The sequence below is a fragment of the Streptomyces sp. NPDC127117 genome, assembly GCF_042677325.1.
Taxonomy (GTDB): Bacteria; Actinomycetota; Actinomycetes; order Streptomycetales; family Streptomycetaceae; genus Streptomyces.
The window spans coordinates 1-84,544 of the sequence record NZ_JBHXTM010000032.1; the positions used below are offsets into that span (position 1 = coordinate 1).

At 71.2% G+C, this 84,544-nt stretch carries 77 protein-coding genes, 7 tRNA genes and 1 pseudogene; 25 read left to right on the forward strand and 60 right to left on the reverse strand.

The annotated features are described in order from the left end of the window. Positions 1–31: 31 nt before the first annotated feature. Positions 32–1,294 carry a histidine--tRNA ligase gene (gene hisS / locus ACFVH0_RS25735; protein WP_385823782.1) on the reverse strand — a complete coding sequence of 421 codons (1,263 nt, stop codon included), beginning with the start codon at positions 1,292–1,294 and terminating at the stop codon, positions 32–34. A gap of 13 nt (positions 1,295–1,307) precedes the next feature. Further along, positions 1,308–1,994: an MBL fold metallo-hydrolase gene (locus ACFVH0_RS25740; RefSeq protein ID WP_361641681.1), complete on the reverse strand. Its 687-nt coding sequence runs from the start codon at positions 1,992–1,994 to the stop codon at positions 1,308–1,310. A 149-nt stretch (positions 1,995–2,143) separates the two neighbouring features. On the opposite strand from ACFVH0_RS25740, the gene ACFVH0_RS25745 reads away from it, so the two are divergent. Both ACFVH0_RS25745 and ACFVH0_RS25750 read left to right on the forward strand, forming a co-directional pair. Then, positions 2,144–2,938, forward strand: a complete 795-nt coding sequence (locus tag ACFVH0_RS25745) for a peptidylprolyl isomerase (RefSeq protein WP_385823785.1) — start codon at positions 2,144–2,146, stop codon at positions 2,936–2,938. 199 nt (positions 2,939–3,137) lie between these two features. Beyond that, positions 3,138–4,367 (forward strand): DUF349 domain-containing protein, encoded by a 1,230-nt coding sequence (locus ACFVH0_RS25750; RefSeq protein WP_385823787.1) that lies wholly within the window; start codon positions 3,138–3,140, stop codon positions 4,365–4,367. Positions 4,368–4,455: 88 nt separating this feature from the next. Here the strand turns inward: ACFVH0_RS25750 and ACFVH0_RS25755 are convergent, their stop codons facing one another. From ACFVH0_RS25755 to pgsA, 15 genes are all read right to left on the reverse strand, one after another. Further along, entirely contained in the window at positions 4,456–7,035 is a 2,580-nt protein-coding gene (locus tag ACFVH0_RS25755) for a RelA/SpoT family protein (RefSeq protein WP_385823789.1), read from the reverse strand. Positions 7,036–7,203: 168 nt separating this feature from the next. Next, on the reverse strand, positions 7,204–7,755 hold the full coding sequence (locus tag ACFVH0_RS25760; protein WP_385823792.1) for an adenine phosphoribosyltransferase: 552 nt from the start codon (positions 7,753–7,755) through the stop codon (positions 7,204–7,206). Beyond that, the gene (secF, locus tag ACFVH0_RS25765) at positions 7,752–8,855 is read right to left on the reverse strand and encodes a protein translocase subunit SecF (RefSeq protein ID WP_385823794.1); all 1,104 of its coding nucleotides are present in this window, start codon (positions 8,853–8,855) and stop codon (positions 7,752–7,754) included. Before secF ends, ACFVH0_RS25760 begins: the two co-directional genes overlap by 4 nt. A gap of 1 nt (position 8,856) precedes the next feature. After that, entirely contained in the window at positions 8,857–10,596 is a 1,740-nt protein-coding gene (gene secD, locus ACFVH0_RS25770) for a protein translocase subunit SecD (RefSeq protein ID WP_385823796.1), read from the reverse strand. A 145-nt stretch (positions 10,597–10,741) separates the two neighbouring features. Then, positions 10,742–11,221, reverse strand: coding sequence for a preprotein translocase subunit YajC (gene yajC / locus ACFVH0_RS25775; protein WP_385823798.1), 480 nt, complete (start codon positions 11,219–11,221; stop codon positions 10,742–10,744). A 165-nt stretch (positions 11,222–11,386) separates the two neighbouring features. Beyond that, positions 11,387–12,460: a Holliday junction branch migration DNA helicase RuvB gene (ruvB, locus tag ACFVH0_RS25780; RefSeq protein ID WP_124718828.1), complete on the reverse strand. Its 1,074-nt coding sequence runs from the start codon at positions 12,458–12,460 to the stop codon at positions 11,387–11,389. An 82-nt stretch (positions 12,461–12,542) separates the two neighbouring features. Then, positions 12,543–13,169, reverse strand: coding sequence for a Holliday junction branch migration protein RuvA (gene ruvA / locus ACFVH0_RS25785; RefSeq protein ID WP_385823800.1), 627 nt, complete (start codon positions 13,167–13,169; stop codon positions 12,543–12,545). Next, entirely contained in the window at positions 13,166–13,738 is a 573-nt protein-coding gene (gene ruvC, locus ACFVH0_RS25790; RefSeq protein WP_124718826.1) for a crossover junction endodeoxyribonuclease RuvC, read from the reverse strand. The genes ruvA and ruvC overlap by 4 nt, the downstream gene beginning before the upstream one ends. A 123-nt stretch (positions 13,739–13,861) precedes the next feature. Further along, positions 13,862–14,614 (reverse strand): YebC/PmpR family DNA-binding transcriptional regulator, encoded by a 753-nt coding sequence (locus tag ACFVH0_RS25795; RefSeq protein WP_072484508.1) that lies wholly within the window; start codon positions 14,612–14,614, stop codon positions 13,862–13,864. Between the two features lie 61 nt (positions 14,615–14,675). Next, on the reverse strand, positions 14,676–15,269 hold the full coding sequence (gene pdxT / locus ACFVH0_RS25800) for a pyridoxal 5'-phosphate synthase glutaminase subunit PdxT (protein ID WP_383073839.1): 594 nt from the start codon (positions 15,267–15,269) through the stop codon (positions 14,676–14,678). Between the two features lie 6 nt (positions 15,270–15,275). Further along, complete coding sequence (pdxS, locus tag ACFVH0_RS25805) at positions 15,276–16,193, reverse strand: pyridoxal 5'-phosphate synthase lyase subunit PdxS (protein WP_385823803.1); 918 nt, start codon at positions 16,191–16,193, stop codon at positions 15,276–15,278. 171 nt (positions 16,194–16,364) lie between these two features. Continuing rightward, complete coding sequence (locus tag ACFVH0_RS25810; RefSeq protein ID WP_385823930.1) at positions 16,365–16,862, reverse strand: hypothetical protein; 498 nt, start codon at positions 16,860–16,862, stop codon at positions 16,365–16,367. A gap of 123 nt (positions 16,863–16,985) precedes the next feature. Then, complete coding sequence (locus ACFVH0_RS25815) at positions 16,986–18,146, reverse strand: glycosyltransferase family 4 protein (RefSeq protein WP_385823805.1); 1,161 nt, start codon at positions 18,144–18,146, stop codon at positions 16,986–16,988. Further along, positions 18,143–19,078, reverse strand: coding sequence for a phosphatidylinositol mannoside acyltransferase (locus ACFVH0_RS25820; protein WP_385823807.1), 936 nt, complete (start codon positions 19,076–19,078; stop codon positions 18,143–18,145). Before ACFVH0_RS25820 ends, ACFVH0_RS25815 begins: the two co-directional genes overlap by 4 nt. Beyond that, a complete protein-coding gene (gene pgsA / locus ACFVH0_RS25825; protein WP_385823809.1) occupies positions 19,075–19,749 on the reverse strand; it encodes a phosphatidylinositol phosphate synthase in 675 nt (224 codons plus the stop codon). The genes ACFVH0_RS25820 and pgsA overlap by 4 nt, the downstream gene beginning before the upstream one ends. A 266-nt stretch (positions 19,750–20,015) precedes the next feature. Between pgsA and ACFVH0_RS25830 the strand changes: the two genes are divergently transcribed. Beyond that, entirely contained in the window at positions 20,016–22,241 is a 2,226-nt protein-coding gene (locus tag ACFVH0_RS25830) for an elongation factor G-like protein EF-G2 (RefSeq protein WP_385823811.1), read from the forward strand. 147 nt (positions 22,242–22,388) lie between these two features. Beyond that, complete coding sequence (locus ACFVH0_RS25835) at positions 22,389–24,059, forward strand: hypothetical protein (RefSeq protein ID WP_385823813.1); 1,671 nt, start codon at positions 22,389–22,391, stop codon at positions 24,057–24,059. Positions 24,060–24,137: 78 nt separating this feature from the next. Here ACFVH0_RS25835 and ACFVH0_RS25840 read toward each other — a convergent pair whose 3' ends face one another. Further along, positions 24,138–24,698: an HIT family protein gene (locus ACFVH0_RS25840; RefSeq protein ID WP_384755543.1), complete on the reverse strand. Its 561-nt coding sequence runs from the start codon at positions 24,696–24,698 to the stop codon at positions 24,138–24,140. A gap of 66 nt (positions 24,699–24,764) precedes the next feature. On the opposite strand from ACFVH0_RS25840, the gene ACFVH0_RS25845 reads away from it, so the two are divergent. Continuing rightward, positions 24,765–25,442, forward strand: coding sequence for a potassium channel family protein (locus ACFVH0_RS25845; RefSeq protein WP_385823815.1), 678 nt, complete (start codon positions 24,765–24,767; stop codon positions 25,440–25,442). A gap of 31 nt (positions 25,443–25,473) precedes the next feature. Here ACFVH0_RS25845 and thrS read toward each other — a convergent pair whose 3' ends face one another. From thrS to ACFVH0_RS25860, 3 genes are all read right to left on the reverse strand, one after another. Next, positions 25,474–27,450, reverse strand: a complete 1,977-nt coding sequence (gene thrS, locus ACFVH0_RS25850; RefSeq protein WP_266917196.1) for a threonine--tRNA ligase — start codon at positions 27,448–27,450, stop codon at positions 25,474–25,476. A 139-nt stretch (positions 27,451–27,589) separates the two neighbouring features. Beyond that, positions 27,590–28,864, reverse strand: coding sequence for a hypothetical protein (locus ACFVH0_RS25855; RefSeq protein ID WP_385823817.1), 1,275 nt, complete (start codon positions 28,862–28,864; stop codon positions 27,590–27,592). Continuing rightward, positions 28,864–29,430, reverse strand: a complete 567-nt coding sequence (locus tag ACFVH0_RS25860) for a DUF4365 domain-containing protein (protein ID WP_385823819.1) — start codon at positions 29,428–29,430, stop codon at positions 28,864–28,866. The genes ACFVH0_RS25855 and ACFVH0_RS25860 overlap by 1 nt, the downstream gene beginning before the upstream one ends. A 190-nt stretch (positions 29,431–29,620) precedes the next feature. Between ACFVH0_RS25860 and ACFVH0_RS25865 the strand changes: the two genes are divergently transcribed. Beyond that, entirely contained in the window at positions 29,621–30,346 is a 726-nt protein-coding gene (locus ACFVH0_RS25865) for a 3'-5' exonuclease (RefSeq protein ID WP_385823821.1), read from the forward strand. A 76-nt stretch (positions 30,347–30,422) separates the two neighbouring features. Here ACFVH0_RS25865 and ACFVH0_RS25870 read toward each other — a convergent pair. Together ACFVH0_RS25870 and ACFVH0_RS25875 are read right to left on the reverse strand one after the other, a co-directional pair. Then, a tRNA-Val gene (locus tag ACFVH0_RS25870) sits at positions 30,423–30,494 on the reverse strand. 39 nt (positions 30,495–30,533) lie between these two features. Beyond that, positions 30,534–30,980: an SRPBCC family protein gene (locus tag ACFVH0_RS25875; protein WP_385823824.1), complete on the reverse strand. Its 447-nt coding sequence runs from the start codon at positions 30,978–30,980 to the stop codon at positions 30,534–30,536. A gap of 83 nt (positions 30,981–31,063) precedes the next feature. Between ACFVH0_RS25875 and ACFVH0_RS25880 the strand changes: the two genes are divergently transcribed. Then, positions 31,064–33,607 carry an SCO7613 C-terminal domain-containing membrane protein gene (locus ACFVH0_RS25880; RefSeq protein ID WP_385823826.1) on the forward strand — a complete coding sequence of 848 codons (2,544 nt, stop codon included), beginning with the start codon at positions 31,064–31,066 and terminating at the stop codon, positions 33,605–33,607. A gap of 395 nt (positions 33,608–34,002) precedes the next feature. Here ACFVH0_RS25880 and ACFVH0_RS25885 read toward each other — a convergent pair. Next, positions 34,003–34,074, reverse strand: a tRNA-Val gene (locus ACFVH0_RS25885). A gap of 54 nt (positions 34,075–34,128) precedes the next feature. After that, on the reverse strand, positions 34,129–34,617 hold the full coding sequence (locus ACFVH0_RS25890) for a TIGR02611 family protein (RefSeq protein WP_385823828.1): 489 nt from the start codon (positions 34,615–34,617) through the stop codon (positions 34,129–34,131). 190 nt (positions 34,618–34,807) lie between these two features. Between ACFVH0_RS25890 and ACFVH0_RS25895 the strand changes: the two genes are divergently transcribed. Both ACFVH0_RS25895 and ACFVH0_RS25900 read left to right on the forward strand, forming a co-directional pair. Beyond that, positions 34,808–35,221 carry an SsgA family sporulation/cell division regulator gene (locus ACFVH0_RS25895; protein WP_003959770.1) on the forward strand — a complete coding sequence of 138 codons (414 nt, stop codon included), beginning with the start codon at positions 34,808–34,810 and terminating at the stop codon, positions 35,219–35,221. Between the two features lie 310 nt (positions 35,222–35,531). Then, positions 35,532–36,119 carry a CGNR zinc finger domain-containing protein gene (locus ACFVH0_RS25900; protein ID WP_385823830.1) on the forward strand — a complete coding sequence of 196 codons (588 nt, stop codon included), beginning with the start codon at positions 35,532–35,534 and terminating at the stop codon, positions 36,117–36,119. Between the two features lie 4 nt (positions 36,120–36,123). Here ACFVH0_RS25900 and ACFVH0_RS25905 read toward each other — a convergent pair whose 3' ends face one another. From ACFVH0_RS25905 to ACFVH0_RS25915, 3 genes are all read right to left on the reverse strand, one after another. Next, entirely contained in the window at positions 36,124–36,279 is a 156-nt protein-coding gene (locus tag ACFVH0_RS25905; RefSeq protein ID WP_385823832.1) for a hypothetical protein, read from the reverse strand. A gap of 260 nt (positions 36,280–36,539) precedes the next feature. Beyond that, a complete protein-coding gene (locus ACFVH0_RS25910) occupies positions 36,540–37,559 on the reverse strand; it encodes a LacI family DNA-binding transcriptional regulator (protein ID WP_385823834.1) in 1,020 nt (339 codons plus the stop codon). A 255-nt stretch (positions 37,560–37,814) separates the two neighbouring features. Further along, positions 37,815–38,270, reverse strand: coding sequence for a hypothetical protein (locus ACFVH0_RS25915; RefSeq protein ID WP_385823836.1), 456 nt, complete (start codon positions 38,268–38,270; stop codon positions 37,815–37,817). Positions 38,271–38,473: 203 nt separating this feature from the next. On the opposite strand from ACFVH0_RS25915, the gene ACFVH0_RS25920 reads away from it, so the two are divergent. Beyond that, the gene (locus ACFVH0_RS25920) at positions 38,474–38,989 is read left to right on the forward strand and encodes a DsbA family protein (protein ID WP_385823838.1); all 516 of its coding nucleotides are present in this window, start codon (positions 38,474–38,476) and stop codon (positions 38,987–38,989) included. A 12-nt stretch (positions 38,990–39,001) separates the two neighbouring features. Here the strand turns inward: ACFVH0_RS25920 and ACFVH0_RS25925 are convergent, their stop codons facing one another. The 3 genes from ACFVH0_RS25925 to ACFVH0_RS25935 all read right to left on the reverse strand — a co-directional run bounded on the left by ACFVH0_RS25925 (position 39,002) and on the right by ACFVH0_RS25935 (position 41,776). Then, positions 39,002–39,838, reverse strand: a complete 837-nt coding sequence (locus ACFVH0_RS25925; protein ID WP_385823840.1) for a GNAT family N-acetyltransferase — start codon at positions 39,836–39,838, stop codon at positions 39,002–39,004. Between the two features lie 64 nt (positions 39,839–39,902). Next, complete coding sequence (locus tag ACFVH0_RS25930) at positions 39,903–40,724, reverse strand: aminotransferase class IV (protein WP_385823842.1); 822 nt, start codon at positions 40,722–40,724, stop codon at positions 39,903–39,905. After that, positions 40,724–41,776 (reverse strand): chorismate-binding protein, encoded by a 1,053-nt coding sequence (locus ACFVH0_RS25935; RefSeq protein ID WP_385823844.1) that lies wholly within the window; start codon positions 41,774–41,776, stop codon positions 40,724–40,726. Before ACFVH0_RS25935 ends, ACFVH0_RS25930 begins: the two co-directional genes overlap by 1 nt. A gap of 145 nt (positions 41,777–41,921) precedes the next feature. Here ACFVH0_RS25935 and ACFVH0_RS25940 point away from each other — a divergent pair. The 5 genes from ACFVH0_RS25940 to ACFVH0_RS25960 all read left to right on the forward strand — a co-directional run bounded on the left by ACFVH0_RS25940 (position 41,922) and on the right by ACFVH0_RS25960 (position 42,367). Then, positions 41,922–41,994: transfer RNA gene (locus ACFVH0_RS25940), tRNA-Gly, on the forward strand. A gap of 37 nt (positions 41,995–42,031) precedes the next feature. Further along, positions 42,032–42,105 (forward strand) — tRNA-Cys (locus tag ACFVH0_RS25945). Position 42,106: 1 nt separating this feature from the next. Further along, positions 42,107–42,178, forward strand: a tRNA-Val gene (locus ACFVH0_RS25950). 19 nt (positions 42,179–42,197) lie between these two features. Beyond that, a tRNA-Val gene (locus tag ACFVH0_RS25955) sits at positions 42,198–42,269 on the forward strand. A 23-nt stretch (positions 42,270–42,292) separates the two neighbouring features. After that, positions 42,293–42,367, forward strand: a tRNA-Val gene (locus tag ACFVH0_RS25960). 146 nt (positions 42,368–42,513) lie between these two features. On the opposite strand, the gene ACFVH0_RS25965 is transcribed toward ACFVH0_RS25960, so the two are convergent. From ACFVH0_RS25965 to ACFVH0_RS25975, 3 genes are all read right to left on the reverse strand, one after another. Then, a complete protein-coding gene (locus ACFVH0_RS25965) occupies positions 42,514–42,795 on the reverse strand; it encodes a zf-TFIIB domain-containing protein (RefSeq protein ID WP_124718803.1) in 282 nt (93 codons plus the stop codon). A 68-nt stretch (positions 42,796–42,863) separates the two neighbouring features. Then, positions 42,864–43,835, reverse strand: a complete 972-nt coding sequence (locus ACFVH0_RS25970) for a phosphotransferase family protein (protein ID WP_385823846.1) — start codon at positions 43,833–43,835, stop codon at positions 42,864–42,866. A 362-nt stretch (positions 43,836–44,197) separates the two neighbouring features. Next, the gene (locus ACFVH0_RS25975; protein ID WP_329593620.1) at positions 44,198–44,404 is read right to left on the reverse strand and encodes a hypothetical protein; all 207 of its coding nucleotides are present in this window, start codon (positions 44,402–44,404) and stop codon (positions 44,198–44,200) included. 605 nt (positions 44,405–45,009) lie between these two features. Between ACFVH0_RS25975 and ACFVH0_RS25980 the strand changes: the two genes are divergently transcribed. After that, on the forward strand, positions 45,010–46,356 hold the full coding sequence (locus ACFVH0_RS25980) for a serine/threonine-protein kinase (RefSeq protein WP_385823849.1): 1,347 nt from the start codon (positions 45,010–45,012) through the stop codon (positions 46,354–46,356). A 40-nt stretch (positions 46,357–46,396) separates the two neighbouring features. On the opposite strand, the gene ACFVH0_RS25985 is transcribed toward ACFVH0_RS25980, so the two are convergent. From ACFVH0_RS25985 to ACFVH0_RS26020, 8 genes are all read right to left on the reverse strand, one after another. Beyond that, a complete protein-coding gene (locus ACFVH0_RS25985; RefSeq protein WP_385823851.1) occupies positions 46,397–47,215 on the reverse strand; it encodes a TrmH family RNA methyltransferase in 819 nt (272 codons plus the stop codon). Positions 47,216–47,315: 100 nt separating this feature from the next. After that, complete coding sequence (gene cobA, locus ACFVH0_RS25990; RefSeq protein ID WP_385823853.1) at positions 47,316–48,572, reverse strand: uroporphyrinogen-III C-methyltransferase; 1,257 nt, start codon at positions 48,570–48,572, stop codon at positions 47,316–47,318. Positions 48,573–48,780: 208 nt separating this feature from the next. Beyond that, the gene (gene cobT, locus ACFVH0_RS25995; RefSeq protein WP_385823855.1) at positions 48,781–52,203 is read right to left on the reverse strand and encodes a nicotinate-nucleotide--dimethylbenzimidazole phosphoribosyltransferase; all 3,423 of its coding nucleotides are present in this window, start codon (positions 52,201–52,203) and stop codon (positions 48,781–48,783) included. Positions 52,204–52,536: 333 nt separating this feature from the next. Further along, complete coding sequence (cbiE, locus tag ACFVH0_RS26000) at positions 52,537–53,775, reverse strand: precorrin-6y C5,15-methyltransferase (decarboxylating) subunit CbiE (RefSeq protein WP_385823857.1); 1,239 nt, start codon at positions 53,773–53,775, stop codon at positions 52,537–52,539. A gap of 107 nt (positions 53,776–53,882) precedes the next feature. Then, a complete protein-coding gene (locus ACFVH0_RS26005; protein ID WP_266691901.1) occupies positions 53,883–54,530 on the reverse strand; it encodes a GNAT family N-acetyltransferase in 648 nt (215 codons plus the stop codon). Positions 54,531–54,671: 141 nt separating this feature from the next. Beyond that, complete coding sequence (locus tag ACFVH0_RS26010; protein ID WP_385823860.1) at positions 54,672–55,538, reverse strand: MetQ/NlpA family ABC transporter substrate-binding protein; 867 nt, start codon at positions 55,536–55,538, stop codon at positions 54,672–54,674. Between the two features lie 75 nt (positions 55,539–55,613). Next, positions 55,614–56,285 carry a methionine ABC transporter permease gene (locus ACFVH0_RS26015; protein WP_259930970.1) on the reverse strand — a complete coding sequence of 224 codons (672 nt, stop codon included), beginning with the start codon at positions 56,283–56,285 and terminating at the stop codon, positions 55,614–55,616. Next, a complete protein-coding gene (locus ACFVH0_RS26020; RefSeq protein WP_385823862.1) occupies positions 56,282–57,343 on the reverse strand; it encodes a methionine ABC transporter ATP-binding protein in 1,062 nt (353 codons plus the stop codon). Before ACFVH0_RS26020 ends, ACFVH0_RS26015 begins: the two co-directional genes overlap by 4 nt. Before the next feature lie 622 nt (positions 57,344–57,965). Here ACFVH0_RS26020 and ACFVH0_RS26025 point away from each other — a divergent pair. Together ACFVH0_RS26025 and ACFVH0_RS26030 are read left to right on the forward strand one after the other, a co-directional pair. After that, positions 57,966–58,325, forward strand: a complete 360-nt coding sequence (locus ACFVH0_RS26025; RefSeq protein ID WP_124718793.1) for a hypothetical protein — start codon at positions 57,966–57,968, stop codon at positions 58,323–58,325. Positions 58,326–58,327: 2 nt separating this feature from the next. Further along, complete coding sequence (locus tag ACFVH0_RS26030; RefSeq protein ID WP_385823864.1) at positions 58,328–58,765, forward strand: hypothetical protein; 438 nt, start codon at positions 58,328–58,330, stop codon at positions 58,763–58,765. A 25-nt stretch (positions 58,766–58,790) separates the two neighbouring features. Here the strand turns inward: ACFVH0_RS26030 and ACFVH0_RS26035 are convergent, their stop codons facing one another. From ACFVH0_RS26035 to ACFVH0_RS26045, 3 genes are all read right to left on the reverse strand, one after another. Then, entirely contained in the window at positions 58,791–59,294 is a 504-nt protein-coding gene (locus ACFVH0_RS26035) for a GNAT family N-acetyltransferase (protein WP_385823866.1), read from the reverse strand. 36 nt (positions 59,295–59,330) lie between these two features. Continuing rightward, on the reverse strand, positions 59,331–59,897 hold the full coding sequence (locus ACFVH0_RS26040; protein ID WP_385823867.1) for a sigma-70 family RNA polymerase sigma factor: 567 nt from the start codon (positions 59,895–59,897) through the stop codon (positions 59,331–59,333). Between the two features lie 94 nt (positions 59,898–59,991). Further along, complete coding sequence (locus tag ACFVH0_RS26045; RefSeq protein WP_385823869.1) at positions 59,992–61,170, reverse strand: glycerophosphodiester phosphodiesterase; 1,179 nt, start codon at positions 61,168–61,170, stop codon at positions 59,992–59,994. A gap of 234 nt (positions 61,171–61,404) precedes the next feature. On the opposite strand from ACFVH0_RS26045, the gene ACFVH0_RS26050 reads away from it, so the two are divergent. Further along, a complete protein-coding gene (locus ACFVH0_RS26050; protein ID WP_266917157.1) occupies positions 61,405–62,076 on the forward strand; it encodes a 1-acyl-sn-glycerol-3-phosphate acyltransferase in 672 nt (223 codons plus the stop codon). Positions 62,077–62,194: 118 nt separating this feature from the next. Here ACFVH0_RS26050 and ACFVH0_RS26055 read toward each other — a convergent pair whose 3' ends face one another. From ACFVH0_RS26055 to argH, 5 genes are all read right to left on the reverse strand, one after another. Further along, positions 62,195–63,739 (reverse strand): MFS transporter, encoded by a 1,545-nt coding sequence (locus ACFVH0_RS26055; protein WP_385823872.1) that lies wholly within the window; start codon positions 63,737–63,739, stop codon positions 62,195–62,197. Next, entirely contained in the window at positions 63,736–64,287 is a 552-nt protein-coding gene (locus ACFVH0_RS26060; RefSeq protein ID WP_259930964.1) for a TetR/AcrR family transcriptional regulator, read from the reverse strand. The genes ACFVH0_RS26055 and ACFVH0_RS26060 overlap by 4 nt, the downstream gene beginning before the upstream one ends. Before the next feature lie 53 nt (positions 64,288–64,340). After that, on the reverse strand, positions 64,341–65,240 hold the full coding sequence (locus ACFVH0_RS26065) for a sigma-70 family RNA polymerase sigma factor (protein ID WP_385823875.1): 900 nt from the start codon (positions 65,238–65,240) through the stop codon (positions 64,341–64,343). An 84-nt stretch (positions 65,241–65,324) separates the two neighbouring features. Continuing rightward, on the reverse strand, positions 65,325–66,296 hold the full coding sequence (locus tag ACFVH0_RS26070; RefSeq protein WP_385823877.1) for an aldo/keto reductase: 972 nt from the start codon (positions 66,294–66,296) through the stop codon (positions 65,325–65,327). A 115-nt stretch (positions 66,297–66,411) separates the two neighbouring features. Next, positions 66,412–67,845: an argininosuccinate lyase gene (gene argH / locus ACFVH0_RS26075; RefSeq protein WP_385823879.1), complete on the reverse strand. Its 1,434-nt coding sequence runs from the start codon at positions 67,843–67,845 to the stop codon at positions 66,412–66,414. 255 nt (positions 67,846–68,100) lie between these two features. Between argH and ACFVH0_RS26080 the strand changes: the two are divergent. Together ACFVH0_RS26080 and ACFVH0_RS26085 are read left to right on the forward strand one after the other, a co-directional pair. Then, positions 68,101–68,673, forward strand: a pseudogene (locus ACFVH0_RS26080) (pyridoxamine 5'-phosphate oxidase family protein); the annotation flags it as partial. Positions 68,674–68,842: 169 nt separating this feature from the next. Further along, positions 68,843–69,544, forward strand: a complete 702-nt coding sequence (locus ACFVH0_RS26085; protein WP_385823881.1) for a L,D-transpeptidase — start codon at positions 68,843–68,845, stop codon at positions 69,542–69,544. 25 nt (positions 69,545–69,569) lie between these two features. Here the strand turns inward: ACFVH0_RS26085 and ACFVH0_RS26090 are convergent, their stop codons facing one another. The 6 genes from ACFVH0_RS26090 to ACFVH0_RS26115 form a co-directional block, all read right to left on the reverse strand. Further along, a complete protein-coding gene (locus ACFVH0_RS26090) occupies positions 69,570–70,106 on the reverse strand; it encodes an arginine repressor (protein ID WP_093541137.1) in 537 nt (178 codons plus the stop codon). 10 nt (positions 70,107–70,116) lie between these two features. Continuing rightward, positions 70,117–71,313 (reverse strand): acetylornithine transaminase, encoded by a 1,197-nt coding sequence (locus tag ACFVH0_RS26095; RefSeq protein ID WP_385823884.1) that lies wholly within the window; start codon positions 71,311–71,313, stop codon positions 70,117–70,119. Beyond that, positions 71,310–72,224, reverse strand: a complete 915-nt coding sequence (gene argB / locus ACFVH0_RS26100; RefSeq protein ID WP_385823886.1) for an acetylglutamate kinase — start codon at positions 72,222–72,224, stop codon at positions 71,310–71,312. Before argB ends, ACFVH0_RS26095 begins: the two co-directional genes overlap by 4 nt. After that, positions 72,221–73,375 (reverse strand): bifunctional glutamate N-acetyltransferase/amino-acid acetyltransferase ArgJ, encoded by a 1,155-nt coding sequence (gene argJ / locus ACFVH0_RS26105; RefSeq protein ID WP_385823888.1) that lies wholly within the window; start codon positions 73,373–73,375, stop codon positions 72,221–72,223. The genes argB and argJ overlap by 4 nt, the downstream gene beginning before the upstream one ends. After that, positions 73,372–74,400: an N-acetyl-gamma-glutamyl-phosphate reductase gene (argC, locus tag ACFVH0_RS26110; RefSeq protein ID WP_385823890.1), complete on the reverse strand. Its 1,029-nt coding sequence runs from the start codon at positions 74,398–74,400 to the stop codon at positions 73,372–73,374. Before argC ends, argJ begins: the two co-directional genes overlap by 4 nt. Positions 74,401–74,564: 164 nt before the next feature. After that, positions 74,565–75,488 carry a zinc-binding alcohol dehydrogenase family protein gene (locus ACFVH0_RS26115; RefSeq protein ID WP_385823892.1) on the reverse strand — a complete coding sequence of 308 codons (924 nt, stop codon included), beginning with the start codon at positions 75,486–75,488 and terminating at the stop codon, positions 74,565–74,567. 97 nt (positions 75,489–75,585) lie between these two features. Here ACFVH0_RS26115 and ACFVH0_RS26120 point away from each other — a divergent pair, with 97 nt between their 5' ends. Next, entirely contained in the window at positions 75,586–76,026 is a 441-nt protein-coding gene (locus tag ACFVH0_RS26120) for a MarR family winged helix-turn-helix transcriptional regulator (RefSeq protein WP_385823894.1), read from the forward strand. Positions 76,027–76,181: 155 nt separating this feature from the next. Here ACFVH0_RS26120 and ACFVH0_RS26125 read toward each other — a convergent pair whose 3' ends face one another. From ACFVH0_RS26125 to ACFVH0_RS26135, 3 genes are read right to left on the reverse strand one after another with little or no spacing between them, the layout of a single operon-like run. Next, entirely contained in the window at positions 76,182–77,342 is a 1,161-nt protein-coding gene (locus tag ACFVH0_RS26125; RefSeq protein ID WP_385823896.1) for a CaiB/BaiF CoA transferase family protein, read from the reverse strand. Between the two features lie 59 nt (positions 77,343–77,401). Next, positions 77,402–78,601 carry an acyl-CoA dehydrogenase family protein gene (locus ACFVH0_RS26130; RefSeq protein ID WP_385823898.1) on the reverse strand — a complete coding sequence of 400 codons (1,200 nt, stop codon included), beginning with the start codon at positions 78,599–78,601 and terminating at the stop codon, positions 77,402–77,404. 52 nt (positions 78,602–78,653) lie between these two features. Then, a complete protein-coding gene (locus ACFVH0_RS26135; protein WP_385823900.1) occupies positions 78,654–80,234 on the reverse strand; it encodes a class I adenylate-forming enzyme family protein in 1,581 nt (526 codons plus the stop codon). A 148-nt stretch (positions 80,235–80,382) separates the two neighbouring features. On the opposite strand from ACFVH0_RS26135, the gene ACFVH0_RS26140 reads away from it, so the two are divergent. Continuing rightward, positions 80,383–80,985: a TetR/AcrR family transcriptional regulator gene (locus tag ACFVH0_RS26140; RefSeq protein WP_385823902.1), complete on the forward strand. Its 603-nt coding sequence runs from the start codon at positions 80,383–80,385 to the stop codon at positions 80,983–80,985. A 46-nt stretch (positions 80,986–81,031) separates the two neighbouring features. On the opposite strand, the gene ACFVH0_RS26145 is transcribed toward ACFVH0_RS26140, so the two are convergent. Beyond that, positions 81,032–82,351 (reverse strand): MFS transporter, encoded by a 1,320-nt coding sequence (locus tag ACFVH0_RS26145; RefSeq protein WP_385823904.1) that lies wholly within the window; start codon positions 82,349–82,351, stop codon positions 81,032–81,034. A 357-nt stretch (positions 82,352–82,708) separates the two neighbouring features. Between ACFVH0_RS26145 and ACFVH0_RS26150 the strand changes: the two genes are divergently transcribed. Further along, entirely contained in the window at positions 82,709–83,893 is a 1,185-nt protein-coding gene (locus ACFVH0_RS26150; RefSeq protein ID WP_385823906.1) for a serine hydrolase domain-containing protein, read from the forward strand. A 101-nt stretch (positions 83,894–83,994) separates the two neighbouring features. Then, positions 83,995–84,492 carry a peptidylprolyl isomerase gene (locus ACFVH0_RS26155; protein WP_385823908.1) on the forward strand — a complete coding sequence of 166 codons (498 nt, stop codon included), beginning with the start codon at positions 83,995–83,997 and terminating at the stop codon, positions 84,490–84,492. The last annotated feature ends 52 nt before the right edge of the window (positions 84,493–84,544 follow it).

The window sequence follows — 84,544 nt, forward strand, 5'->3', positions numbered from 1 at the left end:
GGATCACCCCGCCGGCCACCCCGGCCACGTCTCAGGCCAGGCGCTCGCGGATCGCCTCGACCACGCCGGACAGCGGCACGGCCGTCTGCTCGCCGGACTCCATGTCCTTGAGCTGGACGGCGCCCTCGGCCAGGTCCCGCTCGCCCGCGACGATCGTGAAGCGGGCCCCCGACCGGTTCGCGCTCTTCATCGCGCCCTTGAGGCCCCGGTTCCCGTACGCGAAGTCCGCCGCCACGCCCTCGCGGCGCAGCTGCGTGACGACCCCGAAGAGCACCCGGCGGGCCTCCTCGCCGAGCGGCACCGCGAAGACACTGGTGGCGGCGGGCAGTTCGAGCTCGATGCCCTCCGCCTCCAGCGCGAGCACCGTGCGGTCCACGCCGAGCGCCCAGCCGACCGACGGGAGCGCCGGTCCGCCGATCATCTCGGACAGGCCGTCGTAACGGCCGCCGCCGCCCACTGCGGACTGCGAGCCGAGTCCGTCGTGGACGAACTCGAAGGTGGTGCGGGTGTAGTAGTCGAGGCCGCGGACGAGCTTCTCGTCGTCCTCGTACACCACGCCTGCCGCCGAGAGCAGGTCCCGCACCTCCTCGTGGTACGCCTTGCAGGCGTCGCAGAGGTAGTCGCGCAGCACCGGGGCGCCGGTCAGCTGCTTCTGCACCTCGGGCCGCTTGTCGTCGAGGACCCGGAGCGGGTTGATCTCGATGCGGCGGCGGGTCTCCTCGTCCAGGTCGAGCTCGCGCAGGAAGCCCTGGAGCGCGTCCCGGTAGACGGGGCGGCACTCCTTGTCGCCCAGCGAGTTGAGCAGGATGCGGAAGTTCCGCAGGCCCAGGGTGCGGTACGCCTGGTCGGCCAGGATGATCAGCTCGGCGTCCAGCGCCGGGTCCTCGGCACCGATCGCCTCGGCACCGACCTGCGAGAAGTGGCGGTAGCGGCCCTTCTGCGGGCGCTCGTAGCGGTAGTACGAGCCGGAGTACCAGAGCTTCACCGGCAGGTTGCCGAGCTTGTGGAGGTTGGCCTCCAGTGCCGCGCGGAGCACCGAGGCGGTGCCCTCGGGGCGCAGGGCCAGCTGGGAGCCGCCCTTGGTGGTGAGGGTGTACATCTCCTTGGTCACGATGTCGGTGGACTCGCCGACACCGCGGGAGAACAGGGCGACGTCCTCGAAGCCGGGCGTCTCGATGTAGCCGTAGCCGGAGTTCTTCAGGGGGGCGGAGATCGCCTCGCGCACCGCCAGATACTTCGCGGAGTCGGGCGGGGTCAGGTCGTACGTGCCCTTGGGGGCCTTGAAAGTGCTCACGGGATTTCTCTTGTCACATTCCTCGTCGGGGCGCGTCCATACCGTGCAGATACGGATTCGAGGCGCGCTCACGGCCGATGGTCGTCTGGGGTCCGTGGCCGGACAGCACCACGGTCGAGTCGTCGAGCGGCAGGCACACACGGGCCAGCGACTGGAGCAGCTCGGCGTGGTCGCCACCGGGCAGGTCGGTGCGTCCGACGGAGCCGGCGAAGAGCAGGTCGCCCGAGAAGAGGATCTGCGGAACATCCGCGGCCTCGGGCATCCTGAACGTCACCGACCCCTTGGTATGGCCGGGCGCATGCGCGACACCGAACTCCAGACCGGCCAGCTTCAGCAGGGCGCCGTCGCTCAGCTCCTTGACGTCGTCCGGCTCCCCGATCGTCAGCTCGCCCATGAGCGGCATCCCGATGGAGCGGCCGAGGGCCTTCTCCGGGTCGCTCATCATGTACCGGTCCTCCGGGTGGATCCAGGCGGGGACGTCGTGCGCGCCGCACACCGGGACGACCGAGGCGACATGGTCGATGTGGCCGTGGGTCAGTACGACGGCGACGGGCTTCAGCCGATGCTTCTTCAGCGCTTCCTCGACTCCGGCGGCGGCCTGGTGGCCCGGGTCGATGATCACGCACTCCTCGCCTGCGGCCGGGGCGACCAGATAACAGTTGGTCCCCCAGGCCCCTGCGGGGAACCCGGCAATGAGCACGATCGTCCTTAATGGTCGTCCGACGGCGGATTGCGACTGAGAAGGTCGCGGCAGTTCAGAGCCTACCGGCGCTCCTCATTCCACAGCTAACCCATATACGGTACGGGGCAGCCAAGGCCTCATCACACGACCTACAAGGAGATCACCCGGTGGTCAGCAGCGATCAGCGGCGGCGGCAGCTCGCCAGGGAGAAGTTCGAGCGGCAGCAGCAGCGCCGGGAGGAGGCCCGCCGCAGGACGAGGCGGCTGACCGCCGTCATCGCGTCCGCGGTGGCCGTGGTGGCGGTCATCGGCGTGGGTTCCTATCTCGCCCTCGGCGACGACGGCAAGAAGGACAAGGCGGACGCTGCCGCGAGCGCGTCCCCGTCGGCCGACGCGTCGCCGTCGCCCAGCGAGAGCAAGGCGCCGGAGCCCGCGATGAAGATCGACAAGAAGGCCGAGTACACGTTTTCGCTCAAGACGAGCCAGGGCGACATCGCGTTCGCGATGAAGGCGGCGAAGACCCCGCACACCACGAACTCCTTCAAGTCGCTGGCCGACAAGGGCTTCTTCGACGGTACGAAGTGTCACCGTCTGACCACTCAGGGCATCTTCGTGCTCCAGTGCGGCGACCCCAAGGGCGACGGCACCGGCGGTCCCGGCTACACGATCCCGGACGAGAACCTGACCGCGCTGGGCAAGGCCGGCGCGGACGGGACGGTGACCTACCCGGCGGGCACGGTGGCGATGGCGAACACCGGCCAGCCGCACACCGGCGGCAGCCAGTTCTTCCTGGTGTACAAGGACAGCAAGCTGCCGCCCACCTACACCCCGTTCGGCACGATGGACGACGCCTCGCTGAAGGCCGTCAAGGACATCGGCGCGGCGGGCGTGGCAGGTGGCGCGGCCGACGGTGCGCCGAAGAAGGCCGTGGAGATCTCGAAGGCGGCCGTCGACAAGTCGTGACCGGCTGGGGGCGGCCGGACCGGGCCGGCCGGTGACGACGGGCGCGGGACGGATTTTTTTCGGCCGCGCTGAGTGCGGACAGCCGGGCGGCCGGTCGCCTAGATTGGCGTTGTGCAGGGCGGGCGCTGCCCGCCCCAGGAAACTGTGGACGATGCCAGGGGGGCGAACCCCCTCGCGGGCATCAGGTGGAGGAGGCGCTGTGAGCAGCGACCCGTGGGGCCGTGTCGATGAGACCGGCACCGTGTACGTGCGGACAGCCGACGGCGAGCAGGTCGTCGGATCGTGGCAGGCGGGTTCCCCCGAGGAGGCTCTGGCCTACTTCGAGCGCAAGTACGAGGGCATTGTGGTCGAGATCGGCCTCCTCGAACGGCGGGTGAAGACCACCGATCTGTCGGCGAAGGACGCGACGACCGCCATCGAGCATCTGCGTCTGCAGGTGGACGAGCATCACGCCGTCGGCGACCTCGACGCGCTGCGCAAGCGGCTCGACGCGCTCGTCGCGACGGTCGACTCGCGGCGCGAGGAGCGCAAGGCCCAGAAGGCGAAGCAGACCGACGAGGCGAAGCACGCCAAGGAGGCCCTGGTCGTCGAGGCCGAGGAGCTGGCGCAGAGCGAGCAGTGGCGCTCCGCCGGCGAGCGGCTCCGTGCGCTGGTCGACACGTGGAAGGGCCTGCCGCGGCTCGACCGCAAGTCCGACGACGAGCTGTGGCACCGCTTCTCGCATGCCCGCTCGGCGTTCTCCAAGCGCCGCAAGGCCCACTTCGCATCGCTGGACGCCCAGCGCGAGGAGGCCCGCAAGGCCAAGGAGAAGCTGGTCGTCGAGGCGGAGTCGCTCTCCGGCTCCACCGACTGGGGGGCCACGGCCGCCCGGTACCGCGACCTGATGACCGAGTGGAAGGCGGCGGGCCGCGCCCAGCGCGAGGCCGAGGACGATCTGTGGAACCGCTTCCGCGGTGCGCAGGACGTCTTCTTCGCCGCCCGCAGCGAGGTCTTCGCCGAGCGGGACGCGGAGCAGGGCGAGAACCTCAAGCTGAAGGAGGAGCTCGCGGTCGAGGCCGAGCGTCTGGTGCCGGTGAAGGACCTGAAGGCGGCCAGGGCCGCGTTCCGGGCCATCAACGAGCGCTGGGAGGCCATCGGCCACGTACCGCGTGACGCCCGCCCGAAGGTCGAGGGGCGGATGCACTCGGTGGAGCGGGCGCTCCAGGAGGCCGAGGAGTCGGAGTGGCGGCGGACGAACCCGGAGGCGCGTGCGCGTGCCGCGGGTCTGACCGGTCAGCTCCAGGCGGCCGTCGACAAGCTGCGTTCGCAGATCGACACGGCCCGTGCCTCGGGCAACAACGCCCGCGCCGACAAGCTCGCCAAGGAGCTGGAGGGCCGGCAGGCACTGCTGGACCAGGCTCTGAAGGGCCTTGAGGAGTTCGGCGGCTGACCCGTCGCACCATGAGCGGCCGACCGCCGCAGCGCAATGAGGAAGGGGCTCCCGTACCTGGCGTACGGGAGCCCCTTCCTCTTGTGGGTCACGGCCTGCGGGCCGAGGTCACCCGGTAGACGTCGTAGACGCCCTCCACGCCCCGTACCGCCTTCAGTACGTGGCCGAGGTGCTTCGGGTCGCCCATCTCGAAGGTGAAGCGTGAGGTGGCCACCCGGTCCCGGGAGGTCTGCACGGCCGCCGACAGGATGTTGACGTGCTGGTCGGACAGGACGCGGGTGACGTCCGAGAGCAGCCGGGACCGGTCGAGGGCCTCGACCTGGATCGCGACCAGGAAGACCGAGGACTGGGTCGGCGCCCACTCGACCTCCAGGATCCGTTCCGGCTGCTGCGACAGCGAGTCGACGTTGACGCAGTCGGCGCGGTGCACGGAGACGCCGCTGCCCCGGGTGACGAAGCCGATGATCGGGTCGCCGGGGACGGGCGTGCAGCAGCGGGCCAGTTTGACCCAGACGTCCTCGACGCCCTTGACGACCACGCCGGGATCGGCGTTGGAGCGGCGCTTGTTGCGGCTGCGCGAGGGCGGCGAACTCTCCGCGATGTCCTCGTTGGCCTCGTCCTCGCCGCCGAGCGCCTGGACCAGCTTCTGCACGACACCGGCGGCGGCGACATGTCCCTCGCCGATCGCCGCGTACAGCGACGAGATGTCGGGGTAGCGCATCTCGTGGGCGAGGGTGACCAGGGAGTCGCCGGTCAGGATGCGCTGGATCGGCAGGTTCTGCTTGCGCATGGCGCGCGCGATGGCGTCCTTGCCCTGCTCGATCGCCTCGTCGCGGCGCTCCTTGGAGAACCAGGCCCGGATCTTGTTGCGGGCACGGGGCGACTTGACGAAGCCCAGCCAGTCCCGGGAAGGACCGGCGCCGGCCGCCTTGGAGGTGAAGACCTCCACCAGATCGCCGTTGTCGAGCGTCGATTCGAGCGGTACGAGCCGCCCGTTGACGCGTGCTCCTATGGTCCGGTGGCCGACCTCCGTGTGCACCGCGTACGCGAAGTCGACCGGGGTCGCACCCGCGGGCAGCGCTATGACGTCGCCCTTGGGCGTGAAGACGAAGACCTCGTTGCGGGAGAGGTCGAAGCGCAGGGACTCCAGGAACTCGCTGGGGTCCTCGGTCTCCTTCTGCCAGTCCAGGAGCTGGCGCAGCCACGCCATGTCGTTGACGGTGTCCTGGCTCCGGCCGCCGCCCGTGTTCTTGGGGACGTCGGTACGCACCTTGGAGGCGCCCGCGACGGCCTCCTGCTTGTACTTCCAGTGCGCGGCGATGCCGTACTCGGCGCGGCGGTGCATGTCGAAGGTGCGGATCTGCAGTTCGACGGGCTTGCCGCTGGGACCGATCACCGTGGTGTGCAGTGACTGGTACATGTTGAACTTGGGCATCGCGATGTAGTCCTTGAACCGGCCGGGAACCGGATTCCATCGCGCGTGGACGGTGCCGAGCGCCGCGTAGCAGTCGCGGACGGTGTCGACGAGGACGCGGATGCCCACCAGGTCGTAGATCTCGGCGAAGTCCCTGCCCCGCACGATCATCTTCTGGTAGACGCTGTAGTAGTGCTTCGGCCGCCCGGTGACGGTGGCCTTGATCCGGGCGGCGCGCAGGTCGGCCTGGACCTCGTCGGTCACTATGGCGAGGTACTCGTCGCGCTTGGGGGCCCGCTCGGCGACGAGACGGACGATCTCGTCGTACATCTTGGGGTAGAGGATCGCGAAGGCGAGGTCCTCCAGCTCCCACTTGATGGTGTTCATGCCCAGGCGGTGCGCCAGCGGGGCGTAGATCTCAAGCGTCTCGCGGGCCTTCTTCTCCTGCTTCTCCCGCTTGAGGTAGCGCATGGTGCGCATGTTGTGCAGCCGGTCGGCGAGCTTGATGACCAGGACCCGGGGGTCCTTGGCCATGGCGACGACCATCTTGCGCACCGTCTCGGCCTGGGCGGCCTCGCCGAACTTGACCTTGTCCAGCTTGGTGACGCCGTCGACGAGCAGGGCGACCTGGTCGCCGAAGTCGCGGCGCAGGGTGTCCAGGCCGTACTCGGTGTCCTCGACGGTGTCGTGCAGCAGTCCTGCCATCAGCGTCGCCGGATCCATGCCCAGCTCGGCGAGGATCGTCGTCACCGCGAGCGGATGCGTGATGTACGGGTCGCCGCTCTTGCGCTTCTGGCCCCGGTGCCAGCGCTCGGCGACCTGGTAGGCGCGCTCGATCTGGCGCAGCGTGGCCGTCTCGATCTTGGCGTCGTTGCTGCGGACGATACGCAGCAGCGGTTCGAGCACCGGGTTGTACGGGCTGGAGCGCTGCACGCCGAGGCGGGCCAGCCTGGCCCGCACCCGGTTGGACGAGCCGCCGGAGCGGGTCGTGGGGGCGGTCGGCGGGACCGGCCTGGCCGCGGGCTTCGCGGGAGGCTTCGGGGCGGACGCCGCCGGGGAGACCGGTGCGGCCGGCTGTGCGGGGGAAACAGGAGCGGCCCCGGAGGTCCGGGCTCCCGCCCGGTCCGGGCCCGAGCCGGGCTCCGGTGCCGGGGGCTTCGGCTTGTCCGCGGACTGCTTCTTCCCGGGCGTGGCTGAGGCCGCCGCGGGCTTGTCGGGCTGCGGGGCGGCGACTGGCTGGGCCTCGTCTGGCAAGGGCGCTCCTCGTGCGGATCCGGGTACCCGGAAAGGCCATCGTATCGACCCCGCGGCCGGTCCTCCCCCGGGGACCGTGAGACTCCTGACAACGCGGGACGGGCACCCGGTTGTTCCCGGGTGCCCGTCCTGTTCGCACGATCCGTTGCCACATACGGTCGGAACTGCTCAGACCGTGATCAGAACCTCCAGCGGAGCGCCCCGCAGGCCCTGCTCCAGCCGGGCCCGTCCGGGGAGGAAACCGAGCTCCATGAGGACCGCGACGCCCGCGACCTCGGCACCGGCCCGCCGGATCAGCTCCAGCGAGGCCTCGGCGGTGCCGCCGGTGGCGAGGATGTCGTCGATGACCATGATCCGGTCGTCGGCGGACAGGTCCTCCGCGTGGATCTCGATCTCGGCGGTGCCGTACTCCAGCTCGTACGCCTGGCTGAGCGTGGCTCCGGGCAGCTTCCCCGCCTTGCGGACGGGTACGAAGCCGAGCCCGGCCCGGACAGCGACCGGGGCGGCCAGGATGAAGCCGCGCGCCTCCAGGCCGACGACCTTCGTGGCGCCGTGCCGTACGCACAGCTCCGCGAGGGTGTCGGTGAGGGCCGCGAACGCCGTCGGGTCCGCGAGCAGCGGAGTGATGTCCTTGAACAGCACGCCCGGCTTCGGGTAGTCCGGAACGTCGCGGATCCGGCTGAGCAGGAGCTCGCGGGTGCCGTCGGTGGTGCTGGTCATCGACGCTTCCCCGAGGTCCGGCCGTGGCCCCTGGGGGGCTGCTGGCGCTGGCCGACGACCGCGGCGGCGGGCGCGGCGTCCTGCGGGTGGTCGTCGTCCGACTGCTCGTCCTCGGCGGACTCGCCCTTGGCGGCGGCTGCCGCGCGCTTGGCGAGGATCCGCTTCTTCAGGGCCTTCATCTGCGGGTCGCGTTCCTTGAGGTCGGCGACGAGCGGCGTGGCGATGAAGATCGAGGAGTACGCACCGGCGGCGAGGCCGACGAAGAGCGCCAGGGAGATGTCGTTCAGCATGCCGGCGCCCAGGACGCCGCCACCGATGAACAGCAGACCGGCGACCGGCAGCAGGGCCACGACGGTGGTGTTGATGGAGCGGACCAGCGTGCCGTTGATGGAGCGGTTGGCGATCTCGCTGTACGTCCAGCGGGTCTGCTTGGTGATCCCCTTCGTGCCCTCCTTGAGGCTGTCGAAGACGACGACCGTGTCGTAGAGGGAGTAACCGAGGATGGTCAGCAGACCGATCACGGTGCCCGGGGTGACCTCGAAGCCGACCAGGGCGTAGACCCCGACCGTGATGGTGATGTCGTGGATCAGCGCGACCAGGGCCGCGATGGCCATCCGCCATTCGAAGGCGATGGCCAGGTAGATCACGACGAGGACCATGAAGATGCCGAGACCGGTCCAGGCCTTGTTGGCGATCTGCTCACCCCAGCTGGGGCCGACCAGGTCGGCGGCGATCTTCTCCGCCGGGACGTCGAGGTCCGTGGAGAGCTTGGACTTGATCTCGTCGGACTTCGCGGTGTCGACCTCGGTGATCTGGATGCGCAGACCCCCGTTGCCGAGCTTCTGGACGATCGCCTGGTGGCCGGAGGCCTCCGTGGCCAGGTCCTCCGCCTTGGCGACGGAGACGCTCGTCTTCGGGGTGGTGAAGACGGCGCCGCCCTTGAACTCGATGCCCATGTTCAGGCCGCTGACCGCCAGGCCGACGATGGCCGTGATGGTGATCAGGATCGAGATCCCGTACCAGATCTTGCGCTTGCCGATGAAGTCGTAGCCGACCTCGCCTCGGTAGAGACGGGCGCCGAGAGTGCCGAGTCGCGACATCTCACGCCTCCTTCGGGTCAGTGGGGGCGTTGACACGGCGCGAGCGGCGCAGCGGCGGCTTGGCGCCGAGCCGCTTCGGGTCCAGGCCGGACCACGGGTGACCGCTGGCGAAGAACTTCGTACGGGCCATCAGCGTCATGAGCGGCTTGGTGAAGAGGAACACCACGACCACGTCGAGCAGGGTGGTGAGACCCAGCGTGAACGCGAAGCCCTGGACCTTGCCGACGGTGACGACGAAGAGCACCGCGGCGGCGAGGAACGACACGAAGTCGGAGACCAGGATGGTGCGCCGGGCGCGCGGCCAGGCCCGCTCGACGGCGGGGCGGAGCGTACGGCCCTCGCGGATCTCGTCCCGTACCCGTTCGAAGTACACGATGAAGGAGTCCGCGGTGATACCGATGGCCACGATGGCGCCGCAGACCGCCGGGAGGTTCAGCGCGAAGCCGATGGCCGGGCCGAGCAGCGACATGAGCGTGTAGGTCAGGATGCCGGAGACCAGGAGGCTCAGGAGCGCGATGAGCGCGAGACCCCGGTAGTAGGCGACCAGGTAGATGACGACCAGGGCCAGACCGATGGCACCGGCGATCAGACCGGCCTGGAGCTGCTCGCCACCGAGCGCGGCGGTGACCGTGGTGACGCTCTGCTCCTTGAACGAGAGCGGGAGCGCACCGTAGGAGAGCACGTTGGCCAGGTCCTCGGCGGACTGCTGGGTGAAGCTGCCGGAGATCTCGGCGCTGCCGCTGAGGGTGGTGTTCACCTGGGGCGCGGAGACGACCTCGCCGTCCAGCGCGATGGCGAACTGGTTCTGCGGGGACTGCTGCGCGGAGAGCTTCTTGGTGATCGTCTGGAACTGCTTGGAGCCCTGCTTGGTGAACTCCATGTTGACGATCCACATGCCGCGCTGCTGGTCGAAGCCGGCCTTGGCACTGTCGACCTCGGTGCCGGACACCTCGGACGGGCCGAGGACGTACTTCGCGTCACCCTCGGAGCTGCATGCGACGACCGTGTCGGTGGGCTTGGCCCCCCGTGCGGCCTCGGCGCGGGACGCCTTGCTGGAGCAGTCCAGCGCCGCGAACTGCTTCTGCAGCTTGGCCGCGGCGGCCTCGTCGGCGGCGGACGCGGACGGCGTGGTGTCGGCCTTCGGCGTGGTGCTCGCCTTGGGCGTCGGCGTGGAGTCGGCCTTGAGGGCGCCGGTGACCGCGCGGCCCTGGGTGGTGGCGCTCGCGTTCGGCGTCGCCGACGTCTTGCCCTTGTCGGCGGTGGGGGCGCTGGGGCTGCCGGACGGGGTGGGCTTGCCGGACGTCGAGGCGCTGGGCGTCGGGGTGGGCGTGCCCTGGGCGACGGTCAGCACCGGCCGGAAGTAGAGCTTGGCCGTGGTGCCGACCTGCTCCCGGGCCTGGGCGGAATTCGTGCCCTTGGGGATGTTGACGATGATGTTGCTCTTGCCCTGCGTCTGGACCTCGGCCTCGGAGACGCCAAGACCATTGACACGGCGTTCCATGATCTGGACCGCCGTGTCCATGTTGGTCTTGTTGATCGCCGATTCCTGGCCCGGCTCGCTCTTCGCCTCAAGCGTGATCGAGGTGCCGCCCGCCAGGTCGATGCCCAGCCGTGGGGTCGGCTGATCGGCCAGGAACATCCCGCCGGTGAGCGCGACCATGGCGATCAGGATCAGAGCCAGGGAACGCCCCGGCCTGCCCTGACCGCCCGCCGGCCCTCGGCTCTTCTTCGGTGCTGCCACCTTCTCGTTTCTCCCTGTCCAACCGCCCCGCGCCGGGTACGCGCCCGAGCGGCCACGAAGTGTAGTGGGGACCCGCCCCCGCAGAAGACCGCACGGTACCGGGAATGCCGGATGCCGCTGGGCTCACGGCATTCCCGGGCGTGGGTTACTTCGCGTCGGCCTCGCCGTCGTCCTTGCCCTCGGACTTCTTGCCGGACTCGTCGTCCTTCGGCTCGGCGTCGTCGGCCTTCTTGCCGAGGTCGATCCGGGCCTCGTCCGAGGCGTCCTTGTCGGCGTCGTCCTCGGTCAGCGAGGAGGCGTCGTCGGGGACGACGGTGCCGTCGAGGTCGAGGCTGTTCTCGTCGTCGCCGTGGACGATGCGGTTGTACTCCGCGTCGTCGAGGACGGCGCCGATGGCGTTCTTGGCGTAGATGGCGTGGACGCCGGGCGCGATCTCAAGGAGAACCGTGTCGTCGTGCAGCTCCTTGACGGTGGCGTACATGCCCCCGATCGTCCGGACGCCGGTGCCGGGCTGCATCTCGTTGCGCATCTGGGCGGCGGCCGCCTGCTTCTTCTTGGCGGACCGCGTCATCAGGAACATGGCCCCGATGAGCACGATGAAGGGGAGGAGAGTCACGGGATTCACGGGACGAGTTTCCTTCGCACGACCGCGCTCGAAGGCGGCCTGTATCTACGGGGGTGGGTACACCGACCTGTAAGGGCGGCATCGGCGGAGTCTAAGCGAGTCCGCATCGATGGAACAACGCCCAGCGCCGCCCGGTGGTTCCTGCTCCGGTCAACCTGTGACAGATCACGCCCCGAACAGGCCCTGTTGTCCCTTTCCGCCTTGCTGCGGAGGTACGAGACCCAGGTGGGCCCAGGCCGCGGGGGTGGCGACCCGGCCCCGCGGCGTCCTGGCCAGCAGCCCTTCCCGTACCAGGAAGGGCTCAGCGACCTCCTCGACGGTCTCGCGCTCCTCCCCCACGGCGACCGCGAGGGTGGACAGCCCGACGGGACCGCCGCCGAAGAGCTTCAGCAGGGCGCCGAGCACCGCGCGGTCGAGCCGGTCGAGGCCGCGGGCGTCGACCTCGTAGACCCCGAGGGCGGTGGCGGCGACCGGGCGGTCGATCCGTCCGTCGGCCTTGACCTGGGCGTAGTCCCGTACGCGGCGCAGCAGCCGGTTGGCGATCCGGGGGGTGCCGCGGGAGCGGCCGGCGATCTCGGCAGCGCCGTCCGCGTCTATCTCCACGTCGAGGAGGCGGGCGGAGCGGTGGATGACGCGCTCCAGCTCGGTGGGGGCGTAGAACTCCATGTGGCCGGTGAAGCCGAAGCGGTCGCGCAGCGGCGGCGGCAGCAGTCCGGCCCTGGTGGTCGCGCCGACCAGGGTGAACGGCGGCAGTTCCAGCGGGATCGCCGTGGCGCCGGGGCCCTTGCCGACGATGACGTCGACCCGGAAGTCCTCCATCGCCATGTAGAGCATCTCCTCGGCCGGCCGGGACATGCGGTGGATCTCGTCGAGGAAGAGGACCTCACCCTCCTGGAGGGAGGAGAGGATCGCGGCCAGATCACCCGCGTGCTGAATGGCGGGGCCGGAGGTGATCCGGATCGGCGCGCCCATCTCGGCCGCGATGATCATGGAGAGGGTGGTCTTGCCGAGGCCGGGGGCGCCGGAGAGCAGGACGTGGTCGGCGGTGGCACCGCGGGCCAGGGCCGCCTTGAGGACCAGGTCGAGCTGTTCGCGCACCTTCTCCTGGCCGACGAATTCGTCCAGGTCCTTCGGGCGCAGCGCCGCTTCGACCGCGGTGTCCTCACCGTCCGCGTCGGCATGGACGAGGCTCTCGTCGAGCCGCTCGTCGGTGTCGGGTCCGGTCTCGTCCCAGTTCATTCAGTCTGTCCCGCCTCGGGTGTTTCGGTGCCGTGCGGTGCCCGGCCCGGCGTCGGGGTGTTCCCCGGGTGTGGCGCTCCGGTCAGCGCGCGCGGTTGAGGGTCTGGAGTGCGGCACGCAGCAGCTGCGGCACGGGGGCCTGTCCGCCCTCGGCGATCGCCGCCTCGGCCTGCGGGGCGACGGCGGTGACCGCCTCGTCGGCCTCGCGGGTGGCGTAGCCGAGGCCGATCAGGGCGGCCTGGAGCTGATCGCGCCAGGAGCTGGTGACGGCGGTGCCGATGCCCTGGCGGCCGATGTGGGCGCCGACCGGCTCGCCGAGCCTGTCCTTCAGTTCGAGGAGGAGTTTCTGCGCGCCCTTCTTGCCGATGCCGGAGACGGCGGTGAGCGCCTTCTCGTCGCCGGTGGCGACCGCGGTGCGCAGGGCGTCCGGGCTGTGGGTGGCGAGCATCGCCTGGGCGAGCCGAGGTCCGACGCCGCTGGCGGTCTGGAGCAGCTCGAAGACCTGCCGCTCGTCGTCGTCGGCGAAGCCGTAGAGGGTGAGGGAGTCCTCCCGTACGACGAGGGAGGTGGCGAGCCTGGCCTCCTTGCCGATCCGGAGGGGGGCGAGGGTGTTCGGCGCGCACTGGACGGCCATGCCGATGCCGCCGACCTCGATCACGGCCGTGGTCGGTGCGAGCGCGGCGACGGGGCCGCTGACGAAGGCGATCATCGGGGGACCTTCCGGACGGGAACTGCGGGTGTACGGGGAACGCGCGGGGTGCGGGACGCGGCGGCTGCCGCGTGGGCCTGCTGGAGGCGGTTGACGGCGGGGGCACGCCAGATGTGGCAGATGGCGAGGGCCAGGGCGTCGGCCGCGTCGGCCGGCTTCGGCGGGGCGTCGAGCCGCAGCAGCCGGGTCACCATCGCGCCGACCTGTGCCTTGTCGGCGCGGCCGCTGCCCGTGACGGCGGCCTTGACCTCGCTGGGGGTGTGCAGGGCGACGGGGATGCCGCGGCGCGACGCGCAGAGCATGGCGACGGCGCTGGCCTGGGCGGTGCCCATGACCGTACGGACGTTGTGCTGGCTGAACACCCGCTCCACGGCGACGAATTCGGGCCGGTGCTCGTCGAGCCATTCTTCGATGCCGCGTTCGATGGCGACCAGCCGGTGGCCCAGCTCCGCGTCGGCGGGGGTGCGCACGACCCCGACGCCGAGCATCGTCAGGGGGCGGCCGGCGACGCCTTCGACGACGCCGACACCGCACCGGGTCAGCCCCGGGTCCACGCCCAGCACCCGCATGGGACGCCCCTCCGTACCGATCGGTCAACTGTTCCCGCAGGCTATCGGCTCGCACTGACAATGCGACGGGCCGACGGGGTGTGTCCCCGTCGGCCCGTCGCTGAAGACTGCGCTGAGCGCGGCTCAGGCGTCGACCTTCTCCATGACCTCGTCCGAGACGTCGAAGTTGGCGAAGACATTCTGCACGTCGTCGCTGTCCTCCAGCGCGTCGATCAGCTTGAAGATCTTGCGCGCGCCTTCCTCGTCCAGCTCGACCTGCATGGTGGGCAGGAAGTTGGCCTCGGCGGAGTCGTAGTCGATGCCGGCCTCCTGGAGCGCGGTACGGACCGCGACCATGTCGGTGGCCTCGCTGACGACCTCGTACGTGTCACCGAGGTCGTTGACCTCCTCGGCGCCCGCGTCGAGCACGGCACCCAGGACGTCGTCCTCGGTCAGCTCGCCCTTGGGGACGATGACGACGCCCTTGCGGTTGAAGAGGTACGAGACCGAACCCGGGTCGGCCATCGAACCCCCGTTGCGGGTCATCGCGACCCGTACGTCGGACGCGGCACGGTTGCGGTTGTCGGTGAGGCACTCGATGAGCACCGCGACACCGTTGGGGCCGTAACCCTCGTACATGATCGTCTGGTAGTCGACGCCGCCCGCTTCGAGACCGCCTCCGCGCTTGACCGCGGAGTCGATGTTCTTGTTCGGTACGGAGCTCTTCTTCGCCTTTTGGATCGCGTCCACGAGGGTCGGGTTGCCCTCGGGATCCACACCACCGGTGCGGGCCGCGACCTCGATGTTCTTGATCAGCTTCGCGAAGAGCTTGCCGCGCTTGGCGTCAATCACGGCCTTCTTGTGCTTCGTCGTAGCCCATTTAGAGTGGCCGGACATCTGCCTTCTCCTTCGCGTCACCAAAAACGATTCGAACCCGAGAGATCCTACCGGGATCGAGTCAGCCGACTGCGCGCACCATGTCCACGAACAACGCGTGAACGCGATGGTCTCCGGTCAATTCCGGGTGGAATGACGTAGCCAGGGCGTTTCCCTGACGGACGGCGACGATATGGCCGCCGTGCTCCGCCACGACCTTGGCCTGCGCACCGACGGACTCCACCCAGGGGGCTCGGATGAACACGCCCTCCACGGGTCCGCCCTCGATGCCGGCGACCTCGACGGCCGCCTCGAAGGACTCGTTCTGCCGCCCGAAGGCGTTGCGGCGCACGATCATGTCGATCCCGCCGATCGTCTCCTGGCCCGAGCGCGGGTCGAGGATCTTGTCGGCGAGCAGGATCATTCCGGCGCAGGTGCCGTAGACGGGCATGCCGTCCCGTACCCGCTCGCGCAGCGGTTCCAGCATGCCGAACAGGGAAGCCAGCTTGGACATCGTGGTGGACTCGCCACCGGGGATGACCAGGCCGTCGACCTCGGCGAGTTCCTCGGGACGCCGGACCGGCCTGGCCAGGGCGTCAGCCGAGGCCAGGGCGATCAGGTGTTCCCGTACATCGCCCTGGAGAGCCAGGACTCCGATCACAGGGGTGTCGCTCATCGGTGATTACCAGCCACGGTTGGCGTAGCGCTCGGCCTCGGGCAGGGTGTCGCAGTTGATGCCGACCATGGCCTCGCCCAGGTTCCGGGAGGCGTCCGCGATGATCTTCGGGTCGTCGTAGAAGGTGGTGGCCTTCACGATCGCGGCGGCACGCTTGGCCGGGTCGCCGGACTTGAAGATCCCGGAGCCGACGAAGACGCCCTCGGCGCCGAGCTGGCGCATCAGCGCGGCGTCGGCGGGGGTGGCGACACCGCCCGCGGAGAACAGCACGACGGGCAGCTTGCCGAGCTCCGAGACCTCCTTGACCAGCTCGTACGGGGCGCGGAGTTCCTTGGCGGCGGCGTACAGCTCGTTGTTGTCGTAGCCGCGCAGCCGGGCGATCTCGTTCTTGATCTGGCGCAGGTGGCGGACCGCCTCGACGACGTTGCCGGTGCCGGCCTCGCCCTTCGAACGGATCATGGCCGCACCCTCCGCGATCCGGCGCAGGGCCTCGCCCAGGTTGGTGGCGCCGCAGACGAACGGGGTGGTGAAGGCGAACTTGTCGCTGTGGTTGACCTCGTCGGCCGGGGTGAGGACCTCGGACTCGTCGATGTAGTCGACACCGAGGGACTGCAGGACCTGGGCCTCGACGAAGTGGCCGATGCGCGACTTGGCCATCACCGGGATGGAGACGGCCTCGATGATCTCCTCGATCATGTTCGGGTCCGACATCCGGGCAACGCCGCCGTCCTTGCGGATGTCGGCCGGAACCCGCTCCAGGGCCATGACCGCCACGGCGCCCGCGTCCTCGGCGATCTTCGCCTGCTCGGCGTTGACGACGTCCATGATCACGCCGCCCTTGAGCTGCTCGGCCATGCCGCGCTTGACGCGCGCGGTGCCGATGGCCGGGGAGTCGGACTGCGGGGTGGTGGGAAGCGTGGACATGGATCGACCTCACTCGCGGAGAAAAAGTTGCTGAAAAGCGCTGCTTGGCGCAGTGCTGAGCAAACTCTCCGGGAACAGTCCACTGCAAGGGCCAATGGCAGGCCGGTGGATCGTTTTGAATGCGTACGGGACGAGATGTGGCCCCCGTCACGCACGAATACGGCGGTCCGGTCAGCTGACGGGGCGGTCCGCCAGGGCCACCGGGGGTTCGTCGTCCATCTCGAAGGCCAGCGGGAACGGGGCGTGCCCGGCCAGCCGGAACCACCGCACCTTGCGGTGCCGGCGCAGCGCGCGCGCCGCGCGCACCGCGTCGTTGTGGAACCGCCGGGCCATCGGGACGCGGCGCACGGCGGCGGCGAGTTCGAGCGCCGCCTCCTCGCCGCCCGGGATCTCCTTCACGGCCTCCACCTGCGCCGGCTCGCCGAAGACCGCCCTCAGCGCGGCGCTCAGTTCGCTCTCGGCGACCTCGCGGTGCTCCTCCTCCGCCTGACGGGAGGCGTGCGCGGCCTCGTACAGAACGATGGAGGCGGCCGGATCGAGGACACCGGACGTGGCCAGCTCCTGCGTGACCGACGCGCGGCGCAGCAGCTGTGCGTCGAGGGCGGCCCGGGCGGCGTCGATGCGGGTGTGCAGCCGGTCCAGCCGTCCGGCGGTCCAGCTGAGGTACATACCGATCGCGACGATCGCGACGGCGATCCAGATGAAGGTTTCGATCACGGGCGGCAAGGCTACCGTCGGGGCGCGGACGGCGTGGCGGTCCGGGTACGGGCCGGGACCGCGGCCCCCGGTCCGCTACTCCCGCGCCAGTCCGAACCGCGCGCGCAGCCCCGTGCGTTCGTCGGCAGCCACCGAGGCCGCCCCGTCGGTCACCGTCTCGTACACCGCGAGGATGTCCGCCCCGACCGTCGACCAGTCGAACCGGCGCACATGCGCGGCGCCCCGTTCACGCAGTTCCGTACGCCGCTCCGGGTCGCCGAGCAGCCGGATCGCCGCCGCGGCCAGCGCGTCCGCGTCCTCGTTGGCGAAGAGTTCGCCCGCCGCACCCAGGTCCAGCACCTGCGCGAACGCGTCCAGGTCGCTGGCGAGGACCGGGGCGCCGGCCGACATGGCCTCGACCAGGATGATCCCGAAGCTCTCGCCCCCGGTGTTGGGCGCCACGTACACATCGACGCTGCGCAGCAGCCGCGCCTTGTCCTCGTCGCTCACCATGCCGAGGAATTCGACCCGCTCGCGCATCGCCTCGGGCAGTGAGGCGACGGCCTCCTCCTCGTCGCCCCGGCCGGCCACCAGCAGCCGGGTGTCGGGGCGGGCGTCGAGGATCGCGGGCAGGGCCCGCATCAGGACCGGCAGGCCCTTGCGGGGTTCGTCGATGCGCCCGATGAAGCCGATCGTGCCGCCCTGCCACTCGCTCCTGGGCTCGGCGGCGGCGAAGAAGCCGACATCGACGCCGTTCGGGATGACGACGGCATCGCCGCCCAGGTGCTCGACCAGGGTGCGGCGGGCGTACTCGCTCACCGCGATGCGCGCGCTGATCTTCTCCAGCGCGGGCTGGAGGATCGGGTACGCCGCGATCATGGCCCGGGAGCGCGGGTTGGAGGTGTGGAAGGTGGCGACGATCGGCCCCTGCGCGGCCCAGCAGGCGAGCAGCCCCAGCGACGGCGAGGTCGGCTCGTGGATGTGGATCACGTCGAAGGTGCCGTCGTGCAGCCAGCGGCGCACCCGGGCGGCCGAGAGGAAGCCGAAGTTCAGCCGGGCGACGGAGCCGTTGTAGGGGACGGGCACGGCCCGGCCCGCCGACACCACGTACGGGGGCAGCGGTGTCTCGTCGTCGGCGGGCGCCAGCACCGAAACCTGGTGTCCCAGCCGGATCAGGTGCTCGGCCAGGTCGCGGATGTGGAACTGCACCCCGCCGGGCACGTCCCAGGAGTACGGGCAGACGATGCCGATCTTCACGTCCGGTCCTCCCGGGGCTCAAGATCGGCGAGCCAGAGCCGTTGCAGCATGTGCCAGTCCTCCGGATGGCCGGCGATCCCGACGGCGAAGGCATCGGCCAGCGCCTGTGTCATCGAGGACGTCTTCTCGGTGCGGTCACCTGACCCGGGCAGCTCGACCGGTGCGTGGATCCGGGCCTTCATCACGGGCGTGTCGTCGTAATGGAGCGTCACCGGCAGCAGCAGCGCCCCGGTCTGCTGGGCCAGCAGCGCGGGCCCGGCCGGCATCCGCGCGGTGTCGCCGAAGAACGTCACCTCGACACCGGAGGCGGACAGATCCCGGTCGGCGACCAGACAGACCAGCCCGCCCGCGCGCAACCGCCTCGCCAGGGTGCCGAAGGCCGCCCCGCCGCTGTGCGGCAGGACCTCCATGCCGAGCCCCTCGCGGTAGGCGACGAACCGGTCGTACAGCGTCTCGGGCTTGAGCCGTTCGGCGACCGTGGTGAAGGGCACCTTGAGATCGGTGGTGACCCAGGCTCCCGCCAGGTCCCAGTTCCCGAGGTGCGGCAGGGCGAGGATGACGCCGCGGCCGGCGTCGAGACCCTCGGTCAGCCGGTGCGCGTCGGTCACCTCTATGGACGCCTTGATCCGCGCCGGACTCCAGGTGGGCAGCCTGAACGACTCCATCCAGTAGCGCATGTACGAGCGCATCCCGGCCCGGGAGAGCTCGGCCAGCCGGGCCGGTGACGCCCCGGGCACGACCCGGGCCAGATTCGACTCCAGCCGCAGCACGCTCTTGCCACGCCGCTTCCAGACCTGGTCGGCGATGGTGCGGAAGAGAGCCCGGGCGACCGGCTCGGGCAGCTTCTTGACCGCACTCCAGCCGAGCCCGTACAGCCCGTCGGTCAGCCGGTCCCGCAGGCCGTTGCGCGGCTGCGCCGGGTCGTCGCTCACCGGTCGGACCCGCTGCCCGGCCCCGCGGCGGCGGCCTCGGCCGCATCGGCCTCGGCGGACTCGCGGCGCACGGTCACCACCCGCTGCACGAGCGTCACCAGACTGCCCACGGCGACGATCCACAGCGCGATCGGCAGCAGGACCTGGATCCCGGGGACACCGAACTTGTGGAGACCGGCGAGCCCGGCCGCGACCAGCGAGATCACCAGCCGCTCGGCGCGCTCCACCAGACCGTTGACCGCTACCGGCAGCCCGATCGACTCGCCGCGCGCCTTCGTGTACGAGACCACCTGGCCGCTGGCCAGGCAGAAGATCGCGACCGCGCAGAGCACGTTGTCGTCGCCGTTGCCCGCGTACCAGAGCGCGAATCCACCGAAGATCGCCCCGTCGGCGACCCGGTCCAGGGTCGAGTCCAGGAACGCGCCCCAGCGGCTGGAGATACCGGCCTGCCGGGCCATGTTGCCGTCGACGAGGTCGGAGAAGACGAAGATCGTGATGACGATCGTGCCCCAGAAGAACTCCCCCATCGGGAAGAAGACCAGCGCACCTGCCATCACCCCGGCCGTACCGATCAGAGTGACCGCGTCAGGGCTCACGCCGAGACGGAGCAGCAGCGCGGCGAACGGTGTGAGGACACGCGTAAAAAATGCACGCGCGTACTTGTTCAGCATGGCCTTCCCGAGGGTCGGTGGGCCGAGCGGCCCCTACGGCCACCGGCTGGCCCATCGTAGTCACGACCGCCGGACTCCACCGTCCGGGCACCCGGCGTCGCGCGGCGACGCGCCATGTATGGACGCGGCCCGGCCCGAGTGGAAAGCTCGAATTACCGCGGGCGTCGCCGTAGCCGCCGCGGCGGCTCCCCAGTGCCCGTGCAGCTCTCTCCCCACATCGCGTCGGTTTTCTTCCGCTCCCCGCCACTATCTGGGAGGCACGCATCATGGGTGACAAGGCACACGCACACACCGGGGCCGCCGGCAGGGCAACGACGGCCGGCCGGCCCTCATCCGTACGGAATGTGGTGCTGGTCGGCCACAGCGGCTCCGGAAAGACCACGCTCGTCGAGGCCCTTGCACAGACCGCGGGCGCGGTCAACCGGGCCGGCCGGGTCGAGGACGGCGCCACCGTCTCCGACTACGACGAGATCGAACACCGCCAGCAACGTTCCGTACAGCTCTCCCTGGTCCCTGTCGAATGGGGCGGGTACAAGATCAACCTGCTGGACACCCCCGGCTACGCGGATTTCGTCGGCGAACTCAGGGCCGGTCTGCGCGCGGCGGACGCGGCCCTGTTCATCGTGTCCGCCGCGCAGGAGGCCGACGCGGTGGCGGGTGCCACCCGCGCCGTCTGGGAGGAGTGCGCGGCCGTCGGCATGCCGCGCGCCATCGTCGTCACCCACCTGGACACGGCACGCACCTCGTTCGAGGAGATGACCCGGATCTGCGGCGAGATCTTCGGCGGCGACGACCCCGATGCCGTGCTCCCGCTCTATCTGCCCGTCCACGGCCCCGAGGGCGCCGACGGGCACGCCCCGCTCACCGGGCTCACCGGACTCCTCACCCAGCGGATCTTCGACTACTCCTCGGGCGAGCGGCAGGAGAACCCGCCCGCCGAGGACCAGCGGCCGGCGCTCCGGGAGGCCCGCGACCGCCTGGTCGAGGGGATCATCGCCGAGAGCGAGGACGAGACCCTGATGGACCGGTACCTCGACGGGGCCGAGGTCGATATGAAGACACTCGTCGACGATCTGGAACGCGCCGTGGCGCGGGGCACCTTCCACCCCGTCCTCACCGCGTCCCCCGCCGCGCCGGGTGCCCGCCAGGGCATCGGCACCGTCGAGCTGCTGGACCTGATCACCGGCGGCTTCCCGACCCCGCCGGAGCGCCCGCTCCCCGACGTCCACCCCCTGCACGGGGCGTCGCGGCCGGTCCTGAGCTGCGACCCGGACGGCCCGCTCGTCGCCGAGGTCGTCAAGACGGCCTCCGACCCGTACGTCGGCCGGGTCTCGCTGGTCCGCGTCTTCTCCGGCACCCTGCGTCCCGACGAGACCGTCCATGTCTTCGGTCACGGCCTCACCGACCACGGCCACGAGGCCCGCCCCTTCCACGAGACCGAGGTACGCCTCGGGGCGCTCTCCTCCCCCTTCGGCAAACAGCAGCGCCCGGTCACCGCCTGCATCGCGGGAGATCTGGCCAGCGTCGCCAAACTGAGCGGCGCCGAGACCGGGGACACCCTCTGCGATCCGGACCGGCCGCTGCTGCTGGATCCCTGGACCGCGCCGGACCCGCTGCTGCCGCTGGCCATCGAGGCACACAGCAAGGCGGACGAGGACAAGCTCTCCCAGGGGCTCGCCCGGCTCGTCGCCGAGGACCCGACCATGCGCCTCGAACAGAATCAGGACACCCACCAGGTGGTCCTGTGGTGCCTCGGCGAGGTCCACCAGGACGTGGCGCTGGACCGGCTGCGCAGCCGCTACGGCGTCCAGGTCGACGCCGTACCGCACAAGGTGTCGCTCCGCGAGACCTTCGCCGCCCCGTCGACCGGGCGCGGCCGGCATGTGAAACAGTCCGGCGGACACGGCCAGTACGCCATCTGCGAGATCGACGTGGAACCGCTGCCCCCGGGCTCGGGCATCGAATTCGTCGACAAGGTGGTCGGCGGGGCGGTGCCCCGTCAGTTCATCCCGTCCGTGGAGAAGGGGGTGCGGGCCCAGGCCGCCCGCGGGGTCTCGGCCGGCCATCCGCTCGTCGATGTGCGCATCACGCTGCGGGACGGCAAGTCCCACTCGGTGGACTCCTCCGACGCGGCTTTCCAGACCGCGGGCGCCCTGGCGCTGCGCGAGGCCGCCGCGGACACCCGTATCCAGCTCCTCGAACCCGTCGCCGAGGTCCGGGTCCTGGTCCCCGACGACTACGTCGGGCCGGTGATGAGCGATCTGTCCGGGCGGCGCGGCAGAGTGATCGGAACCGAGCAGTCCGGCACCGGCCGCACCCTGGTGCGGGCCGAGGTGCCTGAGCTGGAGATCGGCCGGTACGCGGTCGACCTGCGCTCCCTCTCCCATGGCGCCGGCCGGTTCGACCGGGCGTACGCCCGGCACGAAGCGATGCCCCCGCAGCTCGCCGAACGTCTGCGGGGACAGCGGGAGAACAACCCGAACGACTCATGACCGGCCATGCCGCCCGTCTTTGTCCACAGGGGCGGGCGGCGCAGCGATCCGGACGATACGCTTTGGTCCCAGCTCAGAAGGTGTGCCGGGCACGGCAGTTGGGAAACAGCCGCAGGAGCAGTTCCTCGGCGGCGAGTGGGGGCGACAGTGGCCAGCGACGGATTCGATTTCTCTCCCGGAGCACAGATCCCGCTCCAGGGTTCGGGCGGACAGGCGGTGGCGACGAACGCCCTCGCCTCCGCCGCGTACCGCGACAGCCCGGTGGAGAAAATCCTTGAAGCCAACAGCGAGTGGCACAAGTCCGAAGTCAAGGTGGGCCGTTCCAAGCTCTTCAAGTCCGACTATTTCAAGCCCAATCTCGGCGAGGCGTTCTCCCGCGCCGTCCAGGAACGCATGCTGGGCGGCGCCCGCGGCGCCCTCATCCAGTCCTTCGGGACCGACCCGCAGACCGTGGTCGAGCACTGTCTGTCCGCGAGCCGCCTCCGCAAGAGCCGCGACACCAAGCTCACCGCCGTCACAGCCCTGTTCGGCTTCGTCTTCCTGCCCGGCATGATCCTGTGGGTCCTCGCCTTCCGCCTGCGCGACTACCTCGGCGGCACCAAGGACAAGGCCCTGTCCGCCCTGGGCAGCGCGCTGCTCCCGATCATCGGCATCGTGGCGCTGGTCTTCCTGGTCGGCCTGCCGCTCAACGGGTTCCTGGCGCTCTACGTCCGGGCGATGATCATCGCGCCCGTCATCGGCTGGTTCCTCGCCAAGCGGATCGCCGAGTCCTCCGCCAAGGACATGCGCGCCCGCTGGGAAGGACTGCTCTCCGGCGGCGGCGTCGTCGCCAAGATCCCCGAGGCCGTGCCGAAGAACCCCAACGAGACCTCCCGCGAGGCGCTCCGCCAGGGCCTGGAGAAGCTCACCGCCGAGCAGCAGTCCAACTCGGTCTTCTACGCGGGCCCCAAGGGCATCCTCGGCATGGGCACCCGCTGGGGCAGCTGGCAGCTCGCCGAGGAGCTCGTCTCCAAGGAACCCGGCAAGGAGTTCCACCAGTTCCGCAGCTGGGACCTGATCCGGGCCATCCACGACCAGCTCAAGGTGCTGGAGCGCGGCCCGCTGAACACCGGGGGGTTCCCCACCCCCTCGGTCACCCACTGGATCGTGTCCCCCGTCGGGGAGAACGCCGGCTCGGTCTCCCGCCCCGACGGTGAGGACGTCGCCACCTTCCAGGTCAAGCCGCACGAGATACAGCGGATCTGCAACCACCAGCAGTTCGGCAGCGGCGACCGGCACTATCTCGGCGTCCAGTTCACCCTCTGGGAAGGCCAGTTGATCATCACCATGATGATCACGGTCACGGTGCTCCACGAGACGCTGCGCATCGAGGTCACCGGGCACGCGCTCGGGCCGGTCCACTCGCTCTTCACCAGCAAGCCCGCGGCCAAGACCAAGACGGTCAACAAGACCGTCCGGTTCTGGGAGACCCGCGACATAACCCTCCCGCTGGTCGAGCCCGGCGAGGTCGTCCGGCTCGCCCTGCGCGCCCCGTTCACCTGGTACCCGCCGCTGCTGGACTACCTGGGCGGCAAGATCGCCCTGCCCGAGCCGTTCGGCCTGCGGCACGCCTGGGCGGAGAAGCCGTGGCGCCACCGCTTCATGGCTGACGACGCGATGCGGGCCGCGACGCCGGTCCTGCGCGCCGTCCACAGCGCCGCCCTGCGCGTCCTCAAGGAGAACGGCGTCGATATCGAGCGCTTCGACAACCGCTCGATGATACTGAGCGGCGCGGTACAGGACCCGACCCCGCGCAAGGCCGACCTGTACGACGCGTAGCCGGGCGCCCCGGCACGCGAAGGCCGCCCCGGCGGGAAACAGCGGCCGGGGCGGCCTTCACGGAGGACATTGCCGGGATCAGGCGGCCGGCCAGGCGTCCGCCAGCATCTTGCGGGTGTCGGCAAGCAGCTGCGGCAGCACCTTCGTGTGGCCGACCACCGGCATGAAGTTGGTGTCGCCACCCCAGCGCGGCACCAGATGCTGGTGCAGATGGGCCGCGATCCCGGCCCCCGCCACCGAACCCTGGTTCATGCCGATGTTGAATCCGTGCGCCCCCGAGGCCGCCCGCAGCGCAACCATCGCCCGCTTGGTGAAGTCGGCCAGCTCCATGGTCTCCGGACCGTCCAGCTCCGTGTAGTCCGCGACGTGCCGGTACGGCACCACCATCAGATGGCCGCCGTTGTACGGATACAGGTTCAGCACGGCGTAGACGTACTTGCCGCGCGCGACGACGAGCCCGTCCTCGTCCGAACTCGACGGGATCCCGCAGAACGGACAGCCGTCGCCGGCCTCCGGACCGGTCGGCTTGTTCTCGCCCTGGATGTACGCCATCCGGTGGGGCGTCCACAGGCGCTGGAACGCGTCGGGCGTTCCCACTCCGATCTGCTGCTCCGGCTCACTCGTCATGGCGATCAGCATATTGCTTCACTCCCGGGGTGCGTGTCGCCGGGGCCACACCCGTCCGCGTACGGCGATGCTGAGGCGATGAGCGACCGGTCCGCCGCCTCCACTCCTCCTCGCCTCCGGCGCTGGGAGCAGCGCACGGAAGTGCCGCTCCTCGGCGTCTCCCTGCTCTTCCTGCTCGGCTACGCGGTCTGGGTGCTGGCCCCCGAGGATGCCGAACCCTGGCGGGACCTGGCCCTCACCCTGGTCGGCACCACCTGGCTGGTCCTCGCGGCGGACTACGTCGTACGGTTCCGGCTCAGCGGTCTGGGCCACCGCTTCGTCCGGGTGCACTGGCTGGACACGCTGGTGCTGCTGCTTCCCCTGCTGCGGCCGCTGCGCCTGATCCGGGTCTACACCGCGGTCCAGCAGCGCCGGGAGCAGCCGCGGCTGAGCCTGTACGCGCGTGTGATCAGCTACGCCGGCGCGTCCGCCCTGCTCCTCGGCTTCTCAGCGGCGCTCGCGGTCTACCACCAGGAGCGCAAGGTCCCGGAATCCACGATCCACACCTTCGGCGACGCGGTGTGGTGGGCGTGCGAGACGCTCACGACGGTGGGGTACGGGGACGCGGTGCCGGTCACGCCGGGCGGCCGGGTCGTCGCCGCGGGCCTGATGGTCTGCGGGCTGGCGCTCCTGGGGGCGGTGACGGGGGCGTTCTCGTCATGGCTGCTCCAGGTCTTCCGACGGGAGGACGAGAAGAGGCCCCCGGAGGGCGGGTAGCTCTCCGGGGGCCTCTCACCTGCTGTGTCCGTCAGACCTGGACGCGGTCCTCGACGGCCTTCTGGATCTTGGCGATGGCGTCCTCGACCGGGATGCCGTTCTCCTGCGATCCGTCGCGGTAGCGGAAGGAGACGGCGCCATTGGCCATGTCCTCGTCGCCCGCGATGATCATGAAGGGCACCTTGGCCTTCTGCTGGTTGCGGATCTTCTTCTGCATCCGGTCCGAGGAGGCGTCCACGTCGACCCGCAGCCCCTTCTTCCGGGCCTTGGCCGCGAACTCCTGGAGGTAGGGGATGTGCGCGTCACCGATCGGGATGCCGACCGCCTGGACCGGGGCCAGCCACACCGGGAACGCACCCGCGTAGTGCTCCAGCAGCACCGCGAAGAACCGCTCGATGGAGCCGAACAGGGCACGGTGGATCATGACCGGGCGCTGCTTGGTGCCGTCCGGGCCGGTGTACTCCAGGTCGAAGCGCTCCGGGAGGTTGAAGTCGAGCTGCACGGTCGACATCTGCCAGGTACGGCCGATGGCGTCCTTGCACTGCACCGAGATCTTCGGGCCGTAGAACGCGGCGCCGCCCGGGTCCGGGACCAGCGGCAGGCCCTGCTTCTCGGCGACCTGGCGCAGCGTCTCGGTGGCCTCTTCCCAGATCTCGTCGGAGCCGACGAACTTCTCCGGGTCCTTGGTGGAGAGCTCCAGGTAGAAGTCGGTCAGACCGTAGTCGCGGAGCAGGTTCAGGACGAAGGTGAGCGTGCGGTCGAGCTCCTCCGCCATCTGCTCCTTGGTGCAGTAGATGTGCGCGTCGTCCTGTGTGAAGCCGCGCGAGCGGGTCAGGCCGTGCACCACGCCGGACTTCTCGTACCGGTACACCGTGCCGAACTCGAAGAGGCGCAGCGGCAGTTCACGGTAGGAACGCCCGCGCGCGTCGAAGATCAGGTTGTGCATCGGGCAGTTCATCGGCTTGAGGTAGTAGTCCACCCCGTCGTCGAGCTGCATGGGCGGGTACATGCCGTCGGCGTACCAGTCCAGGTGGCCGGACTTCTCGAAGAGCTTGCCCTTGGTGGCGTGCGGGGAGTAGACGAACTCGTAGCCCTCCTCCTCGTGACGCCGGCGCGAGTAGTCCTCCATGGCGCGGCGGATGATGCCGCCCTTGGGGTGGAAGACCGCGAGACCGGGGCCGATCTCGTCCGGGAAGGAGAAGAGGTCCAGCTCGTTGCCGAGCTTGCGGTGGTCGCGCTTGGCGGCCTCCTCCAGGAACTCCAGGTGCGCCTTCAGCTCGTCCTTGGTGGGCCACGCGGTGCCGTAGATGCGCTGAAGCATCGGGTTCTTCTCGCTGCCGCGCCAGTACGCCGCGGCGTTGCGCATCAGCTTGAACGCCGGGATGAACCGGGTGGTCGGCAGGTGCGGACCCCGGCAGAGGTCCTTCCAGCACAGGTCGCCGGTCTTCGGGTCGAGGTTGTCGTAGATGGTCAGCTCGCCGCCGCCCACCTCGACGTCCGCGCCGTCGTCGGAGGAGGCGGAGCCCTTGATGCCGATGAGCTCCAGCTTGTACGGCTCGTCGGCCAGCTCCTCGCGGGCGGCCTCGTCCGTCACGACCCGGCGGGAGAACTTCTGGCCCCGCTTCTGGATCTCCTGCATCTTCTTCTCGATGGCTTTGAGATCCTCGGGGGTGAACGGCTTCTCGACATCGAAGTCGTAATAGAAACCGTCCTTGACCGGCGGGCCGATGCCCAGCTTGGCCTCGGGGAAGAGCTGCTGCACGGCCTGCGCCATCACGTGCGCGGTGGAGTGCCGCAGGATGTTCAGGCCGTCCTCGGAGGAGATCTCGACGGGCTCGACGACCTCGCCGTCGGCGACGACGTACGCGAGGTCCTTCAGCTCGCCGGCGACCCGGGCGGCGACGACGGTGCGCTCGCCGGGAAAGAGCTCGGCTGCCGTAGTGCCCGTCGTCACCACGCGCTCTTCCCGCTCGGAATCGCGTTGGATGATCACACGGACGTCTGACACCGGTCTCTCCTGACTCAGGGGGAACGCACGCGTTCGTAGTGCGCGTGCGATACGAATCGTACCGAGCCGCGGGCCCCCTCTGCGAAACGGATTGGGCAGCCGGCCCCACCGCTCCCCCGCGGGCCCCTCCCCCGCGGCCCTATTCGCCGGTGCAGGCCTCCTCGAAGTGGTCGACGTTCTCCTGGAGCGACTTCATCAGCCGGTCCCGTTCCGCCTCGTCGACCTGCACGGGCACCACGTGCGAGGTCCTCGTCAGCCGCCGGAAGCCGCCACGGCTCTCCAGCCTGCCCTGCACCCGGATCGGCAGCCCCACGAGATGGGCGTGGCCGGCGATCCGGTACGCCTCCTCGTCCAGTTCCAGCCTTACGTGCGGCACCTCGGCGCCGGCCAGCACCCGCAGCCGCACGATCCCGGCACCGCGCGGTGCCGAGCGGCGCATCCGGACGACGGCGCCGGTGATCCGTACCGTCACCGCGGGCTCGTCGTGGAGGTAGCGGGCGCCCGCCCGGCGCAGGGCGGGCAAGTCGCCCGGTGAGAACTCCACCGGCTCCGGCCGTGCCGGGCAGCCCTCGGGCGTCCCGGCGGCGGGCGCCCACTCCAGCGCTATCCCGGCTCCTTCCGAGCCCCGGACGAGTGCGATGACGGCCTCGGTCAGCTCCCGGCTGACGCCCGCCTCGACGGCGGTGTCGAAGGCCTCGTAGCCGCCGGTGGCCCGCTGGTAGTCCACGGCCTCGCGGGTGGCGTGCAGCGCCCGGTAGAGGCGTACGGCAACGGCGCGGCCCGGTTCGACCGGCACGAACGCGGCGAGTTCCCGGCCGCCGGGAGCGGGCCCGACGAGGATGCCTTCGAGCGCGGCCCGGGCCCTGCGGCGGTGGCGTGCGCCGTGGTAGCCGGTGTTTCCGCGTACGGCGAGGGCTCCGGCGAGCAGTATCTGGCGGGCGGCGGTGTGCAGCCGCTCCGCCCCGGCCCAGCCGGCCGCGCCCGCGACCGCTTCGGGGACCTCGCGCCACCAGCGGATCTCGTCGCTGGGCACGGCGAGGGAGACCAGCACCTCGCGGGCGGAGGGGGCGGCGCTGCGGGCGAGCGCGGTCAGCGCCTCGGCGAGGAGGTCCTCGCTGTCGGGGAAGGCGGTGGTGTCGGGGACCAGGAGGCTCGTCCCGCCGCCGGGCGGGGCCGGCGGGCCCGGTGGGATCCACCGGCTGTAGCGCCCGGCCGCCCCGCCCCGGCGCTGCCAGCCGTGCCGGCCGAGCAGGACGCCGAGGACCGCGGGATCGACCCGGGCGGGGTCCGGGATGTTCCCGGGGAGCCGGGGCGCGTCGGGCCAGGGCCCCGCTGTCTCGGCGGGGCGCGGGCGGGTGGCTGACGGGATCGCTCCGTCCGCGCAGTCGTCGTATTCGCCCATCGGCCGGTGCATCAGGGCCTCCCTCCCGCCCCTACGCGGGTCATGATCTCGCAGAGTGCCCGGTCGTCGAAGATGCGCGAGGTCGGGATCCGCACGGTGGTCCGGTGCCGGCCGGTCACCGCGTGGCCGGCCAGGTTGATCCAGTAGCAGCAGTGCCGGAGGTCGAGCCGGTCGTGTCCGGCGCGCAGCCAGTCGTCCTGGCTGCGCGGCACGATCATCACGACGAGGATCTTGTGCACCGACACGGGTGTCCGGGCCAGTTTCACGAGGTGGGCGTTGTCGAGGGTGAAGGCGAATGTCGGCCCCGGCGGGTTCGGCGGGATCTGGTAGGTGCACTTGAGCTGCACCTTTATGGTCACCTCGTCGTCCACGGCATGGCCTGGGGCGCCGTGGCTGACATGCCAGTCGATGCCGTTGTCGGGGAAGGGCTGCGACAGGGAACACCCCGCCGCGGCCGCGACGGCGTGCAGGTAGCCCACCTGGAGCGTCTCCATGCAGGCGGTGGTTGCGAGTGTGCCGCGCAGCGGTTCGATCCGCTGGGACAGCAGCCCGCTCGGTTCGGGCTGCGCGAGCGCCATGGCTGCGTGTGCCTTCCGGGCTGTGCCGATCGGTTCTCCGGGGCGGGGCGACGGACAACTTCCGTACCCCTCACCTGTGTTGTCACCGCACCGGACGGCCCGCAAACGGCGTATCAGGCAAAGGGTGCGGGTATCACCGGTCCGGGCAGAGGAATCACACATCTGCCGTTCGGGCACGAGGAGTTCGGGGATGACTCACTGGTACGAGGGGCCGCTGGCCGCTTTTGACACCGAGACAACAGGAGTCGACGTCGAGGGGGACCGGATCGTCTCGGCCGCCCTGGTCGTCCAGGACGCGGCGGGCGGGCGGATGCGCGTCACCCGCTGGCTGGTGAATCCGGGGATACCGGTACCCGTGGAGGCCACCGAGATCCACGGTCTGACCGACGATCACCTTCAGCGCAACGGCCGGTGGCCGGCGCCGGTGGTGGAGGAGATAGCCCGTGCGCTGGCCGAGCAGTGTGCGGCGGGGCGCCCGCTGGTCGTGATGAACGCGCCGTTCGACCTGACGCTGCTGGACCGCGAGCTGAAGCGCCACCGCGCCTCGTCGCTCGGGCTGTATCTGCAGAACTCCCCGCTGTGCGTGCTGGATCCGCGGGTGCTCGACAAGCAGCTGGACCGCTACCGCAAGGGTCGGCGGACCCTCACCGATCTCTGCGAGCTGTACGGCGTGGTGCTCGACGGCGCCCATGACGCGGCGGCCGACGCGGCGGCCTCGCTGGAGCTGGTACGGGCGGTGGGACGGCGGTTCTCGTCCCGGCTGGACCGGTTGACCCCGCCGGAGCTGCACACCTTGCAGGCCGTGTGGCATGCGGCGCAGGCGCGCGGGCTCCAGGCGTGGTTCGCGAAGAACGGCACGGCGGAGGCGGTGGATCCGGCCTGGCCGCTGCGCCCTGAGCTGCCTGCCGCGGCGTGACCGGATGCCCGGCATCCGCTTCCGCGCACGCAGAAGCCGGTCCGTCGATTCTGCTGACGGACCGGCTTCTTCCGGGTGGGCGATACTGGGTTCGAACCAGTGACCTCTTCGGTGTGAACGAAGCGCTCTCCCACTGAGCTAATCGCCCGGGAACGGGTTGAACCATACAGGTCCCTGCGGGTCCGGTTCAAACTGCTTCCAGTCTGGCCGTGAGACCCCGCCGCCCGGCCCGCATCATCAGGGCGTGATTGGCCCGGAACACCGGGCGTCCGGGCACCGCCAGCAGCCGCATCAGCCGCCGGCGCACCTCGACCTCCTGCTCGTAGACGGCCCGGCTGCCACCGTCGTGCGGGCCGACCGTCCACCGGACCCAGCCGTCCAGATCGCCGCTGAGCGTCGCCTCGATCACCCTGGCCCGGGGGTCGCGGCGGCGCTCGCGGACGGTCATGACGAGGTCGTACGGGAGGAGCGAGCGGATACGGGTGGTGCCGGTGGTGTCGTCGAGCGGGGTGACCTCACGGACTTGAGGCCACCAGCGCGGGTAGTCATCGGCTCGTTCGAGGATCCCGTACACGGCGTCGGGCGGTGCGGGAAGGTCCCAGATACTCACAAATCGGTAGTGGCTCCAGTCCATGGCCCCAGTCTGCGCGTACTCAGCCGGGTAACTGAGTATCCGAGCGCATGTCCGAACCTGTGGCTCGCACCACACTCGCGTTCATGGAACATGTGCCGCCACCCGCCGAGGAATTGGCGCTCCTCGATCGCGAACTGGCCCGGCTGGACGCCCGCCGGTCCCAGTTGCTGGTTCGCCGTGCCTGGCTGCTGAGCGTGCTGACGCCTCCCGCCGGGCCGCCGGCTCCGCAGTTCGCCGCTCCGTTCGGGCCGCCTCCGCCGGCTCGGCCCGCGGCCCCGTTCGCGGCTCCGTTCGGGCCGCCTGCCGCGCAGGCCGCACCGCGCGGCGCGCAGAATGTGCTGCTCACCCTGGGCGGTCTGCTGCTGACGATCGCGGCGATCGCGTTCACCCTGGTCAGCTGGGGTCACATGGGGATCGCCGGCCGTTCGGCGGTACTCGCCGTGGTGACGCTCGCGGCGCTCGCCGCTCCCGCCGCGCTGCTGCGCCGCGGTCTGTCAGCGACGGCCGAGTCGCTGGGCGCCCTGGCGTCCGTGCTGATGATCCTCGACGCCTACGCGCTGCACCGGGTCGCGATGCCGGACGCCGACGGGCCCGGTTTCGCCGCGGCCGCCTCGGCCGTCCTGGCGGTGCTGTGGGCCGGGTACGGGCTGCTGCTCGACCGGCTCCGGCTGCCGCTGCCCCTGGCGGTGGTGAGCGCTCAGCTGCCACTGCTGCTGTGGGCCTGGTCGGCAGGTTCGGACGCCTCGGTGTTCGGCTGGGCGCTGCTGCTGACGGCGGCGCTGGACTGCACGATCGCGATGCGGGGTCCGGGCCTCGCGGTCCGGGTGACGGCCTGTGTCGGCTGCTGGACGACGGGCCTGCTGGGACTGGCGGTGGCCCTGGCGCAGTCGGTGTCCGCCGATGCGGCGTCGGACGCGCTTGCACCGGCCGCGCTGCTGCTCGCGGGGGCGGCGATCGCACTGTTCGGGGCGTGGCGTGCGCCCAGGGGTCTCGCTGTGGCCGGCGGTCTGCTCGCCGGAGTGTCCGGGGTGGCCGCGGTCGGTGGTGTGCTGCGTGCCGGGGTGGAGTGGAACTGGTCGGTGCCGCTGTATCTGCTGTGCGGTGTGGTGCTGTTGGCGTCGGTACGGGCACCGCTGCCCCGGCCGGTCGGGCAGGGCCTGGTGTGGGCCTCGTCGGCGGTGACCGCGGTCGCGGTGCTGGCCTCGGCGCCGCCGGTCGGGATGTCGCTGATGGGCGCGGTGTCGCAGCTGGCCCGCGTGTGGTCCGGCGCTCCGGACGGTGGGGTCCGGGCCGCCCTGGGCACGGAGGGCCTGGCGTGGTCCCGGCTGACCGCGGCCCCGGTGGTGCTGCTGGTGGTGGCAGGTCTGCTCGGGGCGGCGCACCGGTCGTGGGACCGGCTGGTACGGGCGGCGGGTCCGGTGGTCTCGCCGGGTCCGGCCTGGCGGAACACGGCGGGGGCCGTCGCGACGGTGCTCTGCTGGGCGGGGCTCACCGCGTTGCCCGCGGTGCTGGGGCTGCCGTACGCGGCGGCCGTGGCGGCGCAGTCGGTACTGGTCGCCGCGGTGTTCGCGGTGGCGGTACGCGGGCTGCGCCACGGGGCGGTTGCCGTGGGAACGGCCGCGCTGGTGTGCGGGCTGGCCGGCGCGGTGAGTGCGGGGCTCCTCGCGCTCGCTGCGGAGGCCATGACGTACGCGGTGTTCGCGGTGCTGCTGCTGGTGTCCGGCGCGGTCGCGGTGCTGCTCGACGACACCGCGACGCCGACGCGGGGACTTCCGCAGGACCGTGCGACGCGTGCGGTGGGGGCGCTGCGGATCGTGCAGTCGGTGTCGGCGTGCGGGGCCGTGGTGTGCGCGATGGTGATCGCCCGTGCGGCCGGGGCGTCACTGGGGCTCGCCGGGTATCGGGCGGCGCCGCTGATGCTGGCCGTCCCGCTGGTGACGGTGCTGCTCGGGGCACGGCTGCAAAACCGCCCGTCGGCCCTCCCGGTCGAGCTGACCGGCGCGATGGCGGCCGCGGTGGCGGTGGTCATGGCCGTGCCGGACGGGCCGTTCCTGGCACTGGTGCTGGCGCTGAGCGGTGTGCTGGCGGCGGGCACGGCCGTACGGGCCGAGCGCCGGCCGGTCGCCGGGTATCTGGCACTGGCGCTGTTCGTCCTGGCGACCTGGGTGCGGCTGACGGCCTCGGGGGTGTCGGCCCCGGAGGCGTACACCCTGCCGGTGACGGTGCCCGCCCTGGCGGTCGGTGTACTGCGCCGGCGCCGCGACCCGGAGGCGTCGTCGTGGACGGCGTACGGGGCGGGTCTCACGGTGACGCTGGTGCCGAGCCTCTTCGCGGCCTGGATCGATCCGCACTGGCTGCGGCCGCTGCTCCTCGGTGTGGCCGCCCTGGTGATCACCCTGGCGGGCGCCCGGCTGCGGCTCCAGGCGCTGCTGCTGGTCGGCGGCGCGGTGCTGGCCCTGGACGCCGTGCACGAACTGGCGCCGTACGTCGTCCAGGTGGTCGGCGCGCTGCCGCGCTGGCTGCCGCCCGCCGTGGCCGGACTGCTGTTGCTGGTGGTCGGGGCGACATACGAGCAGCGTCTGCGCGATGCGCGGCGGCTGAAGGAGACCGTGGGCCGGATGCGCTGACGGTGCGTCGCCCGGGGCCGGTCTGATCACGGGCCGGCCCCGGGGAAGCGGCCGCGCGAACTCGCCCGTGAAATCGAGCAGTTCGCACCCGTCTCCGCCACGGCGGGAATTCCCGGCGGAGTTCCCGAATCGTCCGTGACATTGCTCGCGGACGCCGGGGACCGATCCCTTTCCGGGAATTCCCGCGGCTCCGGAAGTCCGTCCGGCCGCGATATCCGGATGGATCTCCCGGCTTTGCGGACCCGGACCGTCCGCTACCGCATGGATTGAATCGTTCACGAAAGCGTTTGCGAATCGTTCACGGAGACACCGACGAGGGTCCGGCGGGCCGGCCGGAAGCGGAAAACGCAGAGGGCCCGTGAGACTCTGCGGTCTCACGGGCCCTCTGTCCGGGGTGGGCGATACTGGGTTCGAACCAGTGACCTCTTCGGTGTGAACGAAGCGCTCTCCCACTGAGCTAATCGCCCGGGCGCAGGCCAAACATTACCCCATGTCAGCGGCGTCCCATGACCACCCCGGGGTCACTCGTGGATCTTCCACGGCATGGTGATGCCGAACTTCCAGACGTAGATCCCCACCAGCACCGCGATGATCACCAGGCCGACCGACGTGAGGATGATGTTGCGCCGCCGGACCTTGGGGTCGAGCGCCCGCTGGGCGGCCTCGGTCACCTTCCGCCTGGTCCAGCGGAGCACCAGCTGCGCCCAGACGAATTCGGTCGCCCAGATCGCCATGCCGCCGAAGATCACCAGCCAGCCGGGGCCCGGCAGGGGCAGCATGATGATGCCCGCCACGACCACGGCGAGGCCGACGATGAAGACGCCGACCTGCCAGCTCAGGTGCAGCGTCCTGGACGCCTTGATGAACCCGGGCGCCCGGGAGCCGAGCTCCCGTTCCTTGGTCACACCCTCGGTGACTTCACCCGTCACGCTGTCCGCCCTGTCCCCCGCGCCGGACACCGGTGTCGCCGACGCGGCGTCCCCGTTCCGCACGTCACGCTCCGCATTCATGACAGCCAACCTACCGGAACGGTCTTCATCACCGGAATGGCCGCATAACCGAAAGTTACACACCGCCGTACGAGCTACCTGAAGGAACACAAAAAGGTCAGAGGGGTTTACAACGCCACCGTAGGTGGCATGTCGATTTCGCCGACGTGCGAATCCCCGAGCGCACACTGAGCGAAAGGCCCTGGCGCTTATGAACACCACGGTCAGCTGCGAGCTGCACCTGCGCCTCGTTGTGTCGAGCGAGTCCTCACTGCCTGTACCCGCGGGCCTGCGGTATGACACGGCCGATCCGTATGCCGTGCACGCCACCTTCCATACCGGAGCGGAGGAGACGGTCGAATGGGTATTCGCCCGCGACCTCCTTGCCGAGGGGCTGCACCGGCCCACCGGCACCGGAGACGTCCGCGTCTGGCCATCCCGTAGTCACGGCCAGGGCGTCGTCTGCATCGCGCTGAGCTCCCCAGAGGGCGAAGCCCTGCTCGAAGCCCCGGCGAGGGCCCTGGAGTCGTTCCTGAAGCGGACCGACGCCGCGGTTCCACCAGGCACCGAGCATCGTCACTTCGACCTCGATACGGAGCTCTCACACATCCTGGCCGAGAGCTGAGCCAGGCCGAGAGCTGCACGGCGCCGTCCGACTCGGGGAGACGGCGCCGCGCGGAAAACCTCATAAGGCTGACACCGGCGCCGTCATCACGGAAACCACCGTGGTGACGGCGCCGGCGCTCGCCCGGGGGCTCATGACGCCCGCCTCACGCCCCTGACGGACGCCTACCGGCCACGGATACCCGCCCATGGCCGGTATCCGCTCTCCGCACCCCCCACAGGCCGTCTCGGGCCGCTGTGCGGCGCGGCCGAGCCAGTAGAGTCAGCCCGCATCGGCGGACACCCGCCCGCCGGAGGCAGGGAGCGAAAGCGTGCTGATCCCCCACGACACCCGGATCGCCCTCGACACGGTGGTCGAGCTGGTGAACACCGCACCGGAGAGCGAGCCGCCGGAGACCGGGCAGCCGGCGGGCGGGCGGAGCGACGGCCTCGCCGACATCGAAGCGCTCTACGACTTCGCGCGGCGCCATCGGATCAGCGGTGTGGGCGAGCTCCACGACAAGGATCTGCGGGCGGTGCGGGACGTACGGACGCGCTTCGCCGAGATCTTCGCGACGGACGACGCCCGGACCGCCGCCCTGCTCGTCAACACGCTCGTCGCCGCCGCCGGCACCACACCGCAGCTCAGCAATCACGACGGCTACGACTGGCATGTGCACTACTTCGCCCCGGACGCGTCGATCGCCGATCACCTCGCGGCCGACTGCGGCATGGCGCTGGCCTTCATCGTGGTGGCGGGCGAGCAGGAGCGGCTGCGGCGTTGCGAGGCGCCGGACTGCCGGCACGCCTTCGTCGACCTGTCCCGCAACCGCTCCCGCCGCTACTGCTCCAGCCGCACCTGCGGCAACCGTCTGCATGTGGCCGCGTACCGGGCACGCCGCAAGGAAGCGGCCGGCTGACCGCTCACAGCATGAAGAGATCGTGCAACGCGGCCATCAGCAACAGGCTGCCGACCACCGCGAGGAAGATCATCAAAGGGGGCTGGGAAAGCGCGAAGAGGCAGCCGCGTGGCTCTTCGGCAGGGCTTGCGGGGACATCGCCCCGGGAGGTGTCGACCATCTCAGGACGATCATGACTCAGTCCGCCCCCCGTTGGCGATCAACATGCCTTTTTCCACCGGGAGTTCACCCACCGGGAGAGGCCCGGATTCGCTCCGGCGTCCGATCACCCACCACACATTCGGCGCTGCGCCCGGAGCATCGCGTACCCAACTCCCCCGAACGGAAAGCCGGGACGCTTTCGCCGCTGGTCAACGCGATCCCGCGCAGGGCGAATTCAGGGTGCGGCGGACACACCCCGGCGGCTTTCGCTCCGCCGCCTCAGCGCGGTGTCGAACTGGAGGCCCGCACCACGAGCTCCGGCTGGAGCACCACACTGCGGTGCTCGTGCGTGCCGTCCTCGTCGTCCGACTCCTCCAGCAGGAGCTCCGCGGCCATCCGGCCCATGACGACCGCGGGCTGGCGGACCGAGGTGAGCGGTACGGCAGCGGCGGCGGCGAATTCGATGTCGTCGTAGCCGACGATGGCCATGTCCTGCGGCACCCGGACGCCCGCCGCGTACAGCGCCTGGAGCACACCCAGGGCGAGCAGGTCGTTGGCGCAGAACACCGCGGTCGGCCGGGGCACGAGGCCGAGCAGCCTGGCCCCGGCATCGCGGCCCGCCGCCACGTCCAGCCGGTCGGAAGGGATCTCGACGAGCGCCTCGGGCGGCAGCCCGGCGTCCGCGAGGGCCGCCAGGGCGCCTTCGCGCCGGTCCCGGATCTGATGGAGGTCGCCCGGGCCGCTGACGTACGCCACCGAGCGGTGGCCGGCCGAGACCAGATGGCCGACGGCTAGCGCGCCGCCCCGGACGTCGTCGACGGAGACCGCGCAGGTCCCCGTGCCCGGCGCCACCCGGTCCACCAGCACGTACGGGATCCGGTGCCGGGCGAACGCCTCCAGGTTCCGGCCGGTCGCGTCGGCCGGGGTGACCAGGACTCCGCAGACCCGCTGTTCGGCGAAGAGCCCGAGGTACTCCGCCTCCTCGGTCGGGCTCTGGTCGCTGTTGCAGACCATGACACCGAGACCGGCAGCCCGGGCGGCGCGCTCGGCGCCGCGGGCCACGTCCACGAAGAACGGGTTGCCCATGTCGAGGACGAGCAGGGCCATGATCCGGCTGCGGCCCGCCCTGAGCTGGCGCGCCGACTCGCTGCGTACGTACCCGAGTTCCTCGATGGCCGCGAGCACCCGCGCACGGGTGTCCGGCAGCACGGCCTCGGGCCGGTTGATCACGTTGGACACGGTGCCCACGGAGACTCCGGCCTGCCGGGCCACATCCTTGATCCCTGCCACACGCGCCACTTGCCCTGCCCCACTGATGCCTTCGGCCGCACCGGTCCGCGGCGTGCCCCCATCGTACGGACGGCGTTGCGGGACGGACCGGTCCCGTACCGCAGGACCCGGCCTCCCGGGCCGCCCCTCCCGCGGAGTGAATTGGTTCAGTCCGGTCGTCACAAGCTAGCCGTGCGTCTGTACACCGTCAACAATCACCATGAATCGATTCATCGACAGCGGATCGACCTGCCCCGGCCTTCCGGGCCCGGGGCAGTGCAGGGGTCAGATTCCGTGCTTCTTCAGGATGGCCTCGATGTCGCTGAAGTCCTCGCCCGGCGCGGCGGACTGCTGCCGGGGCTTCGCCTTCGGCTGCGCCTGCGTCCCCGGGAGCCCTGCCCCCAGGGAAGGTGCGGAGGCCGCGGGGGCGATCGCTTCGCCCTGTGCCGCCCGCGTGGCGGCCCGGCGCTCCTTGCGGCTGCCGCCGCTGCGGCGCTCGATCGCCCGGGTCGTCATGAACAGCAGCCAGGCCACGGCGAGCAGCCCGAAACCGAGCCAGACGCTCGGCTTGAAGGCGATCCCGGCGACCCAGTCCACGATCCCGGTCAGGACCAGCGCGATCGGGACGAGGGAGTAGGCGGCGATCCGGGTCGCGGCGAGGAAGCGCTTTCGCCAGGCGGTGACGGCGGCGATGCCCAGGCCCGCCGCGGACACCGCGGAGCAGATGGTCTCGGCAAGCATCGGTGCCTCCTGGCGCACGGGGAAACGTCCCTTCCATCCTGCACCGGTGACCGGCCCGGTGGCCACGATCCGGGACCGCATCAGGGACATTTCAGGGCCGGGATCCTCCCCAGGTGCCGATCGGTGACGGGCCGGCCGTGCGGAGCCCCCGGCGGACCGGGTGCCGATTGGGAGGCTCGCGCGCGTCCTGGGAGACTGGCCGCATGAGCGATTCCACCCCTGCGGCCCCCGTCGTCCTCGACGTCTGGTGCGAGCTCCAGTGCCCCGACTGTCACCAGGCCCTCACCGATGTGCACGCCCTGAGGGCCAAGTACGGCGACCGGCTGGAGGTGCGGCTGCGGCACTTCCCGCTGGAGAAGCACAAGCACGCCTACGCCGCCGCGCAGGCCGCCGAGGAGGCGGCCGCCCAGGGGAAGGACTGGCCGTACATCGAGGCGGTGCTCGCCCGTACGGACGGTCTCGCCCGCACCGGCGAGCCGCTGCTCATCGAGGTGGCACGGGAACTCGGCCTGGACGCCGAGGAGATGGACACCGCGCTGATCGACGGACGCCACATGCTGATCGTCGACGCCGACCAGGCCGAGGGCAAGGCGATCGGCGTCACCGGCACCCCGACGTATGTGATCGGCGACGAGCGGCTGGACGGCGGCAAGAGCCAGGACGGGCTGCGCGAGCGGATCGAGGAGATCGCCGACCGGCTGCTCGCCGAGCGGGGCTGAGCGGCCCGCTCCTCAGAGGTTCTTGGCCAGGTTGTACAGGGTCGTCCGGTATCCGAGCGACTCGTACAGCCGCAGGGCGGGTGTGTTGGACGCGAGGACATGCAGTCCCAGCCGGTCGTCGCCCGCGTCGAGCGCGATGCGTTCCGCCTGGAGCATCAGCGCCCGGCCGTACCCCCGCCCCCGGAACTCCTCGCGCACCTCGACGTCGAAGACGTAGCCCACCAGCATCCCCGGATGCATTTCGTGCCGCGCCACCCAGACGTGTCCCACGGCCTCGCCCTCGTGCGTGAGGACGTGCAGATGCGCTCCTTCGGTGGCGAGGCCGTGCGGCAGGTGCTGGGCGTGGCTGGACTCGGCCTTTCTCATGGCCTGGTCCGCGGGGATACCGCGTTCGATCCAGGTCTGCGCGTAGAGGGTGATCGCGTCGCGCTCCCAGTGCGCGAACTCCTCGTCCGTCATCGGCCGGGCGGTGACGTCGCCGGGCAGGGCGGGCGGGGCCGGCTCCAGTTGTTTGACCATGTTCCTGCTGCGCTCGGTGTAGCCCAGCGTGGTGGCCAGCGCCTGCCCCGCCGGATCGTCCGCCGCGACCAGCACGGTCATCAGGGTGCAGCCCCAGCCCCGCAGCACCTCTTCGGCCGCCAGCGCCGCGATGGTGCCGCGACCGCGCCTGCGGCGCGACTCGTCGATGCGCAGGGAACGCAGCACGCCCGCCTTCGTACCGAATCCGGGATCGGTGCCGATCTCGACGGCGCCGACGGGCCGCCCGTTGTCGCACACGTCGTACGCGCGGGTCTGCGCGCCGTCGGCGCCTTGCTGGATCGGCCCGGTCGGCCGGAGGGTGGTGGTCATCGAAGATGTTCTATCCGCTGGAGCCCGGCCCGTCACCCGATTTCCGGTTCGGACCTGTCCGGCTCTACGGGTCGAGGTCGTTTCCGGCCCGCTCGTCGAAGATCCGCATCGCCTTGGCGGTCACGGGGCCGACCCCGCCGGGCAGCTCACGGCCGTCCACCCGGTGGACTGCCTGCACATCGCGCAGGGTGGAGGTGAGGAAGATCTCCTCGGCCCGATCCAGGACGTCGAACGGCAGCTCGGTCTCCTGTGCGCCCGCCCACTCCACGGCCAGCGCGCGGGTGATCCCGGCGAGGCAGCCGGAGGCGACCGGCGGGGTGTGCAGCTGCCCGTCGAGGACGACGAAGACATTGGACCCGGTGCCTTCGCAGAGCTGCCCGGCGGTGTTGGCGAAGAGCGCCTCCGAAGCGCCGTGCTCGTGGGCGCGGGCGAGGGCGACGACGTTCTCGGCGTACGAAGTGGTCTTCAGACCGGTGAGCGCGCCGCGTTCGTTGCGCGTCCAGGGGACGGTGATCACGGCGGTGGTGTCGGGACGGCGGCCCGCCTCGCCGAGGGCGACGACGAGACCGGGTCCGGCGTCGCCGCGGTCGGAGCCGAGCGGGGAGAGCCCTCCGGTGTAGGTGATGCGGAGCCTGCCGAGTGCCATCGGGTTGGCGTCGACGACCTCGGCGCAGGCGCGGCGGACCTCGTCGAGGTCGGGGTCGGGGAGTCCGAGACCGCGGGCCGAGCGGGTCAGCCGGTCGAGGTGGCGGGTGAGGGCGAAGGGCCTGCCGTCGACGGTCTTGACCGTCTCGAAGATGCCGTCCCCCACGGTGAGTCCGTGGTCGAGCACGGACACCCTGGCGTCTTCGGCATCGCGCAGTTCGCCGTTGACCCAAATCCTCATCACGCGGTCCTTCCGGTTGTTTCGTGATCACCCGACGCTACAGCCAGCAGCCTGGACGCCTTGAGTTCGGTCTCGTCCCACTCGCGTTCCGGATCGGAGCCCCAGGTGATGCCGGCCCCGGTGCCGAAGCGGAAGACCGGGGCGGGACCGGTCCGGTCGATCCAGAAGGTGCGTATGCCGACGGCGAGCGAGGCGGTACGGCGGTCGGCGTCGACCCAGCCGATGCCCCCGCAGTAGGGCCCGCGCGGTGCGGTCTCCAGCTCCTCGATGATCCGCAGGGCGCTGGACTTGGGTGCCCCCGTGACGGAGCCGGGCGGGAACGCGGCGCCGAGGAGCCCGGGCCAGCCGGCGCCCTCGGCGAGCTCCCCGCGCACGGTGGAGACGAGGTGGACCAGGCCGGGGTGCTTCTCCACCGCACAGAGGTCGGGAACGGTGACCGACCCGGTGGCACAGACCCGGCCCAGGTCGTTGCGGACCAGGTCGACGATCATCACGTTCTCCGCGTGGTCCTTCTCCAGCAGATCGTCCTCGGTCCGCCCGGTGCCCTTGATCGGTCCCGATTCGACGGTCCGGCCGTCGCGCTTCAGGAAGAGTTCGGGGGACGCGGTGGCGATCTCCACGCCGTGCGCGGGCAGCCGGATCGTTCCTGCGTACGGAGCGGGGTTGCCGCGGGCCAGCAGTGCGGTCAGCGCGTCCACGTCGGCGGCGCCGGGATCGGGCAGCGGCGCGGTCAGCACCCGGCAGAGGTTGGCCTGGTAGACCTCGCCCGCCGCGATGTACTCGCGGATCCGCCGTACGCCAGCGATGTACGCGACACGGTCCAGGGACGAGGTCCAGTCACCGGCCGCGGGCCCGTGCCAGGCGCCCGGCACGGGGGCGGGCACCGCTTCGGTGCGTACGGAGCCGAAGCGCGCGCAGACGAGGCGGCCCTCGAAATCGGCGGATACAGCCCAGAAACCGGATGATTCGAGGGCTGCGGGATCACTGGTCACGTCACGGAGATCGGACGCGACGAGGCCGCCGAAGCGGGCTATTGGAGCGAGGTCGTGCACGTCGTCGAGTCTAGGGCGGCCGGTGATGACCTGCGCCGGGGCAAGCGCACCTCAGCACGCTGCACAAACGCGTTTTTGTACTGGCCCGGGAATCCGCTAGAGTTCAACACGTCGCCGGGACGCGCAAGCGGACCGGGAAAGACAAGCGGACGTAGCTCAGTTGGTAGAGCGCAACCTTGCCAAGGTTGAGGTCGCCAGTTCGAACCTGGTCGTCCGCTCGCAGAAAGTGGGGGATCTTCCCGAACCCTCACTCCTGGTGGAGTGGCCGAGAGGCGAGGCAACGGCCTGCAAAGCCGTCTACACGGGTTCAAATCCCGTCTCCACCTCCAAGGACGATTAGCTCAGCGGGAGAGCGCTTCCCTGACACGGAAGAGGTCACTGGTTCAATCCCAGTATCGTCCACTGGTCCGCAAGGATCCCCGCGCGATTAGCTCAGCGGGAGAGCGCTTCCCTGACACGGAAGAGGTCACTGGTTCAATCCCAGTATCGCGCACGCAGTACACGCAGGTTCACCCTGCGCGATTAGCTCAGCGGGAGAGCGCTTCCCTGACACGGAAGAGGTCACTGGTTCAATCCCAGTATCGCGCACCACCAGAAGCCCCGGTCGTCTCGACGACCGGGGCTTCGCCGTTCCCGGGCTCGTCGTTACCGGCGCACGGATTGGGGTGCGGACGCACTGCGGGCCCGGACGGAACGCGTCCGGGCCCACGGTCACGCACTCAGCGGTGGTGTCCCGTTCAGGACGAGAAGAGCATGCGGCCGAAGCTCTTGTGACGGTAGTGACCGCCGTGGCCGCCGTGGTGCTGCGGGGCACCCCAGGCGGGCGCCGGGGCGGACGGGTACGCCTGCGGGGCCGGCGGTGCGGGCGGGGCCTGCTGCGTCCACTGCGCCTCGATGCGGGTGAGGGACTCCAGCTCGCCGTAGTCGAGGAAGATTCCCCGGCAGCCGCTGCACTGCTCGATCTGTATGCCGTTGCGGTTGTACGTGTGCATCTGTGCGTGGCACTTGGGACACTGCATGGTTCGGCTCACTCCTCGCCGTCGGGTCGCCGTCGCCGGAATTCATGCCCGTCGACGGTCGGTTCAGCCTACGACGAGTGTTCGGCGCCCAACTCGGGCGGGAGAGATGCAATTCGGGCACAGGCGTCGATCATTGTCTGTTCCACCTCATCCGGAGTCCGGTCCTCCACCGCCGACTTGGCGAATGCCAGCGCGGCGGCCTGGACGGTCAGGGCGCGGGCCGGAACGTCCAGGTCCGGCCAGGGATCGCCCTCGGCGCGCACGGCCGGGCCGCCCGCTGCCCGGTAGGCGTCCAGGAAGCGGAGCCAGACCTCGGGGGGCAGGATCCCGGCCGCGTACCAGGCGGCGGGGCGGGCGAGGTCCCAGGCGGGGTCGCCGAGACCGGCGTCGTCCACGTCGATGAGCAGCCATGGTCCGTGCGGGGCCGGGTGGCGGACGAGCTGGCCGAGGTGCAGATCGCCGTGGCACAGGAAGCGCGAGCGGTGTTGGGGTGCGACGGCCTCGTCCCGGGCCCAGGCCGGCAGACGGCGCCAGGCTTCGAGCACGGGGGCGGTGGCCGGGTCGCCGGGCCGTGCGGCGCGCATCCGGGCGACGGCGAGTGCGGCCTTCGCCGGGCCGCGCATGGGCGGGAGCGCGAGGGAAGCCGGGGCCGGGGTCCGGTGCAGCCCGGCCAGCAGAACGGCGGCCTCCGCCCAGGGGGCGGCGTCGGGGTCGCCGGGGTCGACGGGCCGGCCGTGGGGCCAGAGGGTGACCGGGCGGCCGTGGAGGGTGGTGGGGGGTGCCAAGGGGCCGGGAATCAGCGGGGCGAGCAGGATGCCGGTGAGGTGCGGGTCATTCGCGAGGGTGAGGCGGGTGAGCAGGCCGGGAGTGTCCGTGTCGGGGGCGTGGGCCTTGGCGACGACGGCCCCACTGCGGACCACCGTGCCGTCCGCACGGTCCGCGAGCACCGTCGGGGGCGGGCAGGCGCACGGGGCCCCGGGGTGTTCGTGGGCGGCCCGATGGGCGAGATCGCCCAGCACCCGTACGACTGCGGTGGTCACGGTCTCCCCCGATGGCGGACTGGTACGGGCGGGTCCGGTCAGCACCGGGCCCGCCGATGAGCGTACGCGCGCCGGAGGCGGCCGTGGACAGCGGTGAGCGCCACTTCGCCGGGAAGAGCCGTGGGGCGACGTGATCGCCGCTGCGCCGGGAAGAGCCGCAGGGCGACGCGATCGCCACTGCGCCGGAGGGATTCGTGGGGCGGGACGATCTCTGCCGGGCCGCGAACGGCCCCGGAAAGCGCGATGTCCGGTCAGCTCCCCAGCTGACCGGACAAACGCTGCCGTCCGCCGCACCCCCGTCCCCACGGGGTTGTTGGCCGGATGTCCCGGTCCGGACCGCTCTTCCGGACCCGGGGCGCCGCTCAGCGCCCCAGCATCACGCCCACGGACGACGCCTGTGTGACCACTGCGTCCCAGCCGCCGAAGACGACCACGAGCAGGGCCGCCAGGGGAAGAACCATCGCCGTCGCCACCAGTGGGTGGCGTGTGCCGGAGGACGGGCGGCTGCCGAACGAGGCTTGGGCCCTGCGTCCTGCGCGGATCGTGGTCCGCGGTGCCGTGTCCGCCATGGTTCCTCTCCTGACCAGATGTGGGGCGGCGGGCGTGTGACCTCGGGGGACGAGTATTGCGCCCGCCGCTTGACCTCAACATTAGGGACGCGGGGTGCTGCGGGCGTCATGCCCGCGTACCGATTGCCGGGCCTCCCGGAGGATGAGCCACGGGTCGCCGGTGTACTCCCCTGGGTGGAGACCGGGCGCCCGACCCCGGGGACATCCCGGAGGGGGTACCCGCACCTGCGGCGGACCTCGCGGGGGGCCGGAGTCGCTGTGAGACGCGGCCCACCGGTGCGCGCGGCGACAATCACCGTGACTTCACTCACCCTTACCTCCGGCGGCCCGTCCCGGTGCGCCGGCAAGGGCCGCGGGCGCCCGTCCCGGCCGAGGCCGGTGCGGTGCGGCGGATGTCCGGCCGTGCTCCAACCACCCCTCGGCTCAACCGTCTTGGGGGCCGGCCCCGTCCGGCACCGCACCCGTCCCGGCCCCATGCCCCGTCAGGGGGCGTGCCGCGCACGGACAATCGATCGGCCGGTGAGGGCGCGGCCTCTGAGCACCCCGGGCGCCGGGTACGTAAGCTGTGCCTCGTCAGGCGGACCAGGCAGCGGGGATGGGCAGACATGGCGATGATGCGGCTCCGGCGCGAGGACCCGCGTGTCGTCGGCTCGTTCAGACTGCACCGGCGGCTCGGAGCGGGCGGCATGGGTGTCGTCTACCTGGGTTCGGACCGGCGGGGCCAGCGGGTGGCGCTGAAGGTGATCCGCCCCGATCTGGCGGAGGACCAGGAGTTCCGCTCCCGTTTCGCGCGTGAGGTGTCCGCCGCGCGGCGGATCCGGGGCGGCTGTACGGCGCGCCTGGTGGCCGCGGACCTGGAGGCGGACCGTCCGTGGTTCGCCACGCAGTACGTCCCGGGCCCCTCGCTGCACGACAAGGTCGCCGAGGAGGGGCCGCTGTCGGCGGCCGAGGTGGCCTCGATCGGAGCCGCGCTCTCGGAGGGCCTGGTGGCGGTGCACGAGGCCGGTGTCGTCCACCGCGACCTGAAGCCGTCGAACATCCTCCTCTCCCCCAAGGGCCCCCGGATCATCGACTTCGGGATCGCCTGGGCGACCGGGGCCTCCACCCTCACCCATGTCGGTACGGCGGTGGGGTCGCCGGGGTTCCTGGCGCCCGAGCAGGTGCGCGGCGCGGCCGTGACGCCCGCGACCGATGTGTTCTCGCTCGGGGCCACCCTCGCGTACGCGGCCATGGCCGACTCGCCATTCGGGCACGGCAGTTCCGAGGTGATGCTGTACCGGGTGGTGCACGAGGAGGCCCAGCTGCGCGATGTGCACGACGCGCTCGCGCCACTGGTGAGCGCCTGCCTGGCGAAGGACCCCGAGGAGCGGCCCAGTACGCTCCAACTCTCCATGCGGCTCAAGGAGATCGCGGCGCGGGAGGCCCAGGGGCTGCACGAGAGCCGGCCGCCCGTGCAGCGTTCGGCTCAGGAACTGGACCGGCCGACCGGCCGTCTCGACGGCCCGTACACCGAGCAGCAGACCCGGCGGGCGGCTCCTCCCGCGCCCCGTCAGCAGAAGCAGAAGCAACCTCAGGGCAGCAGACCGTCCTCGTCGTCGCGGGCCGGGTCGCCCCGGACCGGTGGTTCGCGCCCCCAGCAGCATCAGCCGCCGCGCAACACCACCCGCTCCGGACGGCGCCCGCAGAGTACGAACGGGGCGAACCGCCGACCGGGAACGCGGCCCGGGGCCCGTACGACCTCGTCGGGGCTGCGTCCCGCCAATCCGCGGCTGCTGCGGCAGCGGCTCGTCGTCTTCGTCGTGGTGACGCTGCTGGTGGCGCTCGGCATCGCGGCGGCCCAGGGTTGCCAGGGGCCGTCCCGGGGGCTGGGGACGGATCCGGGCCCGAGCCAGAACCGGAGCCACGCCCAGATCGAGACCCCGCCCCAGGACCGGCGGCCGGACACGCCCTAGCCGGCCAGGTGCGCGGGTGGCTGCCCGCGCAGTTACCCGGTCAGTTCTGCGGGCGGCCCGATGCCACCGCGTAGAAGGCGACCGCCGCGGCCGCTCCCACGTTGAGCGAGTCGACGCCGTGCGCCATCGGGATGCGTACCCATTCGTCGGCGGCGACCAGGGCCCGGGTGGACAGCCCGTCGCCCTCGGCGCCCAGCATCAGCGCGACCCTGTCCATCCGGTGCGGTGCCGCCTCGTCGATGCTGCCGGCCTTTTCGTCCGGCGTCAGCGCGAGGAGCCTGAAGCCCGCTTCCCGTACGGTCTCCAGGTCCTTGGGCCAGGTGCCGAGACGGGCGTAGGGGACGGAGAAGACCGCACCCATCGAGACCTTGACGGAGCGGCGGTAGAGCGGGTCGGCGCAGTCCGGGGAGAGCAGCACGGCGTCCATGCCGAGGGCGGCGGCGCTGCGGAAGATCGCCCCGATGTTGGTGTGGTCGTTGACGGCCTCCATGACGACGACCCGGCGGGCCGTCGTCAGCAGTTCGTCGGCCGTCGGCAGCGGCTTGCGCTGCATCGAGGCGAGCGCGCCCCGGTGCACGTGGTAGCCGGTGACCCGCTCGGCGAGTTCGGGGCTGACCGCGTACACCGGGGCCGGGACCTCGTCGATGACGTCCCGCATCAGGTCGACCCACTTCGCCGAGAGCAGCATCGAGCGCATCTCGTACCCGGCGTGCCTGGCGCGTCTGATGACCTTCTCGCCCTCGGCGATGAACAGGCCCTCGGCGGGCTCCCGCCTGCGCCGGAGTTCGACGTCGGTCAGTCCGGTGTAGTCGCCCAGTCGGGGGTCGTCGGGGTCGTCGACGGTGATGAGATCAGCCACGGGTTCGATACTGCCTTGTCCGGTGTGTGGTGCCAACGGCTCGGAGGAAGATCCGTTACCGCTGGTTACTCGGTGGGGGTGCGGGCGGGGTCCGGGCCGGCTACTCGGCGGGGCACGGTGCGGCGCCGGTGCCGACCGCGACGACGTCGCCGATGACGATGACCGCGGGGGGCCGTACGTCCTCGGCGGCGGCCCGTTCGGCGACGGTCGCCAGGGTCGCGTCGACGCGCCGCTGGGCCGCGGTGGTGCCCTCCTGAACCAGGGCGACCGGGGTGTCCGGGGACTTGCCGTGGGCGACGAGGGCCTCGGCGATGGCGCCGATCTTGTCGACGGCCATCAGCAGGACCAGGGTGCCGCGCAGCCGGGCGATCGCCGGCCAGTCGACCAGCGAGCGCTCGTCGCCGGGGGCGACATGGCCGCTGACGACGGTGAACTCATGGGCGACCCCGCGGTGGGTGACGGGGATTCCGGCCGCGCCGGGCACGGAGATCGAGCTGGAGATGCCGGGGACGACAGTGCACGGGATGCCCTCGGCGGCGAGCGCCTGCGCCTCCTCCATGCCCCGGCCGAAGACGAACGGATCGCCGCCCTTGAGCCGTACGACGGCCTTGCCGGCCTTGGCGTGCTCGATGAGCGCCTGATTGATCGTCTCCTGCGCCATGAAGCGGCCGTACGGGATCTTCGACGCGTCGATCACCTCGACGTGCGGCGGCAGTTCGTCGAGCAGGTCGCGCGGGCCGAGCCGGTCGGCGATGACGACGTCGGCCTCGGCGAGGAGGCGACGGCCGCGCACAGTGATCAGGTCGGGGTCGCCGGGGCCGCCGCCGACCAGGGAGACCCCGGGGGCGGGCCGGGTGCGGTGGTGCGGGGCGGCGAGCGTGCCGTCGCGCAGCCCCTCGACGATGGCGTCGCGGACGGCGGCGGAGTGGCGCGGGTCGCGGCCCTGGGCGTCGGTGGACAGGACGGCGACGGTCACGCCCTCGCTTCGGCCGGTCGCCGGGGTCCAGGCGGTCGCCACATCGGCGTTGTCGCTGCGCACGCACCAGGTGCGGGTGCGCTCGGCCTCGGCGGACGCGGCGTCGTTCGCGGCGTCGTCGTCGGAGGCGATGAGCGCGTACCAGGTGTCGCCCAGGTCCCCGTCCTCGTACCCGCGGCGCTCCCAGTGGATCTCACCGGCGTCGGCCATCGCCTCGACGGCCGGGGTCGCGGACGGCGATACGAGGGTGATGTCGGCGCCGGCCGCGATGAGCGCGGGGAGGCGGCGCTGCGCGACCTGGCCGCCGCCGACGACGACGACGCGGCGCCCGCTCAGGCGCAGTCCGACGGGGTACGCGGGGTGATCGGCGTGCTCGGCCATGGCGGTGCGGACTCCTCGTGCGGTGCGGTGTGCGGGCCGCTGCGACGTGGAGCGGCTGTGACGTGCGGTTTTGTGGGCGTGGGTCCACGATACGGGGTGCGCCGGAGCGCGGGCGGGAGCTGCCCCGCCCGAAATCGTGGCCCCTGCGGGAAACCACGTACCCGGCCCGGCGCGCATGGCGCCGGGCCGGGTCGGCCGTGGCCGCGTACTACTTCTCGGTGACGCCTGCCGAGTCGAACGTCGCCACTTCGTGCATCGCCCGCGCCGCGCTCTGCACGATCGGCAGCGCCAGCAGCGCACCGGTGCCCTCGCCGAGGCGGAGGTCGAGGTCGACCAGCGGGCGCAGGCCCAGCTTGTTGAGGGCGGCGACATGGCCGGGTTCGGCGCTGCGGTGGCCCGCGATGCAGGCGGCGAGGGCCTCGGGGGCGATCGCCCGCGCGACCAGGGCCGCGGCACCCGCGCTGACGCCGTCCAGGATGACGGGCGTACGGAGCGAGGCGCCGCCCAGCAGGAAGCCCGCCATCGCGGCGTGCTCCAGGCCGCCGACCGCGGCGAGGACGCCGATCGGGTCGGCCGGGTCGGGCTGGTGCAGTTCGAGGGCCCGGCGTACGACGTCGACCTTGCGGGCGTGCATCTCGTCGTTGATGCCGGTGCCGCGACCGGTCACCTCGGCCGGGTCAAGGCCCGTGTACACGCAGATCAGCGCGGCCGACGCCGTGGTGTTGGCGATGCCCATCTCGCCGGTGAGCAGGCCCTTGTTGCCTGCCGCGACCAGATCGCGGGCGGTCTCGATGCCGACCTCGATCGCGGCGAGCACCTCCTCGCGGGTGAGCGCGGGGCCGGTGGTGAAGTCGGCCGTTCCGGCGCGCACCTTGCGGGGCAGCAGGCCGGGTGTGGCGGGCAGCTCCATGGCCACGCCGACGTCGACCACGCACACCTCGGCGCCGACCTGGGCCGCGAACGCGTTGCAGACCGCGCCGCCGCCGAGGAAGTTGGCGACCATCTGGCCGGTGACCTCCTGCGGCCAGGCCGTGACGCCCTGGGCGTGCACCCCGTGGTCGCCCGCGAAGATCGCGACGGCCGCGGGCTCCGGGATCGGCGGCGGGCACATCCGGGAGAGCCCGGACAGCTGGGCGGAGATGATCTCCAGCATGCCGAGCGCGCCGGCGGGCTTGGTCATCCGCTTCTGGCGTTCCCACGCCTCGCCGAGCGCCTTGGCGTCCAGCGGGCGGATGTTGGAGATGGTCTCCTGCAGCAGGTCGTGCGGCTCCTCGCCGGGCAGGGCGCGGCGGCCGTAGGTCTCCTCGTGGACGACCCAGGACAGCGGGCGGCGCTTGGACCAGCCCGCCTGCATCAGCTCGGGCTCCTCGGGGAACTCGTCGACGTAGCCGACGCACAGGTACGCCACGACTTCGAGGTGCTCCGGCAGGCCGAGGGCCCGGACCATCTCGCGCTCGTCGAAGAAGCTGACCCAGCCGACACCGAGTCCCTCGGCGCGCGCGGCGAGCCACAGGTTCTCGACGGCGAGCGCGGAGGAGTACGGGGCCATCTGCGGCTGGGTGTGCCGGCCGAGGGTGTGGCGGCCGCCACGGGTGGGGTCGGCGGTGACGACGATGTTCACCGGAGTGTCGAGGATGGCCTCGATCTTCAGTTCCTTGAACTGCTTGGCCCGGCCCTTGGGCAGCGACTTGGCGTAGGCGTCGCGCTGACGCTGTGCCAGTTCGTGCATGGAGCGGCGGGTCTCCGCCGAGCGGATGACGACGAAGTCCCAGGGCTGCGAGTGGCCGACGCTGGGCGCCGTGTGCGCGGCTTCGAGGACGCGGAGCAGAACCTCGTGCGGGATGGGGTCGCTGCGGAAGCCGTTACGGATGTCACGGCGCTCACGCATGACGCGGAGCACCGCCTCGCGCTCGGCGTCGTCGTAGCCGGGGGCCGGCGGGCCGGCGGGAACCGCGGCCTCTTCGGACTCGGACGCCTCGGGGGCGTCGGAGGCGTCCAGCGCTTCCGGGGCCTCGGTTTCAGCGGCTTCAGCGGTTTCAGCGGCTTCAGCGGTTTCCGGCTCAGGGGCCGGGGCCGCCCCGGCGGGCTCCTGAGCCAGGCCTTCGGCGGGCAGGGCCTCGACGGGCAGGGCTTCGGGCTGCGCTTCGGGCTGTGCGGAATCCACCGGGCCGGTCTCCGCGACGGGTACGGCCTCCGCGGTGTCCGCGAGGGGCGTGATGTCCGGGGTCTCGATGACCTCGGGGCCCTGCTCGGGCTCCGGCTCGGACACCGTCGGAACCTCGGCCTCGGGGGCCACGGCGATCCCGGCGGGCTCGACCGGCTCGGAAGGCTCCACGACGGCCTCGGCCGCGACGGGCTCCACCGACCCCACGGGCCCCATGGCGATCGGCACGCGCTCGGGCTCCGGCTCTGCCGGCACCTCGGCCTCGGGCTCGGTTGCGGGGGCCGGGGCGGCGCTCTCCTCGGCCACGGGGGTCGGGGCCAGGTGCGGAGTCGTCGGCACCGAGCCCTCCACGGGCACGAACCGGCCCATGGCTACGGCTTCCGCGTTGTCCTGCGGCGCGATCGCTTCGGCGGGGATCTCGGCCGGGATCTCGGCGGGCGTCTCGACCGCGGCCGGTACCGGTTCGGCGACGGGGGCGGCCACGGGCTCCGGTGCCGCGACCGGGGCGGCCTGGACCGGCTGCGCCTCGGGCGTCGGAACCGGCACCGGCTCGGCGACGGGTTCTGCGACGGGCTCCGAAACGGTCGGTTCCGAAACGGCCTGCTCCGGGGCGGCCTGCTCCGGGGCGGCCTGCTCCGGAACGACCGATTCTGCTGCCACGGGTGCGGCCTCCGGCTGCGGGGCCTGGGCCCCCCACGGGCTGCCGCCCTGCGGCAGGATCTCGCCGAGCTGCGGGCCCGGCAGGGCCGACGCGTCGTCACCCGGCAGCTCGAAGTGCTCCGGGCCGGTGGTCGGCGGCCCGGAGTGGCGTGCGGGGGCCTGGGTCCGGGCCTGCGCCTGGGGCGCGCCCGCGGGTCCGCGGTCGGCGAGCGAACGCACGACCCCGCCGGTCGGCGTTCCGCCGTAGGACGGCGTGCCGTCGGGCACGGCCGGGCCGCGGTGCAGCGGCCGGCGCACCGGTGTCTGGGTCTGGGCGGCCGGAGCGGGGGCCGGGGTGGGCGACGGGATGCGTACGCCCGTCAGGTCGACCGAACCGGAGTCGCGGCCACCGGACTCATGGGTCCCCTGGCCGGTCCCGGGCATTTGCTCCGCCACCGACTGCTGAGCGACGTAAGCCTCCGCGGCCTGGGCCTGGACGGGCTCCTGCACCTGGACCTGGACGGGGCCCTGGGGCTGTGCCGGGGTCTCGCCTGCCGCCTGGGCATAGGGCTGGGCCTGGTAGGCGACCTGTCCGGGCAGCGGGGCCTGGGCGGCGACGCCCTCGGGGTACTGGCCCGGGGGCGGTACGGCCTGCGGGTCGCTCCAGGCTCCCTGCGGGCTGGGCATCAGGAGGAGGTCGTCGTCCTCGGAGACATGCTCGGAGGGAGCGAGGTAGGTGTAGGCGTCCGGGGCGGCGACGCCCGGCTGCTCCACCGTGCCTGCGTTCTCCGGCAGTCCCTCGACCGGGATCTGGCCGGTGTCACTCATGCGTACCCCTCGCCCATCGTCAGTGCTCCTTCGGCCCTTCGCCCGGGACGCCCGAACACGGCACGCCGGCGCTCGTCAACAAGAACGAGCGGGCTCGCCGCGCGGCACGAATCGGTCGCGGACATACTGCATTCTCGCGGCCGTTCGCCGCCGCGGCAGCTCATTTCGCCACGGCCCGCTGTGGACTGCGCCACGTCGCGCATCCCCCGGTTCTGCCGTACCACAACGGGGGCCAAAACGGTCCCCTTTTCCGGACATTGACGAACGAAGCGACGAACGTACGGGCGCGGTACAACGATCGGCCAGCCTACCTCCCGCTGTACGCCGACCGGGTCACGGGGCGAGGTCGGAACGCAGCGCCGACAGGAGAAACACGACCGAGCGCTCGCGCTCCGACCATGCTGCCGTGTCGAGTTCGACGGACTGGAGGAGCGAGCAGCGGACCGTATATCCGTTTCCGCTCAGGGCGGCGCCGAGCGCCTCGGCCTCGTCCCGGGTCGAGGCATGGGTCACGATGCGTTCCGGCCGCCGTTCGGTGACGGCGGTGACGACGGGCACCCCGCCGCCCCCGATCCGTACGACATCGGGTTCCGGCAGCCGTTCCAGTACATGCGGGGCCCGGCCCTCGACGACCTGGAGCTGAACGCCGAACGCCCGCGCCGCCGCCGCGGTCCGGGCGCAGGCGGCCGGGTCGCTGTCGACCGCCAGGACCGCCGCGCCGAAGCGGGCCGCCTCCACGGCCAAGGCCCCGCTGCCGGAGCCGATGTCCCACAGGAGGTCGCCGGTGCGGGGGCCCAGGCGGGCCAACTGGGCGGCGCGCAGCCCAGGGGACTCGCCCTCGCCGCTCTCCGCACCGGACCCGGTGGCCTCGGCCGCGTACGCCTCGGCGGGCAGTCCCCAGCCTCGTACGTCATGGGGGTGGGCGGGGAGGCCGCCCGCGAGCCAGGCGCCGGCGGCCTGCGGTTCGGGGCCGCCGCCGATGACGATGACCACGTTGGGGTCGCGCCAGACGTGGTCGGCGGCCTTCTCGGAGGTGACGACGGTGACCTGTTCGCGGCTGGTGCCGAGCTCCTCGCAGATGACGAAGGTGCGGTGGACGCCTTCGAGGAGCAGGGCGAGTTCGGTGGGGCCCGCGCCGGGCGAGGTGAGGACGGCGACCTTGTGGTGGGCGCGGCAGACGTTCACGGCGCGGCGCAGGGTGCGTGGGTGGGCGACGACCGTCCGGGCGTCCTCCCAGGGCATGCCCGCGCGGGCGAAGGCGGCGGCGACCGAGGACACGGCCGGGACCACCTCGACCTCCAGGCCGTGTTCGGGTGCGCGGAGGTTGCGTACGACTCCGAAGAAGCCGGGATCCCCGTCGGCGAGGACCACGGCGCTGCCCCGGTGGCCGGCGATCCGGCGGGCGGCGAGGTCGATGGAGCCCAGGCGGATGCGTTCGGCGTTCGCCGGGACTTCGGGAAGTGCGAGGTGGTGGGCGGCTCCGGCGACGAGCGTGGCGGCCGAGAGGGCGGCCGTGGCCGCTCCGGTCAGTGGCGAGCCGTCCCAGCCGATCACGGTGACCCGATCGGCCATCTGTCGTCAGTCTCCTGGAGTTGTCGCAGGTGGGGATGGTGGTGAGGGTCGGGCAGGGTGAGAGTACCCGGTCCGTGCCGACGCGGTGTCGGGGCCCCTTCGCGGGGTCAGTTCCAGTCGTTGTAGGCGCCGTAGCCGCCGGCGTCGGCGAGCTGCTCGGCGACGCCTTCGAGGTCTTCGGGGAGCAGGCCCCAGACGATCAGGTCGGTCCTGATGTCGGTCCAGCCGCCGTCCGTGCCGTTCTCGGTCCGGGTCCGCGCTATCCGGGCGTTGCGCAGCACCCCCTCGCTGATGCAGCCGAGCTTCTGGGCGACCTGTTGCGAGGCGGTGTTGTCCGCGGCGGTGCGCAGCTCGATGCGCTCGAAGCCCTGGTCGCGGAAGAGCCACTGGGCCAGTGCCAGTACGGACTCGGTGGCGTATCCCTCGCCGCGGGCCCAGGGGGCGGTGATGTAGGCGGCCTCGGTGGCGCGGGTGCGCCAGTCGGTGTTGCGGAGCCGGACCGAGCCGACCAGGCGCTGGGTGAGGAATTCGGTGACGGCGAGAACGATGCCGTCACCGCCGGTGCGCTGGGCGGGGGCGATCCTGCGGACCCAGCGTTCGGCGTCGACCTGGGTGTAGGGGTACGGGGCCTCGGTCCAGGCGACGACGAGTTCGTCGTTCATCATCTCGATGTACGCGGGGATGTCCGCCATGTCGAAGGGGCGCAGCACCAACCGATCCGTGCTGATGGAGATGTCCGGAAAGGTGGAAGTCATGCGCAGCTCCATACCGAAGACCGTTAAAGGCACAGCATGCAGCATCGGGGCGGTGGTGCGCATGGGCGGGTCCGCACGGCGGAGCCCCGCGACCCCCTGGGTGGGGTGCGCGGGGCTCGTCGGACAAATGCCGTGCGGGTGTCAGGACTTGGCGGCGGTACCGAAGGCCGGGACGACGGAGCCCTGGTAGGTGTCCTCGATGAACTTCTTGACCTCGTCGGAGTGCAGGAGCTTCACGAGCTTCTGGACGCGGGCGTCCTTCTCGTTGCCCTTCTTCACGGCGATGATGTTGGCGTAGGGGTTGCCGTCGGCCTTCTCCAGCACCAGGGAGTCCTTGGCGGGCTTGAGGTCGGCCTCGATCGCATAGTTGCCGTTGATGACGGCGGCGTCGACGTCGTCCAGGGCGCGGGGCACGGTGGCGGCCTCCAGCTCCTTGAACTCCAGGCCCTTCTTGTCGGTGATGTCGCTCAGCTTGGCGCTGGTGCCGACGCCGTCCTTGAGGGTGATGAGGCCGTTCTCGGCGAGCAGCTGGAGGGCGCGGCCCTCGTTGGTGGTGTCGTTGGGGACGGCGACGGTCTGGCCGGCCTTGATGTCCTTGAGGTCCTTGACCTTCTTGGAGTAGAGACCGAGCGGCTCCAGGTGGACGGTGCCGACGGAGACCAGGTGGGTGTTGTTCTTCTTGTTGAAGTCGTCCAGGTACGGCTGGTGCTGGAAGAAGTTGGCGTCGACCTGGCCGGTCTCGGTGGCGGTGTTCGGCAGGACGTAGTCCGTGAACTCCTTGACCTCCAGCTTGAGGCCCGCCTTCTTCGCCAGGTTCTTCTCGACGAAGCCCAGGATGTCGGCGTGCGGCGTCGGGGACGCGGCGACGACGAGCGCCTTGGAGGTGTCGGCCTTGGCGCCGGTCCCGCTCTTGGTGTCCGGGTCGGACGAGGTGCCGCAGGCGGTGAGGCCGAAGGCGAGGGCGGCGGTGGCGGCGGCAGCCGCGGTGATCTTGATGTTCTTACGCACGAAGAGTGCCTCTTTCCGGTGGTGATGGTGGTGCGCCCGGACAAGGAGTTCGGGCTTGTGAGCGGAGTGGAAGTCTCAGGTGGTGGTGCGCCCGCGGCGGGCCAGCAGGCGTACGGCGCCGTCGCCGATCAGCTGGATCACGGTCACGATGACGATCAGCAGCGCGACGGTGATGAGCATGAACCGGTTGTCGAAGCGCTGGAATCCGTAGGTGACGGCCTTGGAGCCGAGCCCTTCGCCGCCGACCGCGCCGGCCATCGCGGAGTAGCCGATGAGCACGATGACGGTGGTGGTGACACCGGAGACGAGCGAGGGCAGCGATTGCGGCAGGAGCACCTTGCGGACGATCGTCGGGATGGATCCGCCCATCGACTGGACGGCCTCGACGAGCCCGTGGTCGACCTCGCGGACGGCGGTCTCGACGAGCCGGGCGAAGAAGGGGATGGCGCCGACGGAGAGCGGCACGATCATCGCGGACGGGCCGATGAAGGTGCCGACGACCCAGGTGGTGAAGGGGATCAGGGCGATCAGCAGGATGATGAACGGCAGCGAGCGGCCGATGTTCACGATCACGCCGATGACCTTGTTCACCGGGGTGTTCTGGAGCAGTCCGCCCTTGTCGGTGAGGACCAGCAGGACGCCGAGCGGCAGCCCCACGAGCACGGTGACGACCGTTGACCAGAGCACCATGTAGAGGGTGTCGATGGTCCCCTGGGTGAGCAGCGGCTGCATTTCGGACCAGGTCACTTCGCCACCTCCTTGGTGAGCGGGGCGGGGGTCTGTACGGGGATGGCGGGGCCGTCGTTCTCCACGACCTCCGCCTGGAGGCCCTGCTCGCGCAGGAAGCCGATCGGGACGACGTTCTCCTCGAAGCGGCCGGGCAGCTCGATGCGCATCCGGCCGATCTGCTTGCCGCCGACGGTGTCCATCGCGGCGCCCAGGATCGAGATGTCGATGTTGTACGTACGGGAGAGCTGGGAGATCACCGGCCGGCCGGCCGCGTCGCCGTGGAAGGTGACGTCGACGACCGTGCTGCCGGGGCCGGTGGCCGCGCCGCCGACGGGGAACAGCTCGTGGGCCAGTTCGGAGCCGGGGGTGGCGAGCAGTTCGCCGACGGTGCCGGACTCGACGATGCGGCCCTTCTGCATCAGCGCGGCGGAGTCGCAGATCGTCTTGACGACGTCCATCTCGTGCGTGATGAGCAGAACGGTCAGGCCGAGCTGCTGGTTGAGGTCGCGCAGCAGCTGGAGGATGGAGCGGGTGGTCTCGGGGTCGAGGGCCGAGGTGGCCTCGTCGGAGAGCAGGACCTTGGGATCCCCGGCGAGGGCGCGGGCGATGCCGACGCGCTGCTTCTGGCCGCCGGAGAGCTGGCCCGGGTAGGCCCTGGCCTTGTCGGCGAGGCCGACCAGGTCGAGGAGTTCGAGGGCCTTGCGGGAGCGGTCCCGGCCCGGGACGCCGAGGATCTCCAGCGGGAGTTCGACGTTGGCCTGGACGGTGCGGGAGGCCAGCAGGTTGAAGTGCTGGAAGACCATGCCGATGCGGCTGCGCGCCTCGCGCAGTTCCCTGCCTGCCCGGCGGCCGCGTCCGGCGAGTGCGGTGAGGTCCTGGCCGGCCACGGTCACGGTGCCCGAGGTGGGGCGCTCCAGGAGGTTGATGCAGCGGATCAGGGAGGACTTGCCGGCGCCGCTCTGTCCGATGACGCCGTGCACCTCGCCCTCGCGGACGTGCAGGTCGACGCCGTCCAGGGCGGTGACCTCACGGCCGCGTGACTGGTAGACCTTCGTGAGGCCCGAAGTGGTGATCACAGGGGTTTCCGTCACTGTCGAGTGCGCGGCGCGGTGTCCGCCGGGCACGGGGCATTCGTCTGATGAGACTGTTTGGACGTTTCGGTCGGACGTTCCAAGCTGGGGTCTCGGCACGGCTCGGGGCGGCGGGTGGCCGGGCAGCGGTGCTGGGGCAGGCTCGTTCCGCTGGATGCGGACGGCTCGGGCTCGGTCTCGCTTCGGGGCGCGAGGATCGGGCGGGGGCCCTCAGAAGGTGCGCATTCGACACATACAACGAGCACCGGGCGTCGTGATCGCCTCGGTCGCAAGGATGCGGTTGCTCGTCGTGGTCATGGGCCAAGTAAAACAGACGTAACGTTCCACCCGACCCTGCTGTCCGAATAGCGGACAGTCGTGGATGGTGTCATGAGACGGCCCGGCCGGTTCTCCCGATTCCCGCCTGCTCGTCTTTGACCTGCGCCGATACGACGGAGAGGGCGCGGAGGGGTGATCGGCGGCGGCATCCGCGGCCGGCCCGCAACGGTGCTGGGCTGTGGCAAAGGCCACGGCCCCCGCCCCGGTCGCCGGCCCGGTCCGTGACCCGCCGGGAGCGGGGGCGGGGGGCGCACGCAGGGGGCCGTTTGTTCCGTAATACCCTCACTCCATGCTTGTCGCCCTGACGGTCGCGGTCGCCGTGACCGCGCTCGCCCTCGCCGCCTGGTGCGGATTCGCCGCGTACCGGGACCAGCCGACCAAGGACTGGCACTTCATCGGGATGGCCGTGGTCTCGCTGCTGGCGCTGGCGCAGCTGGTGGTGGGCATCGTGCAGCTGTCCCGGGGCGAACGGCCCGAGCAGGGCATGACGATCTTCATCGCGTATCTGATCGGGGCCTTCCTCGCGGTGCCCGCGGCGGGTTTCCTGTCGCTGACCGAGCGGACCCGGTGGGGTTCGGTGACGGTGGCGGCGGGCGCGGTCGTGCTGGCCGTCCTCGAAGTACGGCTCTACGACATCTGGGGAAACTGACCGTGACCGAGACCGATCACACCCCCTCGGCGGCCACCGGCGAGAAGCAGTCCTTCGACCTCGGCACGGGCCCCGGCCGGGTACTGGTCTGGTTCTACGGGGTGTTCACCGTCGCGGCCGCCTCCCGCTCGATCGTCCAGATGATCCTGGACTTCGGCAAGGCACCGCTCGCCTATGTGCTGTCGGCCGTCGCCGCGCTGGTGTACGGGTTCATCACGTACTCGCTGGTGCGTGGCGGCGAGAAGGCGCGCAGGACCGCGCTGGTGTGCTGCGCCGCGGAGCTGCTGGGCGTGCTGGTCGTCGGGACCTGGACGATGGCGGAGCCCTCGGCGTTCGCGGACGCCACCGTCTGGTCCGACTTCGGCATGGGATACCTGTTCATCCCGGTGATCCTGCCGGTCACCGGGATGATGTGGCTGCGCCGGGCCAGGACCGCGTAGCTCCTGAGCGCCGGCCGCACGGCTCCTACGCGCTGGCGACGTACGCCGGTTTCGTGGCGTCCTTCTCCAGCAGGATCATCAGAACGCCGTCCCGGCCGGTCTCGTTGCCCACGGGTGCGTAACCCGCCCGCCGGTAGAGCCGCAGATTGTTCTCGCTGCGATGGCCGGTGTGCAGCCGGAACAGGGTGGCCGACCGCTCGTCGGTGAGCCCCGCCTCCGCCGCCCGCAGCAGCCGGGCGCCGAGTCCGTGCCCCTGGAGCCGGGGGTGGACGCAGAGCCTGCCGATCTCCCCCACGCCGTCCTCGCCGACGGCCCCCCGGACCGATCCGACGACCTCGTCACCCAGCCGCGCCACGAACACCAGATTCGTGGCGATCTCGGCGTGCAGCGATTCGAGGGTCTGGACGAGCGGGTCGATCCGGTAGTTCCCGTACAGCTCCGCCTCGCTCTGGAAGCAGAGGTACTGGAGTTTCAAGATCTGTTCGGCGTCCTGTGCCGTCGCCGCCGAGATGATCACGCTCATGCCCATCCGCGCATGCCTCCGCCCACCTGATCCACCGGTTGTCTAACGCTCCTTTCCCCGCAGTTCAGGAGCAGCAACCTCCGCCGCGAGCATTCTGCGCAGACATCCAAGGCAACGGGAACGGATCGGGCCCAAACTCCCCTGTGACATACCCAACTTCCCTGCGATTTCCCGGTAGGTGGGATCGCCGGGGGCGAGCATCGCGGCCATCAGCCGGGCGCACCTGCCGGGCAGCCGGTCCACCGCCGCGCGCAGCGCCCGCCGTTCGTCGGCTCCGAGGGCGAGACGCTCGGGGCAGCCGGCCGGATCCGCGGCGGTCTCGTCACGGTAGGGGCGTTCGTGCCGGGTGGTGCGGCGGGCCCTGCGGGCCTCCGCCCGTACCGCGTCCCGTACCCAGCGGGCCGGGTCCACCGGTGGCCCCTCCCCCGCGAGCCGCTCCAGCAGCCGCAGCCAGACGGCCTGTTCGAGGTCGGCCGGTTCGACCGCCGCCCCCGTCATCGAGGCGGCCGCCTCGGCCCCGGCCTCGGCGCTCACCAGCGGGTACAGGGCTTGTACGACGGTCACGGGGGCGGGAGCGGGTGCTGCGGGAGCAAGATCGAGAAGGGTCATGCCCCGGCCGACGCGCCCGTGGCGGCGGCCGGTTGCCGTACCCGGCGAGCACCACCCGACCGGGGCACGCCCCGGCCGGGTGCTGACGCGGGTGTCACTTCGCGTTGTGGTCCGCCGCGGCGAGCAGGGCGGTGTCCGGGTTGTCGGAGAAGATTCCGTCGATGCCCGTCGCGAAGTACGCCTGGAACGCGCCGAACGCGTCACCGTAGGCGTTGGGGTCCGTGCCGCGCCGGAAGTCGGCGGGCAGGAAGCTGTTCTCGTTGCGCATGGTGTAGGGGTGCAGGACCAGGCCCTGTGCGTGTGCGTCCTTCACCAGGGTGGTCGGTGCGGTGAGCCGCCCCGAGGAGTCCTTGGGGATGACCAGGTCCAGGGTGGGGCCGATGCCCTGGGCGAAGGAGGCCATCCACTTCAGGCCCTCGGGCTTCACCAGGTCCGCGACGGTGCGCGGGTCGCCGGAGGTCACGAAGTCCCAGGGGCGCTCGCCCGCGCCGGAGAGCAGTACGACGCGCGGGGTGGCGACGAGCCGGGCCAGCCGCTGGATGCTGCCGGGTTCGAAGGACTGGAGGATGAGCGGCGCCTGCTCGCGGTGCCGGTTGTACCGGCGCAGCAGCTTGGCGAGCGGCTCCTCCAGACCGAGGCCGAGGCCGCGGAAGTAGGTGGGGTGCTTGGTCTCGACGTACAGCCAGACGGGCTTCTGGCGTCTGCGGCCCTCGCGGTCGGCCCAGCGGAGCACCTCCTCGAAGGTGGGGATCTCCCAGCGGCCGTCGTAGAGCGTGTTCTTCTGACGGGTACCGGGGATGCGCTCCTTGGCCCGCAGGGTCTTCAGCTCGGCGAGGGTGAAGTCCTCGGTGAACCAGCCGGTGAGGGAGACGCCGTCGACCTTCTTGGTGGTCCTGCGGCTCGCGAACTCGGGGTGGTCGGCGACATCGGTGGTGGCGGTGATGTCGTTCTCGTGGCGGCATACGAGATGGCCGTCCCGGGTCGGCACGAGGTCCTGCTCGACTATGTGCGCGCCCATGTCGAGGGCCAGCTGGTAGGAGCCGAGGGTGTGCTCGGGCCGGTAGCCGCTGGTGCCGCGGTGTCCGATGACGGTGGGCACCGGCAGGTCGAGGCGGAAGCCGTGGCCGCCGTGCCGTCCGGAGTCCTTCCCGGCGGTGTTGCCCGCGGCGTCGGCCGGGCCGCCCGCCAGTCCGATGGCGGCGGTGCCCAGTACCGCGGCTCCGGCTCCCAGCATGGTCCTGCGGCCGGGGCCGGCCTGCGCGCGCTCAGTCATGAATGCTCCTCGCGTGTGATGTCTGGCACCTGTCGGGCGAGGCCCGAGCGTAGGCAGCAGTACCGTCATGGAGGCAGCCCCTGGACGAACATGGCGGAAACTCACGTCAACGCCACGTATCCGCTCCGTGAACCCGATGTGCGATCTGCGCGCACCCGCGAGTATCGTCCTCACCTGCATGGACCGTCACGATCCCGCACCTCGGCCGGCCCGGCCACTACACCGGAGGAACCGTTGTCCCGACACGCACTCATCAAGGCAGTGCTCGGACCGATCTTGCGCCTCATGTTCCGCCCCCAGGTCGAGGGTGTGGAGAACATCCCCGGGGACGGTCCGGTGATCCTCGCGGGCAACCATCTGACGTTCATCGACTCGATGATCATGCCCATCTGCTGCGACCGGCCGGTGTACTACATCGGCAAGGACGAGTACGTGACGGGCAAGGGGCTCAAGGGCCGGGCGATGGCCTGGTTCTTCACCGGCTGCGGCATGATCCCGGTGGACCGGGACGGCGGGCGCGGCGGTGTCGCGGCGCTGATGACGGGCCGTCGGGTGCTGGAGGAGGGCAAGGCGTTCGCCATCTACCCCGAGGGCACCCGCTCCCCCGACGGCCGTCTGTACCGGGGCCGTACGGGCATCGCCCGGCTGACGCTGATGACGGGCGCGCCGGTGGTGCCGTTCGCGATGATCGGCACGGACAAGCTGCAGCCCGGCGGGGCGGGCCTGCCGCGTCCCGGCAAGGTGACGGTCCGCTTCGGTGAGCCGATGGAATTCTCCCGGTACGAGGGCATGGACCGCGACCGCTATGTGCTGCGGGCGGTGACCGACTCGGTGATGGCCGAGGTGATGCGGCTGTCCGGTCAGGAGTACGTCGACATGTACGCCACGAAGGCCAAGGCCGCCTGAGCCGGCGCCGGTGCGCGCAGCGGCGCGCACCAGGACATGTGGAAGGGCCCGTACCCCCGGGGGTGGGTACGGGCCCTTCCGCGTGCCGTCGTGGCCCGGTCCTTCCGGGCCGGGGCGGCTACTGGTGCACGATGCCGTCCTCCAGCTTCTGGCCGCGCAGCAGGAACCAGGCGGCGACGGCCGTCGCCAGCAGGACCGTTGCGCCGACGCCCGCGGCGAACCCCAGCCCCTCGACGAACGACTCCTGCGCCGCGGAGACCAGCGCCTGCCCCTGCTGGGCCGGCAGACCGTGGGCCGCCTCGACGGCGCCGCCCAGCGATTCGTGGGCCGCGGCCGCGGGGCCCGGCGGGACGCCGTGGGGTGTGTCGAACTTCTGGTAGACGCCGGTGACGATGGAGCCGAGCAGGGCGATACCGAGGGCAGCGCCGAGTTCGTACGCCGTCTCGGAGACCGCTCCGGCGGAGCCCGCCTGCTCCTTCGGGACGCTGGAGAGGATCACGTCGGAGGTGACGGTGAAGGCGAGGCCCGCGCCCACGCCGACGACCAGCAGCACCGCGCCGAGCAGCGGGTAGGCGGTCTCCTTGTGGATCAGGGTGACCGCGGCGAGCGCCAGGCCGATCGCCGCGAGGCCGCCGGTCACCACCGAGCGCACCGAGAAGCGGCGGGCCGCCCGGCCCGCGATCAGACCGGCGACGACCGCGCCGACCGCCGCGGGCAGTTCGGCGAGACCGGCCTCCAGCGGCCCGCGCCCCTGGACCAGTTGGAGGAACTGGGAGAGGAAGAAGACCAGTCCGGACAGGCCGAGGATGGTCAGCAGGTCGGCGAGGACGGCACCGGAGAAGCCCCGGTGGTGGAAGAGCCGCATGTCCAGCAGGGGTGCGGGCAGCGTGAGTTGCCTGCGTACGAACCAGCAGAGCGCGAGCACACCACCGATGCCCGCGGCGATGGTCCACAGGCTCGGGCCGTGCGCCGCCAGCTCCTTGATGGCGTACACGACGCCGATCATGCCGATGAAGGAGAGCGCGACGCTGGCCAGGTCCCAGGGGCCGTGGGCCGGGTTCCTCGACTCGGGGATCATCTTCGCGCCGATGACCACGAGGACCGCCATGACCGGCAGGTTGATCAGGAAGACCGAGCCCCACCAGAAGTGCTCCAGCAGCAGTCCGCCGACCACGGGGCCGACGGCCGCCCCGGCGGAGGCCATCGCGCCCCAGATCCCGATGGCGAGGCTACGCTCGCGCGGGTCGTGGAAGAGGTTCCGGATCAGGGCGAGGGTGGACGGCATCAGGGTGGCGCCCGCGACACCGAGCAGCGCCCGTGCCAGGATCATCATCTCGGGGGTGTGCGCGTAGGCGTTGAGCACGGAGACCGCTCCGAACGCCGTCGCACCGCACAGCAGCAGCTTCTTGCGGCCGATGCGGTCGCCGAGGCTGCCCATCGAGACCAGGAGTCCGGCGATGACGAAGGAGTAGACGTCGCCGATCCACAGGAGCTGGGTGCCGGTCGGTTCGAGGTCCTCGCTGAGGAACGGGGTCGCGAGGCCGAGGACGGTGGCGTCGATCGCCACGAGCAGCACCGCGAGGACGAGCACGGACAGAGCGATCCACCGCCCGGAACGGTGCAGCTCTTCCGGGGATTCGACGCGCTGTTCGATACGGCTCATTGCTCCACGCTCCGGCGTGCGCCGCCGAGCAGCAACTCGACGATCATGTACTGGAAGTCCTGGCTCGCGACCCGGCCGTCCTGGACGGCCCAGGCGCCGCTGGAGACGAGCCCGTAGAAGGCCTCGGTCAGCCAGGCGGGGGTGAGGTCGATGCGGAATTCACCGCGCTCCTGGCCCCGTCTGAACAGGGCGGAGACCCGGGCGTCGAGTCGGCTCCAGCCCTCGTTCACCTCTTCGCCCTCGAAGAGCTGGTTCTCGGTGACGAGGAAGGAGAGCAGTCCGGCGCTCGGCTCGACGGCCGCGACGAGCCGGCGCAGCGCCTCCGGCGCGCCGCCCTCGTCGAGGGCGGCGGCGTCCAGAGCCGCTTCGAACTCCTGGATGCCCAGGTTCTCCAACGCTCTGACCAGGGCGTCCCGCCCGGCGAAGTGCCGGTGCAGGGTGGCGCGTCCGATGCCTGCGGCTTTGGCGACCTCGTCCATGGTGGCGGTCGATTTGCGGGTCAGCAGAGCGGCGGCGCTGCGAAGCACCTGCTCACGGTCGAGACTCATGAGACAATTGTAGACCACATGAGACACAAACGTCTCAGCCCTCGTCGGCCCCGTCAGCCGTTGAGGACCGTCAGATCGAGGCCGGGAAGGTGGCACGGGTCATTGATCACGGACATCTCGACGATCCTGTCCCGGCTCACCGTGAAGATCATGACCGAGAACCGGTGGCCCTCGCGCGTCGAGATGACGGCCGGTTCCCCGTCGGCCAGGGCCCGCCGGTACGACCGCGTGAACGGCGCGAACATCATCGCCTGACGGGCCACGGCCGCCGCGCCCCGTACCAGGCCCGGCGCTCCGGCACCGCCGGCGCCGATGCCGGAGCGCACCACCACGTCCGGATCGAGCACGGCCAGAAGGGCCTCGAATTCACCGTCCCGGGCGGCGGCCAGGAAGGCGTTGACGACCTCGCGCCTGCGGGCGAGATCCGGGTCCGGAACCGGGTCCGCGCCCTGCACCCGGCGCCGCGCCCGGCTGGCGAGCTGCCGGGCCGCCGCCGGGGTGCGGTCCACGACACCGGCGATCTCGTCGAACGGCACGGCGAACATGTCGTGCAGCACGAAGGCGAGCCGCTCGGCGGGGTCGAGCGTTTCGAGCACGACAAGCATCGCCAGACCGACCGAGTCGGCCATCAGCGCCTGCTGCTCGGGGTCGGTCTCCGGCCGGCAGCCGAGGTCCGGGCCGGGGACGGGCTCCTCGGGCGCCCCGTGGCCGAGGGGCTCCTCGCGGCGGGAGCGGCGTGAGCGGAGCATGTCCAGGCACACCCGTCCGACGACTGTCGTCAGCCAGCCGCCCAGGTTCTCGATCGCCCGGTCGTCACAACGGCCGAGCCGGATCCATGCCTCCTGGACGGCGTCCTCCGCCTCGCTGGTCGAGCCGAGCATCCGGTAGGCCACGGCTTTCAGCCGGCTCCGGTTCTCCTCGAAGCGCTCCGCCAGGAACTCATGTCCGTCCACAGCCACATACCTCCGTCGTGTTCCGTCACAGCACTGACGTACGGAACCCCGCCGATGTGACGGACGGCCCACACCGCTCCCCGGTCAGCTCCAGCGCAGTCCGGCGCGGTGCCGCCAGTAGGCCTCGGGCTCCTCCACCAGCGCGTCGAGCCGAGCGCGCTGCTCCTCGTCGAGATCGACGACGGCCGCGTGCAGGTTTCCGGCGAGCTGGCCGACGGTCGCCGCGCCGGAGAGCACCACCCCGGCCCAGGGCCGGCGCAGCACCAGGGCGAGGGCGACCGCGTCGCTGCCGAGCCCGGCGTCGGCGGCGATCTCCTGGACCACGGCGGGGGCCTCCGTCCCGGCGAGCCGCCCATTGGCCATGGCCTCCTTGACGATCACGGTGAGTCCGGCCGCGTGGGCCTCGGCGAGCGCCGCCCCGGCCGAGGTCTCCAGGGCGTTGTAGGTGGCCTGGACGGTGCGGAAGAGCGGCTCGCCGTCCACGGTGACGGTGAGGGCGGCCCGGATCGCGTCGGCCTGGGCGGGCCCGCTGGTGGAGAGGCCGACGCTGACCCCTTCGGCGGCGAGCGCGGCCAGCCGTTCGTGCAGCTCCTTGTCGGTGAGGGCCGGGCTGTCGGCGGTGACCGAGTGGATCTGGTAGAGGTCGAGGCGGTCGCCGAGCAGCGCGTCGGTCTCGGCCCGCTGCCGCAGGAAGGTGGCGAGGCTGTGGTCCTTGACCTCGTGCGCCTCGGCCTCGATGCTCCAGGCGGCCGTGTAGGTGTAGCCCCATTTGCTGCCGATGACGACATCGTCCACCTCGGGGTGGGCCGTCAGCCAGTCGGCCAGGAACTCCTCCGAGCGGCCGTAGGAGCGGGCCGCGTCGAAGTAACGGACGCCCTGTGCGTAGGCGGCGTCGAGCAGTTCGTGGGTGCGGGCGCGCATCGCCTCGACGCTGCGGTCGTCGGGCAGATCGCGGTCGCGGTGGAGCTTGATGTAGCCGGGTCTGCCGACCGCCGCAAGGCCGAGCCCGATGTGGGCGGTCGGAGTCGTCGCTGTGGCCAGCCGGGCGAAAGGCATCGTGGAACTCCTCCTCGGTCGGGTGCGCTCCACGTCAACGTAACCCAGCCCACGGAAACCGGAGGGCGGGGTTCGTAGCTTACCACCCCCCCCACCCCGCCGTTCCGGTCCGCGGTCAGTTCTTCGCGGTGGCCCATGCCTGCTGGGCGGCGAGGTCGGACTTCACCTCGGCGAGCTGGACGGCCACGGCCGACGGGGCCGTACCGCCGCGGCCGCTGCGGGAGGCGAGCGCGCCCGCCACATCGAGGACCGTGCGGACCTCGGGGGTGAGGTGCTCGGAGATCTTGGCGAACTGCTCGTCGGTCAGCTCGTCGAGCTCGATGCCGTGCTGCTCGCACTCCTTGACGCACTCACCGGCGACCTCGTGGGCGACCCGGAACGGCACGCCCTGCCTGACCAGCCATTCGGCGATGTCGGTGGCGAGGGAGAAGCCGGCCGGGGCCAGCTCCTCCATGCGCTCGCGGTTGACGGTGAGGGTGGCCATCATGCCGGTGAAGGCGGGCAGCAGGACTTCCAGCTGGTCGCAGGAGTCGAAGACCGGCTCCTTGTCCTCCTGGAGGTCGCGGTTGTACGCGAGCGGGAGCGCCTTCAGGGTGGCCATCAGGCCGGTCAGGTTGCCGATCAGCCGGCCGGACTTGCCGCGGGCCAGCTCGGCGATGTCCGGGTTCTTCTTCTGCGGCATGATCGAGGAGCCGGTGGAGAAGGCGTCGTGCAGGGTGACGAAGGAGAACTCCTTCGTGTTCCAGATGATGACCTCCTCCGCGATCCGGGAGAGGTTCACGCCGATCATCGCGGTGATGAAGGCGAACTCGGCGACGAAGTCGCGGGAGGCCGTTCCGTCGATGGAGTTGGCGACGGAGCCGTGCTCGAAGCCGAGGTCGGCGGCGACCGCCTCCGGGTCGAGGCCGAGGGACGAACCGGCGAGGGCGCCGGAGCCGTACGGCGAGACGGCGGTCCGCTCGTCCCACTGGCGCAGCCGCTCGGCGTCCCGGGACAGGGACTGCACATGGGCCAGGACGTGGTGGGCGAAGAGCACCGGCTGGGCGTGCTGGAGGTGCGTACGGCCGGGCATCGCGACGTCCGGGTGGGCCTCGGCGAGGCCCACCAGCGCGCCCTGGAGGTCGGCGATCAGGCCGCCGATGACCCGGGCGTGGTCGCGCAGGTACATCCGGAAGAGCGTGGCGATCTGGTCGTTGCGGGACCGGCCGGCCCGCAGCTTGCCGCCGAGGTCGGGGCCGAGGCGTTCCAGCAGCCCGCGCTCCAGCGCGGTGTGGACGTCCTCGTCGGCGATGGTGCCGGTGAAGGAGCCGTCGGCGACATCGGCTTCGAGCTGGTCGAGGCCGGCGGTCATGCGGCTCAGCTCGTCCTCGGTGAGCAGACCCGCCTTGTTCAGAACACGCGCGTGGGCGCGGGAACCGGCGATGTCGTACGGCGCGAGCCGCCAGTCGAAGTGGACGGAGGCGGACAGCTTGGCCAGTGCCTCGGCCGGACCGTCGGCGAAGCGGGCGCCCCAGAGGCGTACGTCGCTGTTGCCGTTGCCGTTGCTCACTGCGTGCTCCTCGGAAGAACAGGGTGATGGGTGTGCGACCGCCTCCCCGCACGGAGGGCCGGAGAGGCGGTGACGTAACTACCGGGGGTCGGACGAGGTCACGCTGCGCCGTCGCGCCGCCCGAGCGATGGGTATAACTATGCAGACCTTCGTATGTTTTGTCAAAGCTATGCATCGTCCCCTGCCGGACACCCGGGTGTCCCACGGGCTGAAATCACCTCGTCGGCACCGGAATCGGCGACGACAATGACAGCCATGGGGAAAACTTATGAACGCATCGACGGGCGGATCAGAACCTTCATCGAAGAGCAGCACATCTTCTTCACGGCGACGGCGCCCCTGGACGGCGAGGGCACGGTCAACCTCTCCCCCAAGGGCGTCAGCGGTTCGTTCGCCGTCATCGACGAGCTGACCGTGGCCTATCTGGACTTCGCGGGCAGCAATGCCGAGACCGTCGCCCATCTCCGCGAGAACGGCCGGATCACGCTGATGTGGTGCGCCTTCCAGGGGCCGCCGAACATCGTGCGGGTGCACGGCCGCGGCGAGCCGGTCTTCCGTGACGACCCCCGGTTCGGCCCGCTGCTGGCCCACTTCCCGGACGTGGATCCCGCTCTCCACGGGCTGCGCGCCGTCATCGTGGTGCGGGCCGACCTGATCCGGGACACCTGCGGCTACGGGGTGCCGTTCATGTCGTACGACGAGGACCGGTCGCTGCACGCCCGGCGCTTCGCCCGCGAGGACGACGCCTCGCTCGGCGCCTACTTCGAGAAGAAGGAGTACATCGCGACGAGCATCGACGGGCTCCCGGGGCTGCCCCTCCCGCTGCCGGCCATGCCCCGGGCGGACCGGGAACCGGCCCTCCCGGGGCTGCCCCTCCCGCTGCCGGCCATGCCCCGGGCGGACCAGGAACCGGCGGACCGCTGAGAGGCGGACCGGCATTGAGCCGTACGGAGCAGATCCGCGGGTGGCGCCCCGCGGGAGGGCCTACCGTCCGGGCATGCGCAGATCCCTGGTGACCCTCTCGGTACTGCTCGCGCTGGCGGGCTCCGTCGCGGCCCGGCCCGCCGCCGCGCCGCCGCTCCCGGCCCGGCTGGCCGACACCGGCGGCGGCACCCAGCTGATCACGGCCGAGGCCCCGGCCAAGGGCTCCAGCACCGGCACCGTCACCTGGTGGACCCTGCGCCGGGGCACCTGGGTGAAGGCCGGGTCCGCCCCCGCCCGCTTCGGTGCCAGGGGCCTGGCCGAGGGGGCGTCGCGCAAGCAGAGCACCGACACCACCCCCACCGGCCTGTACGACCTGCCGTACGCCTTCGGGAACAAGCCCGCCCCGCCCGGCACCGTCCATCCCTACCGCCGGGTCAACGCCCGGTCGTGGTGGTGCCAGGACAACGCGGCGCGGGCCTACAACCGCTGGGTGGAGCCACGGCCCGCGGACTGCCGGGCGGGCGAGGCGGAGCACCTGATCGACTATCCGACGCAGTACGCCCGCGCGCTGGTCATCGGGTTCAACTACGAACGGCCGGTGCGCGGCCGCGGCGCCGGGATCTTCCTCCACGTCAACGGGCGTGGCGCGACCGCCGGTTGCGTCTCCGTACCGGCGGCCGCGATGGACCGGATCCTCGACTGGGTGGACCCGGTCCGCCGACCGCACATCGCGATCGGGACCAGGTCGGGCCCGACGGCGATCACCCGCTACTGACTCGGTCCGGCCGGCACCGGTCCGCTCAGCGCTCGTTCTGCGCGAGCCGCAGCAGATGGTCGGCGAGCGCCTGGCCGCCCGCCGGGTCGCGGCTGATCAGCATCAGGGTGTCGTCACCCGCGATGGTGCCGAGGATGTCGTGCAGTTCGGCCTGGTCGATGGCCGAGGCGAGGAACTGGGCCGCGCCTGGCGGGGTGCGCAGCACCACGAGGTTGGCCGACGCCTCCGCCGAGATGAGCAGTTCGGCGGAGAGCCGCCGCATCCGCTCCTCCTTCGCGGACCCGCCCAGCGGGGCCTGCGGGGTGCGGAATCCGCCCTCGCTCGGCACCGCGTAGATCAGCTCGCCGCCGGTGTTGCGGATCTTCACCGCGCCCAGCTCGTCCAGATCGCGGGAGAGCGTCGCCTGGGTGACGCTCAGCCCGTCGTCGGCGAGGAGCTTGGCCAGCTGGCTCTGCGAGCGCACCGGCTGCCGGTTCAGGATGTCCACGATCCGGCGGTGGCGTGCGGTGCGGGTCTGCGGCACGGACGGCCCGCCGTGCTCGGTTTCCTGCGCCTCGGTCATCGTCGTCGCCTCATTCTCCGGATCGTCCGTCCCCGTTTGCCGCGTCGAGAGCGCCGGGCAGTGCCCGGAGCAACGCGTCGACCTCCGCGTCGCCGATGATCAGCGGCGGCATGAGCCGCAGGACATCGGGGGCGGGCGCGTTCACCAGGAATCCGGCTCCCTGAACCGCCTGTTGCACCTGGGGTGCGAGCGGCTCGGTGAGCACGATACCCAGCAGCAGTCCGGAGCCCCGGACGTGGGAGACCAGCGGGTGACCCAGGCCCTCCACGCCGTCCCGGATCTTCTCGCCGAGCCGCTTCACCCGGTCCAGGACGCCTTCGGCGGCCAGGGTGTCCAGAACGGCGAGACCGGCGGCGCAGGCGATCGGGTTGCCGCCGAACGTCGTGCCGTGCTGGCCCGCCTTCAGCAGATCGGCCGCCGGGCCGAAGGCCACGGTCGCGCCGATCGGCAGTCCGCCGCCCAGGCCCTTGGCGAGGGTGACGACATCGGGCTCGATGCCCTGGTGGGCCTGGTGCTCGAACCACTGGCCGCAGCGGCCGATGCCGGTCTGCACCTCGTCGAGGACCAGCAGGGTGCCGGTGGCTCGGGTGATCTCCCGGGCGGCCTCCAGGTATCCGGCGGGCGGTACGACCACACCGTTCTCGCCCTGGATCGGCTCGATGATCACCAGTGCGGTGTCGGTGGTCACGGCGGCCCGCAGGGCGTCCGCGTCGCCGTACGGGACGTGCGTGACGTCACCGGGCAGCGGAAGGAACGGTTCGCGCTTCTTGGGCTGGCCGGTGAGCGCGAGCGCGCCCATGGTCCGGCCGTGGAAGCCCCCGTCGGTGGCGACCATATGGGTGCGCCCGGTCAGCCGGCCGATCTTGAAGGCGGCCTCGTTGGCCTCGGCGCCCGAGTTGGAGAAGTAGACGCGGCCGGTGCGGCCGAAGAGCTGGAGCAGCCGTTCGGCGAGCGCGACGGGCGGCTCGGCGATGAAGAGGTTGGAGACATGGCCGAGCGAGGCGATCTGGGTGGAGACCGCCTCGACGACGGCGGGGTGGGCGTGGCCCAGCGCGTTCACCGCGATGCCGCCGACGAAGTCGACGTACTCGGTGCCGTCGGCGTCCCACACCCGGGCGCCCTCGCCGCGGACCAGGGACAGCTGCGGGGTTCCGTAGTTGTCCATCAGCGCGTGGCCCCAGCGCTGTGCGAGTTCCTGGTTGCTCATGACTCCCCCTGCGCGTCGGGCTGTGCGTCGGGCACGACCATCGTGCCGATTCCTTCGTCGGTGAAGATCTCCAGCAGGATCGAGTGCTGGACCCGGCCGTCGATGACACGGGCGGTCTCGACACCGTTGCGCACGGCGTGCAGGCAGCCCTGCATCTTCGGCACCATGCCGCTGGACAGCTCGGGCAGCAGCTTCTCCAGCTCGGTGGCGGTGAGCCGGCTGATCACGTCGTCGCTGTTGGGCCAGTCCTCGTAGAGGCCCTCGACGTCGGTGAGGACCATCAGCGTCTCGGCGTTCAGCGCGGCGGCGAGGGCCGCGGCCGCGGTGTCCGCGTTGACGTTGTAGACGTGGTCGTCGTCGGCGGAACGTGCGATGGAGGAGATGACCGGGATCCGGCCGTCGTCCAGCAGCGCCTGGATCGCCCCGGTGTCGATGGCGGTGATCTCGCCGACCCGGCCGATGTCGACGAGCTCGCCGTCGATGGTCGGCCGGTGCTGGGTGGCGGTGATGGTGTGGGCGTCCTCGCCGGTCATGCCGACGGCGAGCGGACCGTGCTGGTTGAGCAGGCCGACGAGCTCGCGCTGGACCTGTCCGGCAAGCACCATCCGTACGACGTCCATCGCCTCGGGCGTGGTGACACGCAGGCCCGCCTTGAACTCGCTGACCAGGCCCTGCTTGTCGAGCTGGGCGCTGATCTGCGGGCCGCCGCCGTGCACCACGACGGGCTTGAGGCCGGCCTGGCGCAGGAACACGACGTCCTGGGCGAAGGCGGCCTTCAGCTCGTCGTCGATCATGGCGTTGCCGCCGAACTTGATGACGACGGTCTTGCCGTTGTGCCGGGTCAGCCAGGGCAGCGCCTCGATGAGGATCTGCGCCTTCGGGAGTGCGGTGTGTTTCCGCGCCGCGCTCATGAGCTGTACGCGCTGTTCTCGTGGACGTAGTCCGCGGTGAGGTCGTTGGCCCAGATGACGGCGGACTCGGTACCGGCCGCCAGGTCGGCGGTGATCTTGACCTCGCGGTAGCGCATGTCGACCAGGTCGCGGTCCTCGCCGACGCCGCCGTTCTTGCAGACCCAGACGTCGTTGATGGCGACGTTCAGCTGGTCGGGCTCGAAGGCGGCCTTCGTCGTGCCGATCGCGGAGAGCACCCGGCCCCAGTTGGGGTCCTCGCCGTGGATGGCGCACTTGAGGAGGTTGTTGCGGGCGATGGAGCGGCCCACCTCGACTGCGTCGTCCTCGGTCGCGGCGTTGATGACCTCGATCCGGATGTCCTTGGAGGCACCCTCGGCGTCACCGATCAGCTGCCGGGCGAGGTCTGCGCAGACGGTACGTACGGCCTCGGCGAACTCGCCCTGCTCCGGGGTGATCCCACTGGCCCCGGAGGCCAGCAGCAGCACGGTGTCGTTGGTCGACATGCAGCCGTCGGAGTCGACCCGGTCGAAGGTGGTGCGGGTGGCGGCGCGCAGCGCGGAGTCCAGTGCGGCGGCGTCCACGTCGGCGTCGGTGGTGAGGACGACCAGCATGGTGGCGAGGCCCGGGGCGAGCATCCCCGCGCCCTTGGCCATGCCTCCGACGGTCCAGCCCTCGCCGCCCGCGACGGCGGTCTTGTGGACGGTGTCGGTGGTCTTGATCGCGATGGCGGCCTTCTCGCCGCCGTGCTCGCTGAGGGCGGCGGCGGCCGTCTCGATGCCGGGCAGCAGCTTGTCCATCGGGAGCAGCGTGCCGATCAGCCCGGTCGACGCGACCGCGATCTCCCCGGCGTTGTGGCCGGTGAGGACCTCGGCGGCCTTCTCGGCGGTGGCGTGGGTGTCCTGGAAGCCCTTGGGGCCCGTGCAGGCGTTGGCACCACCGGAGTTGAGGACGACGGCGGTGACCTCGCCGCCCTTGAGCACCTGCTCCGACCAGAGGACGGGCGCGGCCTTGACGCGGTTGGAGGTGAAGACGCCCGCGGCGGCGCGACGCGGACCGTGGTTGACCACGAGGGCCAGGTCCGGGTTACCGCTCTCCTTGATTCCCGCGGCGATGCCCGCCGCGGAGAACCCCTGTGCTGCCGTGACGCTCACGGTGCGACTCCGATCGTGGAAAGACCTGTGTCCTCGGGAAGTCCGAGGGCGATGTTCATGCTCTGCAGGGCGCCGCCGGCGGTGCCCTTGGCGAGGTTGTCGATGGCGCTGATCACGATGATCCGGCCGGCCGCCTCGTCGTGGGCGACCTGGATCTGTACGGCGTTGGAACCGTGGACGGCCGCGGTGGCGGGCCACTGTCCCTCGGGGAGCAGCTCGACGAAGGGCTCGTCCGCGAACGCCTTCTCGTACGCGTCACGGACCGACTCGGCACTCACTCCGGGCTTCGCCTTCGCGCTGCAGGTGGCGAGGATGCCGCGGGGCATCGGCGCCAGGGTCGGCGTGAAGGAGACGGTGACCGGTTCGCCGGCCGCCGCGCTGAGGTTCTGGATCATCTCGGGGGTGTGCCGGTGGGCGCCGCCGACGCCGTACGGGGACATGTTGCCCATCACCTCGGAGCCGAGCAGATGCGGCTTGGCCGCCTTGCCCGCCCCGGAGGTGCCGGACGCGGCGACGATCACGGCCTCGGGCTCGGCCAGCTGGGCCGCGTACGCCGGGAAGAGCGCGAGCGAGACGGCGGTCGGGTAGCAGCCGGGCACGGCGATGCGCTTGGATCCCGCCAGTGCGGCGCGTCCGCCCGGCAGTTCGGGCAGGCCGTAGGGCCAGGTACCCGCGTGCGGAGAACCGTAGAACTTCTCCCAGTCCGCGGCGTCCTTGAGCCGGAAGTCGGCCCCCATGTCGACGACCAGCACCTCGTCACCGAGCTGCTCGGCGACGGCGGCCGACTGTCCGTGCGGGAGAGCGAGGAAGACGACATCGTGCCCGGCGAGGACCTCGGCGGTGGTCGGCTGAAGCACCCGGTCGGCGAGCGGCCGCAGGTGCGGTTGCAGCGCGCCGAGCTTCTGCCCCGCGTTGGAGTTGGCCGTGAGCGCCCCGATCTCGACCTGGGGGTGAACCAGCAGGAGACGGAGCAGCTCCCCACCGGCGTATCCGCTCGCCCCTGCCACTGCCGCACGTACCACCATCGAAATCCTCCTCGTCGATGGCATGACTATACGCATCACTGCACTTTTATGCAAAGCTTTCGGGCTCTGCTAAACGGTAACGCCGCGGCCGGGCGCACCGGATGTGCGGACTCCGAGCAGGCAGCGGCATTCGAGGAGTTCCCGGCCCGGCAGCCCGCTCGGGCTCAGGGCACCAGGACGACCTTGCCCCGGTTGGCCCGGGCCTCGATCGTCTCGTGGGCCCGTGCCGCGTCCGCGAGGGGGAACTCCGCGTGGATGGCCGGTCGCAGGGCGCCCTCGCCGAAGAGCCTCCACAGCTCCTCGATCCATGCCGCGTACCGCTGCGGCTGGGTCCTGGCCACGATCGCCACCTGGAAGCCGATGGCCGACCTGCCACCCACGAGAAGGTCGTACGCCTCGATCGTGCCGCCGCCCGAGCTGTACGCGACCAGCCTTCCGCCGGGAGCGAGCGCCTTGAGGGCGGGGGTGAGCAGTTCGCCGCCGACCGCATCGAGCACGACATCGACCGGCTCGCCCCAGGTCTCCCGGCCGTAGGTCACCAGGTCATCGGCACCGAGAGAACGTACGAAGTCCGCCTTGGCGGCGTCACCCACGGCTGCGACGACGCGCGAGGCGCCCCTCAGCCGAGCCAACTGCAGGGCGAGATGGCCGACCCCGCTCGCCGCCGCCGTGACCAGCACCGACTCACCCTTCTCCGGGCGGGCGGCCTCCAGTGCGCCCAGCGCCACCGCACCACTGCGGACCAGCGCGACGGCGTCCGCGGCGGTGGCGTACGCCGGGACGGGCGAGGCCATCGCGGTGCGCAGCAGTGCGTACTCGGCGTAGCCGTGCCCGAAGCAGAGGCCGGTGACCCGGTCGCCCGTCGCGTATTCGCTGACGCCTTCACCGACGGAGACCACTTCACCGGCCAGTTCACCGCCGAGCGGAATGGGCCGCGCGCCCTCGCGCACCTTGCGCACCACGGGGAGCGTGACGCCGATCGCCTCGGTCCTGACGAGCAGTTCGCCGGTGCCGGGCTCCGGTACGGGCACCTCTTCCTGGAACAGGGTCTCGGGTCCACCGATGCATCCGTACCGAATGCGCCGCATGCGCGACCGCCTCCCGACATCCCTGAGATTCATTGGGGTTCCCAACGATAACGGAAGGTCGTTGGGAACTCCAACGTTTTTCGATAGGCTGTCGGTGATGAAAGAGAACCCGTCGGCACCCAGCCGGATCCGCGATCTCCCGAGCTGGCTCCTCGGCCGGGCCGCGAGCCGTGGACGCGGACTGGTCTCGGCCGCGCTCGCGCAGCACGACATGAAGATGTGGCACCACGTCGTCCTCGCGGCCGTCGCGGATCTCGGTCCGGTCGCGCAGGCCGATCTGGGCAGGACCGTCTCGCTCGACCCGAAGGACCTGGTGGGCGTCCTCAATGACCTTCAGGCGGCGGGCCTTGTCGTGCGCGCCCCCGACCCGGCCGACCGCCGCAAGAACGCGGTGAGTCTCACCGCCGGGGGCGAGCAGCGCCTGGAAGAGTGCACGGCGGTGGGGAAGCAGGCCAACGACGAACTCCTGGCGCCGCTGTCGGCAGCCGAGCGGAAGCAGTTCCTGGAGATGCTGCGGAGGATCAGCGGCGTACGGTGATCCGGCGGAAGTCGCGGGGGCTGCGGTTCATCGACTCGTCGGGACGGCCCGGGAGTCAGCCGGTGCGGTCGGCGCGCGATGACGCTTCGCGGGCGCCGATGAGTTCGTCCGGGTGGGATTTCGCCCAGGCGCGCGCCGCCGGCCCGGTGCTGTCGTCACCCCGGGTTCGAGGGGGTCGACCGGCCGGGGGTGAGCGGGGCGAGCAGTTCCTCGGTGTGTTCACCCAGGGCCGGGGCCGGGGCGCGGAAGGTTTCGAGGCCGGCGCCGAAAGTCACCGGGAAGCGGGCCTGTGGGCAGGCGGTGGGGCCGGCGGGGGTACTGAACAGTTGCCGGGCGGTGGTGTGCGGGTCGGCCAGGAGTTCGCCGGGGGTGCCGAGAACCGGGGCCCAGGGGGCGTCGATGGCGTCCAGGCGCTGTTGCCACCAAGCGTGGTCGCGGGCCCGGAACACTCCGTTCAGCAGGTCGTTCACGGCCTGCCCGGCGGCGGTGCGGTCGGCGCGCAGATCGTACGCGGCCGTGTCCAGCTCCGGGAATTCGTCGGCCAGTCCGGTGCGGAAGCGATGCCAGAACTTGTCCTCGAACGTGGCCAGGGACAGGCGGCGGCCGTCAGCCGTGGTGAAGGTGTCGTTGTCGCCCTGCACCAGGCCCGCTTCGAGGGGGTCCGGGAGGTCGCGCAGTGGCAGTGCGAAGAGGGAGCACCATGCGGTGATGGATTCGCTGAGGGACACATCGATGTGCTGGCCCTCGGCCTCGTTGCCGAGGGCGGCGGTCAGGGCGAGGGCCGCGTGCATGGCTCCGGCCATGTCGCCGATCCGGACGCCCGGGCGGGTGATCTCGCCGTCGAGCCGTCCGGGGACGGTGAAGAAGCCGGACAGACCGAGGAAGTTGAGCTCGTGGCCGGGCTTCTGCGCGTAGGGCCCGCTCTGCCCGTAGCCACTGAGCGAGCACAGCACGAGGCGCGGATTGGCCTCGTGGAGGGCGGCGAAGCCCAGGCCCATCCCGTCCAGGACTCCGGGGCGGAAGCTCTCCACGACGGCGTCGGCGGTACGCACCAGGTCCAGGAAGGTGTTCCGGCCGTCCTCGTCGCGCAGGTCGAGGGTGATCGACCGCTTGTTGCGGTTGAGCGCGCCGAAGAGATCGGGGGCGATCCTCAAGGGGTCGCCGGTGTAAGGGGATTCGACCTTGATCACGTCGGCGCCGAGGTCGGCGAGCATGGACGTGGCGTAGGGGCCGGGCAGCAGCCGCGAGAGGTCGAGGATGCGCTTGCCCGTCAGCGACGACCAGGCGGGGGCTGTGGAGCGGGCGGGGGTTGTCATCGGGTGCACCTGTCCTGCGGGGTGGGGGCTGTCTCTCGATGGGCGGAGCGGGGGGCGGGTCAGGCCATGAAGGCGAGGCCGTGCGCGATGCCGTTGCGCTGGATCTCGGAGGTGCCGGTCAGGATGCGGAACATACGGATCTTGCGGAACAGGAACTCGATCTCGTTGCCCTGGGTGAGCCCTTCCTTGCCGTGGATCTGGACGGCCTGGTCGAGGATGCGGAAGGCGGACTCGGCGACGAACAGCTTGCTCATGAACGCCTCGACGCGTACGTCGTTGCCCCGGTCGAGGGCGGCGAGCGCGGCGTAGGTCATGGAGCGGGCCGCGTACAGCTCGGTGGCCATGTCGGCGACCTTGTGCTGGATCGACTGGAGGGCCAGCAGGGGCTGACCGCCGGCGACCTTGCGGGTGCGGGTGCGTTCCAGGGTGAGGTCGAGGGCGCGGCGGGTGGCGCCGATGACGGTGGGGCAGTGCAGGAGCCGGTTGGTGGTGACACGGCCGAGCGCGATCCGCATGCCCTTGCCCTCCTCGCCGAGGAGATTCCGGGCGGGTACGTGGCAGTCGTCCAGGACGATGTCGCTCTCGATGTGCTCGCCGGACATGGGGGTGGCACCGTCGAGCACCTTGCAGCCGGGGCTGTCCAGGTCGACGAGGAAGGCGGAGAAGGCCGGCTTCTCGCCCTCCTGTTCACCGGTCCCCGCCATCCGGGCCACGACGATGGCGAAGTCGGCGAACGGGCCCGCGGAGCTGAAGACCTTGTGGCCGCTCAGGCGGTAGCCGTCGCCGTCGCGGACGGCGGTGGTGCGCATGGACCGGACGTCGGAGCCGGCATCGGTCTCGGTCAGCGAGAAGCAGCAGGCGCGCTCGCCGCGCACCAGGGGCAGCAAGTACGTCTCCCGTTGGTACTCGGTGGCGTGCCGCAGGATGTCACCGGCGCGCAGCGGGCCGCCCATGTCGCCGAGCACACTGTGCCCGAGCACGCGTCCGCAGGCCCCGACCTCTTCCTTCAGGGCGGCCAGCGCGGTGTGGGAGAGGTTCTGTCCGCCGTACTGCTCGGGCAGATGGATGCCGTAGAAGCCCAGTTCGCGGCTGCGCCGCCAGACGGGTTCGAGGTCGGCCCGGGTGAGACGGCTCTCGTGGGTGAAGCCTCGGTCGCGCTCGTAGTCGGCCAGTTCGCCGTCCAGGTAGTCGCGCAGCCGGCCGACGAGGTCGGCGAGCCGGGGGTCGTCGTCGTAGGCGGGGCGCAGGGAGAAGGTCATGTCGTGGTGGTCCTTGCCGGTCGAGGGATGGTGGGGGCGGCTCGGGCGTCCGTCAGTTCACGCGGCGGTCGGCGTCGGCCCAGAACGGTTCGCGCACGGCCTTGCGGTCGAGCTTCCCGTTGCGGTTGTGGGGCAGTTCCGCGACGAAGTCGACGCTCCTGGGCTTCTTGAAGCGGTCGAGCCGCTCGGCGCAGAACGCGGTGATCTCGTCGGCGCTCGGCGCATGGCCGGGGCGGGGCACGATGACGGCCTTGACCGCTTCGCCCCACGTCTCGTCGGGCACCCCGATGACACAGGCTTCCTGGACACCGGGGTGCTCGTACAGGGCGGCCTCGACCTCGGTGGAGTAGATGTTGAACCCGCCGGAGATGATCATGTCCTTCTTGCGGTCGACGAGGAACAGATAGCCGTCCTCGCGCATCCAGGCGAGATCGCCGGTGTGGACCCAGCCGTCACGGAAGGTCTGCGCCGAAAGCTCGGGCTCCTGCCAGTACTCGCGTACGCAGTCGGGGCCGCGGACGATGAGTTCACCGACCTCGCGGGGCGGCAGCGGCCGGCCGGTCTCGTCGACGATCCGGACCTCGGTGTCGTACGTCGCCCGTCCGCAGGACTGGAGCAGTTCGGGGTCGTCCGCGACGGCGTGGGCGATCTCCTGGCTGGTCAGTCCCGCCACCACGCTGGTGGTCTCGCCCAGACCGTAGCCCTGCGCCACGACCGGGCCGAAGAACCGCACGGCGTCACGCAGGCGTTGGGGCGAGATGGGTGCACCGCCCACGCGTACGCCGGTCAGGCTGGAGAGATCCCGGGCGGCCGCGTCCGGGTGGGCGAGCACCATGTTGACCATGGCGGGGACGAGGAACGTCGCGGTGATGCGTTCCTTCTCCACCGTGTCCACGAACGCCTCGGCGCTCCACGTCGGCAGTACGTGAGTGGCCGCCCCGGCGAAGACATTGGCCAGCAAGGTCATACCGGTGGCGTGGGTGATCGGGCCGCAGGCGAGATAGCGGGTGCCGGGACGGGGGCGGGACTCGTCGCTCATCAGGAGTTTGCGCATGTTGGCGAGGCGGTTGCCGAAGGTCTGGACGGCCGCCTTGAGCGCTCCGGTGGATCCGGAGGTGAAGTTCAGGACGCACGGAGCGTCCTCGTCCACATCGGTGGCGACCGGGGCGGCCTCCCCCTCGCCGAGCAGCGCCCGGTAGCCGAGGACCGCGGCGCCGCCCCGTACCGCGGCCGGGGCCGGCTCGTCCTCCAGCAGTACGGGGAGACAGCCGGTGCCCGATGCCTCGATGGCGGCCAGCGCGTCCTCCCGGTGCGCCGCGTCGAACACGAGGACGCGCACCGGTGCGTAACGCAGGATGTGCTCGATCTCGCCGCGCCCCAGCCGCGCGTTGATCGGCGCGCGCACCAGTCCGGCCTTGTAGAGGGCGAATTCGACCTCGACCAGCTCCCCGCGGTTCCAGGCCAGGGAGGCGACCGCGTCGCCGGGGCGCAGTCCGCGGGCGATCAGGGCCGAGGCGAGACGGTTGGCCGCGCCGTCCAGCTCCGTGTAGGTCCACGACCGCTCACCGCAGACCAGGGCGGTGGCGTCGGGCCAGTAGCGGGCGCTGCGGGTGAGGTAGGTACCCAGGTTCATGAACGATCTCCAGCCTTACAGTTCGACCGATTGAATACATCAAGAACGTTTACAGACACAATGTTTTGTATCTTGTGGGCTGTCAAGAGCCATCTAGACTGTGCGCGGACCGCGACGGGGCGAAGCACGACAGGGCGAAGGGGGCCGCATGGCCGAGGACAGGCGCACCAGGCGCACCCGCAGGGCGCTGGGCGGCGCACTGGTGGAACTGGTGCTGGAGCGCGGCTTCAGCGCGCTCACCGTCGAAGACATCACCGAGCAGGCCGATGTCGCGCGTGCCACGTTCTACGCGCACTTCAAGGGCAAGGACGACCTGTTCGCGCGGGTGACCTCCGACCTGCTCGAACAGCTCGTGCAGCGCCTGGAGCCGGCGGTCGCCGGCAGCGCCATCGGCTTCACCGGCAAACCGCTGCTGGAGATGTTGCGGCACGTCAGCGACGAGCGGGACGTCTACCGGGTCGTCCTGCGCGGCGAGGGGGACGGCAAGCCGCTCCAGATGTTCATGGACGCCTGCGCCGCCGCGACGGCGTCGGAGTTCAAGGCCCGCGCCGAACGCAACAACGTCCAGCCGCGCATCGACGCCGACCTCCTGGCCCGGGTCTGGGTCGGCGAGCAGGTCGCCGTACTGCGCTGGTGGGCCGAGCAGGACACCCCGCCGATGCCCGCCGAGGAGGCGGTGCGCATGCTTCTCGACCTGGCCCTGCACGGCCGTTACTGGGCCAGCGGATTCACCGCCCCGGACCAGGACTGACCGGCGCCGCGCGCCCGGTTCCCCGGAACGGCGGGCGCGCCCGGCGTTACCGGACGGCGGCCCCCAGCCGCGCCGCGTCCCGGGCCGGCCGGATGCAGCAGACCGACACCACGCCGCAGACGACCATGACCGCCGCCGCCAGGGCGAACGACTGCGTGTAGCCCGCGCTCGTCGAGGACGCCGAATCCAGCAGACGGCCCGTCAGGGACGGGGCCAGCAGGCCCGGAAGCGTGCCCGTCGCGGCCACGATCCCGAAGAGCGCACCGCGCTGGGAGGCCGGCACGACCGCCGCGGCCGTCATGTAGTGCAGCGGGAACGCGATGGAGTGCACCGCGAAGGCGACCGCGATCAGGGCGAGCCGCACCGGCAGCGGCCCGACGAAGGGGAACACCGCCATCGCGGCCCCGGCGCACATCACCGCCACACCCTGCGGCACCCCGATGGAGCGGCGCAGCGACAGGCCGCGCCGGGTCAGCCGGTCGACCACGGGGGACAGCGCCAGCAGCAGTACGAAGCTGAGGGCGGCCACCGCGCTGAGTACCGCCGCCGCGGTTCCCGGGCTCATGGTGAGTTCGTTCTTGAGGTACGACGGCAGCCACGCCTGGCTGAGGGCCATCGCCCAGGACGCCCCGAAGGCGCTGGCCACACTCCCGATCACCGTGCCGCTCAGCAGCAGGCGGCGGTAGGGGACGCGATCGGGCCCGGCGGACTCGGCCCGCACCCGCGCGGAAGGCTGGTCATAGGGTCCGTCGCGCCCGACGAACCACCACACCACACTCCACACCAGGCTCGTCACGGCCAGCGCGACGAAGGCGGCACGCCAACCGAACCCGGTGATCAGCCAGGTCACCACGGGCGCCGCCACGAGAGTGCCGAGGGCGGCACCGCCGATCTGGAGGGCCGAGGGCAGACCGCGGCGGCCCACCGGAAACCACTTGTAGAGGGCATGCATCGACATCGGGGTGGCCGGCCCTTCGGCCGCGCCGAGCAGCACCCGGCCGGCGACCAGCGCGGGCACGGCGGCCACGATCAGGACCGGCAGCTGGGCCACGCCCCACACCAGACACATCACGAACAGCAGGACGCGGCTGGAGATACGGGCGGAGAAGAAACCGACGACCAGCCCGGAGAGGCTGAACAGGATCGAGTAGGAGCTGGATATCAGGCCGTAGGTGCTGTGGCTGATGTCCAGCTCCTGCATGATCGGGTCGGCCGCCAGCCCGAGCACCGACTTGTCCGCGAAGTTGACGACCATGAACGTGACGATCATCGCGGTGACGAGCCAGGCGCGGCGCCGGTCGAAGGCCGGCGGCCCGGGGTCGCCGGACCCGTCGAGGACCAGCGGCGGTGATGGCTGCGAGGACATAGGGAGACTCCTGCGGTGCGGTGGAAGCAGGGGGCGGGCGCTCCGGCGACGGGACACCCCGCGCCGGGATGCCCCGTGACGGGGGCGGCGGGCATGCGCGGACGGCGGCGCCGCTCCCGTCCGGGCGCGCACCGTCGGGGATGCGGCGACAGAGAAATTGAACGGAGCGTCCATTAGTGGGCTGCTGATTCGGCAACGTAACTCGCTGGACACTTCCGGTCAATGGTTCTGCATCAAGCCAGGCACCACGCCACGAGTCGATCGCCGGATACGCGCGTACCGGGCGACGGGCATTCACAGAAAACAGACGATGTGTATGGTAGCGATCAGACCGTCACTCAATGTCGAGGAGCGCGCATGACCGACGCACCACTGGCGAATCTCCACTGGTCCCGGGGCTACACCGACCCGGCATGGGTACGCCGCTACACCACGTCGGGCCGGGAACTGCTGCCCAGCCGCCGGGTGTGGCGCGGACCGGGCCCCGCCCGCGAACTGCCGACGGACACCGCCGGTCTCGACCGGCTCACGATCACCGCGCCCGACGACCGCACCCTGACCCTCCAGGAGCTCTTCGAGGCCGCCCGGACCGACGCCTTCCTGGTGATGCACCGCGGCACCCTCGTCCACGAGAGCCATCTGCACGGACTACGGCCGCACGACGCCCACTTCAACGCCTCGGCGGCCAAGTCGTACATAGGTCTCGTGGCGGCCGTACTGGCTCACCAGGGGGTCCTCGACCGCACCGCGACGGCCTCCTCGTACCTTCCCGAGCTCGCCGGGACCGCCTTCGGGGACAGCACCGTCGACCATCTGCTGCACATGGGAACCCAGGTGTCGTACGCCGGGCGCCCCTTCGACAAACCCGTCGAGGCCCAGCGCTACTTCGCGGTCGTCGCACCGGCGCTGCGTCCCTACGGCTACAGCGGCCCCACCAGCATCCGCGAACACCTCGCCACCGCACGCGCGACAGCCGCGCCGGGAACCGGGTTCCGCTACGAGAACGGCAACGTCGAGGCGCTGGCCGAGATCCTCCGCCGGATCACCGGGACCACCACCTCGGCCCTGCTGAGCGAGCTGCTCTGGTCCCGCCTCGGCGCCGACGAGGACGCCTACTACGTACTGGACGGCGAAGGCACCGAAGCGGCCTGCGGCGGATTCAGCGCCACCGCGCGCGACGTCGCCCGGCTCGGCGAGATGATCCGCTGCGGCGGCGCCGTCGGGGACCGGCAGATCGTGCCGGCCGCCGTGACCGCCGCCATCCCCGACGCCCCCAAGGGCTACGCCGAGCGCGTCCGCTTCCCCGCCGCGCCGCCCGACGCCCCCGCCACCCTCTCGTACCACGACTTCTGGTGGATCCTGAACGACCCCTACGGCTCCTTCATGGCCAGCGGCATCCACGGCCAGCGGCTCTTCATCTCCCCCGGACTGGAGACCGTCATCGTCCACTACGGATCCCAGGTGATGTCCCCGGCCGTCCCCCAGGCCCCGCTGGTCCAGGCGTTTCTGCAGATCGGCGCCCATCTGCAACGCACCCGCTGAAGCCGGTACGGTCCGCCCCCAGGACCTCGGCGCGACCTTTTCGCCGTTCCGTGACCGTGCCCGCCCGTCGGTCCCGAACGTGTCGATGTCAGGATGGTTCCATGACGAGCAAGGTTTACTTCGACATCACCATCAACGACGAGCCCGCCGGGCGGATCACGTTCAAACTGTTCGACGACATCGTTCCCAAGACGGCGGAGAACTTCCGCGCGCTGGCGACCGGTGAGAAGGGCTTCGGTTACAAGGGGTCCTCGTTCCACCGCATCATCCCCGACTTCATGCTCCAGGGCGGCGACTTCACCCGGGGCGACGGCACGGGTGGCCAGAGCATCTACGGCGCCAAGTTCCCGGACGAGAACTTCAAGCTCGCGCACACCAAGCCGGGCCAGCTCTCCATGGCCAACAGCGGTCCCAACTCCAACGGCTCGCAGTTCTTCATCACGACGATCGTGACGTCGTGGCTGGACGGCAAGCACGTGGTGTTCGGCGAGGTCGACGACGAGGCGGGCATGGACCTGGTCAAGAAGATCGAGGCCCTCGGCACCCAGAGCGGCCGCCCGCAGGCGAAGATCACCATCGCGGACAGCGGCGTTCTCTGACCCGCACGCACAACCGCTGGATCGAGCGCGCCGCCCGGCAGTCCCGCCGGGC

Bases quoted from the DNA above. Each gene is read 5' to 3' on its own strand.
- cbiE (WP_385823857.1), bottom strand. From the start codon at position 53,775: ATGGCCGATCGGGTCACCGTGATCGGCTGGGACGGCTCGCCACTGACC.
- ACFVH0_RS25925 (WP_385823840.1), bottom strand. From the start codon at position 39,838: ATGACCACCACCCTCCGGCCGACCGGGCCGATCCAGCAAGGCGCCGAC.
- ACFVH0_RS26135 (WP_385823900.1), bottom strand. From the start codon at position 80,234: ATGAACCTGGGTACCTACCTCACCCGCAGCGCCCGCTACTGGCCCGAC.
- ACFVH0_RS25830 (WP_385823811.1), top strand. From the start codon at position 20,016: ATGGGTGACAAGGCACACGCACACACCGGGGCCGCCGGCAGGGCAACG.
- ACFVH0_RS26115 (WP_385823892.1), bottom strand. From the start codon at position 75,488: ATGCGGCGCATTCGGTACGGATGCATCGGTGGACCCGAGACCCTGTTC.
- pgsA (WP_385823809.1), bottom strand. From the start codon at position 19,749: ATGCTGAACAAGTACGCGCGTGCATTTTTTACGCGTGTCCTCACACCG.
- ACFVH0_RS26090 (WP_093541137.1), bottom strand. From the start codon at position 70,106: ATGACCGAGGCGCAGGAAACCGAGCACGGCGGGCCGTCCGTGCCGCAG.
- ACFVH0_RS26055 (WP_385823872.1), bottom strand. From the start codon at position 63,739: ATGAGCCGTATCGAACAGCGCGTCGAATCCCCGGAAGAGCTGCACCGT.
- cobA (WP_385823853.1), bottom strand. From the start codon at position 48,572: ATGGCCGAGCACGCCGATCACCCCGCGTACCCCGTCGGACTGCGCCTG.
- ACFVH0_RS26045 (WP_385823869.1), bottom strand. From the start codon at position 61,170: ATGACTGAGCGCGCGCAGGCCGGCCCCGGCCGCAGGACCATGCTGGGA.
- ACFVH0_RS25930 (WP_385823842.1), bottom strand. From the start codon at position 40,724: ATGAGGATTTGGGTCAACGGCGAACTGCGCGATGCCGAAGACGCCAGG.
- ACFVH0_RS26040 (WP_385823867.1), bottom strand. From the start codon at position 59,897: ATGACCCTTCTCGATCTTGCTCCCGCAGCACCCGCTCCCGCCCCCGTG.
- ACFVH0_RS26125 (WP_385823896.1), bottom strand. From the start codon at position 77,342: ATGACAACCCCCGCCCGCTCCACAGCCCCCGCCTGGTCGTCGCTGACG.
- pdxS (WP_385823803.1), bottom strand. From the start codon at position 16,193: ATGTCCACGCTTCCCACCACCCCGCAGTCCGACTCCCCGGCCATCGGC.
- pdxT (WP_383073839.1), bottom strand. From the start codon at position 15,269: ATGAGCGACACCCCTGTGATCGGAGTCCTGGCTCTCCAGGGCGATGTA.
- ACFVH0_RS25975 (WP_329593620.1), bottom strand. From the start codon at position 44,404: ATGGCGGACACGGCACCGCGGACCACGATCCGCGCAGGACGCAGGGCC.
- ACFVH0_RS26155 (WP_385823908.1), top strand. From the start codon at position 83,995: ATGACGAGCAAGGTTTACTTCGACATCACCATCAACGACGAGCCCGCC.
- ACFVH0_RS25895 (WP_003959770.1), top strand. From the start codon at position 34,808: ATGAACACCACGGTCAGCTGCGAGCTGCACCTGCGCCTCGTTGTGTCG.
- ACFVH0_RS26085 (WP_385823881.1), top strand. From the start codon at position 68,843: ATGCGCAGATCCCTGGTGACCCTCTCGGTACTGCTCGCGCTGGCGGGC.
- ACFVH0_RS26130 (WP_385823898.1), bottom strand. From the start codon at position 78,601: ATGACCTTCTCCCTGCGCCCCGCCTACGACGACGACCCCCGGCTCGCC.
- ACFVH0_RS25880 (WP_385823826.1), top strand. From the start codon at position 31,064: ATGGAACATGTGCCGCCACCCGCCGAGGAATTGGCGCTCCTCGATCGC.
- ruvC (WP_124718826.1), bottom strand. From the start codon at position 13,738: ATGCGGGTGCTGGGCGTGGACCCGGGGCTGACCCGGTGCGGTGTCGGC.
- ACFVH0_RS26095 (WP_385823884.1), bottom strand. From the start codon at position 71,313: ATGAGCAACCAGGAACTCGCACAGCGCTGGGGCCACGCGCTGATGGAC.
- ACFVH0_RS26005 (WP_266691901.1), bottom strand. From the start codon at position 54,530: ATGACTTCCACCTTTCCGGACATCTCCATCAGCACGGATCGGTTGGTG.
- argB (WP_385823886.1), bottom strand. From the start codon at position 72,224: ATGAGCGCGGCGCGGAAACACACCGCACTCCCGAAGGCGCAGATCCTC.
- ACFVH0_RS25760 (WP_385823792.1), bottom strand. From the start codon at position 7,755: ATGACCAGCACCACCGACGGCACCCGCGAGCTCCTGCTCAGCCGGATC.
- ACFVH0_RS25860 (WP_385823819.1), bottom strand. From the start codon at position 29,430: ATGGCGCTCGCGCAGCCCGAACCGAGCGGGCTGCTGTCCCAGCGGATC.
- ACFVH0_RS25965 (WP_124718803.1), bottom strand. From the start codon at position 42,795: ATGCAGTGTCCCAAGTGCCACGCACAGATGCACACGTACAACCGCAAC.
- ruvB (WP_124718828.1), bottom strand. From the start codon at position 12,460: ATGAACTGGGACGAGACCGGACCCGACACCGACGAGCGGCTCGACGAG.
- ACFVH0_RS25920 (WP_385823838.1), top strand. From the start codon at position 38,474: ATGAGCGATTCCACCCCTGCGGCCCCCGTCGTCCTCGACGTCTGGTGC.
- ACFVH0_RS25905 (WP_385823832.1), bottom strand. From the start codon at position 36,279: ATGGTCGACACCTCCCGGGGCGATGTCCCCGCAAGCCCTGCCGAAGAG.
- cobT (WP_385823855.1), bottom strand. From the start codon at position 52,203: ATGAGTGACACCGGCCAGATCCCGGTCGAGGGACTGCCGGAGAACGCA.
- argC (WP_385823890.1), bottom strand. From the start codon at position 74,400: ATGGTGGTACGTGCGGCAGTGGCAGGGGCGAGCGGATACGCCGGTGGG.
- ACFVH0_RS26060 (WP_259930964.1), bottom strand. From the start codon at position 64,287: ATGAGTCTCGACCGTGAGCAGGTGCTTCGCAGCGCCGCCGCTCTGCTG.
- ACFVH0_RS26120 (WP_385823894.1), top strand. From the start codon at position 75,586: ATGAAAGAGAACCCGTCGGCACCCAGCCGGATCCGCGATCTCCCGAGC.
- ACFVH0_RS26025 (WP_124718793.1), top strand. From the start codon at position 57,966: ATGCTTGTCGCCCTGACGGTCGCGGTCGCCGTGACCGCGCTCGCCCTC.
- ACFVH0_RS25795 (WP_072484508.1), bottom strand. From the start codon at position 14,614: ATGTCCGGCCACTCTAAATGGGCTACGACGAAGCACAAGAAGGCCGTG.
- ACFVH0_RS25810 (WP_385823930.1), bottom strand. From the start codon at position 16,862: ATGTACCTCAGCTGGACCGCCGGACGGCTGGACCGGCTGCACACCCGC.
- ACFVH0_RS26035 (WP_385823866.1), bottom strand. From the start codon at position 59,294: ATGGGCATGAGCGTGATCATCTCGGCGGCGACGGCACAGGACGCCGAA.
- ACFVH0_RS25915 (WP_385823836.1), bottom strand. From the start codon at position 38,270: ATGCTTGCCGAGACCATCTGCTCCGCGGTGTCCGCGGCGGGCCTGGGC.
- ACFVH0_RS26070 (WP_385823877.1), bottom strand. From the start codon at position 66,296: ATGCCTTTCGCCCGGCTGGCCACAGCGACGACTCCGACCGCCCACATC.
- ACFVH0_RS25855 (WP_385823817.1), bottom strand. From the start codon at position 28,864: ATGCACCGGCCGATGGGCGAATACGACGACTGCGCGGACGGAGCGATC.
- secF (WP_385823794.1), bottom strand. From the start codon at position 8,855: ATGTCGCGACTCGGCACTCTCGGCGCCCGTCTCTACCGAGGCGAGGTC.
- ACFVH0_RS26150 (WP_385823906.1), top strand. From the start codon at position 82,709: ATGACCGACGCACCACTGGCGAATCTCCACTGGTCCCGGGGCTACACC.
- ACFVH0_RS26140 (WP_385823902.1), top strand. From the start codon at position 80,383: ATGGCCGAGGACAGGCGCACCAGGCGCACCCGCAGGGCGCTGGGCGGC.
- ACFVH0_RS26145 (WP_385823904.1), bottom strand. From the start codon at position 82,351: ATGTCCTCGCAGCCATCACCGCCGCTGGTCCTCGACGGGTCCGGCGAC.
- ACFVH0_RS25875 (WP_385823824.1), bottom strand. From the start codon at position 30,980: ATGGACTGGAGCCACTACCGATTTGTGAGTATCTGGGACCTTCCCGCA.
- ACFVH0_RS25840 (WP_384755543.1), bottom strand. From the start codon at position 24,698: ATGCTGATCGCCATGACGAGTGAGCCGGAGCAGCAGATCGGAGTGGGA.
- ACFVH0_RS25865 (WP_385823821.1), top strand. From the start codon at position 29,621: ATGACTCACTGGTACGAGGGGCCGCTGGCCGCTTTTGACACCGAGACA.
- ruvA (WP_385823800.1), bottom strand. From the start codon at position 13,169: ATGATCGCCTTCGTCAGCGGCCCCGTCGCCGCGCTCGCACCGACCACG.
- ACFVH0_RS25890 (WP_385823828.1), bottom strand. From the start codon at position 34,617: ATGAATGCGGAGCGTGACGTGCGGAACGGGGACGCCGCGTCGGCGACA.
- ACFVH0_RS25980 (WP_385823849.1), top strand. From the start codon at position 45,010: ATGGCGATGATGCGGCTCCGGCGCGAGGACCCGCGTGTCGTCGGCTCG.
- ACFVH0_RS25845 (WP_385823815.1), top strand. From the start codon at position 24,765: ATGAGCGACCGGTCCGCCGCCTCCACTCCTCCTCGCCTCCGGCGCTGG.